Here is a 115,343-nt window from a genome sequence, read left to right as displayed (position 1 = left end):
GAGATGCAGCGCAACCTGCAATAATTGCCGGATGAATATTTCAAGGGCATTGTTCAGTATTCTGTTTACGAGTGGAATGATATTTACATTTTTTTCAAAAGGAATTTCTTTGATCATGCATTCAAAAAACTCCAGATAATCGATGATCAGACTGAAATTGCCATATGGCAGCTTGTTTTCGCCTGCGCAATATGTACGCAGATTCGAAAATATTTTTATCGCCTCATGCTGTGTGAGCTTTACATCCATAGATAAATGGTTTGTAGCAATACAACAGGGTTCAGATAAAGTAACAGGAGGAATAACTTAAGCAGATAACAGAGGCAGATTACACGCATAACGCCGAACGCATAATGCAAAACGCAAAACACAAAACGCAAAATGCCAAATGCGAAATGCCAAACGCGGAACGCGAAACGCATAATGCAAAACGCTAAACACGAAACACGAAACGCAAAACGCATAACGCATAATGCATAACGCAAATCCAAATGCGGAACGCTAACCGCTATAAAACGCTGCTGTTTTTCTGCGTTAAGCATTAAGCGTTGGGCGTTGAGCGTTAAGCCTGGCACTATAAAGTTAGTTAAGGGGATGCAGAAGCCACTTACCGGGCGTCACAAATATTTTGCGGTTAAAAAAAATCACCGGTTTGAATAATAAATACTCCCGATTTCGTAGCCTTTTTATGTTCAGAAGTTTTATATTACTGCCTCACACTACCTCACCCCTCTCCTTAAGGGGTGAGGTAAACCTGATTGTATGCGTAACGAATTATATTCCTCTATATGGGGGCCCTTACCGGTTTCCGGTACATTACCACCCACCGTCGGGCACCGCGCGCATGCGGTGTTGTCCGATGCCGCCTTACAGGTAGCCATCAGTGATGCCGGCGATTATTTTATATTTCAGGAAGTTACCAATACCCGGTGCCGTGTACGGTTGTATGATTTTGCGGCTACTGCCAACGATACCTACACCTGGAAAAGTGATCCGGTGATCGTGTTAAGAATAGGTCATACGCAATCATATGCCTTTCATCTGCCCGGCATGCAAGAACAGCTGTTTCATCAGCGGCATTGCAACCTGTTGTATATTCCGGATTATACAACGAGGTTTAACATTACCGCCGGTGCGGCTCTTAGCTTTATGGATATTATTCTTGCCAAATCGTACCTGCGTGATCTGTCGGACACCTATCCCCTGTTGAACGATTTTTTACAAAAGATATACCGGCACAAACCGGTAAAGCTTTTGCCGCATAACGCCATTGCCCCGTTGCATATGCTTCGCTGGCAGGATGAACTGTTGGCCTATAGCAGCGAAACCTCAAAAGATCCCTGCCGTATACATTATATTATCGATCAGCTGCTGCATACCGGTATGGAAACCCTCGCCAATTGGCAATTGACAATAAACAATAAGCAACCCCCCATTGAAAAATTGCGCTTAAGCACCGGAGAAGCCAATACGATATACGAGGTGGCCGACTGGCTCGAAAGCACGCATCAATACCTGGCTACAGAACAGTTAGCCGATAAATTTCATATCCCTGTGCATACATTGCAGAAAGGCTTTACAAGCATTTTCGGTTACCCCCTCACCCATCACCGGTTCGAAGAACAAATGCGCCGGGCGCTGCAGCTGGTGAATGATAAAAGCTATACCAGTAAGAAGCTGGCACTTCTATTAGGCTATAAAGAGCCTCAAAGCTTTACACGAGCATTTAAGCACCGGTTTGGGATTTTGCCGTGGAAAAATGCGGCGAAATAAGTTTCGCGCAAAGGCGCAAAGCCGCAATAAGATCGCTTAGTTTTTTAAAACATCACAAAACACAGCTTTAAAATATTTAAGCAAGGTAAGAACGCAAAGAGTCGCTTAGCGCCTTGGCGCCTTTGCGAGAACAATAAAAAAGCCTCCCGACAAGTCGGGAGACTGTAACTCATCAGAGCATTAAGAGTAAGCCCCGCCGTGCAGGTTTACAGCGAAAACCATTGCACTGCAAAACCATACCGGCAAAGGCTTACTACTATAAAAACACCGGAACCAACGTTCACGATTACCTGTTTGGCATATTTATTTTGCAGCCCGGGCCATGGAGCGCGGGGCTGCATATAGCCTGTTCTTTAATAAATACTTACATACCATTTAAAAAAATATTCTTTTATACTCATTACAGTTTGGTAATTTTATAGTCTAACCATTGTACACTGCAAAACCCACGCAGGAATTCGTTTCCGTTTCCCGTTTTATTAATCACTGTATTAATTACTGCAAATATCATTTGCGGGATAAACCTTTCCTATATGGGTACAAGAAAATTTAAAAAACACGTAGTGTTGGCGGTTATGAGTGTCAAAAAACTCATCGACACCAATCCCTGTCAAAGTCTCAGCAACGGCTATCTTGCTTCTTCAGCCGGTATCAGTCGCAACATTTTACAGGAGGTATTTAAAGACCAGTATGGCACCGATATCGGAGAATATAAATTAAAGGTGCGCATGCAGGAAGCCAAGCACCTGCTCCGGTGCGGCCAATCGATAAAGCAAATTGCCATCGAGCTGCAATATGCCTCGTCAAGCGCCTTCAGCAATGCATTTAAGAATCATTTCAACGTTACGCCATCTGAGTGGATGAACCGGCGCGAAGCGGCATAACGTTAACAAATACGGGCAAAACATAAACAAAAAGGGCAAATCATAAACTCTTTTTGCTTTGCCGGCCTCCCCTGCTACCGTAAATTGCATACAGATGGTTAAGTGCTCCGGTTTGGCTGTTTCCGGAAGATTTATAGCGGATAAACTTCTATTACACTTTCACGATAATACAACGGCAAACACCTACCGGTATCACAACCTTTTTAAGGATGATAACATGAAAGGTATCAACAAAACGATTCTGGCATATATGGAACAATGCTCTGGCGTGTACGTGAACACACAGCAGGTGGAGTTTTCGTTACGGCCCAATCGTTCTGTTTGTGCAGTGGCCGGCTGGCCCGATGCCGTGCTGGATCCAGATTATTCGCTGGCCGTAGTACTGGAGTGCAACAGCATAGAAGAGCTTACCCTGGTTGCAGGCATTACCCTTATCGATCAGTTTCACCAACTTACTCCCCACCATTTGAAAGCGTTATATAAGCAGGGCAAAGCCACTGTAAGCTGCGTGTTCGACGACCCCGACTTTTATTATGAGCTTACCTTTTATAAAAAGGAAGCCACCGTATGGGCCAAAGACGATAACAATAAAGAACATATTGTTCCAACACCCCATGAAACGCCATTTGATTTTTTCCGGCACCTGCGACAACATGCCCGTTCGAAGATGATACTACTTTAACCATTAAACACCTTATTCAATATGGAATCGCCCACAGGATTAACCCGCCTTATGCAAAAGGCGGTAGAAACGGTACGGCAGTACATCGACCAGCATCCGCTGGATCAAAAAAGTATTGACTACTTCACCTGTATGGTATCCCTCAACCGCAAAACGCTGCAACGGGCATTCAAATTTCAATATGGCTTTACGGTTGGCGGGTACCAGCAAAGAAAGCGCATGGATGCAGCTGCCCGTTTGATCCTTGAAGGCCGTTTAACGCAAAAACAAATTGCCCGCAAATGCGGTTACCATAAAGACAACAATTTTTCGCGGGCCTTTAAAAAAGTATATAAGAAAACACCGACGGAATGGCAATACGGTTGTACGGAACAGTTTGACTCACCTGATAGCAAAACGGACTAATCGGATAGTAAACCGCCCTTCGCTGATAGTTTTTGCATAGTAACTTGCATACAGATAACAGAAGCAACCGTACCACAACAACGCAGCTCATTGAATTTATATATAGCCCGGTTATACAGACTGGTGAGGCAATTTTACCAGAAAACCTGGTGTAAAGCATCAGCTGTTCCCGATAATAATTGCCCTGAGCGCAGTCGAAGGGCCGCCAAAGAATCCTGAGCGAAGTCGAAGGACAGAGCATAGTCGAAGGATCCAGCGCAGGCCAAAGAGACACCAGTTCTGTTCCCGGGTGCTATGAAACGGTTTCGATCCTATAATCAAGTAGGATAAGGTTTAATTGATCGGTTCGCCCCGGTAATCGTACCGGGGCTCATCCGATCACAATGCTGAACGCTGAACGCTTAATGCAGAACGCCTAACGCAGAATGCAAAACGCAAAACGCTTAAAACAGGTGCAACGCTGAATGCTGAACGCTTAACGCTAAGTCCGTTGAAGACATTTGCCGTTTTACGTATTACGTTTCACGATCGTAAAACTCAACAATAAATTATACATCCTTATTAGGACCCGAAAGTTCCTGAACATGGCTCAATAAACGATCTTAAGGTTTACTACAAATCGGTACGCCCCGGTAGTCTTGCCGGGGCCTAACCAAGGGTATTCAAAAGAGCAATGGAAAAACTTTTGATCATTCACGATAAAACCAACAATAGCTTATACTCTGATTTTTATCTATACAATCAAGAACATGGCCTATAGAGATTCATTATTTTAACAGTGACCGGTACGCCCGGGTAGTCGTGCCAGGGGCTTATACGGAAAACGCAAAACGCTGAACGCTGAACGCGAAACGCAAAACGCAATACACATAATGTCGTGATTGGCATTCACCATTGACCATTCACCATTCACGAAAGATATTTCCGGTTAACAGGCTGGTGAGGCAATGGTATGCAAACGATTTTATGAAGGTTAGAAATATTATTAGACAAGTTGCCTGAACAGGTGACTCGCTCCCACCTGACACCAGCTTTGTTGCCGGACTATTACATCAATAACGATAAAACCTTATTATATGTCAGAAGTGCTCAATTATGCTAACACCATCCAGCAAGCCGCTCCCCCGGCCGACGCCATGGAAGTACGCAAATCGAAAATATACATCAAAAGGTTATCGATCATCATACCTGTTTATAATGAGGAAAAAACCATTTCGATTGTGCTCGACAAGATCAATGAGGTGAAACTCATCAGCAATATCGAAAAGGAAGTGATCATTGTGAACGACTGTTCACTAGACAGTACCGAGGAAGTGATACAGGAGTATATGAGCACCAATAGTCAGCCTGCTATCAATTACTTTAAATACATCAAACATGAGAAGAACCAGGGAAAAGGTGCGGCTATACATACGGGCATTGCCCATGCCACCGGCGAATATTTACTGGTGCAGGATGCTGACCTGGAGTATGATCCGGGTGAATATAACAGTTTACTAAAACCGGCAGTAAACGGCTTTGCAGATGTGGTTTATGGCTCTCGCTTTATGGGAGGCAACGCTCACCGCATCCTTTTCTTCTGGCATTCGATCGGGAACAGGTTTCTCACCTTTTTATCGAACATGTTTACCAACCTGAACCTTACCGACATGGAAACCGGTTATAAGATGTTCAGAACGGATATTATTCAAAGAATTTATTTACAGGAGAAGCGCTTTGGGTTTGAGCCGGAGGTGACAGCGAAGATTGCGATGGTACCGCGTATCAGAATATATGAAGTAGGCATTAGTTATTATGGGAGAACTTTTGCTGAGGGGAAGAAAATTGGGTGGAGAGATGGGGTGAGGGCGATTATGTGTATTGTGAAGTATTCGTTACTTACTACCAGGTCACTTGTAAAAAAAGAAGTAAAAGTGCTGAGTTAATTTGTTCCATTTGACAATTCACCATTCACCATTGACCATTCACGACATGAAACTCAACTCCATACAATTTCTGCGGGCTGTGGCTGCTATTCTGGTTGTATATAAGCACTCTATGATTGTACAAACCAATTATGCGTCATCATGGCAACAAAATTTTTATTATTTAAACCATTTTGGTTGTATTGGAGTTGACTTGTTTTTTGTTATCTCGGGATTCATCATAACTTATGTAGCCAATAAATACATAGGGCCGGCAGAAGGTGTGTATTTCCTGGCAAAAAGATTCTGTCGCATTAACCCGGTATATTATATTGTCAGTTTGCTCTCTTTAGGTATATATTGGCTGTTGCTACGGGCGAACAATATCCCTTTTAGCAACTCCTTAAACAAAACTATTAGTTCAGCGATAGACTCTATATTGGTGCTGCCAACGTCGGGTGATATTAACTTTTTCTCACCATTGCTCAATGTGGGCTGGACCTTAAGTTTCGAATGGTTGTTCTACTTACTGTTCTCACTCCTTATCCTATGTAATGTTCAGCGTAAAACATTGTTTTTACCCGCCGTGATATTAATATTATGCGGGCAATTATTAAAACCAGATGATCTTCGGTTGATATTTTTAACCAACCCCATTATGCTGGAGTTTATTTTGGGTATTATTATTTGCCAGCTTTATTTAAAGAATATAAAAATATCAGTGCCCATTGGAATAACATTTTTATCAATCGGAGTCATCAGCTATATGCTGTTAATAAGATTTGGCTTTGGTAATGCTTGGCATCATCTGGGAGTTATAGGTGGCACACTCAGTTTAAAAAGGTTCCTGTTGTGGGGCATTCCGAGCAGTTGTATTGTGGCAGGTTGCGTATTCCTTGAAAAAAACAACAAACTAAACCGGCTATTTGATAACAAATTGGCACTGCTTTTAGGTGACGCTTCCTATTCTATTTATTTAATTCACATTATCGTATTCGATTTAGTTATGCAGTTTTATCAAAAGACAGTTTTTTTCCTTCCTGCGAGGAGTGAGGAGTTTGTCAAACGTAAAATATTAATTCATACATGAGGGTTTAGAAGATAATGAAAGAGCAATTTATGGCGAAAAATATCGACATCCTATCCCTAAATATTTACCTGTCCAGACAAACCGGAAAGTCTGAGTTTTAGAATCTTGAATTATAGACTATAATTTTTTTTTAGAAAAATCCGAACATGTTCACCAACCTGAATTTGACGGATATGGGAACCGGTTACCAGATGTTCAAAACTGATATTATACAGCGGATCTATTTAGAGGAAATGCGATTTGGGTTTGAACCAGAGGTAACTGCGAAGATTGCGATGGTGCCTCGTATCAGGATATATGAAGTAGGCATTAGCTATTATGGGAGAACGTTTGCTGAGGGGAAGACGATTGGGTGGAGAGATGGGGTGAGGGCGATTGTGTGTATAGTGAAGTATTCATTGTTCAGCACAAAATCATTGATAAAGCAGGATTTTAAAGTGTTAAGATATATTCCATTTGAGACGATTCAATATTGATCATCCACTATTGAATATAGACTATTGACTATTCACCATTGACTATACACAATATGAAATTAAATTCCATACAATTTCTGCGGGCAGTGGCTGCTTTACTGGTAGTATATGCACATTCTATGGAGATACAAATGAGGTATGCCGTTTCATGGCAACAAAATTTCTATCATTTGCAAACTTTTGGATATATCGGAGTTGATTTGTTTTTTGCTATATCTGGTTTCATTATAACATTTGTAGCCAACAAATATATGGGATCAGCACAAGGTATTCAATTCCTAGCAAAGCGTTTTTGGCGAATTAATCCGGTTTATTATATTGCCACTTTACTTTGTTTAAGTGTTATTGTCCTGAAATTGTGGTTGAGTAATCAACTCCATTTTGACTCATTAACTAGGATTATCGGCTCATTCTGTGATTCTATTTTGATTATTCCACTCTCAGGGGATGTTAATTTATTTGCACCCTTACTCATCGTTGGGTGGACCTTGAGTTTTGAATGGTTTTTTTACATTCTTTTCTACTTCCTGATATTATTCAAAATAAAGCGCAAAGTTTTATTTTTACTTGGCCTAATAATCGTATTAGTGACATTCGGACAATTAATACAAATCTCTGATTTAAGAATTGCATTTATCACCAACGCCATTTTGCTGGAGTTTTTGCTGGGTGCTATTATCTGCTGGATATATTCAAATGTTAAACAAATTCATGCTTATATAGGAGTAACCTGTTTACTGATTGGCTTGATAAGCTATATTTTATTGATTGTTTTTGGGTTTAATATTGTATGGCATTATAATGACGTATTAATCGGCCAGCAAAGCATGCACAGGTTTTTGCTTTGGGGAATTCCAAGCTGTAGTATTTTAGCCGGATGCGTTTTTCTGGAAAAAAACACCAGACATAAGCGACTCTGGGATAATAAATGGACGATGCTTATGGGGGATGCTTCATACTCAATTTACCTGGTGCACTTTACCTTATTAACTTTTTTTTCTTTACTCTATCAAAAAAAGCATTTTTTCCTGCCTCCTGATGCAATTATTTTTATTCAGGTAATTATTGTTGTTGTAGCCGCAATTGGGTTTTATAAAGTAGTTGAAAAACCTTTGGTGCGATCAATAGACTATCGAACTTTTTGGAATAAAATTATATCAACGAAAAGAGTACCTGATTTGCACAAAGAGCATCCACTGACTGATTGATAAGTTTCAATAATGGACAATAAGTATTAAATGCCAACTAAAAACAGATGAAAACGATAATTCAAAAACTACCACTACTACAAAACACATCCTTCCTGGCCTGTGCTCTTAGTACACCACATTTCGAAGTGGCCTGGCACCAGCATGAAGAATTTGAACTGATCCTTTTTACCGAAGGTTCTGGTGTAGTGCATATGGGCAATTATACAGGGCAGTCAGTGTGCTTCGAATCCGGTGACATACTCTTCTTGGGAAGCAACCTGCGACATGCATTTCAAAAAAGCGGTGAGCAGCCGCTTAGTGCTTTTGTGGTGCAGTTCCGTGATAATTGCTTCGGCCCTCATTTCTTTAATATACCCGAATGCATCGCCATCAAACAATTGCTGAACATAGCAGGTCGAGGTTTACTAATAAAGGGAAATAACCAATATCGGTTACAGCACATGATCACAGCGCTGGAAACAGCCACTGACTTCATCCGCATCAATCTATTATTGCATTGTCTGCATATGATGAGCCTGGAAAAAGAATACACTATCCTAACCACGATCAAAATACAGGAAAGAAATTATAAGGACAGTGAATTTATTGATAAAGCAATTGAGTTTACTTTAGATTCTTTCCAGGACCACATTTCATTATCGCAGGCAGCAGTTGTTGCATGTATGAGTATCCCCTCCTTCTGTTTGTATTTTAAACAGCGTACCGGCAAAACTTATATAGATTACCTGAACGAAGTACGTATCAATCATGCCTGCCGGCAGTTACTGCAAACAAACAAGTGTGTAACAGAAATATGCTACGAGAGTGGCTACAATACCATTGTACATTTTCACCGGCAATTTTTTAAGTTGAAAAAAATTACGCCATTACAATATCGAAAGCAGTACACATCTGGTGGTTTCGGTGTGCCACATCTGCCTGCCGCGTAAAAAAGTGTGACACACATGAACATCGTCAAGAAAAATAACTACGAAAAGCAAAAGCACTCATCATGACTGATCATAACACCATGCCATCCACACAATTTACGTTCAAAGAATTCCTATTTCATAACCGTCGGAATCGGCTGATCCTATACCTGGTAGCAGCAGCTATTGTGGTGCAGTTTGTTATATTCAAATATTTATACCCTTTTGCAAGCTATATACATGGCGACTCATTTTCATACCTGACTGCAGCCGAAAATAATTTAACGATCAGTACCTACCTAATTGGCTATTCCAAATTCCTTCGATTATTCAGCGTATTTGCAAAGCCCGATATTGTGCTGGTTGGCTTTCAATACCTTTTCATTCAATGTGGTATCCTGTTTTTATTATTTACCATTTTCTATTTCTATAAAATCGGAAAGGTAACGCTTATCGTTTTGTTGTGTTTTATGGTGCTTAATCCTTTGTGTTTCCACTTGGGCAATATGGTGAGCAGCGATGGCCTTTTTCTCGCACTAAGCATGATTTGGTTTGCCCTGCTATTATGGATCATTCACAAGCCTTCCAATAAAATTATTATATGGCATGCTGTAGTGTTATTCATAGCTTTTACCGTGCGTTACAATGCCATGATATATCCATTGATTGCTGGGATAGCCTTCTGGTTATCTAAATTACCCTTACGCAAAAAAATGGCTGGCATTGGTTTGGGATTATTACTATGTGGATGGTTTATGGGCCTTACAATGTACCAATACAAAAAGCTCACAGGCTATTGGCAATATTCGCCTTTTAGCGGATGGCAAATGGCTAACAATGCTATGTATGCGTACCGTAAAGTAGACAGTGTTGACCGAAAGCCTGTACCACAACAATTTCACGAATTAGACAGTATGGTCAGAAAATTCTTTGATATGGCTCGACATAATAAGGCTGTATATCCTGCTGAAATGGCCGAAGCCAGTACCTTTTATATGTGGTCGCCGGGCATGCCATTAATGGATTATCGAGACAGTCTGTTTAAAGCAAAGGATACTTCTGCAAAGGAATTTAAAAAATGGGCCAGTATGGGACCGCTGTATAAAAAATATGGATTATATCTTATCAGACAATACCCTTTACATTTCGCTGCTCATTTTTTATGGCCTAATACTCGCAAATATTATGCGCCGCCTGTAGAATTTCTGCAATATTACAATTCAGGAAATGGTTATGTAACAGATCAGGCTAAAATATGGTTTGGCTACAAAAGCGTCGAAGTTAAAACAAGGATGGGAAGTCCCTATATATGGGTGCTCAATTTTTATCCCATTCTTTCCGGCATCATAAACGTAGTAATGCTATTCGGGTTATTATATTATATTTTATTGAAAGGCTGGCAGTATAACTCTGTTTTTAACAAAACCGTATTAATGGGGAGTACGCTATGGCTGCTGAACGCAGGGTTTACCATCTTCGCTTCTTCAGCAGCCCTTCGGTTCCAATCATTTCCTGTATTGCTGACTACCACGTATGCACTATTGCTTGTGGATTGGATGTCCCAGCTAATGAGAAGTATGAAAGTGGCGGAAAAAGAAAAAAATTTAAGTAAGCAGTTTTCAAAGGAAGCGATTGCGTAATGGCAATTTTGAAAAATTGAAAATGAGATAATTTGAAAATTCTAATCTGTAAGCAAACATTCAGCATTAAGCGTTTCGCGTTAAGATTAAATATATGAAACGAACAACCATCATAGAATCCATAATATTTCTATACGCTATCCTTTTCATATACACCGGCATCAGCAAACTGATGGAATACAGCGTATTCAGCGAACAGTTAGCAGAATCACCTGTACTAACACCGGTAGCGCCTCTAATAGCTGCCACGTTGCCATGGTTGGAATTTATGGTAGTACTGATGTTGATCATCCCACGTTGGCGGCTGAAAGGACTTTATGTAGCATTAGCCTTGATTACAGCATTTACTATATACGTTATTGCCCTGCTATCATTCAGCGATAAATTACCCTGCAGTTGCGGAGGTGTGCTGGCAAAATTATCATGGCCACAACATATTGTTTTTAACGGCATATTTATAGCTATGGCTATTGCAGGCATTGTATTGCAAAAACGACAAAAAAAAGATAATCAAAAAATTTGGAACCCCGTTATGAAAAACAAACAGGATATTGCTCGCAACATGGGATAGCCCCAAAAACTACGTAAAACTTAAAATTTAGCTTTTTGATTTTTAAAAAGCAATATTATTATGAATAAAATAAAAATCATGTTGTTGACTCTTGCCGTGTTTGCAGTTGTAGGTGGAGCACTGGCATTTAAAGCAAAGTATAACGACGATTATTGTACTACAAACACTATATTAATAAATGGTATACCAGGGTGCACAGCTAATCCAGCGGCTTGCATACTATTACAAGCGGTAATGACTACTAACGTTGGCGGAGTCCGTATGTGTACAACCGTAACAAATGGAAACCCTTTTAATCCATGTCAGGCCGTCAACTGTACAATTTTGAATAGGATTATAAACAATAATTAACGATACTATAACATATTCATTTGTCCGTTAAGTAAAGTACCTAAAAATACAAATAAAAAAATAGAAACCTTACTATAGAAAACAATCAGAACATCATAGTAAAAGAAAACAATAAATCATCCATATGCTTTTCCGGCAAATCATATCACCATTGCCTTTTAAACAATGGCTGCGAGAGGATAGAGAAAACAAGCAACTGTTTTGGTTTGCTGTAACAGCGATGGTGATGTCATTTAGCTGGCTAAAGATTATATATCCCTACCCAAATTTTATTCCTCCAGATTCTTATAGTTACCTGGAGGCAGCCAGCACAAACGAGTTTATAAACATATGGCCAATCGGATATTCCAAATTTTTGAGTCTAATTGGCATATTTAGCCGATCGCATTTGATATTGGTGATAGTGCAATATCTGTTATTACAATGCGCTGTATTATATTTCCTGTTTACTATCCGGTATCTATTTTCACCTGGTAAATGGATATTTAGGATTTTGATGGCCGCAAGTATACTGAACCCTTTGTTGCCCCATATTGCCAATTTCGTGTCATCTGATTGTTTGTTTGCTGCCTTAAGCCTGGTCTGGTTCACGCAGTTACTTTGGATCATTTATCAACCAACCCAAAAAATCTTGGTTATACATGCTATTGTATTGCTGCTGACATTTATGGTTCGATTTAATGCTCTCTATTATCCATTTATCAGCATTGCATTTATTATCATGGAACATATGCCTCGAAAAACTAAATGGCTGGGTATTGGCTCGATTGCGTTTCTATTGCTGCTTTTTATTGGTCGTACGCAGTACGAATACAAACTAAGAACAGATTCCGTTCAATACTCAGCCTTTGGGGGCTGGCAACTGGCAGCCAATGCCCTGTATGGGTACGCATACGCACCACCAATTGATACGATAAACGTGAACCAATTCTTTAGGCCATTGCACAAAATTGTTAACCGGCATATGGATTCACTACGCCACCTGATAAAGAGACCCGACCAGGAAGTGGGAGTCTATTACTTATGGGATTTTAAGTCGCCATTACGCATGTACATGGAAGAAAAGTGGCCCGCTAACAATGATACACCTTTTTTTAAAAAATGGGCATCTATGGGCCCTTTATATCAGGAATATGGGAGTTACCTGATTGGGCAATACCCCTTGCCTTTCATTAAACACTATATATGGCCCAACCTGTTACGGTATTACGCACCGCCTGCAGGTTTTATGGAGCAATATAATATGAGCTACAAAACGGTAGAGCCCGTTGCAGTTACCTGGTTTAACTTGACCAATAATAAATTGCCAAGCAGGATAAAGCATTCACAAATCAAAATAATCAGCTTTTTCCCTAACCTGGTAGCGATCATCAATCCATTATTCTTTTTAAGCAGTACAATATTTCTATTTTTTGGGGGTATTCGTAGGTGTAGCAGGGTCAATAACAATATCATTGGCTGTATGCTGATTGTTTGGTATGCCAATGCAATTTTTAGCATACTTTCAGCCCCTGTGGAACTTCGGTATCAAATATTCCCCATTGTTATTACCGTACCATTCACATTATTTTTTACATCGTGCATCATACAGTCATTAAAATCTGAACCGATGACTAAGCCAAAACAAGCAATCTCTATGACTGAACCAGCGATGCAAAGTGATTTCTAATACTTATGTATTAATTAAACTAACTAATAGAAAGATTAATTTCTAATTTACCATTAAAGATTACATCATTCACGATAAAAACACATCATATGAAACATTTTATGCTGTTATTCATAATAGCAATACTCGCCGGTTGCTACGGCTCTGAACCACAAAAAACCGGACTGGAAGGAAAACCACTGCCTGAATTTAAAATTTTACTATCTGATAGTACAACCTGGGTCAATAGCCGTGATATACCGGTCGGTAAACCCATAGTACTGTTTTACTTAAGCCCTTATTGCCCCTTTTGCAAGGCGCAGACAAAAGAAATTATTGAAGACATGGACAAACTAAAAAACATACAGTTTTATTTTATTACCAGTTTCCCCCTACATGATTTGAAAAGTTTTTATAAAGAGTACCAGTTACAAAAATATGCAAACATTACTACCGGTGTAGACACAGCTCATACGGTAAGTGATTATTTTGAAATACAAATGGTGCCGTATATAGCCATATATGGAAAGAATAAAACACTAAATAAAACCTTTGTAGGAAAGATCTATAGCAGCCAGATAAAAAAAGCAGCGGAAGAATAATATGCATTAAATAATATCCGATTTGCCCTGATCAGGCAGACGGTGCTATCTACTGAGTGACCAGAGGTAATGGGCCCTTCCAACGGAAAAGCTACAGTAGTACCCATTCATCTTAGCTCTTTATAACCAGTACTTCGAAGATGGCTATAGAGCTGTAGAGAATGAAGACCGCTTATGATATTTATCTAAAGAGCGGATTCCGCCCCTCCAACGCCTAAGGCTTCGGCGGGCGAAGTGGGATAGCCGAAAACCACTACAACAGAGTAGGCATTTATATAAACCAAAATTTAGCTTTTTAATTTTAAAAAGCACGATTATTATGAAAAAAGTAAAAATCATGTTACTGTCTCTTGCTTTGTTCGCAGTAGTAGGTGGTGCACTTGCTTTTAAAGCAAAGTATTCATTCCAATATTGCAGCACAAACACTATAGTAGTAAATGGAGTACCTGGCTGCGCAGCTAATCCAGCAGCTTGCATACTAACTGTTAATGTAAAGACAGACCCAGCAGGATTGCGGTTATGTACTACCCCCACAAACGGGAATCCGTTAGCCCCATGTGCTGGAATATTATGCACAACTCTGAACAAGATCGTAGACAACAATTAAAACATCATCATAAATTGATGTATAAATTGTCTATTACGAATAGCTCCCACAGTTCTGTGGGAGCTATATTAATTGGGATAAAAAGATTTTCTATCCTGATATTTTTAACAATCACTAAGCTTCAACAGAGGCTATCGCGCAAAAGTGAATAATCATTATAATTGATTACGTATATAGTAAAATCAAACTTTAGTTCTTTCAATTAAAGCACAATTTTATGAAAAAAGTAAAAATCATGTTACTATCTCTTGCATTGCTTGCAGTAGTAGGTGGTACACTTGCTTTTAAAGCAAAGTATTCATTTCAATATTGCACCACAAACACAATATTAGTGAATGGAGTATCTGGCTGCGCACCAAATCCAGCAGCTTGCATACTAACTGTTAACATAAATAAAGCACAATTTGGACTTCGGTTATGTGCTACCCCCACAAACGGAAATCCTTTAGCCCCATGTACTGGAATAATATGCACTACTCTGGATAGGTTCGAGGATAACAATTAAAATATCATCACAAATTGTAAATACCCGAGGGACTAGGGTCCGAATAAAAGCTATTAAGGTATAGCTTTATGCGCTTTGAAATATTGGAACTATGGAACAGAACCAACAAGAGGCCGGTGGTAAAATAAAAAAGCGCTGATCGGAAGAAGAAATAAGGCAGTGTTTAGTTGAGCAGGAACAAAGTGGCCTTACGGTAAAGGAGTATTGCGAAGCGAATAGCTTAACAGAAAAAACTTTTTATCGTTGGGTAAAGAAGTACGGTAATAAAGTGAAAAAACGCATGAAAAGAAAACCTGCCGTTAAAAGTGGTTTTGCGAGTATAGAAGTGATTGGTAGTGTTGACAGGCAACAAATTTTTGCCGAGATAGGTAATCTCAAGCTCTACAAAGAAGTTCCCGCTGAATATTTAAAAACACTTTTATTATGAGTAAGTTGTTTTCTGTTCACGAATCTGTGATGAACGAAGAAAAATACGCCAGGAAAAATCAGTTCCGGTCTTTGAGGAATTAGCTGCCTGGGTAAAAGAACAAATCCCCAAGATACCAACATTGCGGAGTCCTATCGGCAAGGCGCTGGTTTATTTTTCTGAACGGGAAAAGCTAGTCGGCCTATTCCTGCATGATGGTATGCTGTTAATGGATACTAATCTTATCGAGAATGCTATCCGTCCAATCGTTTTGGGGGCGGAACAATTACCTCTTCGCTGGATCACATGATGCAGCACAGAATGCTGCTATCATTTACTCCCTGTTTGCTACGTGTAAGCTGCATAACGTAAATGCATATGACTGGTTGAAATATGTACTTACAGTTATGCCAACTTTTCCTTCAAGCCGGATAGCTGAACTGCTTCCTCAAAACTGGAAGGGCACCATCACTGAACCATAGTTGCCAATATTAAAAAGGCCATTGGAACCAATGCTTAAATGGTAATGGCTAATAGACGATATTATACTTGTATTTGCTCGGGCCTTTACTCACAAAGTAACCATTCGGTCCTTGACGTTACCAGGTGAATAAAGAAGTCCGATAATTTTGTTGCCTAAAGTTTTATTATGGAAAAGGCAACAACTTCAGGAAAGCAACAAAATACCCGTCGTTCCAGTGAAACGATCTCAGCAATAATTGCAGAATATAAAAAGGGGCAACGCACTGTTAAAGAATTTTGCTCAGATAAAGGAATAAATACCGGCACATTCTATTGTTGGTTGAGCAAACAAAGGAAAAACAACAATATTACCCACCCAATTAATAATATTATTGCCAATATTTTTTTCATATCCGCTTCCCACATCTATTATTATATTATAACCACAAATTCCAGTTGTGTAAGCAATAAAGAACTAAATCCCTGATCTCTATGGCTGAATATTTAACTAATAAAACAGGAAATAAAATTGAACAATAATAAAAACACAATAATGTGCAGCAGTTTAGTATTTTCTAAAAAAATATCTTATTTTATAGATTTTCGCAACTGGCTTCGTGAAATATAAATACAATAGCCCAACCTCACGGTTGGGCTATTGTATTTTTTTATTTACTGTATTCTTCCATATGTGTGCGACTGGCAAATCTTACAATCTTTACCACAACTTCCCGATAGATCAAGTTCATACCTCGCTTCCACACCTTTTAATTGGGATGGTATACCTTCCGTCATCCACCGGGGCGCCGGAGCCCCTTTTAAGTAATGATCCATAAACTGTGTATAACGAATGGTATAATCTTTTAAATCCCTTGGCATATCTAACCTATGCAAACCTTCATCATACTGCAGCCACCACGCTTTCTTTCCCAATCTGCGCAAGGCGACAAACATTTCTATAGCCGATTGCACAGGTGCGCCATCTTTTTTGTTATGAAACATCAAAATAGGGCATTTCACTTTGTCTGCGTGCAGCACAGAACTTTGATCCAACCAGATTGCCCTGTTTTCCCAAAGACTACCCATTCCACCGCCGTAAGCATTAACTTCACCCCATTGCAACCAACTTTTTCCGTTCTGCCTTAAGGATAGAGACATTTCCAATGCGTCCGTTGTTCCAGATCCAATCGACATAGCAGCAAATGAACGGGAATGCGTCAATACATAATACCCAAAACGACCAGAATTACTATGACCACTGGCACCTATGTGTGCACCATCTACAAAAGGCAATGTTCGTAAATATCTTGCTGCCCCATCTAATGTGTTCAGTGAGCTAAGTCCCCATTTACCTTTTGAGAAAAAATATACATCTGGAAGGAATACCAGGTAACCGTGGCTAACAAACCAACTCGGATAGCTAAAAATCTCTGGCGCATCCAAATATGCCGGTGTTGGATATTTGTACAATTGATCCGATAGGATTCCATAAAAGCTGATGATAACCGGGTATTTTTTAGCCGGGTCAAAATTCTCAGGCTTGTACAGAATCCCCTGGCTTTTACTACCATCCATTTGTTTAAAGCTGTGCAACTCTGCCGTAAGCCAGTTGTACCTTTTTTGCGGCTGCAGGTTAGTAATAGGCTCGTATGTTCTAAAATCAGTTGTTACAAAATAATTCGGTGCCTCAGTAACGCTCTGTCGCTTTATAATATATACATTGTTATCGATTGCCTGATATCGCTTCCCATCTCCTGAACAAGCCAGTAAATCTACCACATAGGGGCCCGTACATAATTTTTCCGGTTCCCCTTGCTTTCCCAATCGTATCCGGTAAAATCCACTATTTTTGTTTTTACTGTTAAAGGCTGTTAATATTAAAGACTCTTTTGCGCCTAAAATTGGAAGATCAAGATCATTATTCCGATCCTCACCCAATAAAGTTAATATTACATCATGCTTCAAGCCATATCCATTCGTTATATTTACCGGTGGTCTTTTCCCATCGAGATCCAGTTGCCAGATATCATAATTGTCATATACCAGCAATCCCGCATCCTCCTTTAGCCATCCTGCTATACCGGCTTTACCATTAGGCTTACCACGAACATTCATATCAAATCTTTCGGATCCTAACTGCCCCATGGGAATTCCATCAGATATTTTTGTTATCTTGCCTGTAGCAAAGTTGTAACTAAAGTAGTGGCAACCATGCTCGAGGTCGAAATAAACCAGGTAATGATCAGTCGGAGAACGGAATATATGAAAATCATTGGTATTGCCTTTTACCAGATATTTTTTTACACCATGTTTCAGTGATATCAACCAATTACTATCCATTTTATCCTGTTCCCAAAAACGGTCTCCATTCATTTTTTCTCCTTTCCTTACTAATACAGCAAAGTCACAATCAGCTTTTATAGGATTTATAAGTATCTGATCGTCATTAACACGAATAACCTTATATCCCCCTGTATCAATGATTGCATCAATCAGGAGCTGAAACGAGGACTGAGCAGACTGAAGAATCGTGTCTTTATAACTCCACACATTTACCTTTACCGCATCAGCATGCGGCTGTCGAAGCTCAGGCCGGGGATGTAAATTAAACCTGATATAGCGACCATTATTAGTAAAGTATAAAGGATCCTGAATCAATAAGCCGACATCCATTCCGTGAGTCTCCTTGTTTACCTTCATAATAGCATTGTCCATACCTGAACGCCAATACCAGATAGAATTTTCAGGTAGTATCTCTTTCTGTTCTGCACCAACAGCCGTTATAGATTGTGCCATAAATACCACCTGGCTGCCCGATTGATCAAATGCATAACTACCAATGCTTGTATTGGTATCTGAAGTTGACCAGATAATTTTTGGTGTTCCATCCGGTAGGTTAATGTATTCAAGCGTTGCAACATTTCCAGTGTCACTTTTGATCATTCTTGAGATAAGCAATATCTTTCCACTATCATCGAACAAATGCCTGACAACTGACAAAAAGCGCCTTTCCTTTCCTGTAGGCAGATGGTAAAGCACGAACTCTTTTATTGTATCACCAATCTCTAAAACCAGCCATTCGTCATTACCGTCAAAACTATAGTTTCCCGATACACCTGCAAAACGCGTTTCCTCTCCCGTTATCAGGTTTTGCAGAATTACCGTTTTGTCTCCACCCTTTAACTGGTAAGCTATCCATTCATTTTTACCATTGGGTGGCAATTTATAAGATACAACATCCTTTACATGATGACTTATGCCCTTGCCGGTTTGCAAAAAACACAATCCATCCTTGTCAGCAAAAATATATTGCTTGCTGTCAGGTGAAAAAAAACCGGGACTGACGCCTGCAAATGCTTGTCGCCAGGTATTGGAAGTTGCCTGCACAATCACCGAATCACGCTCCCAGTACCTATACATGCAATTTCGAACTGAATAAGCAACAAATTTCCCGTCACGACTGACCGATAAATCTTCATCACGTCCTACACTTATCCAGTTTTCAAGGGCATGAAAATCCAATATGGGCTTATTATTTTTGCCGGTCACGGAATGAGTATGGCTCCATACATATTTGTCTAAGTCCCATCTCTCACTTTCCGGCGGCGTGGTTGTATTATCCAGAGCCGAAATACTGCTTTGCGACAAGGCCTGACCCGTATACATGATCAAAACAACATATAAAAAAAACTTTTTCATCAATTGATAAATTTACTTGTCAAGGTTATAAAAAATAATATCACTGAAGATTTCTAAATTCTATAAAAACTAACCAATTTTATATTGTTGGGCACCAATTCATTTACTTACCTGTCATTATATATATTTACCTGCTACTTCATGATAATCAAATATTCATTCCCACACCACCCCCTGATTCACATACGTATGCTCACCTCTCTTCATTTGTCCTAACACTTCCTTAAGTTCATCTGCATTCATCAACTTGTAACTTATTGCAACATGCATGGCTTTTTCTGCCCAAATAATAGCTTGTTCTTTTTTTCCAGACTTGTATAATAAATTGGCATAAGTATCCAACATATACGGATCTTCCATTGATGATTGCTGCAGCGCTTTAGCCATCCAATTGCTAACACCATTCAACAAATTTTTATCCGTAACATTCCGGAATACTTTCCAACATTGGCCATTCAATTGTACTCTTTGGGCAGCATCGTTGAAATCGGGTGAATTTCTCTCTAAACTTATAAGATAATATTTGGCATAAGTAGTAAAGTTTTTATGCGCATCGTACCATTTTAACCGAGCCTCCAGTACATTTCTTTTGGCACAAGACGCATTGAATTTTTCCCTGATTATTTTGTAAAGTTTACCCCAATCAGCCTCAACATAATCAGGTACGTCTTTTTTACCGGGCTCATATAGCATCATTCCCGAAGACATCTCCCCTTGGCTTTTAAAAAATGAATCTACGGTCTCATACTGAATCGTACGATCTACAACAGCCTGTGAATATCCCTTTCTATTCATCACTCTGTCAATAATATGACCATCATTGTAAAAGAACCAGAATCTTGGCCTGTTACTCCGCGCCATAAAAGAAGCCCAGTATTCAATACTTTCTTTTGTATAACGGTCTCTTGGTTTTAAATGAAGCACATATTCCGTATGCTCATTCAAGAGCTTTTTTGCAAATGTCTCATCATTCAATCGGAGCGCTGTTTTACTCATATAGATCATCCGATCATAATGTTTTATCCCTTTGTTATAGTCTGCTACCAGGTGATCATATTCCGCATATGGGTCATCATACACCTTTCCCGGCATTGTAGCTCTTTTGGCAATAGCCAACAACTCGTTCACCGCTTGATAACCCATTTCTTTATGTACAATTACACCCTCTGGGGAAAAAAAAATAAAGCTGGGATATCCTTCGACCCTGTATTGTTTATTAATAGCTTCCGCATCATTGTACCAGCTTTGAATAAAACCATTATCATTGCTTGTTTTGTCCATCTGTACTTTTACCGATATGAATTTGTCATTAAAATAATTCCCTATCGTATCATTTGAATACACTTCTTTGTCCATTTTTTTACAGGGCCCGCACCAGGATGCATAAGCATCAATAAAAATGTATTTATTTTCCAGCTTTGCTTTATCTTTTACTTGTTGCCAGGTGAATCCTTCGGTCCATTTAATACCAGAACTGCTCGCCGTTTGCAGCTTACCTGTTAGTTCCGTTTGCGACATTAACAGCAACGGCGAAATGATCATGAGCACCAGTAATTGTTTCATTAATAATTGCATTTCCTGTTTTTTATCAAATAATAGGTTATCTCAACTGCTTCGAGGGAATATTTAATTGTTTAACATTTTTCAATAGCCAGGATTCTGCACGAGATTGGGCGCTTTTTGAATATCATCTAAGGGTAAAGGGTATAACTGTTGATAAGAGTGCCAAGGTGCGCCATTAGCTTTTTGTGGTGTGACTACACTCATTACAGCATTCAACAAGCCTGTACGTTTCAGATCGAGCCAACGATACCCCCACTCACCAAATAGCTCCACTTGTCGTTCGTGCCAGATTGCTGTTAATAAAGATGCTTTATCAGCAGCAGTTGTTGGGTTTGGCATTCCAAAAGCCCGCTGACGAATTTCATTCAGATCAGTCTGGGCACCCTGGATATTCTCCTGTTGCGCCCGGGCTTCTGCCCTAATTAAATATTGTTCACCTAACCGCAATACCATGAAATATTCTTTCATGTACTGTGTGCCGGTGCTGTTATTTATACTTGGATCAAAGGTCGCCTTGTACTTGTACACATAAGAAATCGTATCCCAAGTCGTTGGAGTGAGCTTTAGAATTGTGGAACCTACCCAGTTGCCGAAAACCGCTCTCTGATCACCTGGCTCAAAGCTTTTTAACAGGTACTTACTCAGATACACTGGATTAAACGGATTCGGTCCAACAGAGGGGCCATAAGAAGGAATAATGAAGATAAAGGCATCAACCGTATTAAGACTTGAATAAGTAGGCTGTATTTGCCAGATAGCTTCCCGGCTATTTTTTAAAAACACATCATTTAATGGGAGTAAACTGTATAGTGTTGTATTATTGATAACTGTAGTCGCTTCTGTTTCTGCTTTTGCCCAATCCCCTGTATATAAATACACCCTGGCCAGCAATGCAGCAGCAGCCCATTTAGTAGGCCGCACTCTTTCGGTTGTATTAGTGAGTAATGATTCATTTAAATAGTCTGCACTTAATAGGTCCCGGGCTTCTTTCAAATCTGTTATGATCTGTTGGTAAACCTTTGCCTGAGGTGAACGTGCTAATAAGGTAATCTCTTCAGGGTCGGTAGTTAAAGCCAAAGGCACATCACCAAATAGGTTTACCAGGTAGAAATAAAAAAAAGCTCGCATAAACTTTGCTTCTCCCAATAACTGCTGCCTGATTACTGGTGTTAAAGTCTTTGACCGAGTTAATCCTATGATGGCAGCATTACATTTATACACATATTTGTACAGCGGGAACCAATGTTCGTGACCAGCAATACCAGACGGGTTAACAACCGTCAGGGCATTGTTATAATAATCAATATGTTGCGTACTTGTTACGCCACCAAACAAGGTTAATTCATCGGAAGAAAGGCCTGCTAACAAATTTATGCTTCTGGGTCCCTGAAAAGGTTGGCTGATATCGTTCATAGAAGCATATATTCCAGTAAGGACTGATATAGCGGTCGCATCGATCGTATATACCGCATTTTCAGCAATGGTAGCAGAAGGAGGGTCAATTTCAACCAGCTTCTTGCAGGAAATGTGCGCCACAATAAATGGGCTCAATAAAAAGAATATGATCTTTACAACATTCTTTTCCTGTATCTTGATTTTTATATTAGTTAGTTTTGGGTTCATATTAATGACTTTTTATAGTTGCACTTATATATTCTCTATAATGTAACGTCAAATAAATATGACAATCCTTTTATCACAATTACAGCTCAAGCTGTGCTCCCACTGTCCATATTTGTAAAGGTGGCAAGGTTGATATACTTGCCGTCTCAGGATCCAAACCTGTATATTTTGTAATAGTGGCTAAGTTTTGTCCCCTGAAATAAATCCGGGCACTCTGCATACTGGCTTTCTTTACTATAGCTGACGGAAATTGCCAGGAAAGCGAAAGATTTTTCAACCGTAGATACGATGCATCATAATTATAATAATCATCGGTGGATATAGGAATAATAGAAGCGTTATCTACGCTATAAGCCGAAATTTCGGCATTGTCTCCTGGTTTTTGCCAATGGTTCAATACGTTAACCGGTTGATTACTGTTTCCTGATATAAATCTTCCGGGGGTAGTGCTTCCGTTATAATAATATAGATCCCGGATTCCCTTTTTACGCACAAACTGGAACAAAAAATCTAATTGAAAACCTTTATAACGGATGCTATTTAAAAATCCGCCGTAGTATTTTGACAGACCTGAAACGAATTGGGTCCTGTCAGTCATAAAATCAGGATTGGTAGTAGGGTTCCCATTTTTGTCAAAAACCAGGTATTTGCCAGTAGCTGGATCTACCCCTGCATAATGATATAATTTATTTACGCCAAGTGGCCGGCCAATAATAACACCATTAAATCCATTAGCATAAGGGGTTAATTCAATATTGGGAAAACTGACCAATTTATTATTGGGGATGGTAAAGTTGAAGCTGCTGGTCCAGGAAAGGTCCTTTGTTTTAATATTTATAGTATTCACTGTAAATTCCCAACTTGTATTCCGGATGATTGCCGGGAAGTTTTGAGTTATGTAATTGAACCCTGTAATACCAGGTAGCGCATAGCTGATCAGTTGGTTAGAAGAACGATTGCGGGCATATGTAGTATTAATGAGTATACGGTCATTTATAAAACCCAATTCGATCCCCCCCTGCCATTTGCGGGTTTCTTCCCATTGCAGATGAGGATTAGAAGGGTTGTATCCAATTCCAAGACTGGATGTATTCTGGTAAGAAACTGGCGCCGAAACAACTTCGTACAAACTCAAGTAACTGTAATCAGCAATTTGGTCATTGCCCGTGGAGCCATAACTACCCCTCAATTTGCCAAAACTTAGAAAAGGAAGATGCTGCTGTATCCATTTTTCATCACTAAATATCCATGCTAAGCCTATGCTACTGAAATTGTGCAACTTGTTTTTATCCCCAAAGCGGCTGCTGCCATCCCGCCGTCCAGTTAGGTTAATTATATATTTATCTTTCCAGGAATAATTCAATCTGCCAAAAAGTGCGCTGTATTTATATTCGTTGTCATTTGCTAGATCTACATATGTTGAGCGCGCCGTCGATAATGACTTCATCAGCAAATCGCTTGTGTATCCTGATCCAATTAAAGTTAAAACGTTGTTACTACTTTGCTGAATAGTGGCGCCTGCCAATGCTTCTATTTTGCCTTTTTCAATGCGGCCGATATAATGCAATTGCGGCTCAATAATCCAGGAATTCATATTTCTGTTAGTAAAAGATGCAGTGCGCTTGCTATATGGCCTTCTTTCCGGGCGGAACATTTCTAATCGCAAAGGAAAATATATATTAGACTGCAAATTAGTATAACCTATGTTGGTACTAAAATCCAGTCCGTGCAGGATGCGATAACTTAGATTTAAACTGCTGACCAGATTTTTGCTAGTATTAAAAAAGTCGGTATTTTCAGTATAGGTAAGCGGATTATCCCAAGTGGATGAACCTGCCGCATCAGGGGCCCAATTAAGGGTACCATCTTTATTGTATAATGCAGGTGCATTTGGTTCCATCAATATGGCCTGCTGTGTTAAGTCCGTGCCAGGTATATGATTTTTGTCAAAAAAGTAACTACCAGATAATGATATGCGCAATTTTTGATTAGTAGATGTTCCATTTACATTAAAATGCAGTCCGGCACGTTTATCATCGAAATCACCGGGAAATACGGTTGTTTGCCTGTTAAAACTAGTTCCTATCAAATATTGAACAGCTGGCGTACCGCCAGATATGCTGGCTGCTAAATCGGTATATTTTGCTGTATTTCCAATCAATACTTTTTGCCAATCTGTGTAGCGGGTTGTATCCCAGATTGTCAGGTCAGGAGCATATAAAAAAGGAGATTGCGCTGTAGGATCGGAAGAAGGAATCCTGCCGTCATTTTTGAAAGCTTCGTAACGCATATCTAAGTACTGCCGGGTGTTCATCATATCCGCCTTACGGGTAACTTTTCCCCAACCCTGTTGCAGATTGACATTCAGTCTCGTACGGCCTGCTTTTCCTTTTTTAGTAGTAATGAGGATTGCTCCGTTGGCAGCCCGACTACCATAAATAGCTGTAGCATCAGCATCTTTCAATACGTCAATAGACTCAATATCATCCGGGTTAATATAATTTAGTGGACTTCCTCCCTTTACGATATATTCCAATTCCAAAGTACTAATCAGTTGTGTAGGATAAGGAACACCATCGATAACTACCAAGGGCTCTAGCCCACTGTTGATACTGTTTTGGCCCTGTATGCGTACCGTTATTCCACCACCATTCATCCCTGTTTGTTGGGTAATTTCTATACCAGGTACCCTACCCTGCAAGGCGAGCAACGGATTCCCCACCGGCTGCTTCTCAATATCACTTGCCTTTACACTTGAAATATTCCCCGTCGCAAATCTTCTGGTCGTCGTTCCATATGCAATCACTACTGTTTCATCTAACAGTGATAACTTCTGATCAAGCGCTATATTCATAAAGCCTGTACCACGAACGGTGAAGGTTTTCATTTCATGCCCTACAAACGAAATTTCAAGCACAGCATTTTCAGCTACATTTTTTAAAATAAAACCGCCATCATTACCTGTAGTCACACCGTTGTTGGTACCACGCACTCTTACATTAGCCCCGGCGAGCGGACTCCCTTTGTCATCTGTCACCTTCCCACTTACCGTAATAGGGTCTCCACTGGTAACAGCTTGCAAACTGCTTTTTATTTCTTCCGGCTTTTTGATAATGAATATCGTGCGGCCTTTAATGGTATAAGTATAGGGTTGGTCTTTAAGACAGATGTTCATCACCTGCTCCACCGAAGCATTTTTTACATCGATGGTTACTTTTTGAGCTTGTTGAATCACATCTGTATTGAAGAAGAACCGGTAATTGGTTTGTTTTTTTATCGCAGTAAACACGCTTTCAAGCGTCACTTCTTTGCCGCTGAAAGTAATGGTTTGCTGCGCCACGCCTTTTGCACTGGTGTGCAAACAGGCAGCTAATATCAGGATAGCAGTTAACTTCATAACGCGCAGTAATTTTCTCCTCCTTTGTCTCCCCTGTAGGAAAGAATTAGCAATGGAGGCTCGGTTAGGAGCATGAAATTTCATACCTTTAGTTAGTTGTTGGTTAATAAAATGTTTCCCCGCATTAAAATGTTAACCTTCAAATGAACCGGGTTCTGCGCGAACAGAATCCGGTTTTATTTTGTCCGCACTAGGCAGACTTTTCTTATAAGCTTTTACACAGACTTCAAACCATTCTTTCTAATTCCCAGACTACTAATCAGTGTTTACAGATAAGGTTGAGTCGGTTAACCAGGAATAAGTTTTTTACATAATAGCTGTAATCGCAGATAACACAAGAGGATAAGTGGATAGGTAATTCCATTGGGAAATGAATTGCGCCCGCGCAACACACTTTACCAGGCACTTTAATTGCAGAGGTTTAATGATTGAATGGTTGATTTGCGCAACCAGCAGATTTATTGATTATTTCACAGGTAAGTATTTCATATCGGTCGCATAGTTTTTGCTTTTTTCATTATAAGGTGTACTCTTTTTATAAAAAAGTTTCTTTTGGCATTACATCACCTTTATTGTTCTGCCTTCTACCTTAAATTTTATTTTGCCCATTTGCTGCAACAGCGTAAGCAATTCACTGAGCGGAATGTTACGATCAATATTACCTTCAAATGACTGCACTGGAATATTGCTTGTATACACCACATCTACATTATACCATCGGCCTACCTGCTTCATCACATTTTTAATATCTGCCCCATGAAAATCGAAGAACCCTTTCAACCAGGCAATGGCCGCTTCTGCATCAGCAGCATCTGATATTTTAATCTGGCGTTTGTTGTTTATGTCTGCCTGCTGACCTGGAGCCAACAGCTTATAATTACCGGGTTGATAATTATTTGGATGCACATTTGCCGGCTGCTTTTCTTCTTCCTTTGGCGATGAAATTTTAATCTTTCCTTCGAGCAAGGTGGCTACAACAGGCTGTTCATCGCCGTAAGCATTAATATTAAAATGTGTTCCAAGAACTTCTATTTCTCCTAAAGAAGCAGGGGCTTCGCCGGAGTTGGGCGACAAACCATTCCCTGCCTGTGATGCCAATATAGAAACCCTGAATGGTTTACGTGGATCTTTCGTCACCTCAAGATAACACTCTCCTGTTATCGCTATCTTTCGTTCTTTTTCTGTAAATGTTGTTGGATATTTTATAGAGGAAGCCGCATCCAACCAAACTTTACTGCCATCGGGCAACAGCAACTGATACTGCCCGCCTCGTGGGGTACTTAATATATTGTATGTTACGGCTAATTGCTTACCTTTTGCCAATTGCCCATTGCCAATCGATTGTTGATATTCCAGCTCACCATCCTTCGACTTCACCACCTTTGCACTCCCCTGCTGTACCAACGTGCCATTGTTAGCTTTATCCAGATCGATCACGGTGCCATCTCCCAACACGAGGGTAGCTTTTGCCCCTGCCGGTTGTATCTCTTCGTTATGTGATTGCGCTGTTGTTGTCGCAACTTTTGGTCTGGGTTTCGTCTGATATAAGAAATAAAAAGCACCTGCAATAATGAGTAATGCCACTGATGCTGCAACGAGATAAATAAACGGAGTCCGTTTTCTCGCTTGCATCTTCACCACATTACGCTGCTTCTTATGTTCATACTCTTCAAAAAAACTATAGTATTCTTTTACCAGGGTCTTCAATGAATTTTCATCGGATATTTTTTCAAGTAGTCTGCGATTTCTATCCGACTCGCCAAGCCATTCATTCAACGCATTTTGTTCGTCAGGCGACAATTCATTGTTGACATACTTCGAAAAAAGTACACTTATCCTATTTGCTTTTTCAAGCATACACGATTGTTTAGTTATGAGAAGAATGTGGTGTGGTTGGGAACGTGGAGGATAGGGTTCAGTAAGGTGATTTATATATTGACGAAATATTTAATAATTTGTTAGCACAGATTTAAAAAATATTTAACCCAACCTTTGGTCACTTTATTTCTGAAGAACGTTTTCTACATTAAATCCCATAAAACGATTATTGTAAGTAGCTTTTTCTCGATCAGCATATTGCGTAGTTGTGCGATAGCTTTGCTTTTATTGAAGCGAACGGCAGAGGGTTGCATGTTGAGTTTGACAGAAATTTCTTCGAAGGACAATTCTTCCAGATAAAATAATTTAAACACTTGTTTTCGAACAGGCGGTAAGTTTTCAATTTCCTTATATATCGATTGTAGAAATTCGGCCATCACCATGGCTTCCATGATGCTTTCTTCTGAGGGTTCAGAAATGTGTTGCATCTCCTGTTGCAACTGATGTTCCTTTTTTTCATATCGAAAATAGTCGATGCATTTATTTCTTACCGTTCGATATAAATATGCTTTTACATTGTCTAAAGTTCCAAAATCATTAAAACGTGTCAATACCACTTCCATCGCTGAGCTGGCAATATCTTCTGCAACCTGCTTATTTCTTGTGAGCTGATTGGCAAAATAGCATAGATGCGGATAGAACTCATCATATAACCTGGCATATGACGCTGCATCTCCCCGTTTTAATTCTTTCCATAATTGTGCATCCGATTGACGTGGCGTTTTCATTTGCTACCCGGGTATAGTTAATAAAATGTCACGCCAAATACGTTAGATACTTATTGATTTGGCGTAAAATGAATGCATTAATAAATCTGGTTCAGACAAGGTCTTTCTGATGCATGAGGGGCAGAACAAGGTCTACTGTGGAGGGGAAGTAAGCAACTTACATGTGTGGGAATCTCATTTATATCGGACTGATTAGGAATTTTATAAAATATACGAATTGTTCCAGTGCAATATCTGTTTTGTTGAACATTTGTTGAACAATGGAAGATCAAAATATATTCAGATTTACAATAATTGATCTTAAACAAGTTTTTTTATGGTGCCGCCTTCGGCGTCACAATGATGGTTGCCACAGATTGCACAGATGAACATGGAACCTATTCACATCCTTCCCTTCTTACAATTTATTTCCCCGGAACCGGTACACAAACGACAGGTTAAAGATCCGGCTCACTACTTCATTTCTAGTGGTCTCGATATAATTATCTCCTATTGTTTGGTTGAACGTCTTTCTATTGTTGAGTATATCAAATATGGATATCTTTAGTTCTCCCTTGTTGTCTTTAAACATTCTTTGTAGTAGGGAGGCATTCCATACTGCTGTATTTTGTCGCTTCAGCTGATGTTGCGTATTGTTGAACGACATGTTGAAATCGGTATACACCATCATGTGCCAGGGAAACTCATAAGATATGTTCCCGCTGTACCGGTGAGTAATAAACGTATTCGTTCCCACTGTTTGTAAAGAATACTTTGCCCCGCTCATGTTGAAGTTGCCGGAGGCAGACGCAAACAATTTTTCACCCAGGTGACAATTAAAAGCGAGTCCGTGGCTCATAGATGCTGAATGTCGTATATTCAGTTCCCGGTTTACCAGGTTTGCATCCCGGGCAAAACTAATGGAAGTATTATACATTACACTGAGCGGCTTTTGAGGTTTAACCAGCGGCATAGAATACCCTATCGATCCGCCAAAACCATAGTCCCCATTCATATTCATGTATTGCTGTTCCTGTATGCCCTGCGCATTGGTGATAACAGAGTTAACGATCCTGTTCAATGCATTCCGGTAGTTTACATTCAGGGTGAAACTTCTCATCTTTTGTGCATTGAAATCACGGTACTCGAGGTTCAACTGGTTACTAAATTCCGGTTTGAGCGAAGGGTTACCCAGGCGAATGATAAGCGGGTTACTATAGTCAGGCAGGGGCTGTAATTCACTGATCAGCGGCTGCCGGCTGTTTCCGCTATAAGCCAACCTTATACTTTGGTGTTTGCTGATCGAATACATAAGCGAAGCACGGGGAAAGATATTGGTGGTGGTTTGCGCAAGATCGGCCAGGTTAGCCGTTTTATTAATGTTTTGTTGCCGGCCCTTCGACATGCCTATACCACCCTGATACCGGAACTTACTGCTCCTGAAATTATTATAGCCGATTCCAATACTTTGCAACAGGTTGCTGTTTTCAAAGCCATTGCTGGCCAGGGTGTCCCGCTGGTCGTATTTGCCGGTGATGGGGTTATAATTATAGGAGATTCTGTTACTGTTACTATTGGAACTGGTCAGGTTGTAATAGGCATCCAGCACCTGGTTCTTACTTACCGGCTCGGTATAGGAAATATTTAATCCGTATGTAAACCCATCGGCGTTTTGATAAGAGCGCTGGTTTCTTTCCAGGCTGTCAGTCAGGGTACCGAAAGGGTCATAAAAGGTTGTCAGGGATTCCAGCCCGCCATCGCCGTTTTGCTGGTTCCTGCTGCTGTTAAAAGTTAATCCAACGTACCTTCCCTGTTTTCTGAAGCGGTGGTTATAATTTACATTGATATTGCCATTCCAGCTGTTATCGTTTGTATTGTTATTGGTAGACGCATTGTTAACCGGTTGCACATTGCCGGCTTTTCCAACACTGGTGTTCGCCAAATCGTTGGTATTATTGGTTGCATGTTGCAATCCGGCAGCAGCCGTTACACCCACATTACTGAAAGAATCTATTTTATAATTTAGATTAATGTTAACACTATGGCCGTTGCCATCGGCAGCAGATGCACCTTCCCGTTCCTGCAATAGTGAAGAATCTGCTATGAAAGTCTGCCGCTGGCTAAATGACCAGTTACGGCTTTTATTGGTATTACCTCCATACGACATACTGTACCGCAAGTTCTGATTGAGCGTATTGCTGTAATTCAGAGAAATATTTTTTGCCTGGCTGCTGATCCTTCCCGAGCCGGTATTGCTACTGCCAGCGCCTATCATAGCCATGGCCTCGTCTTTAAGGTAATTGGCCGAAGCATTTATATTGTACTTGTTCTGACTGGCATAACCGGCCTCCACATTGCCAAAATAGCCTTTCTTTTTATCGGGTTTCAGTCGCAGGTTGAGCGCTTTGGCAGGTTTATCGTCAGGTATACCGGTTAGCTTCGCCCGTTCGCTTTTGTCGTCAAATGCTTCCACCTTTTGCACCATATCTGCCAGCAGATTTTGTGAAGCCAGTTTGGGATCGTTAAAGAAAAACTCTTTCCCGTCTATATAAATTTTCTGGATCTTTTCGCCCTGGAAGGTGATGTTTCCATCTTTATCTACTTCTATACCCGGCAGCTTTTTTAATAATTCCTCCACAGTAGAATTGGGTCTTGTTTTGAAGGCACTGGTATTGTAAACGATCGTATCACTTTTTGTGATCACGGGGGGTATGGTAGATTTAATGATCACTTCCATCAGGTTGGTGGCGGATTTCGTCATTATCAATGCGCCCACATTATAAATGCTGTCTTTTGCATCAATCGTGATCATGTAAGTGGAATCTCTGTACCCGATATAGGAAACCTTTAAATGATACCTGCCTGCCGGCACGCGGTTAATGATAAAGCCGTTTTTGTTACTGATGGTTTGCCGTATCGTTACCGAATCCTTCGCTCGCACCAATTTCACGGTAGCGTTGACCAGGTTTTCTCCCGAAACAGAATCTTTCAATTGCCCTTGTATAACGGTAGTAACGACCTGCCCCTGCAGCATGCTAACGCACAAGACCGATAATAATATGGCAATTACTTTTTTCATATCAACTTTCACATAACGCGTGTCTCACATACATATTTTAGCTGCCGGCCAATTGTGCCTGTTGCCTTATTCTTACATTGTTTCCGGTATAGAAAACAAATTTCTTTTCTCATTAATAATCTACATTTTACAACAATAAAAAGAAACGGATATACAGCCGTTTAGTATATTCTAAAAAAACTAACTTATTTTATAAACGCCTGCTACGAACTGTAAACAAGCCTTAATTTATATTTTCTTTGGGAAGTTCGGTTTTTGTGTTGTTCATACAGGTTACACCGTTACACTTTTGGCGAATTACACATTAAAAATAAATAGCAAGACAAGGTCAGCTGAGGTGCAGTAATTCAGCTATTCAATCGGCGGGAATCTCAATACATAGAGTCAGGTTGGAATTTTATAAAATGTACTAATTGTTCTACTGCAATATCTGTTTTGTTGAACAATGGTACATCAAAATATACGCAGCGATTTTAAAAATCTTGATTGAAATTAATTCTTTCCAATTTTGGGACCATTAAACCTTAAAACTTGATTGATGAAAGTCAAGAGACCTCCCCCGGCCTCCCGAAGCGTCGGGAGGTGTTTGGCAACACCCTAATTCTATTTTATTATTCCTCCTTGTTACCTGCAGATATTACAATTTGTAAACTCCCATTACTAACAATAATACAAGCGACCAATGCAAGCGATCATTATACATAATTGACAAAAGTCAAGAGTTCTAAAAACCCCAAGACCTCTTTTTTCTCTTTAGTCGAAGGACTCTTATAGCTCTTAGCCCAAAAATAATTACATTTACACCCACTGATCCCTGTTATACTCCTGCGCTCTCACTCGTTACCGGAAACATGGTCCCCCTAAAGGGGAAACCGGCACTCTGATTAGTTAGCCAAACGCCACTATTGGCTTAACTAAAAATGTTTGTTATTATGACCATGACATTGAAAAAGGAGCATATTGCTCCCAACAACTACGGTGAGCCTCAAAAAATCGATGAAGAAGTGTATGACATTGTTAAATTTTTCTACCCCGAAAAATTGCCACAGGTAGCATTGAATTTTAAGCACATTCAGGATATTATGGACTGTAGTTTTGAAAAGGCCAGTAAGCTGAGTGATGAGATAATGAATTACTATGGCAGACAAATAGGTTTCTTCGGCATTTATATGGCTGATTTTTGTGAGTATATGCAGGTAGATGAAACGTTGATCCAGCTCTTTCTGGCATCGCTAAGAATTCCCAACGAATATAATCACCTGGGAATACGGTTATTTCCGGAAAATTATTATACAGGCCCCGACCAACCAATGAAACTGGCCGAATTTATTGACTATTTGAAGCATAATGATCCATACAGCCTTGCAATTGTAAAAAGCCGAAAAAAGAAATGGAAAGAATTTTTCTGGAAAGGTGAACTTTGTTTCAAACCGGTTGATACCAGACTCAGGTTGATCATTCACACCAACGAGGCGGCACAAATACTCGGCATTCATTTGCGTACAGCTCAAACAATGTTTCAGACTATCCGTGATACTTATGGATTGGAAAAACGCAACCATATTCCAATTACAAAGTTTTGTATTTCGAACGATTTACAGGAACAGGATGTACGTAAGGCCCTGGCTGCCATGTACGGGGAAGATGATGATCAATAGTATACATGTCTTCGGGCAAATCATTTTAAAGTTGTTTTTACTTTTTTAGTCCCGCTTTGCGGGACTTTTTCTTTATGGGGAGACATTCTGTTAACTAATCCTGCACGCTCCATTAACAGGGTTGGTTTACCTTTCTTTACCACCTTCTTTAGTTTTCCTAAGTATTTGGTAAATACCATGCTTACCTTTTTATTACCCCTTAGGTAAAGAAGGGGTAAAGAAAATATATGCGAGGTATAAAGAAAATACCTCTTCAGGGTATCGAAAAGGGTAAACAACGGGTAACCGCGGGGTAAACAAAAGGTAAGCAACAGGTAAGCAAAAGGTAAACAACAGGTATACTTTAGGTATACATTGGGTAAACTTTGGGTAAACATCTTTCACTGAAAATGGCTTTGTCTTGTACTGAAAAAACTTTACAGGTGGGAGTGATTAATACTGATATAGCTTTACAGTGTTCACAATAATACGGATATAACTTTACAGTTTGTGGTTTTGCCCTAAATAGCTTTACAGCTCCAGTTCGGTTTTAAGTATACCATTTACTCTTTCTGCAATAGCGTTGTCATAAGGGCTGCCGGGTTGTGTCAAAACATCTTTCACTGAAAATGGCTTGTCCATCTAAATTTAAAATAGTCTCTCCTCTTTCATAGCAGTTACTCACTGGTAAGCCAATCCGGAATTCACACGCAGATACAAATAACAACAACATGTTTAAAAAAATGGCGACAAAAGCGCCAAAAGCGGACAAATGTGAGTCAAAGTGAGTAAGAATGAGTAAAAGTGAGCGAATGTGAGTAAACGCGAATGGCTCCTTTTTTTGCCGCTTTATGTTTGTGATGTCAATCGGGCCAATGGAATATACCGGTTACAGCCGGCGGTTCGGTTGTTAGTAAACCCAATTTGTTCACTTAAAAACAGCTTTTATGGCTAGAATCGAAGAAGGCATACTTGGCGGCGTTCGCGGCAAAGTAGGCACCGTGGTAGGCGGCAAATGGAAGAACACAAATTATGTTCGCAGCCGTGGATCACGTAGTAACAAACCAGCAACTCCCGGTCAACAGGAACACCGTGAGAAAATGGCTGCAGTAGTAAAGTTTCTTAGGTCTATTAAAAAGGTCGTACGGATTGGCTTCCGCGATGTATCATCCAGCATTTCGGGATTTAACGCAGCCGTAAGAGACCTTATGAAAAATGCCATCATCGGTCAGTCGCCCGATTTTGGTATTGATTACACCCAGGTAATGGTAAGCCGTGGTGAAGTAAGAGGGGCAATAGCCGCCACTGCATCATCAACGGTAAAGGAAACCATTACGTTTACCTGGAGTAACAGAAGTAAAAGTGGCGTAAAGCCCGATGACAAGGCTATTCTGGTAGCGTATTGTGAAGCGCTTAACGTAAGCGAATATACGCTGGAAGGCCCTGCACGCAGCACAGGTACTGCAAGCCTTGAAATGCCCGAATTCAGCGGGCAGCAGGTACATACCTGGCTGGCTTTTATTTCGGCCGATGGTAAAACCGTTTTCGACAGTTCCTACACGGGTGTGGTAACCGTTACCTAATGGTTAATTAAGACCTTATCCTTTTATGTTGCAAGTTTCAGGTTACAGGTTTCATGAGCACAAAAATAAATGGGCAAAAAACTTTTAGTTAAGCTCACTGCAACCGGACAATTCCGGGAAACTGTTCTGAAATCTGTAGCCTGCGAACTGCAACAACTAACTATTTGTTCATCTATAAAATAGTAACGTATGCAAACTACTTTGCTTTTAATAGCTATCATATTATGCCTGATATATCGCATATGGGATTTTATCAGAGAATACAGGGAAAGGATTGAATTTGAGAATTCCCTGTTTGCGAAAGGTCCAGTGAATATTCATCATTTTCCAAAGATCCCCTCCCTTCCGGCAGGCTGGTCTTATCATTCACCTAAACTTAAAACTATGGCAAAATATAAATCAATCCTTGATGGCCGGCTTTCCGGCAAATTAGGCGACAAGGTTTATTATGTACGTAATGGTAAACAATGTGTACGTAGCCGGCCTTCACGCAAAGTAAAGTCCGTCAGTGAAGCGCAATCGGCACAGCAATTAAAAATGGCAACAGCAATAAAATTTTTAAGCAGCATAAAAGAGTTGATAAAAATCAGCTTTCGGGACTGGAATAAACAGGCAACACCATACAATCTTGCTATTAAAAACGTACTTACCAATGCCATTACAGGCAACGCTCCTGACTTTACCATTGACTATTCTAAAGTATTGGTAAGCATGGGCAGGTTGCTCAAAGCATTCCAGGGCAAGGTAACATCTTTAAACGGGGAAATCAGGTTTACCTGGGTAGACAATAGTAAGATAAGGGGCGCTAAGGAAAATGATAAGGCAATTCTGGTAGCTTATTGTGAAGCCTTAGATCAGTGCGTGTTTACCGCCACAGGGCCGAACCGCAGTACTGGTGCAGGCACGCTGGCAGTCCGTGAATTTCGCGGACACCTGGTTCATACCTGGCTGGCATTTATTTCGGAAGATGGGAAAGAAGTGACGAATAGCGAGTATATGGGGAAGATAATGATCACATAGCAAATTCGTACAATGAACTGTCCGCTTTCGTACAGTTATAAAGGACCGGCATTTCTAAAACCCTTATCCGTAATGCCTTTCACCGATTGGCACAACCATTGAGCTTACCCGTACCTGGGTTTACATAGCCCCGCCTGCTGCGGGTGTAAAATCATAAACTTTTATATTTTTAAACTTGTTTGAAAGGAATCAATTACCAACGATTAACTATTAATAAAAATGAGCACATTAGCAGCAGCTATAAAAAATAAGACTAACATGAAACCGGATCTAAAAACTGCAGGCAAAAAGTTTACTAAAAAGGATTTATGTCGATTTTTTTTAATACTGTTAATAACAACGGGGACCTTCATCAATATAGCAACGGCGCAGGACACCGTACTCACGGTTCCCTATAATGGCAGGCTTGATTCAATCAATTCAACCATATTGCAGCAAAAGCGGTTTATACAGGTATTTACCCCAACCGGCTATACACCCGGAAGTACCGATAAATATGATGTATTGTATGTGCTGGATGGAGGTAACTGGAATACAGGATTGGTAAACCAGATACAGCATTTTGTAGAAGGTCAGGGCAATATGCCGCCAACAATAATTGTGAGTGTGATGGGAATCGATCGAAACGTAGAACTTACACCAACGCATCTGGAAAGTTGGAAAGGCTCCGGCGGAGCGGATCAATTTCTTGCGTTCATAAAAAATGAGTTGATCCCATACATTAATAAAACCTACCCATCCGATGGCGATAATACCTTATGGGGGCACTCGCTGAGTGGTATGTTTGCAGTGTATGCGCTGTTAAATGAACCAACCCTCTTTAAATCGATTATCGCAGTTGATCCCAGCCTTTGGTGGGATGACTGCCTGATTCCCAAAATGGCGGCCGGTAAATTAGCCGGTTTTGCCGGTTTGAATACCACGCTTTTTATAACCGGACGCGAAGGCTCCGCCTTTCACGGAATGAGAATTGACACCATGGAAGCTGTTCTGAAATCAACGGCTCCTTCGACTTTAAACTGGAAAGTGGTTTCCTATGCTGATGAATCCCATAGTTCAATAAGGTTAAAAAGCATATACGATGGATTAAAGTTTACCTATGCCGGGCTTGTCAGCGATATACAGTTCGTTCCGATGAATGGAATTGTTTTGAAAGATAAGCCCATTAAAATATGGTACTTTGACGATACCACAAGAATGCATTATACCCTTGATGGAACAGAACCCGTTAAATCATCACCGGAAGTGGAAACGGAGATCACTTTAAACGGTGCTGCCAGGGTTACTTATAAACGCTTCACTAACAGAAGCAGGTACGATAAAACGGTAACCGGCAATTTTACAACCGGAGAAGCATGGCGGCCTGCTTCAAAACCGAAGAATTCAAAACCGGGTGGGTTCAATTACAGTTATTATGAAGGCAATTGGAACAAATGGCCGGATCTTAAAAACATGCAGCCTGTGAAAACCGGAATAACCGACAAGGATTTTGATGTTAATAATCTTCCGAAAAAAAACAATTTTGCCCTGGTTATCGACGGATTTCTTGAGATAAAGGAAGAAGGCTATTATATGTTTATTTTCGATGCCGATAAAAATTCAAACTTATATCTTGATAATAAGTTACTCATGCAATGGGACGGCAATTACAGTCGCCCCACCTACACATACATACTGCCGTTATCAAAAGGATTTTATCCTTTTCGAATAGAATACCTTCATAACAAGGAAGACTTTAAACTGGCATTAAGCTACCTTACTCCTGGTAACATGAATACCCAAAAACCGATTCCAATTCCTTTGGAAGCGCAATACAGCATGCCTGTAAAAACGAAACATTTATAAACGGGAAATTTGACTTGAGGTTTGTGTCCACCGAATTAGGGTGTGTCCCCTGGAATCGTGGGAACAAGGCAGGCTCTTTGCAAAGTTCGCTTCTGTGCATCGGCGTTGTATGCTTTGCAAATAGCCTGACTTGCGTGCGACGGGTCATTTCTTAACTTCTACTTTATTTTTCTTTACGACAAGTTCTAAAAATTTATTCAGTTGGGGATTGGTCTTTATACTATATTCTGCAACAAAGAAATTGCCGTTCATGTTTTTTGTATGTTGCTTAAAATACTCTAACATTTTCGGGTCGCTATCAACAAGAATTGAGTTTCTATTTTCTTCAATGCAAACTCGTCCTGTTGTTCCTGAACCAGCAAAAAAGTCAAGAACTAATGAACCTGGATATGAAAGTCCTTTTACAAATCGCCTAATGAGTTCAAGCGGCTTTTGTGTCGGGTGTCCGACCCTTTCAACTGAATTTCCGTTTAGCCGTCCAATTTCCCAAACATTAGTTGGGTTTTTCCCCTTGTCAATATTTTCTGCAATCAACCTCTTGTCTCGCTTATACATCTCTTTTGTTTTTTCGTCAAAGGGAACTCTTACAGAATCCAGGTCAAAGAAATATTTGTTCGTCTTTGAAAGCCAAATGGCTTCTTCATGTCTGTTGGCAAAAAAACGATGAGCACTCATTCCATTTTTGTAATACCAAATCACAAGGTTTGTAAAACGCAAGTCAGTGTGATGCCTTGTATAGTGCATTATTTCTAATAAGTCGCCTTTCTTCAGGTCCTGATATTGAAAACCGCCAAAAATTACACAGTTGCCTGTGTCGGAAAGCACACGATAGATTTCATCTAACCATTGTTTTGCCCAGTCAAGATAATTGCAAAATGTGTCCCAGGTCGCTAAGTCAAGATTGTATGGCGGATCAATCAAAATCAATTGAACAGAATTGTCTGGCAGTTTCTTTAGAAACTGAACAGCATCTTCCGTAAAAAGTCCATGAAAGGTTTTTGTCGGCAAGGCTGTTTCTATATGGCTACTATGAGCAACTCCATTTTTTTTGAGTTTGTTCATTGCAATGTGTCCTGAATTGAAATGAGATTTGTTTGCCACTTTATTTTATGATTTTGAAATTATTTATGAAATAATTTTTCGTCAAAAAGTCTTTTCCGAAAGATTCTTTGAGTAATGAAACTTCTTCTGCTGAAAGTTGCGCAGGAGCATTGAGTATTTTTTCAATTCTGAGATAAACTTCCTGCTCTGATTCTTTTGGTTTAAGCTGAATAGTTTGTTTACATAAAACAAACTGCAATAATCCAATGTCCCCTTTGCCTTGCCTGATAATTCCCATTGCTTCAAGAATATTCAAAAGAAACGGGCAACGATGTTCTGCTCCTGTTTCGGTAGCTGCCTCAATTCCATTTTGGTCACAATAGCTTGCGATAAAAGGGGCATTGAAAAATCCCTGATAGATACTGCTCTTTGAAATTATTAATTTACGTTCAACACGATACAGATAATTGAGCATTAAGCCAACGGCATGCATTTCAAGAAATGTTTTTGTAATGAATGCTCCTTCTTTGTTATTTTTCTGAATGAAATTGCTTATCGCTTCGTTGAACGCTGAAGGGTGTGCATTCATTTCCCACGACGGGATTCTGCTGTCCTTGTTTTTAAAACTCAGGTCAACGCTTTTGAAAATTGGCGTTAAAGTTTCTGCAAACTGTTTGCCCTTCGGCGTTAATTGAAGTTGATATTCTGTGTCTGCACCAATTTTTCTATCATCTACTAACAAGCCAAGTTCCATAAGCCCTTGCAGCTTGTATTTTGTTTGCCTTTGAAACGCTCCTAATCTGTCTTCACCAAGATTACCCCTTAACCGTATGTATTGATTGTCAAGGTGAGTATTCGTTAAGCGATTACCGGGTAAAGTTTTTAAGATGTAAAGAATATGTCCAAGATGCAGCCCTTGTGGAAAATGATAACTGGCTTCTGTAAACTCTCCTATTTCTCTCAGGAATTTAATCCACGAGCCAAAAGCTGTTTGATACTTACCAACTTTAAATTCTCCCTGCTCATTTATTTCCTGCTGTGTTGGTTTGTGTCCAAGATTTTCAGCTAAAACATAGTAGGCATCAGTCAAATCTTCTTTCGTAGTTTCTCTTGCTGCTTTGTCTTGCGAATCAAGTATCTGTTCTACTTCGGCATCAAAATGAACTTCGCAATTTGGAGAATATTCGTAAACAATTTTTTCAACTCTTCCGGTTTTTTCGTTCTTCTGCTCGCTTTTTCCTTTTGCCAAATATTCTCTGACTTTATTTGCCTTCTGATAATTGCTAATGAAGTCAAGTATTACAACATTTTCTTTACCACTGCAAAGGCGAAGTCCTCTGCCTAACTGTTGAACGAATACTGTTTTTGATTCCGTTGGTCGTAAAAAAAGTAAAACCCGCAGATCAGGAAAGTCAACTCCTTCGTTAAACAAGTCGACTGTAAAGGCTACGGTGAATTTATTTTCTCTGAACTGCTTTACAAGTTCATCCCGGTTTGGCGTTTGTGATGTGATTGCATAAGATGGTATTCCATTGGCTGTAAAATATGCTGCCATTGCTTCAGCATGTTTTACAGAGCAACAAAAGCCAACGGCTTTGTTACTATTTCCTTTTGCCAAATACTCGTTGAGTATTTGTTCGTTTCTTTTTTCAATTATCAAATACTTGTCAAGGTCAGCAACATTATACTTATTTCCCTTGTACCGGATTATTGTGTAGTCGATATTGTCTTTAAGTCCGTAATAATTGTAAGGCACAAGAAAGCCATTTTCAATGGCTTCATTCAATGTGTATTCAAAAACTTTTTGATAGTCAAATAATTCAAAGATGTCTTTCCTGTCCATACGGTCAGGTGTGGCTGTTAAGCCCAACATGAAAAAGTTAGGTTGAAAATATTCCAATACGATTTGATAGGAAGGTGATTGCCCATGATGCACCTCGTCAACAATTATGTAATCAAACTCGTCAGGTGAAAACTCATAGAGAACATCCGGGTTTCTTAAAGTGTCCTTAGAAGCAAATAAAATTCTTGCGTTAGTACATTCTCTTACATCGCCTGTAAGCAAGCCCAACGTTTCTTTGGGATATGCTTTCTCAAAAGCTTCTCTTGACTGGCTTAAAATATCTAAACGATGAACGATAAACAAAATTCTACCCTTGACTTTCCTGGTGTCAAATGCTGACAAAAAAGTTTTACCTGTTCCTGTCGGCAAAACGATTATTCCTTTCTTCCAACCAGTATTTCGATAAAAGTCAAGTGCATGAAGCGCTTCTTTTTGTAAAAAGTTTGGTTCAATCAAACTTTCTGAAAGTAGTTCGGGGAGTGTTTTGTAAACTTTCCTTCTTAAACTTTCACTTACTCTTGTTCTCCATTCAGGGTGTTGCAATTGGCTGAATGAGTAGCGCAATAAATGCCAGCCTGCATTTAAAATTTCGTTTTGACGATACAGGTTATCGTCAAACATTTCATTCGGAATGATTCCTTCTGCATGATAAGTTTCTCCATCTACCTCAAGTGCAAGTTTCTTTCCGTCTTTAACAAGAGCAAAGTCAATCCTCCGTGTTCTTCCTTCTGAATCAATGAAAGGGTATTGAGGAATAACATGCTTAATGTTCTCTTTACCCAAAAGCGGAAATAAAAAATCCTGAACAAAAAGTTTTTCGCTGTCTTGAAGTATTCTGTTTTTATAAACTTCAAAATACTCTGCAAGTTGCACCGATGCTTTATCCTCTAATAGATTCTTCCAATTCGTAATCGCTGGGGTTACGCTGTCTTGGTTCATTTATGATTCTTTAAATACTCAACTTTTTTTTCGGCAACTTTCAAAGTGTCAAGGTCTGCTTCTTCTTCAAGGATTTTAGAAGCGAAAAGGTCGCTGAGAAATTCCTTTATAAGTTCATTTCTGTCTATTTTAAAAAAAGTCGCAAGTTGTTTTATTTGCACTTTTGTGGGTGGTCGTTCATTTCTTTCAATTTTGCCAAGTAATGATGTGTCAATGCCAATGTTGTTTGCTACTTCTCGTAGAGAAAGATTTGCATTCTCCCTTATTGTCCGCAGTTGCTCCCCAAACGTGGTTATGCTTTTTTTAGTTGATGCCATTGGGACACATTTTGTCCAAATGTAGCAAGCCAAAAATTAATGGACAAATTATGTCCTCAGAAAGTTATTAACAAACTGTTGATTGTAGTTACTATACCTGGCCCCTACCCCATTATCATCTTCAAAAACTCATCCTTCTTTCTTCTCGACACATCTATTACATCGCCGTTTTGCAATATTACCTGGCCGCCGTCGCCACGGATATACTTTTTTACATATTTCAGGTTGATCAGGTGTGAATGATGAACACGATAAAAATGATACGGCTGTAGTATGCTTTCGAAATCTTTTAATAACCGGGTAACAACAATCGCATTTCCTTCGGTTAACACAATCCTTGAATAATTTGAACTTGACTCAATTCGCAAAATATGACTGATGGTTAAAAACTCCAATCCATCGCCGGTGGGAATGGCCATTTTATCATCCTGACTTTTTGGTCCGCCAAACGATTGCTTCAGCAATTCAAATTTTTGCCGGGTTTGCAACTGGTGCGTTTCTACCAGTCGCTCTACAGCGCTTTGCAGGTCTTTGATCGCAATGGGTTTGGTAAGGTAGTCGAAGGCGCTGATGCGTATGGCATCTATGGCATAATGATTATAAGCAGTGGTAAAAATGATATCAAAATCGTAGTCATCCAGCTCATCCAGCATGCGAAAGCCGTTCATACGCGGCATTTCAATATCGAGGAATATTACATCGGGATTGTGTTGCCTGATCGATACCAACCCTTCTTCGGCCGACTGACAAGTGGCCAGTACCTGTATGTCGGGACAAAACTCTGCCAGCTTTTGTTGCAGGTTTTGTAAACTGTTGAAATTATCGTCGATAATAATCGTTTTCAGCGGCTCCATGTCAAATGGCTTTAATGGTGATTTCAACTCTTGTTCCTTTCGCATTTTGCTGTTCATCAAATAAGTCGGTAATGATCACCGACCCGTTGCCCCTGAGGGCTCCATTAAATAAATTAATTCTTTCTTCGGTTATTTGTAATCCTACACTCTTATGAAAAGGTTTGTTTTTGATGCGGTATTGCGCCGCTTTACTGCGACCAATACCATTATCTTCTATTACATATTTTATATGGTCCTGTTCTACAACAGCCTTTACCGTTAAAGTTAAATCAGTTTCTTTGCTATGCGTAAGTCCGTGTACAATGGCATTCTCAACATACGGCTGAATGAGCAACGAAGGCACCCGGTAATCTTCATTTAATAAAATAGGATCGATCATTGTTTTATAGGTAAACTTGTTGTTGCAGCTTATCTGCTCCAGGTCGATATACAACTGCAGGGCTTCCATGTCTTTTGAAAAAAGCACCAGTTCATTGCGGCTGCTGTCGAGTATCATGCGTATCAGCCGGGCAAATTTATTCAGGTAATCACTGGCCATCCGCTTTTCGTTTTGCATAATAAAATTCTCGATGCTGCTGAGACTGTTGAATATAAAATGGGGATCCATTTGCGCGCGTAACGCCTGCATTTGCGTTTCTACGATCTTTTGCTTTAACAGTGATTCTTTTTGAATGGCAGCAATGCGGCGGCGTACCAGCATCAACAGTATCCCTGCTACTGCAGCGATCAGCAATACTTTAAACCAAAGGGTCTGGTACCATTCGGGCTGAATGTGTATTTGCAAAATAGCCGACTGTGCATATATGTTACCGGCTTTATCGGCCCCTCTTACATGCAAGGTATAATGCCCCGGCATCAGTCCGTTAAAATTGATATGGCCATTGCTGTTCGTGCGAAAATCGGTCATCAATGGTTCTAACTGGTATAGGTATTGGATCGAAGATGCGTTGTAATAATTCAGTACGGCAAAGTCGACCGAAAAGGAATTTTGTCCCGGTGGCAGCACCAGTTGTTTATTATCAACAAACGGCCATATTGAATCGTTTACCGATGCCTCGGTAATGATAACGGGAATTTCGTTGCTGATGGCGCTTAACTTATCGGGGTGAAATATAGCAACAGCACCCTGCAACCCGGCCAGTATGTCGCCATTATTTTTGCGGGCAATAATGCCTTCATAATCGTTGCCGGGCAAACCATCCTGTTCGTTGAAATTAATCCATTTGTTTTTTGAAACCACAAAGCACCAGATGCCCGAATTGCCACTGGTCCAAACGTTTTGGTAGCGATCAAAACACAACCTGAATGTAGTGCCCATTTTTCCGTTGGCGGTATAATGCGCTTCAATGGCATTTGTTTGGGGGTTGTATATAAAAATGCCATTGCCGCTGGTGATCCACAACCTGCCCAAGCTGTCTTCATCCATACCATAGAACCTGTTGGCCTGTATGTTATATTGTTGTTCGTTCAATGGCAGCACAGGAACAAACGTTCTGTTACCGGGTATATATTTCAACAGGCTTCTGCCCTCATCGGCTGCCAGAAAGATCTGTTGCCTGGATGTTTTAAAAAGATAATTCAGGTGTTCAGGCAAACCGGTCGCAGCAGGGTCGTTATTGAAGAAATGTGCTGTAAATTTTTTCAAGCTGGTATTGAATATATATACGCCGTTACTGAACGCCCTGATCATTATTTCGTTTTCGTTCAACGGAACAATGGTTCGAAGATCGGCATCCACGCCGTTTCCAACTTCAGGTATATACAATTGTGTGGTGGCATTTGCCTCGTTGTATACCACCAGCCCGCTGTCGGTGCTAATGAATAGCTCCTGCTGCCGTTTAAAAAAATAATAGGCCTGCATGCGCCACCGGTTTACCGTAGAAGAAAGGGGATACAAACTGCTGTAAAACTTTTTTATGTGCATATCCTGATCATACACAAAGGTTGATTTGTATCTTTTAGTGAGCCAGGTTTCATTACTGTCTTCAAAAAAACTATACGGTATTTCTGATCTTTCCCGGTCATAATTACCGGTGCCGGGGTCGGTAACAGGGTATACATCAAAAATTGTCTTGCTCGTTTCTATATAATTAACGCCTGCATCGGTACCGATCCATAAATTATTTTGCGCATCGGTGAATACGTAATTAAACGACTTGCCTTTAATGGAAAAGGGGTCGCCTGAATTTTCATCGATTTTTTTTACAGCACCGGTGCGGGCATTTACCAGTTGCAGCCCCGCATACAATCCTATTGCTACCACCCAATCATTGTTATTATAATGCCATATAGCTACATCAGTGGTTGGTATAGCGCTTGCCTGCACCAGGGTGCGGTTGCACGGATTGAAGCGCCACAACCCGCTGGCCCAGGTACTCAGCCAGTAGTTGCCGGCTCCATCGTCGGCCATGCCTCCCAATATAGCATTGCCCAGCTCTTTATCGAACGTAAATGTTTGCTGCGGTTGTTTGGTTTGATGATTTAATAAATAAATGCTGTGAACAGTCATGGCCCACTCATTGCCTTTACTGTCTTTCTTCATGCCATCATATCCTTCTTTGATTATGTTGGCAAATGCAATCGGAGGCACGGCTATTTTTATGGGTTCCAGGCTCATATCATCCCGCACCCTGAATATCACATTCTTCTGGCGGCACAGGAAAATGCGGCCATCTCCATCTTCCATTACAAATGAACCATCATTGGTTTTTAATTGCCTGCCCGTTGTTGCTTTTACCGAATAATTGATAAAGCGGTTTGCAGCCCCATAAAAGCAGCTTACGCCTCCTCCTGTGGTGATCCATAGGCGTCCCCGGCTATCGAAAAATAACCGCTGCACGGCATTATCGCCTAACGAATTACTGTCGGCATCGCTGTGAAAATAGGGTTTCATCCGGTAGCCGTCGTACCGGTTCAATCCGTTTGCGGTGCCTATCCAAATAAAACCCTGTTTGTCTTTGGCAATGCAGGTTACGATGTTATTGCTTAACCCGTTTTGAACAGTAATGTGGCGAAAAGGCAATTCGGGAAAGGGCTGTGCTATTACAATCTTGCCCAAAAGGCAAAACAACAGGTTACAAAGCAGGTATGTACAAAATTTTCTCAGTGTGAATGATTCAGTTTCGGAACTGGCAAAATACTAAAATAACAGGGAAAACAGGCTGCAACCATGCACCGGAACGGTGTGCATTGCATAATTCACCGGTGTTATTGCGTAATTGGCGACTTATTGCTGATAAATGGTGAAAACAACACTTTTTTGGGGTAATAGTAGCTGCATAACCGGCTGCACCACCAGATACATAATAACAACCACCCCTTGCGAAAGGCGCCTTGACAGACATGCGGTGGACGAGTAGTTTAGCGGTACAAAATGGCTGAACCGGTGTTTTGAACGATTAACGGATGTGCACGATCTAATTACAAGAGTTATCAATATCCTGGCGGGACGAAAAATCCGGTACATCGATTACAAACCTGGTTCAGACATCACCAAATCAACAACCTTCAAAATGTAGCGCCCCATGACCTTTTTTGTTTACAAGCCGGCAATTGCTTTTTATACACTATTTTTTCTGTTCATCATAACACACGCGCATGCACAGCAGGGCGTAAGCATCAATACAACAGGCGCTACACCGCATGCATCGGCCATGCTCGATGTAAGCTCTACCAGCAAAGGGTTGCTGGCGCCGCGCTTAACCACGCTTCAGCGCACCGCCATTGCGTCTCCGGCAGATGGTTTATGGGTGTATGATACCGACACCAAAAGTTTCTGGTATTACAAAACCGGCACCGGGTGGATGCAGATGCTGGATACCACCGGCGCATTTACGCTGCCTTATGCCAATACGGTGAACGCTGCTGCTACCTTGTTTGCCCTGCAAAATAGTGGAACCGGTGTGGCTTTATCGGGCTATGGAGCCGGTAATACAGGCGTTTATGGATCAACCGGTGCAACAAGTGGCGCGGGATTATTGGCTGATAATGTTAATGGCGGAGAAGCCGTAACGGGAAGAACCATCAGTGATATTGCCGGCGCTGTTGTAGGCCGAAACGATGGCGGGGGATATGGTGTGAGAGGATTTATTTCGACCAATACAGCCGGTAGTGCTATTGGGGTTTACGGGCAGGTAGGATTCACCAGCAGCACCGGAAGAGCCGGCCGCTTCGAAAATCTGAATACAAACAACACGTCAGCAAATGCGTTTGAAGTAGAAAGCAACGGCAATGGCAACCCTGCTGATAATACAAAAGGTAATGCCGCCAGTTTTTTGGTAAACAGCACCAATAGTGTGGCCGCCGCAGTACGGGGTGAAGTAAAAACGATATTTGGCAACTTTGGAGCAGCAGGTGTTTTTGGTGTATCATCAGGCACCGGTGGATTTGCAGGTTTGTTCCATGCATCCAATACATCAGGCAACGGCACTGCCCTGGTAGCCCTTACCGATGGCAATGGCAATGCCATTACCGCTAATGCGGGCAAGAACGGAAATGCAGTAGAGGCCAATATAGATGGTTCGGGAAACGCCCTGTATGCATGGGTCCCAGGCTTTGGCACAGGCCGCGCTGCACGATTAAACAATTTTAATACCGCCAATACCACCGATGTATTGACCGCTACAACAATAGGCAATGGTATTGCCGGTAATTTTTATGTAAACAATACAAATGGTACATCGCCTGCTGTAAAAGGAGAAGTAAACTCACAGTTTGCCAACTTTGGTACGGCAGCTGTGTATGGACTATCATCGGGAACCGGTGGTTATGGCGGTTTGTTTTATGCATCCAACGCTTCGGGTAATGGTTCGGCGCTTGTTGCCATTGCTAACGGAAATGGAAATGGCATTACCGCTAATGCATCCAATACAGGTAATGGGGTTGAATCTTCGATAGATGGCTCGGGCTATGCATTGTATGGATGGGTACCCTCTTTTGGTACCGGGCGGGCTGCCAGGCTGGTAAATTACAATAATAGCAATACCAATACGGTTTTTGTGGTTGAAACACACAGCACGGGTAACCTCGCCGTTTTCAAGCAAGGCGATCCCGCCACGGCTAATAAAGCCCGTATTGATGCTACCGGTAAAGTATTTGCCGACGGCGGCTTTCAGTCAAGCGGCGCCGACATGGCCGAAGCATTTGAAGTAACCGGTATAATAAAAAATTACGAACCTGGTGATGTACTCATCATTGCTACCTCGCAAGACAGAACCGTTGAAAAATCAAATCAACCTTACTCTTCCCTGGTGGCCGGCGTGTATGCTACAAAGCCGGGCCTGTTACTAACAGAAGAGCATATTGATGCAAATATCAATAACAAATTACCGATGGGGGTTGTTGGTGTAATTCCCACCAAAGTGTGCCTCGAAGGAGGATGTATAAAAAGAGGCGATATGCTGGTTACGTCTTCCCTTGCCGGTGTGGCCATGAAGGCCGATATAAACAAAGCAAAAACAGGCCAAGTACTTGGCAAAGCCCTGCAGGATTTTAATGAACCCAATATTGGAAAAATAAATGTGCTGGTGAGCATTAAATAAATTTTAAAGCAACTTGTATGATCCCTGTTAAAATGATGGTAAGTTTTTCTGTTTGCCTTTCAGCCTGGTTACCGGTAAAGGCGCAGCATTTCAAAACGAGCGAAAGCATCGCCGCCCAGTTAACAAATAACCGGCAACCCGGCGTATTGTATGCACCGGTAACGAAGCCATTGGTAGCTGTCAATAACAACAATGCAGGCGCTGCAAAAAAATTCATGGCAGTTATAGCACAAGGTATGCCGCTTGCGCAAACAACAAATGCTGCCGCCCCGGCAAATCAAATGAATACGAAAACAGCCACCTCAATAAAAAAAGCAACCCTGGCCAGTGATCAGGGTGTGCAACAGCAACCAATACCTGCACTGCAGGAAAATATAAAAAAACAATAGTAACAAATTAACTCAGTTTGTTGCGAATGGTGTGTATCACCTCGTAGCAGAATGGAACGGTAGCAATAAAAAAGTGATTACCATTATAAAACAGGAATAACAGGTACATACATATAGGTCGGATGCTAAACAGCCACAACAAGCCCCTGGTTTCGTCCGGGGGCTATGGCCATCACGTAAATCTATATTTAGCCAAAGTTTTTGCCCCCCATAACCACGTCACTATCGTAACATATGATATGGCGATAACAGCGCAGAGGCGCGGGTCATAAAAAGGGACAGATCTCTGTAAATTGTCCTGTGGCCACAGGCTCGAAATATTTTACGTATTACTTACAACTTATTACTTACTACTTTTCGGCCTGTCTTCAGGCTTCACACCAAATTGGGTTGAAGGCTCTGCCCCCATGTAAAGCACCAGCTCCCCTCCTTTCATAATATCTTCATAGCGAATATACGAACGCGTATACGGCTGTCCGTTCAACTCTGCTTTTTGAATGTATTTGTTTTGTTTCGATTGATTGTTCGCAGTTATGGTGAATTGTTTATCGCCGGGTAATTTGATGGTGGCCTTTTTTATCAACGGTGAACCGAATACAAAGGCGCCATTGGCGGGATTAACGGGATAAAAGCCCATGGCCGAAAACACATACCAGGCACTCATCTCCCCCGCATCTTCATTACCACATAATCCGTTGGGCTTATTGGTGAAAAAGGTATCGGCAATCTGGCGTATCAACCCGGCGGTTTTCCATTGCTCGCCGGCATAGGCATATAAATAAGGAATATGATGATTGGGTTCGTTGCCCTGCGCGTATTGTCCGATCATACCGGAAATGTCGGGAGATGTTTTGGCATCGAGCGCAGATGGAACCGTGAACAACGAATCGAGCTTTTGCAGAAAGGGTTTGTCGCCGCCCATCAACGCAATCAATCCTTCCACATCCTGCGGCACCAGCCAGGTGTATTGCCAGCTATTGCCTTCGCAGTAATCGTTTTCGCGGTGCACGGCATTGAAAGGGTTGAAGGGCGTGCGCCAGCCACCATTGGCCATTCTTCCTCGCATATGCTTTGTAGATGCATCAAAATAATTTGCATAGGCTTTGGCGCGTTTGGAAAAATAATCGTAGTCGTCTTTTTTGTTCATGTCTTTTGCCATTTGCGCTATGCACCAGTCGCTGATGGCATATTCCATGGCTTTGGCTACCGATTCGGGAACGCTGTCGGCCGGTATGTATTTCATGTTTTGTATGAACTGTACGCCATCGGTATCGCGCATGGCCGAATGCTTTACCGCTTCATAAGCGAGGTTTACATCATAATTGCGATAGCCTTTCAGGTATGCATCGGCAATAATGGGCACAGCCGGATACCCGATCATACAATCGGTTTCATTGCCCTGCAACGGCCATACGGGCAGCTTACCCTGTTGCTTATAAATGGCCAGGAACGATTTAATAAAATCATTCACCCTGTTGGGCTCGATGATGGTCATTAAGGGTTGTATGCCGCGATAGGTATCCCACAAGGAGAAAATAGTATAGTTGTTAAATCCTGGCGCCGTATATACTTTTTTATCGGTGCCCAGGTAATCGCCGTTGTGATCGTTGAACAGCGAGGGAAACATCATGGTGTGATACAGCGATGTGTAAAACACGGTACGGGTGTCGGCATCGGCATCAACGGCAATTTTACCCAGGGCTGCATTCCATTTGCCGGTGGCTTCGGTAACGGTTTTGTTAAAATCCCAGTGTGGTATTTCGGCATTGATGTTGGCCAACGCATTTTCGGCACTTACGGGCGACAACCCCACTTTTACTTTCAGGGTCGAATCTTTGGTTACATCTATATACAATGCAGCCTTTACTTTTTTGCCTTTGGCTTCACTGCCTGTTTGCTGTGCTGTTGAATCAAACAATTTATACGAGGTAACAGGCTTCGATAACACCATGGCAAAATAAACACGCTGGTCTACCGCCCATCCGGTACTAAAGCGATAACCGGTGAACAGGGTGTCGTTTACTTTTTTTATATATGTGGCAACCGGCGCATCCCAACCCATGCCGAAACTCAGGTCGACCAGCAAATGCGCGCTGTCGCTTTTTTCGTATTTGTACTGATGAAAGCCTACTCTTTCCGAGGCCGTAAGCTCGGCCTGTACTTTGTATTTATCGAGGTATACTTTATAATAGCCGGGCTTTGCTATTTCATTATCGTGCGTATAATAAGAACCATAGCCGCTGTCGGGTTTATTGAAGGGCATAGGGTTTGTTTGCAAAACACCATTAGCCGGACAAACCAATATATCGTTCAGATCGCCGATACCGGTACCGCTGAGGTGCGTATGGGTAAATCCGAGTATTTCTTTGCTGATATAGTTGTAGCCGCTGCACCAGTCCCACCCGTTGAATTTATCCCAGGTTTGCATGATATTCGATGGACCGAGCTGCACAGCGCCAAACGGAATGTTGGCTCCGAGAAACACGTGTCCATGTCCTTCGGTGCCGATATAGGGATTTACATACTGAACAAAATCGGGCTGGTCGTTAAGTGATGCCTGCTGAACCGACCGGCAGGAAACAATGAACAATACTATCAGGGCCGCTACCAATAAGGGACTGTTGCCTTTGCGGGAATTGATCATAGTGTGTGCTGTTTAGGTCTTGTATACTATATACTGTAAAAAGGAGAAGGTTTGAAGCCCCCCCTCCCGACCTCCCCCGGTGGGGGGAGGAGTGCCGAAGGGGTGGGTCGCCGCAAAGTTGCTGTTTTTTTACATTTGGCATCAGCTAATTTTGTTTTGCTACCTGCGTGTCAATGTCGTTTAGTAAAGAATGTCTCGCAAAGGCGCGAAGCGACTTCTTCGCGTCCTTAATTTTTTTTGCCTGAATAGGTAGTTAGCAGAAGATAGGCGTGCTTAAAGGCAGAAAAGTGAATTTATTGCGCCTTTGTGCCTTTGCGAGAAATAAAAAAATCCCTAACTAAATGACATTCTCGTTTTACTACCTTTATCAAATGCCCCATAGCCGCCAGGGCAAAAAAGCAACAATCAGAAACAGTATTTTGAAATAGTATGTCGCAACAGCTAACAGAAATACAAAAAACGCTCACTCAAAAAGGAGATAAAAACAACATCGCTTTTTTTGAAAAGATGGTGCCCGGCCGTCAAAAGATATACGGTGTAAAAACGCCTGAACTAAATGCACTGGCAAAGCAGTATAAAAGTTATTCATTTGATCTGGCCGCAGCACTATGGGACTCCGGTGCGCTGGAAGAAAAAATAATAGCTATAAAGATCGTTGAGAAAACAGGCAAAACCGACCCTGCATTAACCATAAAACTGTTTAAACAATTTGCCCAAAGCATCGACAACTGGGCCGTATGCGACGGACTTGGCATGCAGTTTTTTCGGGGCATTGTAAAAACACACCGGGATGAAATATTTGCTATTGCCCATGAATTTAGCCGGTCAAAAGATCCCTGGCAACGAAGACTATCGCTGGTAATGGTAGAATGGTACACGCGTCACAGCGACCAGCATACGGAGATCAAACAACTGGTAAAAACGCTGCAAAACGATAAGGAGTATTATGTGAAAAAAGCGGTAGCCTGGATACAAAGAAATTTTGAGAAGGGGAAATGAGGCCAATAATGAATATTAAATGATAAATGTCGAATATCGAAGTAAAACAAAGTGAATGTTTTTTTACTTCAACATTCTACATTCAATATTCGCTATTCAATATTAGTGACGGATAATACCCCAAATACAAATGATCCTTTTACGCGCCCTGGCGCCCTTACGAGATATCACTTCCCCACCCTATCAACCGGCCTGAACCGCAAAGCGCTCCACGTATCGTCGATTGAAATCGCCGTTACTGTGGTGATATTAAATTCTTCACCGGTTACACGAATGGTGTCACGGTTGATATCGGTTTTTATTTTTGACGTGCCCTTCGGATAAGCAAACCACAGCACACTGTCGGGTTCAACATTCTTCAATTGTTTTTGCAGGAAGTCGAGGTACTCCTTGTTGTTATTGATAAACACCAGCGTATTGGCGCTTTTGGCCTTTTTATCGAATGCGGTTTTGAAACCCATCTTCACAAATTCTTTTTCCAAAGCAGCCGGCGCGTTAATAACCACGCCGCTGTCTTTAAATTTGAACTTTTTGATGATGTCCTGCATATGGCTTGTTTTTGTCGTTTTGTTAAGAAGCAGTTTGCTCAACAGTGCCGTCAGGCACAGAATATCGGTAAAATATATGGGATGTTTTTATATCGTCTCGTAGGGACACGACATCGTAGCCATGACATTGATGACAAATATACCTCAAACACAATCAAAAACTCCCATATAGCACTCCTTATTTCGTCCCTACGGGACGGCCTCAACACGCACACCCATTCTACCAACATTTGGTGCCGAATGGCACCTCCCCTATTTCCGAACTACGTTGCTTAAGTAATAAGTTATGATATACGTTCCTTTGGTAACATAGAACTGCGCTGTTAATATGGAATTTACATTCAGGTTAATATCGGTATATTTTGCCGGCACCTGGTAATAGGTGATCCCATCGGTCCAGGATGTGCCGTTGGCGATAACTGTATTCGAATAAGCAGGTATTCTGGGAATACCGGCGAGGTACTTAAACTCAAGCGAGGTGTCGGTTGCAACCGGCGGATAAAACGGATTCCAGTCTTTAAAGGAAGGCCGTCCAACACGAGGTACCACTTCGCCGTTAGCCGGACTAAACGGCGTTCCGTTCTTATCTAAAAATTTAAATACTATTTTCGCCGGTCCGGCCTCATTATGAGTGATAGTTATATTCAGCGGATCGGGCACGCCGTAAAAATTACCGGCGGCATCAGAGGTTGACCATGATTTAAACAGAATGGTATCGATAGATGATATAGGCGTAACAACAATATCGCAGATATCGTTCAGCAATTTGGTGCCCCGTACATTGGTGGCGCTTACATCTATGGTATAAACACCCGGATCAACATACTTTGAGCTTTGCGTAAACTGCAAACGGCCACCCAGACTATTTATGCTGAAAGGAGCCACCACACTGTCTTTTATCTTGGAGCGCAACAGGGCTTCGGTTGTATCCATATAAGTAACCGTTCCTGTATACACGGTAATGGTTTGCGGTTTCAGGAACATACTGTCGACCCGCTTGCCTGTTGTTTTATTTCTGATGGCCAGTAAGGTTGTTTGCAGTGGTAATGATGAACCATCTGCCACCATGCTCGACGACGTGATAGTAATACCCTGCTGCACCGTAAAAGGATTTTCGAGGTAATACAAATTATCGCTGAGAAAACCTACCTCCTGCTTTTTGCATCCGTAAAAAATACTGCATACGGCTATTGATGCCAGTAGCAATACAGAATATTTATTTATACGCATGTTGTTTAATTTTTTAAATAGCCTTCTCTTTATTCTCTTTTGGGCGCAAGCGCCCCTGAATGCAGCCCTTCGGCTCCGCTCAGGACGCTAAGAGTATAAAAGAGAAAAAAGAGCTATTAATATTTCACAAAATTTTGATAATCTATAAACCTTCTCTTTTTTCCTCTTTTTACTCCTATTGCTCTTAGCTTAAAAAAGAGGAACGCCCGAAGGGCGTTTAAAAGAGAGTACAAATCCCTCAAAGCTTATTCAGCGGCGCAGTATTCGCCAGCACATGCAACGTAGTTCCCGAACTCGTTTTAATACCCGTAGTTTGACAGGGAATGGCCAGATCGGCCGTATCGCCGGGCGGCGCATTTTGCGAGCCGTCGATCACGCCGTTTACTTTTACATATTGCAGCGTATAATAACTGTAGTTCGGCGCAAGATTCGCCAGGTACACGCCATAGCTGCCTTCTGTTTTTTTAATGGCCGATAAAGCCGCTCCGCTGTTGGCCCAGTTGGCATGCGCAATTGAAGCAGTAGTTGCGTTGGCTAGGGTCAGACTGCTATCGGCAAACATGTACTGTGTAAATAATTTCGAAGTAACCTTTGTATAGAGACTATCAAGCGAGGATACCTGCAGGGTGCTCATCAACGTATTCACCGAAAAATCGGTAAACGCGAAAAAAGTGCCTGCTTTATTTACGGTATCCTTTAAATTATAATGATCGATCATTAGGATCACCGTATCGAAATACGCGTACTTATGGCTCTTTAAATAATCGTAAGTAGAATACGGCGTTTTCTCCTGCGCCAGCCCGCCATCAGTCAGATAGTTGTCTTTTTTGCACGCTGCAAAACCCATCAACAGCAGCAGACTTATTATTATATAGTTGTTTTTATTTTTCATTGTACTGTTTTTAATCTTATTAAGATTTTACACCCAGTTACCTTGTAACCTGAAACCTGTAACCTGTAACTTGTAACTTGTTCTTTACTTAACTTTCCCAACCCAGAATGTAGTTTGCTTCAAATTAGCATTCGTCAAAAAAAGCGTTGGATCTACCGGCCAGTAGTACTTGCCGCCCACAAACTCAGCATGTGTTATATTAGGCAACTGTTGCTTACCGGTAAGTCTTTCTGTTCTTATCAGATCAAAGGTTCGATGGCCTTCAAGGAACAATTCCCTGCCGCGTTCATCGCTGATGGTATACAACAGGTCATTACCCGAAACACCGGTAATGGGGACTGTAATGCCTCTGTCGCCCCGCAAATCATTTACTATGGCCAGCGCGCCTGCTTCGTCGGGCGCCGGTTTTGCCGCCAGCGCTTCGGCTTTCAGCAACTTAATATCGCTCAAACGAAAAACAATGATGTTGTTCAGTGCTATCTGGTAGTTCGTGTTGTTGTTTACGTTTTGAATGTTGGCATATTTGATGCATTCGTACACCGTAGTACTGCCGCTGTTCACCGATACGAAAGCTTTTAACCTTACATCGTTCGTATCCTTATAAAGGGAATCGATAAGGCTCGTGTTTAACAGCCAGGCAGGTTGTGTGGCATTATTGCTGATATACGGAGGCATCAGCGTTACACCTGTAATGGTATACACATCTTTGGCATTGTTGCTTTCGGTCGACGCATTTTGTGCAATTTCAAAGATGCCTTCCGACGACTGGCCTTTGAATATATTCATGTATCCGGTCTTATCATAGTGGCCCTTATTAATAACTTCGTCGCAGGCCTTATTGCAATTATCATAATCGCCCATCCAGGCATATATATGCGCCAGCAAGGCATACGTTGCGCCTTTGTCGCCCCGCACCACTCTGTCGGCCGATGCATTGTCTTTCCAGTCGAGATACGCGATCGCCTGGTTTGCATCTGCTATGGCCTGTTTCAGTACGTCGGCCTGCGGTGATCGCGCCAACTGTGCAGCCGTTGAGGCATCTGAGTTATACGTGGTCACCAGCGGCACATCGCCCCATACGCGTGCTATATAGAAGTAAGTGAAAGCGCGGGTAAAATAAGCTTCGCCAAGGTATTTGTTGCGGGTAGCCTGTTTCGCGGCATCGGTACTACCGGCGAATACGCTTACCGGCATATTGTTTATAAAATACAGGCAGCGGTTGCTTTGCGCAATGGCCGCATAAAAGTTTGTATACAACCTGAGCTTTAACCGTGGATCATAGGTGTTGGCAGCCGGTATGCCTATGCCCCAGTTAATATTCAATACATCAGTATAGGCGCCATCACCACCCGGAATGGCGGTAAACTCATCTGCAACGAGATCGCCATACGTATAATAAGTAATGGCCGCATTGAAGGCCGAACGGATCAGCGAATAGCAGGCGGCTACCGATGCATTGGCATCCGCTTCGGTTTTCCAGGTGGTTTGATCGGTTGCCTGACTATACGGGTTTTGATCCAGAAATTTTTTGCACGATGAAAAAGTTATTATGACTGCGGTTGCAAGCAGTGTAATATGTTTGGTTTTCATTGTAGTTGTTTTGATGCAGGAAGAAATGGTTTCATCAGAATTCAAAATTTACACCCAGTGTAAATTTCAACGCAGTTGGATACACGACGTTGGCCGAACCGGTGGTAGGATCTACCAGCTCGGGATCGGGTATTATCTTACTCTTCTTCCAGGTGTGCACATTGTCGGCCATGCCATATATGTTCAATCGCTTAAGACCTATAGGCCGTAGCCACTGGGCGGGAAAATTATAGCTCAGTGTAATGTTCCTTACTTTCAAAAAACTTCCGTTCTCAACAAAGTAAGAACTGGCAATATTCCACGGGTCCTGCTGCGTACCGTTGGGATATACAAGACGTGGAAATTTTGTTCGGTCGCCAGGGCTCACCCAAAACTGATCGAGCAGGTTGGTAATGGCGGCAGGGCCCGAAACACTTCCCCACCCCTGGTACGCTCTGCTGCCGTTTAAATAATCCGACAAATAACCATTGAAGATCTTTCTGCCTGTAACGAATGAACAAAAAACGTTCAAACTAAACCCTTTGTAAGAAAACGTATTGCCAAAACCGCCGGTTACTTTGGGCATCGGGTTGCCGGCAATGACCTTGTCGTCGAAATTGATATTGTAATCGCCATTGTTATCGATGTATTTCGGATCGCCTGCCCCTAAAGTCACTCCCTGAAAGGTTTGCTTTTTACCCGTAATGGGATCAACCGGCACTTCAGCATCGGTGGCATATACACCGTCTATCTGGTACACCTTGAAATTGAATAAGGGCTGGCCATAAGTAAGCGTTTGCTGAAACCACGACGGACCAAATATGAAATCCCTGTTGCCATTGGGCAGTTTGGTTACAAAGTTATCGTTGAATGAAATATTGAAGTTGGTATTCCATTGAAACTTCGACTTAGGCGACAGGTTCCTTGAATTGATCGCTATTTCGAGTCCGCGGTTCCTTACATTTACATAGTTACCCGAATAATAGGCATAGCCTGTAGAAACCTGCGCCGGTATATTGTAGAAATATTTATCATTGGCATCTTTCTGGTACGCATCAACCACCATACCTATACGCCCGTTGAACAGTTCAATATCTGCACCGATATCAAGCTGGGGGTATCTTTCCCATCGTACGCTGTTGCTTGAGCTTACGCCATAATTGTAAATGCCGCTGCCATACGGAAAAGGCGAAATAACAGAAGTGCCGTTATAGGTTGATGGCGTACCGGTCAGGTATACGTTAGCCCCATAGCTGTCTAAAGTTCCGGTAGTGCTTAACAAATAACTGGCATCGTTGTATAAGGTTTGGTATTTGGCATACCAGCTGCCGGGATCGTTACCGGTAACACCCCAGCTTGCCCTTACTTTAAAAAGATTGACCACACCTTTTAGCGGTTCAAAGAAGTTTTCGTCAGAAGCTATCCAACCCGCTGAAAACGACGGGAAGGTACCCCACCGGTATGAAGAACTGTAAATGCTGCTGGCATCCCGTCGTAACGAAGCTGTCAATAAATATTTTCCATCGTAATCGTACAGCAGCCGGCCATAATACGACACCGTTGTTTTGCGTTCAAAACTGGTTGACACATATAGGTTGGCGCCCGGAGGAACCGTTTGCAATGTGGTGATGCCGGTAACATTGATGCCCTTGGCATACGCATTCGTAAATGATTGTTTGTTGCTGTATGAAGAAGTACCCGCTGCTACCGCAATATGGTGCTTTTTGAACCTGTTTTCGTAGGTTAGATAATTTTCGAACGACCAGGAGGGATTGGTTGCATTCACATCGTTGGCTGTATTTTGCAAACCGTTTAATTCAACCGGTGAAAACCAGGCATATTTATCATTGTAGTTGTAAGCCGAAAAGTTGCTGTTCACCACCAGATTACGCAAAAGGGTATCAGTAAGGTATACCGATCCAACAATAGTAAAAATGTGATTATCGTCGTAATAACTTTTGCTTCCTTCAAAAACAGCTTTTTGTTCAGGCGTTAATTGCACAAACGACGAAGGGAAGTTCCATGAATTGAACAAAGCGCCTGTTGACCCTCCTACTCCATGTTTTCGTTTTTCTGAACTGATCATAATATCTGTTGATATACCCAACCCTTTCACCGGACGGATCTTCACATTCAGGTGCGGCGCCAGCCTGTCGAGCGAAAAACCGTTGATAACGCCCTGCTCACTGTAATGATTGAATGATAAACGATAAGTATTGTTGCTGGAAAAATAACCGGCAATAGCAACATCCTGGCTGTGAACAACGGCATTATTGCGAACGATCAGTCCCTGCCAATCGACGCTGTTATTAAAGGCAGGATTCAAACTATCGGTTAACTGTACCGGCACTTGTCCCTGCTGAATATTGGTATAAGGCAATTGTGCATTTAACAGATCGAGCTTTAACGCCCTTTCGGCATTGCCGATGTATACATCCCTGAAAGCAGGCCGGGTGGTTATACCGGCATATGCAGAACCGGTGATCTGCGGCCGGCCCGTTTTGGCGCTTTTTGTTTTAACGATGATCACCCCGTTGCCCGCACGTGCGCCATAGATGGCCGAAGCAGAAGCATCTTTCAGTACATCGATCGATTCAATATCATTGGGATTGATCAAACTCAGCGGATTCGAATTGCTGTACGAGCTGCCAATGGCATTCACATCGTATATAACGCCGTCGATCACATATAGCGGACCGGTATTGCCGCCATTGGCATTGCTGTAATCGATATTCGTGGCGCCACGTATTACAATACTGGGTTTTGCTCCCAGCTCGCCGGTGCTTGATAATACGCTTACACCCGCCAGGCGTCCCTGCAGGGTTTGATCGAAGCTACTCTGGGGAATATTGGCAATATCTTTTCCTTCGACCGTAGAAATGGCGGCTGTTACATTTCGTCGTTTCTGGCTCTGGTAGCCGATCACCACCACATCCGACATCGATTTATCGTCGGGCGTTAGTTTGATCGTCAGCATGCCTTCGCCTGCTTTTATTTCCTGCCTGGCATAACCGATAAAGGTAATGATGAGTTTTTGTGAAGTGCCCTTCAATGTTAAAGTAAAACTGCCATCGTTCGCGGAAGAAGTGCCGTTATCGGGCTGACCTTTTTCGGTTATAGATGCGCCGATAACCGGGTTTCCTTTTTCGTCTTTAATAATGCCCTTTACGATTTGGGCATTTTGTGCATACAGGTGCGGCAACAGCCACAGAAATGCCCAGACAAACAGCAGAAGCCGCCTTGCGGATTGTGTCATAGCAGAATAGTTTGGTTTTGGTTAAATGGCCAATCGTTTACTATCACACGAAACTTACAATAGCAATAAATTTATATGTGTGATATTTACAATTAAATTTACCTATGTTTATTTGAAAGCAACAAACGGGTATTGCTTACCTGTTTACGAATTTTAGCATGTTGTGCTTTTCAACGAGCGCGCTTCGCGCGTCTCTTTTTTTAGCTAAGAGGATATAGGAGTAAAAAGAGAAAAAAGAGTGGCTTTTTTGTAAAAACCCTGTGTTTATACAGGAAGCCGAAAATTATTGAAATAAAAACGAACTTCTCTTTTATCTCTTTTTCTCTTTTAAGCTCTTAGCGCTACTGCATTTCAGGGCGCTGGCGCCCCTACCGCGAATGCATGCGAATTACGTTTATTGAATAGGGTTGAAAACTAAAATTGGAAGACGAAGTAATCCCGGCTATCTTTTTTACAACGGGTATGTATTGCTGTGGATGTTCGAGAGAATTTTCGGCATTGCCATCCGACGCCTGTAAGGTAATGAGGGTGGCTTCGGGTTGTACGGTTTGCATATTATCCAACGAAATATGGGTAGTACATGCATCTGCCGATGCATTGACCACTTTTAGAATGATATCGCCGGTGGTTGCCTCTTTACCTGCAATGGCGAAGAATTTTGGCGGTTCGGTGTAGGTCATCAATAATTTACCATCGAGATAGCAGTCAACTTTATCAACACCCACTTCTATGGTGATATCGTACCAGCGGCCGGTTTCGATGGGTTTATCCAGTTTAAACTGGTTGGTAATGCCGGTTACATCAAAGGCATCGTTTACGCTTTCAAACACACAATGGCTGTTCAGCCAGCTGCCGATATGGGCGCGCAGTTGCACACTGTCGTTCTTTACTGCAAACGGAATAATAAACGCATTGTAACCGCTTACCCTTCTCGCTTTTAATTTCAGGGTATAGATATCGAATGAGTGGTCTTTTAACCAGGCCAGGCGTTGTTCGCCCATGGCGGTTTGTACCAGACTGCTGTCGGTAGCCTTCCACTCACCTCTTGGCAGCTGCCACTCTGATGCCTTGTTTTTAAAATCGCTTGTATAAACCGTTTTATTGTTTTGAATGATTTGTATATCGGCATATTCCGTTTGTGTATCCCAGGTAGCCAGGCCGATGCTGCCGGTAAATAAAGGCTTTTTAATAGCAGGCGGCGTTACCGTAGTGGACAGGTGCAGATTTACAGAAGCCCTGTTCTCAGCAAACATTTTGATGGCATAGTAGGATATCCGGGCAAAGCTTTTTGATGCATCGAAGTTGATCAGGTTCACAGGCCAGTCAATATCATTTACATTTACAAAAAGCGGCGCATAGCTGCTCATGGTTACGAGGTCGCTGTTGCGTTCCATGCTCATGATATACACCGCATCAGATAAAGCGGCGGTCATATTGCCGGCGCCTACACCACTGTTCGTGGCATATTCGCCCACATACATATCCCAGTTGCCGCGTTTGTATTTATCAAAATGATCGGTATTGCGCATGGCCCAGAAGGCAGGTTTGTAGGCATGTTCATCGGCAATATCAACTTTTTTCATGCTGTCGAGCGTATGGCGGTTCACATCGCCAATGCCCATGCTGGCAATTAGCTTCAGTTGCGGATATTTTGATTTAATGGCATTGTAAAAGATATTGTACCGGGCTGCATAGCGCGGACCATGCTGCTCATTGCCTACTTCAACATACTTTAATGGAAATGGTTTGGGATGTCCGTTGGCGGCCCGCACCTTGCCCCACTTTGAAGTTACCGGCCCAACCGCATATTCAATGCCATCGAGCACATGACCAATCACCGAATCAACCTGATCGTCGGGCACATAATTGCCGCTGCGGTATTCGCACGATACGCCGATGTTAAAAACATACAACGCATCGGCTTTGATATCTTCACAAAACTGCAGGTATTCGTGATAACCAAAGCCATTGCTGCTCCAATAGCCCCAGGGACTGTAGGTAGCCGCCCGTTGCTCCACCGGACCGATACTGGTTTGCCAGTCGGGCGTATTGGCCACACTGATACCTTCAACAAAACAACCGCCCGGCCAGCGTACAAAAGCAGGATGCAGATCAGCGATATATTGCGCCAGATCATTACGCAATCCGTTCTTGCGGTTCATAAATGTTTTGACAGGAAATAAAGAAACAAAATCAAGCCACACGGTTCCCTTGCCGCCGAACGACAACACCAATTTTGCCTTGCCATCGGTTTGTGTTGGCTGCAGCGCACAGGAATATTTTTTCCATTCGCTGTTGACAATGGTGGTGAAGGTATGCGATGCCAGTACAGTGCCTTTGCTGGCCTGCAGCGATGCTACAACAGGTCCCTGAAATTGTTTATCGGCCCTTATGTAAAAGCTTAGATTATAGACTTCTCCTTTAATAGTATTGATACCCCAGAACCCTTCGTTCACCAATGCATTGGATGATGGCTTGTTAATAGTTACCTGCAGCGAATGGGGCGTTGCCTTGTTTAACGGATGTTCATCAGTTAATGCCAGCGACATGCTTTCATCCTCTTTCAATAAATGCCACGCGGGCCATTTGCTTTTCAGCGGCCATTCCAGCTTCCAGTCGCTGACCTGGTTATTGGGTAAATTGTAATGGGGCGATTTATCGGGTACAATAAAACCATCTACCAGCGTGGTGCCATGCGGCAATACGCTTTCTTCAAATCCACGGTTCTGTATCAGTTCGGCATACAAACCGCCTTCGCCACCATGACTGATCTCTTCAAAAAAAACGCCATGCAAAGCCGGTGAAACGGTTGCCCCTGTTTTTGAAGCATCAATTGAAATGCTGGCTTTGTACTGGCTATTAGCAGTAGCTACCCCGAATAAACATATCAGCAGAAGGTTAAATTGTAATCTCATGTTAGTTTTACTTATGTTACCGGTTACCGGTTACCGGATACCGGGTCCCGGAAACTGGTAACCGGTAACCGGCAACTATTCTACTATCCACTCATGTATCCCCGTTGCATTATCAACCGGCAACTGCACTTCGAGCTTCAACGCAGTGGTAGTTACCTTCTCAAAAGTTACGCTGTTGTATTTGTCTTTCGCAATTTCGTAGGCCGATGTAGTAGTTACAGGCACCCAGGCGCCGTCTTTTTTATAATATATTTTCCAGGCAGCGGGTATTCTGCAACCGCCCCAGGGGCCATCATCGAACCAATACACTTTGCACGATGAAACGGTGTGCGCGGTATCAAAATCATACTCTACCCATTCGGTGGTATTTTTCTTCGGCCACCAGTGAAAATAGGGAACCGTATTATCTTTTGAATCGGCCGGTTCAAACTGGTCGTTCACCGCTTTTACGCTTCTGGTTTTGATAGATGCTGTTACTTTGCTGGTATAAGCAATAGTAGGCGCAGGTTGCGGCCTTGATGCGGCCTTTGTATATGGAACCCATACTTCCATTTCGCCGGCGCCGCGGTTGTCCCAGGCATAATATGGAATGGCTGTTACTTTTTGTTTTGAGGTGATCAATGCATCGGTGTTCAGCTGGCGTTTGGTGCCCTCTCCTTCCATGGTAATTACATTGATGCCATTCAGCGTGTTGGCTGCATAACTTACCTGCAAGGGAGCTGCTTTATCAACCACTATATTCTGCACCACGCTGTCTTTGTTATCCCAACCTTCCAAACAATACACAACCGGTCCGTATTGAATGGCGAAGCGGCCCTCGTTAGCTTTTATTTTTTCGTTGGCATAAATGTGCTGCGGCTGCATGGGAAATTCGAAAGATATCTTATCGCCTTTCTTCCAGATGCGGGGTAACACAGCATATCCTTTTTCTGTTTTATAGTCAACCGGTTTGCCATTTACATTAATAATTATAGATGTTTTTTGCTGATCGCTTGTATACAGATCACCGGCCACGGGTTGCGCCTGCACCCAACCGGGAATGCGTATATGCAGGGCAAATGCTGTTGGTTTGACAGCATCGATCTGCATATCAATTTTTCCGTTCCAGGGATAGTTTGTTGTTTGTGTAATGTTTACTTTGCCTGCCGTTAATTGTATGCTGCTGCTATTGCTTATAAACAGGTTTACATACAAATCGTTTTTATTCTGCGCATACACATATCCCGGAACGGAAGGTAAAAACCGGGTCATGTTCGAAATGCAACAGGCGCAGGAAAACCAGGGGCTGCGGTCGTGTTGTCCTACCGAGGCCAATGGATTGGGATAAAAGAAATGGGTGCCATCGAGCGACATACCCGACAACAATCCATTGTATAAGGTGCGTTCCAGCACATCGATGTATTTTGAATCGCCATGCAACAGGAACATGCGGTTGTTCCAGTATACATTGGCAATGCCGGCACAGGTTTCGGCATAGGCGCTCATGTTAGGCAGATAATAGGCATCGCCAAACGCTTCGCCGTTATTGGTGGCGCCGATACCGCCGGTAATGTATAATTTTTTGGTGGCCACATCTTCCCAAATGGCATCTATTGCTTTTATATAGGCTGCATCGCCCGTAAGCGCCGCCACATCGGCCATACCGCTGTACATATAGGCGGCCCTAACGGCATGGCCTACTGCTTCGGTTTGATCAACTACTTTTTTATTGGCCTGATTGTAGGCATCACCATTGGGGCCACGCACATCTAAAAAGAATTTGGCAAGATCTAAATATTTTTTATTGCCGGTGATGCGGTACAGTTTTGCCAGTCCGGTTTCAACGATCTGGTGACCGGGATAGATCTGCAGTTTGCCCCAGCCAAAATCTTTACACAACAAATCGGCATTCTTTAAGGCAATGTTGAGCAGATTCTTTTTTCCGGTTGCATTGTAATGCGCATAGGCGGCTTCGTACAAATGACCTGAATTGTACAGCTCGTGACTTAATATAGAATCATTCACCCAACGTTTGGTGCCCACCCATTCCTGCGGCACCTGTGGTTTCATGGTTCTGAAGGTATACAGGTAGCCATCTGGCTCCTGCGCTGCGCCGATGATTGCAATTAAGGAATCGAGGTATTTTTCCAACTGCGGGTTAGGTGTTACCTGCAGGGCATAGGAAGCGCCTTCGATCCATTTGTATACATCGGTATCATCGAACGGAAATTGTGAACATATTTTATTTTCGCGTTTGCCTGCTGCTGCCAGAAAGTTATCGATTCGCCCGTGCTCTTTGCACATTTTTAAAATGTAGGGAATAGTAATGCCGGCATTGACTTCCATCTTGGGTTTCCAGAAATGATCGTTCACATGTACATGTGTAAAAGGCACCGGTTGTATAGGGTAATCTTTTATTTGCGCACCGGCTGTTATGGATGCCAAAAGTGAAAGAGATAACAGCAGCTTCTTCATAAATTTTAAATTGATAAGTGAATTAAAATTCGCACAAAGGCGCTATAAATATCGAATATTGAATATTAAATGTTGAATGTTGAAATAGGAATACTTCAACATTTGTCATTGGACATTCGTTATTCGATATTTCTTTAGAACTCGTTCTGGTTCCGGTCCGGCGGATCAACACCCAACAGGTGCTTAACAAAAAAATCGCGCTTCTTTAATCTTCCGTACGGACCGCCGTCGCTATGTCCCATGCCGGGCACAACCAGCAGATCGAACATTTTACCGGCTTTGATCAATGCGCCGGCCAGCCGCAGGGTGCTTTCGGGCGGTACATTGGTATCGGCCTCGCCTACAATAAGCAGCAATTTACCCTGTAACTTCGAAGCATTGGTAATATTACTTTGGTCAGCGTAATGCGGCCCAACCGGATAACCCATCCACTGTTCATTCCACCATTGTTTATCGATGCGATTATCGTGACAACCTGCCGCCGATACGGCCGCTTTGTAAAACTCAGGATGGAACAATAAGGCGCCTGTTGAATTTTGTCCGCCTGCAGACGTGCCATACAACCCTACTCTACTGGTATCAATATAAGGATATTTTTTCGCCAGCGCTTTTATCCAGGCGATCCTGTCGGGCAAGCCTGCATCAGCGAGATTTTTCCAGCATACATCATGAAATGCTTTGGAACGGTTGGCCGTGCCCATGCCATCGCATTGCACCACAATGAAACCAAGCGCCGCCATGCTTTGCATTTCGCCATAGAACATAAATCGTTTGGGAACAAACGCATCCTGCGGGCCAGCATAGATATTTTCAATCACCGGATATTTTTTGGTGCTGTCGAACTGTGGCGGCCGGCATACAATGCCCCAGATATCCGTTACGCCATCTCGTCCCTTAGCCACAAATACTTCGGGCATGCGTATGCCCAGTTGTTGATAAGCGGTTATATCGGCCCGTTCTATTGCTGCGATCAGCTTTCCATCTGATGTGCGATGCAACTCGGTAACAGCCGGCATATCGGGCCGGGAATAATTATCTATATAATATGCCCGGCCAGGCGAAAAAGTACATTGGTGGCTTGCATTGGCAGCCGTTAACGACACCAGGTTCTTACCATCGAAACCAATGCGGTAATAATGTATGTTGTAAGGATCTTCGCCGGCATTCATGCCGCTTGCCTGAAACCAGATCTCTCGTTTCTTTTCATCTATACTGTCAACGTTTCGCACCACCCAGTTGCCGTTGGTGATTTGATTTTTTACACCGCCTTTCACCGCATCTACGAGGTATAAATGATTCCATCCGTCTTTTTCACTGCTCCAGATTATTTCATTGGTAGTAGCAGTGTACCAGGTAAATATCCTGCTTTCGTAAATGAATGTTTTTGTTTGTTCGTCGATCAGGTTGCGGGTAGCGCCTGTGCCGGTATTCACCTCAATCATGCGAAAACGCTGGTGGCCGCGATCGGCTTTTTCAAAAACGAAATAATTGTTTTCGTTACTGCGCCAGTGGATCCAGGGGTAATCCAGAAAGTCGTACAGCTCTGTATTCACTTTTACGAGTTTCTTTTCAGGCAGATTGATCACAAACATTTCATAAGCGGTGAAGGCATCGCCGGGCTGTGCATATGGTTGTGATTGTAATACGCCGCGGAAACTGGTATCTGTTGAGGAAAGCACATAATAAACCGGTTTCTCCGTTACGGGAAAAATGTGAAACACCACGAGGTGTTTGCTGTCGGGCGACCATTGTAGTTGTCCGTAGGAGTTGGTGGTATCGCCGTTGGTGGTGTATTGAATGGCCGCGCCACCGGAAGCGGGCTGCACAAACACATTGCCGTTCTTTATATAAGCGATCCATTGTTTATCGGACGATAAACTATCGGCCGGATGTTGCCTTTCCCAGCGACTCTGTATTTTACCGGTAACAATGCCATCGTCGTTTATAACAGATGGTGAGTCGGTCGGCGCATAGTCATATGTTTTTAAATTGCATGTATACCATTTTCGGCCAACCTGCAACCAAACATTGCTATGCTTTTTATCGAACTGCAAATTGGCGATGGGCAACTTTGATGCGGTAATGGTATCTGACAGCTTCTTCAACGCAGCGGCCATCTTTTCATGGTCAAATGCTTTTTCCTTTTTGGCGGTAACCGCATTTACATAAATGTATTCTGAAGTATTGCCGGGGAGCGTGTTCTTATACCAGAAACCGCTTTCATCGGGTTGCCAGCGGGCCCTGATATTGTATTTAAAAATGCTGTTCCTTGCCTGTGAATCGAGCAGCGCGGCTTTTTTGTAAGCCCTCAGCATAGTTTCGCGGGTTGGCTGATAAGGTGGTAACGATTGCGCCCGGGAATTACTCATTAAACTAACCGTATATACGACCATAATCATGGTCCTGTATACCCCGCGCGTTCGGGGCGACGCAAAAATTCCTGTACGTTCATGCATGCAGCAGCAGTTTGATTCTTTTTTTACTCTTTATAGTCCCGCTTTGCGGGACGATTCTCTTTTTTAGCTAAGAGGTTATAGGAGGAAAAGGAGGAAAAAAGAGATTTGTTTTTAAAAAGCTTGGTGTTTATACAAGTCGCGACAAGATTAAATTAATAACTATCTCCTTTTTTCTCTTTTGCTCTTTTATGCTCTTAGCTCCGCATGGCGGAAAACCTTAGGGCGCAAGCGCCCGTTTATTAAGGAGTAAAAAAGAGAAAACAGATTCTAAAATTAGTATAATGTACTGCGCTATTATAAAAGCAGGCTAACCGATCGTTTACCAAAATTAACCAACATGAGCTCCCTTTATAAAAGAGTTATATTTTTATTGACAAGCTCACTGCAAATGAAAATCCTACGATCTTATATATACTGTACACTATTACTATTCTGCTTTTCTGTTACGCAGGCGCAACCGGTGAACATGCAGTATACCGTTTCGATGGAAGATGCTGCGAGGCAATATTATCATGTAGTACTAAAGTGCACGCCAGCCACTGCAACAACCGATTTTAAACTATGCGCCTGGACGCCCGGTTATTACCAGCTTATGGATTATGCCAGGTCAGTAGAAAACTTTACAGTCGCTGATGCAGCGGGCAACGCTGTTAAATGGGAAAAACCTTCTAAAAATATATGGCGTGTATTTAACAGTTCGTCAACTTCCTTAACCATCACATACGATGTGAAAGCAATCTCAACATTCGTCGCCAATGCTTACCTCGATACCACTCTCGGTTATATAACACCGGGGGCGCTGTTCCTGTATACCGACCGCGCATTGCAGCAACCGGTAATCATTCAAATGAAACCTTACCACAAATGGCCGGGCCTCGTTGCTACCGGGCTCGACTCTATACCGGGCGGCAATAATACCTTCATCGCTGCCGGTTTTGATGTGTTGTACGATAGTCCTTTTTTGATGGGTGAGCTGGAATCATTACCCTCTTTTACCATAAACAATATTCCGCATTATTTTACCGGTTATAAGCCCGGTAACTTCGACCGCGCCGCCTTTATGAACGATCTTAAAAAAATTGTTGAAACGGCCAGCGCCATTATCGGCGATATACCTTACACACATTACACGTTCCTGGGCATTGGTCCGGGTCAGGGTGGCATTGAACATCTTAATTCATCTTCTTTAAGTTTCAGCGGTGGCGAAGGCCTAAATACGCCCCAGGGTCGCAGGCGGCTGTACAACTTTATTGCCCACGAATACTTCCATCACTATAATGTGAAACGTATACGCCCCATTGAACTGGGGCCTTTCGATTACAGCAAAGAAAATAAAACAAACATGCTTTGGGTGAGTGAAGGGTTTACGGTGTATTACGAATATATGATCGTACGGCATGCCGGATTTTGCACCGATGAAGATGTATTGAAATCGTTTCAATCGAATATACAGGCTTATGAAAATCATTCGGGGCATTTGTACCAGTCTGCCACACAGGCAAGCTATGATACCTGGAACGACGGTCCATTTGGAAACGACCCCAACAAAACGATTTCCTATTACGACAAAGGCCCTGTACTTGGACTGTTATTAGACTTCAACATCCGGCATGCGACCAAAAATGCAAAATCGCTGGATGATGTAATGCGGCAGCTGTACAAAAAATATTATCAAACACTAAAAAGAGGTTTTACCGAAAAAGAGTTCAGAAAGGAATGCGAAAAGATAGCAGGCACTTCGATGCAGGAAGTATTTGACTATGCATCTACCGTTAAAGCGGTAAATTACTCAAAGTATTTTGCCATGGCAGGACTAACTATCGACTCAACCAGTTTTGCCATTACGCGATTACCCAATCCCACTGCGCTGCAGACAGCTATTTACAAAAGCTGGATGGGTGAATGAGGGCGATTTATTGTACATTTACCCATATTCATTCCGGCGAATTATGAAGAACATATCTATCGACAATTTACAGGACATTTGGCAAAAGGTTTCGAGGTTACATAACGGGCAAACCTATGGCGGGCATCACCCCAACGAAAAAATCGAATACATCAATCATATTGGCAGCGTAGTGTTCGAAACCAGCAACGCAGCGAATCATACAAACGATTTTAACGCCGATCTTGCTATAAAATGCGCTTTGTTACACGACACACTGGAAGACACCTCTTTTACTATTGATGAATGTAAAAAAGAATTTGGCGAGCAGGTAACTGCAGGTGTTATGGCATTGACCAAAAACACAAAACTTGCCAAAGAACAGCAAATGACCGATAGCCTGGAACGCATTAAACAACAACCAAAAGAAGTATGGGCCGTTAAAATGGCCGACAGGATCTGTAATTTATATGCACCGCCTTATTATTGGAACAATGATAAGAAAATAAGCTATGTACAGGAAGCTAAAATCATTCATGCCCATTTAAAAGAGGGAAATGAATACCTCGCCAACAGGTTGCAGGAAAAAATTGAAAATTATAAGAGATATTTTGACCCGGCCATTTAATAAATATCGAATGTAGAATATTAAATGTAGAATGTTGAAGTAGAAACAACTTCAGCATTTGTCATTGGACATTCAGTATTCGATATTTAAATTTCCCCTTTCAGCGATTTGATGATCACTTCGCTTTTACTGTTCACCTGCAGTTTGCGGTAAATATTTTTGATATGCTGACGAACCGTTTCGAGGGTAATGCCCAGGCGGCCGGCGATCATTTTATAACTCAATCCATCTACCATGGCGGCGATCACCTGTTGCTCTTTCGCGGTTAAAGGTTCGTTGTAGGTTCTTTTAGGCGCAAAATAATTCACAACTTTACGGGCAATGATGGGCGACATCACCGATCCGCCTCTGCTGATGATGCGTATGCACTCCAGTATTTCTTCAAGCGCCGTATCTTTCTGAAGATATCCAACGGCGCCTGCACACAGTGCTTTGAATATCCGGTCGCTGTCGATATATACAGAAAGAATGATGACAGATACATCAGGAAATATTTTTTTGATCTCCGGTATGGCTTCAATGCCGGTTTTACCAGGCAGCCCGATATCGGTAAGAATAATATCCGGTTTTTCGGCGTTTTCTGCGTTTTCTACCTTTTCAAAAAAATCCTCTACCGAGTTGGCGGTAATGGTGCAGGCCAATCCTTCGCAACGCGAAAAAAACGCGGCCAGATGCGTTCTTACCAAATCATCATCTTCTATTAATGCAATTCGAATCATAACTCATTAAAGTTAAAAAGCCCTGTTCAGCTGTCCTATCCCATGTAAGGGTTATATTTTACACAGGTACTTTCATCAGCACCGTAACACCTTTTACCGATACGATATCGATGCTGGCGCCCAGCCGCTGCGCACGCAGCCGCATATTGTGCAGCCCCTGTCCGCTGGTGGCTTTGCCGGCAGCGATGCCTTTTCCATCATCCTTTATCTGCATCACAAACAGGTTGCTTTCTTTTTTCAGATCAACCTGTACCAGCGTAGCGCCTGCATGTTTCACTATATTGTTGATCGCTTCCTTAAAGGTGAGGTATACATTCTGGCGAAAGTCCATCGCCAGTTTGTTGTGCTCATTAAAACCGCTGTGCGTTAATTCAAAATCAATATTCGCAGGCATCAGCATATTGTGCAGGTGTTCCTGCATGTATTGTATCATGCCGCCCATGGTATCGTTGCGCGCATCGATGCTCCATACCACATCTTTCATGGTAGATACCGCTCCCCTGCTGATGCCCGAAATGGTGCTCAGTTGTTCCTGCGTATTATTGGTTACGCCATCGCGTTTCAATGCATCGGCCAATACTGTTATGCGTACCAGCGAGCTGCCCACATCATCGTGCAGGTCGCTGGCGATGCGCGTGCGCAGATACTGAATTTTCTTTACCTGCCTGATGCGGTAACGAACGATCAGCCACACAATGGCCACCGCTGCTGCAAGAATTAATGCAATGAACCAGGCGGTTTTGTAAAAGACCTGCTTTACCTGTATGTTCACCGAAAGTTCATTGATGCTGCGCGATCCGCTGCCGGTATTGCCTTTTATTTTCAGTGTATACTTTCCTGCCGGTAACCCATTGAATGAAACAAAATGCTGGTTACCGATCGAATGCCAGGCATTGTCGACACCCTGCAACTGGTAAAAAAAACGGTTACCAGCCGGATCATACAAATCGGATAACATAAAGTGAAACGAAAAGAATTTATCGCCGGGTTCAATAATTATATTTTTTAACGACTGGTTGTTATAAACCGTTTCGGTGGCCTTGCCATTGCTGTTTATTTTGTTGAAGCGGGTAAGCAGTATCGATACAGGCTGTTTGGTTGTAAACGCTTTGGAAGGATCCATGATCATATATCCGTTCAAGCCGCCGAATATCATGCGGCCATCGCGCAAACGGTGCAATGCCTTGCGATTGAATTCATCGGTATTCAAACCGTCTTTGGCGTAAAAATTCGTGAACTGATTGTTTTGCCTGTTGAAATAACTTAAACCGGCATAGGTGCTGATCCACAGGTCGCGATTGGCATCCTGCAAAATGCCACACACGGTGTTATTGCTCAACCCTTCCTTATTGGTGTATTGCTTCACCTGCCCGGTATATTGATTGTACCACAGAATACCGGCGCCGGCGGTACTGATGTAAAAACTGCTGTCGCCATCTGTAACAATATCATTGATACCGTAATCGGGGATGCGATTAACAGACAGCTTAACGACCTGCTTTGTTTGTATGTTTATTTTATATAACCCGTTGGCGGCGCCTGCCCATATCCATCCGTTTTTTACCACGAGACTCCAGCAGGGCACCATATAAAACGGCATATTGCCTGTAGAATCCCTGAAGGGTTGCATCGTGCGCGTTTGCGGATCAAAGGTGTACATATTAAACTGACCCGAAGTCCAGAATAGCCTTCCGTCGAAACAAATGCTGAATTGGTTGATGCTCTCCTGTTTTTCTTTTTCAGATCCCGGCGCCAGAAATATTTCGAGTGAATCTGTTCTGATATCATACCGGCCGATGCCAAAGCCTGCCATCCAGATGATATCTTTTTCATCATACCACATGTCATATATATACCCGATGTCGTACCGGCCATTAAGCTTCAGGCGAACCGATTTATTAATGACAGGGAGAACGGTTATGGGTGTAGCGCCAAAGGTCGACAAAGCAATCGTAGTATCTGTTCCGCGCTTTGTGTGCGTTTTTTTCAGCAGTCCGTAATTTTCGGTGCCGGCATACAGGTTGTTATAGCGGTCGGCAAAAATGCGGCGACAGCGTATGTTCTTTAATTCCTTTCCCTGCAGCACAAAGGGAATGCCTGTAAAAACAGCATCGCGGTTCGATATTTTAATGATGCCGTTATCGGTGCCCACCCAAATAGTATTGTTGTTGTCTTTATACACGCAATACACCAGGGTTGCATTCACTGCCGTCAGCAACCAGCTGTAATCGGTTACCTGTTGCTGTTGCAGGGTGTACTTCACCAGCGAGGCGCGGTCACTACCCTGCCAAACATCACCGTCGATATCGATGCAATAACAGGTGCGCAGGTGCAGGTTGGGCCCGCTGATGCTGTTGCCATTTTTTATCCAGCTGTCGAAATGATTTGTGTGCTGATTGTACCGGCTGATCCCATATCCCGAAACGCCCCAGGTTGTACCGTTTTTATCGGTATATATTTTTGAATAATCTGCCGTAAACAATACCGGCGCCCCGATCTGCTCTTTCGCGCCTGCGTTGCTTCTTTTCGCCAGCGTTGTTACCTGGTCGAGGTATGATATCCATACTTCATGATCGTTGTGCTCAGTTATAGCTGTGAGCACCATATCGGTTTTTAATAGAGAAGAATCGATATCGGCCAGCAAAAAACGGCCGGCGCCGGTGAATTCGGCCAGCCACCGTTCCGACATTACCAGCATATTTCCATTGCTGCTTTTCTGTATGGCGCGTATGGGTCCCTGTGGCAGAGATGCCCGGTTGCCATCCTGGTGAACAAATTGCTGAATACGGTTGGCAACGGGATCCAGGATATTCAGACCGTTTTCAGTTCCTATCCATATGTTCCCTTTTTCATCCTGCATCAGGGCAGTAATCACGCTGTTACAAAGAGCGGGTTCACTCAATATGCTGTATTGAATAAAAGAAGTGCCGTCGTAGCGGTTCAGTCCGCCATTGGTGCCGATCCAGAGAATACCATTATGGTCCTGCAATATGCATTGAACAGAGTTGTTGCTGAGGCCATCTTCAACAGTAAGGCGGGTATAAGGCAACCCATGCTGTGCCGCTACCCACAGGGGAAGAAGCCACCATAAGACAGCGTATATAAGGGTTTTACTTTTCAGTGAACAGGTTTTGGGAGTATTGCAAAATACTGATTGTTTCGGGCAAAGGGTAAAGTATTTCGCGCGAAGGCAAAGTATTTCACGCAAAGGCGCCAAGGCGCGAAGTAAAAGACATCAAGGCAAAAATGCATCGAGGCATCCAGACATTGAGTCTTACCATCTTTTGCGGCATCGGGGTATTTTTAAAAATTTCTTTTTGCGGCTTCGCGCCTTTGCGAGAATTATTTGTATCCTCACTTTGCTCCATTGCCTCCCATCGCGCCCCGTTTCGTACGCAGCGCTATCCGGTGAAAATTCACATCTCTTTGCCAGGCCTTCCGCGGTTTGCGGAATGCTTTGTTATGCAGATCATGTAACCCTTTTAGGCGCCCGGTAGTGAGCGGTTTTCGGAACGCTTTGCCATGCAGCCTTCGCATCACCTTCAATTGCTGGTTTCGGTTTATGGGCTCTGTCGCTTTTTTCGCCTGGTTCTTTATACTTTTTGTTTCATCGTCCTTACCTTTTCCGTTTTGTGCATTTTCGGCAGCATTCAACAACTTACCGGTTGTTACGCCGGCATTCAGGTACACGTTGTTATCATTATCATCGTTGGGCAGTTGCGGTACAAATCCATAGCCCGACCCATCATCATCGGGATATTGATCTCCCTGCGCATCCCATATGCTTAACCACTGGCTCAATACGGGATCATAGTAGCGGGGACCATACAAATAATAACCGGTTTGATCATCTCTTTCCTTTGCATTGAACAAATACGGCGTTGCATACGAGCCCACCTGTTCTTCAACAAAAGTTTCGCCGAATGGAGAATATTCAACGTGCTGTGTTATGTTGCCTTCGCCGTTGCTTACATAAGTAGTGCTGCCTATATGATCGGCGTGGAAGAAGAATTGTGAGCTTTCGTATAAATGTCCTGCATCTTCAAAACCATAACCGGCTTTTACCGAATCGTTCGAAGGCTGTGTGCCAACAAATACCGGCGGACCGTTGGGCGGCGTGGTGGTATTGCCGGGCCATCCTGCGGGTACCGTATTCGCCGAACTATCTACAAAAACCGGTGCCGCAATGCCACTGTTCTCGGGCTTTGCATAAAAATTTTTATCGGTGGGCGGCCCCGGACTTACTCCCAGCGAAGCATAATAATTGATCCTGTTCTGTTCCATTTCTGCGGCCCGCTTTACATAATCTACATTACCTGCTGTGAGTCCTGATTGCGGAAATGAAATATTGGTAAAAGTGCCGTGCCCTGACTTCGAGGCGATGCGCTGGTTGTCGATATAATAATGTTTGGTAAAGGTGGCGGTCTTACATACGAGGTACGGACTCACATAGGCCGTATAATTATCGTTGTGTTTTACGGTGCCGGCCGGCGCGCCATTTACCCAAATGCTTTGCAGGCCTCCACTGCTCCGGATCATAAGGTTGTCATCGGCATCGTAGGTAAACTGACTTAACACACCTTTGTTTATTACGGCCATCAACCTGTTTTCTTCATCGTAAAAATTTTCCACGTCGCCATAACCCAACTGATTGCCATTGGCATCGTAGGAGTACTTGTTACCTCCTATCTGTGTTGCCTGATGTGGCGCTGTTCCATAAGTATACAACTGATCATAGCTTTTGTTACCGGTGGCGCCATGCATTGATTTGTGTACGATATTGTACAGATTATCATACGAAACATTTACCCCATACGCATACTTTTCTTTTGCGCCCTGGTATTCACCGCTGGCAGAATCGATGCGGTATAAATTATCGTAGTGATAATTTAGTTTGGTAGCTCCGCCCGGCTGTCCGTTTACCGGTTGCGCAGTGTTAACAACCCCCAGTAAATTGTCTTCAGCATCATAGCTGTAGGCATTGTTCACAACAGGTTGTGCAGATGATGTAAGTATCTGATATTGCGTAAGGCGCCGGCGCTGGTTATCGTATGTATACTTGTTCTCTATGCCGTTGCCATAGCGCATATAGGTGCGTTGCTCATATTCATCGTAGCCGATCTGATCAACATATTTGTATACATTATCCAGCTTGCGTCCTTCAACACTGTATAATGAGCCGCCTTTATTGTAATGATACAGTACTTCCTCTCCGTCGGGATAGGTTAATTTCTTTATGCGGCCCCAGGTATCATACTCCTGTTCGCTTACATAGGTGGTGGCAAAAACAGGATTTATCAATATCGTACGGATCACTTTTTTTACAGCGCCCTGTAAACCATAAAAGAATTCCTGTCCGCCGCTGCCATCAACCTGCAATGTAACACGACCGGCTTTGCTGCCGGTTCCCGGTGCGCCATAGGTGTATTTCACCTTATTCTGGTAATTGCGCGGATAATCGATATCGGTTACACGGTTGTAGTCGTACTGGTATTGAATGGCGCCATCCTGCGGTATCTCTTTGCGAATTTCAGCAGTGGTCTTTTTCAGCAGGTTGCCGCTCATGTCATACTCAAAAGAGGTGAGACCGCCATCGGGATGCTGTGCGCTTATTTTTCTGCCGAAGTTATCATAAGAAGATAAAAAACTGTTGCCCTTATTATCGGTTACTTTCACCAGCTCGTTCAGTGCATTGTAATCGTAGCGGGTGGTAATGATGCCATCGGGACCGTACTCTTTCACAAACCGTTTTCTGCCACGCACGTCAGTCAATACTTCACCTTTGTTATTGAGTGCATCAACAGCTGTGGCAGTGATCATGCCACCGGCAATGGAATACGTATTGGTGCGGGTGGCGCCATCGGCCAACACCTGTTTTACAATGCGATCCTGCACATCCCAGGTAGTGGTGGATTCGATATCACCCTGTGTGGTGTTGAGTGTAAATGTTGCCGTGCCTATAGCTTCGGTGGTGGGATCATATGTTTTTTCTTCACGTCCAAATGCATCGTATAACACTTTGCCCGAAACAACCATCTTCACATCATCTGCCACATCTTTGCCTTTGAACAGGGCAATTTGTTTTTTCACCTGTATCGATCTTCCTAATCCGTCGGCAAAATTCACCATGCTGATGTCGGCATTGTATTCCGGATCGTAATGTTTTGTTTCGGCATACGAAACCGTTGTATCGGTATGGTACCTTACTGAAATGGTGTATGGTTTTCCGGAAGCGATTTCATAAGGTGCGATAAAAGAGGTAACGCGGCCGCGGTTATCGATCGTGTATTTTGTTTGGTCGTTGTTCCTGTTCACCGAACCGGTTAACAATCCAAACCGGTAATCCCAGGTATTGGTGGTGGTGTACCCGAAAGCGTCTGTTATTTTGGTGGTATAGGTATATACCGTATTATCATACTCATAACTATACGACATGCGCTGGCCTTTGTAATTGGCCGGACGGGTAACTTTGGTTACGTTGCCATAGCTGTTGTATTCAATATCGGTTTGTGCAGTTGTACCATCGGCGAGGAACTGTTTGATGCGTACAATATCACCCTGGTCATTCACTTCGGTGGTGCGTTTGCGTTTCAGTCCTTCGGCCGTAGTTACTTCAATACTGGCGGGAACATTTTTAACGTAATAACCAGGGACATTCTGATAGGTGATGGCCGTTAAACTAATATCATTCTGACTGCCATCGCCGGCATCATTGATACGGATTACATTGCCCAGCGAATCATAATCATATTGAATAATGGTACCCGCACCGGCAGCACCACTTTCAAACAACAGCTTTTCAGTTTGTTTTAATGCCGGGTATTGCACACTATCCTGCACAGTACGCAATTCGTACAGGTTATTGGTTTGCGTATATTTTTTTCCGGTGGCATCTTCGGTCCATTCACCGGCCAGCAATCCTTTATTATAGTAAGAGGAATTCAGATACTGCTGTACGCGGCTGCGATATAATTTGTTTTGTGAGGCTGTATTTAAATCGCGGGTGGTCACTTTACTGAATCCGTAAAATTCTCTTTCCTGCCGGTTCTGATAACCGCCTTCATAGCTAAATTCACGGCGCATGGTATCAACGCCATCTCCTTTCACACCATCAAATACGGCAACGCTTTTCATCACCCATTTGCTTTGCGGCATGCTGTAGGTATTGCCTGCCCGCTCATAATCCATCGTGAACAAAGCGCCCAGCGGGCCTTTCATCGTATGCAGCAAATTGGTGCGACCAATGGTTGAAACAGATGCCGTGAGGTTATCATCATTGGTAGAATGCAGCATATCGGCATACCCGTCGCCATCGATATCCATAACCACATCCTGTGCGCGGCAAACACCATGTCCTGTATTGGCCGAAGGGTTGATACAAATTTTGATGAAGATGATGGGTATCGGTATCACTACCGTAAAGGCGCCGTTGATCGCTTCGCCTGTTGAAGTATTAACGGTAATTTCATCGAAGGCTTTCCAGGTAATGGCCGGTCCAAAACCATTGCCGGTGTTTAATCGAACCGTCATTGGTCCTCCTGCATACGCTCCTTTATACAACTGATCGGGCAAGCCATCGCCGTTCACATCGTTCAAGGCAAAGGTATTTTTGGCGGTTGTGCGCGACATACCAAAACCGGCTTCAATAGAACCGCCATCGAGGTCAACACCCAGTCCGGCGCCATATGAAAGACTATTGCCTTTTTCAATGGCATCGAGCCCCCATGCTTCGGCCGGCGCAAAGGTATAGCCGAGGTTCAACGATACGGTGCCATTGTTATAAATACGATCGGTAAGACCGTCGCCATTCATATCGATCCACGAGCTTACGGTTTCGTCGTCGTTATTTTCAACACCGCCTGATAATCCAATAGAATGTTTGGCTGTGTTCTCTGCGGCCGTAGCGCCTATTTTGGTAGAATTTTGTGTAGTGGCTTTCAGAAAATCTCCGCCGAGACCACCACCCTCTGCCTGTCCTTTATCTTTCGTTTCACCAATGGGTTGCTGAACGACCGACTTGCCCAACCCGCCATGCGGTAAAGTATATTGAATGCTTTCATCATTGATCACATCGGGGTACAGGTCGCCATTCATATCTATCATATCCAGCTGGGTAACGGTAGTAGCGAGTGACGTACCGCCGCTGCCTCCGGCCGGCCCAAGGAATACACCGGCAGAAAAATTATCTGAAATGGTACGGCTTTTCTTTACAACAGCCCCGGCCGATCCGCCGGCCAATGTGCTGTCTACCGAAACATCGTGCATACCCAACCGCGAACTGCTCATATTGCTGTCTGATACATATACACTGGTATCGTACCCGATGTACTGTTGCTTCAGCGCATCGGGAAACAGCATTACAAAATTGGTTTTGGAAGGATCCTGCAGTCCGCTTAAGGAAGCGCTGTCCTGGTAATTGGCAGGGTCGCTAGGATAATTGTTCAGCTCATTCAGGTTGAGTGAAGTCTGATCAATCGGGCCATTGCCTTTATCACCTTTCAATGCAAACTGTCCCCAACCGCGGAACAAAGAACCTAAAAACTCCTGCGCCGGATTGGCATATAGGCTTGCCGCCAGCGTAGTGTCCATCACAAGTGTATCTTTCAGCACACCGGCGCGCATCATGGTAGAATCTTTGTAAACCAGTACGGTTGGCGGTTGCAGGCTCAATGCAAAGTCCATCGAATCGGTGGCGTATTCTATATAGATGGGTTCATTTACCCGGCGTATCATACGAATGCTGTCGACGGGGTTCATTGTTCCTCCGGTTACCGGAATGAATCGTCGTGCATAAATGGTATCGCTGCCTTTTATGGTTAACCACAATGTTCCGGTGAGCCCACTGCCTGATATCTGTGGCTTTAACACAACGGTATCCTGCTGCAATGGCGTAAAAGGCGCAACGGCAATCAGGCGTTCATTATAATTTGAATTATCCGGCACCGGGTAGCCCTGCAAGGTTGGCGCACCGGTACCGGTGGTAACCGGTGTGTTATCGGTGAAAGCAACGTATGCATAATGGGGTGTCCACTGCAGGGCAGATCGATCGATATAAGAACGGGATTTGATGAAGAAGTGTAATTCATCTCCTGCAAACACCGGTAACGAACCGGGCACTGTGAGATTGCCTGTGGCCCCTTCAGCCGGCGCATAATCTCTTTGGAAAAGAATGGTGGTTGATAAAGAATCTGAACGGATAACCGATAACGTTACCGTATCGGTGGTGAGTTCCTTGTTAAAAGTACCATCGATTTTGATAGAACCATTTTTACCCATGCCCACCGCACTTTTACTGTGCAATATGAAATCGGCCGAAGCCTGGTAATAGCTGCTTACTTTATGATCTGATGTGGGTATCTGCGGTGTAGTATATTCTATAATGGGGTCCCAGTTCACCTGGTCTTCCTGTCCGTTGTAAACCGATTGAAGGCGAAAGTAGATGCGTTGTCCTTTGGTTACTGTGAGGTTGCTGACGTTTACGGGCGTTTTAACCGAATAGTCGGCAGGGCCAATGGAGGTGCTCCACAATACCACATCGCCCTGTTGTATGCTGGCGCGCACGCCGTCTTTTTTGGCATTTACCACACCCCCATTTTGGATCAAACGCACCGGAGCGGTGATGTTAACCGTACCTGTATAGGGCGCCTGCCATAGGCGTACAATATCCTGCAGCGGAAAATTTTGTTCCTGCCTCGATTGCAGCGCCGTATCGATCTGCAAAAAAGAGCTGTCGATATTGCCGCCCAAAACAGGATTGGGTGTAGGCACACTGCTGAGGGTAAACTCCGGATCGCCCTGTGCATTCAGGTGATTGAAATAGACTTTTCCGCCACTGGCAATATCCATCAGTCCATCACCATTAAAGTCGGTAAAATATACATTGGTGGTGGTATTGGTTTCGGTATGGTCGTATCCGAGGAAACCTACATAAGGAACCACCTGTACCCCACCGCCGATATTCTTTGAATTGCTTGCGCTGAAATCGCTTACGCCGGCAATGGGTTTGCTTTCGCCGAAACTATGCGTTGCAGGGCCCTGGTTAGCACGGTAAAACAAGCTGCCGTCTTTTTTAAAAACCTTATCGGGCAAACCATCGCCATTGATATCTGTCATGCTTACCAATCCTTCCTGGTCGTCTTCGCCATAATTGAAGAAGCCGCCTACAGATGCCTTTTTGCTCCAGGTGCCGCCTGATATGGAACCTACCGTAACGCCTACTCCACCGCTGGAACTTTGCGCTTTGGAAGCGCCTAACGCCGATGCTTCACCGGTAAAGGTGGGAATAGGATTTACAATACCGCCATTGAGGTTATCGCCGGGTACATTCCAGGTGGTTGTGCCTGCCGATGGACTGTAACTTTGCCGGTTCACATCATCATAGTAGTCGAACTGATGGGTATAAAATACGGCGCCGGCATCGTCGAGCTCACTAATGCTTTTCAGCAATGTTTTATAAAAAGCGCCTTCGGTATACTGAAATTCATAACTGCGTATGAGGGTGCTGTTAAAACTGATGGTTACTTTACGAAGCAGATCGGCGCTTACCGTTTTGAAACCCAGCCGGGCGTCGATCGTTACGTCTTTGCGTTTGGGTTCGCTCAACTGACGGTCGCGGGTAAAAACTACTTTGTAGGGACCATCTGTTGTACCGTTGCCGGTGTACGAAACCTGGCTCAGGTACAGTTGTTTGGCAGGTATGGGGCTCCCGGAAACACCGGGATCATTTACGGTTTCATACAGATAGTGTACAAAATTATTGTCGAGATCGCGCGTTTCTACCAGCGCCCAGTAAGCGATGTTATTTTTATCGTCTTTTAAAACGGCATTGTCAACCACCCCGGTACCGGGTTTGCCGCCGTAATAACTGCTGGTGCCGTTTTTTTCAGTTACCTCCCACCAGTAATCAGCCGGACTATTCCCATGACGAATGATCTTACTAAAATCACTTTCCACCCGTGGATAAAAGCGCTTATCGGGCGTTCGTGCAACGAAGTTGTTACGATTGTTAACAGGCGCCAGTTGTTCGCCATTCAACAAATACATTTCGGTTTCGAGCGCCGCATCGTACCTCGGTACGCCCCATCGTGTTTCGATGCTGACTGCAGGAGTGAACAAATTCCAGCCATAGCCCAGCCAGCTGCTGCCTGCATCGCTATTGTACTGAACGCGCAAATCGGGCTGCATGCCTAAACGGCCATCAGGCAGTTTCATAGCGAAGGTCAGCGATGCATTGCCCAGATTGTTGGCAACAGGTTCACCTATCATTGAAACGCCTTCGGCAGGATCGGCCGTTTTCCACCTCACCCCCAGCCCCTCTCCTTGAGGAGAGGGGTTCGGGGTGAGGTTTTGCGGCAGATCGGGCAGTTCGATAATATCATTGGCGCCGGAATTAACAGGCGACTGGTTGATATACGGGTTGTGTTTTTGTGCATTACTTTCAATGATATGCACCGGAGCGCTTTTGCTCACCGGCTGATATTGTTCAACCGGATAAACAGTAGCAACAAAGAGACAGGGAATATATAACAGGAAAGTAAAGTTTCGTTTCATAACAGGAAGGTTATCATTTTACTATTACCAGTCGCTTTGTTGTTTTTGATAAACCCGAAGTAAATACCAGTTCATATACACCTGCCGACTTCAGGTCCTGCGTAAACAGGTAATTCGACCGGTTGTCGCCCTTTTGCGTAAATAACAGTCTGCCATCCGGCGCATATACGCTCATGGATACCGGCGCCGGTTTATCTAATGTAATGCGGGCATTGAAAGCAGCCGGGGATGGATTGGGAAATACGGATACATCATACAGTATATTATCGTGTGATGCAGCAACCATTACATCCTGCACATTAATGCATCCGTTTTTGGTACAACGCAAGGTGTATAAGCCGGGTGTTGTAATGGTAACCGTTGCACCAAATGATTCAAAACCGGCGGGGCCGGTCCACTGCCACAATAAGCCACCTGCCGTACCCGAAGCAGCATTCAGCTGCAACGAACTGCCTGCAGGCAGTATATAGTTCGAAGCGATCGCCGCAGGCAAAGGACCATCTTCGTTATTCAGGTAAAACGAATCGGCGTATACACGTGCCTGTGCATCGGTTAGTTTCAGAAAATATTTACCGGGAGCAAGACCGGCAAAATTTACCGGAGATGTATTATCATCAATATGTTTGTTGATGGCAAAACCATTGTTGCTTTGTACCATCAGCTGGTAAGGCGGCTGTCCGCCCAGTATTTTTGTTTGTAAACTTCCCGTTTGTTGCAAAGCGCAGGTTGGCTGGCCGATGGCCGACACCAGCAGCATATCCTGTGCAGCTATAATACTCAACACATCTTTTCCTGATTGGTCGTTATCCCAGACTACCCTATTAAAGAATGCTTTTCCCTGCCGGTCGAGCTTATCCATCTTTATAAATTCCGCATCAGCCGTAAATTTTCCTTCGCCGGTACGATCGATCACCAGCCAGTAAACAGGCCTGGCAGGCAATGGCGCATCCACCGCTTTTGTATCAAATACCAGCCTGGTTGAAAACAGTTGCCCGTTGCCGGTATATTTCATCAGCCAGGTCTTTTGCAGCAACAAAGGCAGTCCGGCTACTTTGGGAGCGGGCGTTAACGGTTTATTGTTATCACCCCATAATAAAAATGAATTATTGTATAATGAATCACAAGCGGCAAGGGTAAGCAGACCGGGCATATTGCTGCTGGTGGCAATTGTTTGGTTCAAACCGGCCGTATCGTCGCGGCAGATGCCAGCAATATTGTTGTGCCAGGCTTTGTAATCATAACCATCCCAAACTTTATCGCCGGCACTGTTGATATAGGTGGCGCCTGGTTCTGTTAACGTAATACCATATTTTAAGGCGAGATACGAAGCCACCTGCAATCGCTCGCGGTTGTTCAGCGCTTTGTCGTACGCGATAATTTCAGGGATCAATCCTTTAAAGTTAACCACCGGCAGCTGAGGGGTAACAGGTTTGCTGCCGATTGCCAACCACTGTGCTGTTACCGGCATCGTATCTTTTTCCTTATGTTGCACATATATATTCACTTTAGGTTGCCGGCGCACCACATCTTTATAATTCATGTACTGGTAAGCCCGCAGGTCGGCCATGCGGTCCGTAGTAAGTACCAGCGTAGTTTGCCGGTCGCTGGTGATATGCCAGATGGTATTTTCGCTGGAAGTATCGATCGACTGGTATACCGTAAAATAACTGGCGCTGTGCAGGTCGCGTTCGCCGAGGGCTATGCGCAACGGTGAATTGCCATCGACAATTAGTGACGGATGATAATTAAGCTGCCCGGCAGCAGCATGGTCAGCAATAAGCAGGTTATTATCGCCCGCGAGCTGACTACGCAGTCCCGGTGATGGTATAGCTATATCAGTACAATACCATAGTATGGCTCCTTTTACACCGCCCGGGTAAAAAGACTGGCTCATCCCCTTGCCCGCCATAACCAATAGTACGACCAGCAGTGAACAGGATTTCATGGTTATATAAGTATTAATCAAACAGGGTTGAAAAGCTTACGGCAACAGACAACTCATATACTGTGTTGTTGTTTTTAACCGTAATAAAATTGTACGAGTTGGCCTGGGTTTCAACGGTATTGGTTGCACTGTAGTAATACCGGCCTCCGACCTTCACCAGGTTGGTAACATCCCATCCGAAATCTAATGCAAGGCCAAAATTATTTTTGCCCCTCAATACATTTCTGAGTTGTTGTTCCTGTTGAAGGTCGGTTCCGAAGGCCGGTTGTTTCCCTGCGCCCCATGATGTGTATTTTATATTTCTCGTGGCTACATTTATACCTAAAAACGGACCTGCACCCAAACTCACCTTACCCTCAAAAGGGAACCACTTTGCCAGTCCCACTATATTCATATACTGGTAAGCGAATTCCATTTTGTAGTTGAAGTCCTTTTCGTAATTATTAAATTCTACATTACCGCCCTGCTTCGAATACATGATCTCTGACTGAAAACCCAAACGTGGATTATTCTCGAGTTTATATTCATAAAAAATACCCAAATGCCAGCCATAGCGGCCGGTTTCCTTAATGGAGTAATTGATAAAGTAGGGTTCGCTCAGTATTATGGTCGATAAATTACTAACCTTCGAATAATTGGGACCGGCTTTAAATCCAAAGGAATATATCTGCGCATGGGCGGTGCTGACACATAGAAGTGACACCAACAGGCATAACAAGGCTGGTCGAAGGGACATTAATTAAATAGTGTTTGGGCCGTAAAATTTGCTTAAATATCAAGACGGGTCAATCCCATGAATATGGGAGAATTGAAATTTCTTCAAAATTTCTGTAACATTTTGTTCGGCTGCGTATCAAAAGGCAAAATCAAACAAATTAACAGTTAAATCTACCGAAAATGAAAAAGTATACATGGCTTATTATTGTTATATTATTTACCGCTTTATGCGCGAATGTATTCGCACAAACAACTACCAGGCCCTTTGAGGTTAAAAAAACAGGGCATGGCAAACAAGCTATCATTTTTATCCCCGGTTTAGGCTGTTCAGGTGATGTATGGAATGAGACTGTAGAAAAATTTGAAAAAAATTACACCTGCTACACCTTCACCATGGCAGGCTTTGCAGGCGCACAACCGCAACCCGAAGCTACTTTCACAAATTGGGAAGCGCAGATCGCCAGGTATATCAGCGAAAATAATATTCAAAAACCCATTGTAATAGGCCATAGTGTAGGCGGTGGTTTAACATTAGCTATTGCTGCCGATTATCCCCAACTCATTGATAAAATAATTGTGGTTGATGCCCTGCCCTGTTTATCGGCCTTATCGAACCCCGCATTCAAATCAAATGCAAACAATGATTGTTCGCCCATAATCAATCAACTGACAGCCCTCACCAATGACCAGTTTGAACAAATGCAAAAAAGGATGATTGCCGGAATGGTAACAGATACTTCATGGCAAAAGAAAGTAGTTAACTGGTCAATACAGAGTGACAGAAAAACTTTTGCCGGGATATTTTGCGACTTTTTAAACACCGATCTGCGGGAAAAGCTCAAAGGCATACAATGCCCCGCCCTGATATTACTGGAAAATCCTTTTAACAGTTTTAAATCTGCCATTGAAGACCAATACAAAAATTTAAAAACCGCCCAATTACAATATTCCTCAAAAGGATTTCATTTCATCATGTTCGATGATAAGGAATGGTATCAAAATCAATTAACCGGTTTTATAAAATAAACGATATGAAATTTAAATATTGTTCTCCTGCCCCATTGTTCATATTATTGCCGATAGGCATCGCAACAAACAACAGTGCCACTGCAATAGCCGTTTTTGTGGCGCTTACTGTAGCCTTTTCCTTTAAAAACAAGCACAGCAAAAATGACATTTGACGAAATCTACAAAATATACTGGCAAAAGATCTTCCGGTTATGCCTGGGATATGTGAATGATTTCGATTGGGCCAAAGACATTGCACAGGAAACCTTTATCATTGTTTGGCAGCAGCTTCCCAAATTCAGGCATGAATCGGATATCGGTACCTGGATATTCAGAATTGCCACCAACAATTGTTTGAGGCAAATTGAGAAAGATAAACGCGCCCCGAAAACAGCATTACCCGAAGACCTGAAAGAAGAAAAACAGCATTCCATTGAGCCACAGATAAGGTTCCTGTATCAATGCATTGCCGAATTACCCGAAACAGACCGTATCATTATTTCATTGGAACTGGAAGATGTGAAACAGGCCGAAATAGCCAGCATTGTGGGACTTTCAGAAGCCAACATCCGGGTAAAGATTCACCGGATCAAAGAAAAATTATCGCAAAAATTTAAAGCCCATGCTCATGAGCAGTAATATAGATTTTAAGGCTTTGTGGCAACAGCAACCGGTGAGCCAGCCCGATATGAAAGACCTGATGGCGCGGTTGCACCACTTTAAACAATCGAATATCAGAAGACTTATAAAGACCAATATTTTACTGATTGCAACAAGTTTGTTTATTGGTTTTATATGGTATAATTATCAGCCGCAGTTCATTACCACAAAAACAGGCATAGTAATAATTATTTTAGCGATGGCTATTTACCTGCTCGTATACAACAAAATGTTTTCACTGTTCAACAAAATCGACGATACCAGCGACAATACCCGTTACCTGCAAAACCTGATCGTTATAAAAGGTAAACAACGGTTTTTACAGCATACGATGATGAATTTATATTTCATCATGCTATCGGCCGGTATTGGTTTGTATATGTACGAATACACATCCCGCATGACAATGACAGCAGGAATAATTACCTATGCAGTTACTTTGATATGGATAGCATTCAACTGGTTTTACCTGCGACCCAAAACAATCAAAAAACAACAGGCAAAGCTCGATGATCTGATTTCGAAATTTGAAGGGATTAATAAGCAGTTAAATGCCGGATAAAACAAAAAGGCACAAGAAATACAGAAGGCACAAGGCACAAGTCTCTAATGTGGAGCGTTGTGCCTTGTTTTTTTATCTTGAGCCTTGTGCCTTGTACCTTATTTCTTGAGCCTTGTGCCTTGTACCTTGTACCTTGTACCTTATATTACATACCATCAGTCACCATAGCGCTTACCATCTTCACATGCCGGAACGCATTTGCTTCAGACCATTCACTATCGTAATTTAATCCATAGGGCCAGAAGTGGCCGCCGCCGGTGTTGATAACGGCATCGGGTCCATCAAATGACTTTATCATATCCACTGCATTGGTTCCTGTAAAATATCCGCCAGTAATATTGGCTGTCCATCCCGAAGATATACCAACACCATAGGTATGTCCTATTTCGTGCATGGCTGTACGCGTATTCTGATAGCTGGCGCTGGGTCCAAAACGAATGTTTCCGGTCGTGCTTCCATCGGCGGTAGCAACCCCTGTATTGTATTCAACGGTGAGGGTACGGGCAGGCCAGTTTCGGCCGGCATTATAACGGGCAACCGCATCATTCATGGCATTGGTAATGCGGGTTTGAACATCCGAGGGTACATCGGTGGTGGTAAGTGTCCACGACAGCTGTCCGCCGGCAACCGGTTTCAACAAGGCCCATTCCTGGTTGTCACCGCCCCAATACGTCCATTGCGCTACATTGGCGCCCGGCGTTACTGATTGTCCGGCTACATCGAGGTCCTTGCCGCTGTTGCTGTTTACAATGCGATAATAGCCATTTCCAACACTGATAAATTGCCATTGCTGGTTGGCAGCGCCAGAATAATCGTAAATACTTACATTGTCGCCATCAGCGGTGCCAGACTGATATACTTCGAGCGCCCGGCCGCTTTGTACACCAATAATAGAGTAATTACCGCCCGCGAGTTCGGTGAGCGTCCACTTTTGATTGGCGCCGCCGGTACCGCCCCATTGCAGTACGTTTGAACCGTTGGCAGTTTGGGCCGATGCCACGTCGAGCATCATACCGCTTTTTCGGTTCACAATAAAAAACGTACCATTCGATACTGTCTGCAATGTTTCTGAAGCGGATATCCGTGCTGTTGACCCCGCATTGCTTTTGTTTCCGGTACCAGCTGCCGTTGCATCGGTTGCTGATTTTGATTCCGAAATGCTGTCTTTCTTACAACTAACAGCAAATAACGTTGGGGCAAGCAACCCCGCAACCAGCCAACGTAGGATAAATGGTTTGCTTCTCATAAAAGGTTTAATTTAAATAATAAAAAATAATAGTATTTGACACCATGAATTTAGTCAGCAGCCAATTATAACACAGAGGGGTAAATGATAAAATCAGGGGGACATTTTAGTATAATTCGCAAACGAATGCATGAATCGAATCTGTTCTTAAAAATCCGGTAGTTGATTATTGTTTATCATACAATAATTTGTAACTTTCTGTATCAAATTTTTGCATGAAAACCCAAACCATCAAACCCGTTCCTGCAACCAGGCATCACGATCATACATTACAAAAAAAGTCAGCTTCACCCACGAAATCATTACCTGCTGTTCCCGCTTTTCAACGAAAGCCATTAATAGAAGATGAACCCATACAGAAAAAAGAAAATAAAACAGGTTTGCCTGATAACCTCAAAACAGGTGTCGAAAACCTTTCCGGATTTTCGATGGATGATGTAAAAGTGCATTATAACAGCGGCCAGCCGGCACAACTGAATGCACTGGCCTATGCGCAGGGAACCGACATACACATAGCACCCGGACAGGAAAAACATCTGCCGCACGAAGCCTGGCATGTAGCACAACAGAAACAGGGACGGGTGAAAGCGACGATGCAGTTGAAAGGCGGCATTCCGGTTAATGACGATAAGGAATTAGAAACAGAGGCGGATATCATGGGAACAAAAGCCGGAACCGTGCAAAGACAAAAAAAGACTCTGCAACCAGGTGTAAATGCATATGTTGTTCAAAGAGTTTATAACGCCGTTACCGGGTTATATGATGGAAGACCAGATGCGCCTCCGGGTTTTTATCCCGGGCCACCGGGTACACAAAAAGCACATAAAATTCCATGGGATTCGATTAAGGAAACACTTAATGAGGCATTAACATTAAGCACAACAGATACTGTAAAGGCAAAAGCGCTGCTTAATAATTTAGTAGCGTTTTCGGGAAAAGCATTTGTATTTCCTGCTGATTTCGATACAGAACTCGCAAAACCACCGGCCAGCCGCAATGCGGGTTTTGCTACTGCAGTTAATAGCCTGGCCAAACAGGCATGCTGGACAGAATGGAATATAGGAAGAACACCCCTGCCTGAAGAAAGATTAGCTGCTGCCGGAGGTGATGATCCCGGAAACGATGGCTCAGATCTAAACTATACTTCAAGCGGACATACAACGCCGCGTAGCTTTGAAGCGGAAGATGTAGAAATAAAAGGTGGCATATCTGCTATAGACCCGGTAGTGCTAACCAATGCACTTAACAATCTTAAAGACAAAAGTGGTGCAACGGTAAATAAAAACACAGTTATTCCTCATAACCCCGCGAAATGGAACAATGTAGGAAACAGGACTGCAGCCAGTGGCAGAGTGTTTCCAACTTACGTAAATCAAAACAATCCTAAAAACTGGAATGGCCCATTTGCCGAAATTAAATACCCAAAGGAAAAAGAAACCATTACTTCAAACAGTTACTCCATTAGAATAAAAGTCAACGACAAAACCAATAATGTGCATGTAAAAATTCAGAAAGCCGGTACTGAAGGAAGCTGGGCGCAGGCACGTAATGACGGAGATAACTGGTGGTTCGACTGGCATAATATTGAGGCTGGTACTTACGAAATAATGGCAAAGGCATTTCATGCAGATGGGCGCGATTGGGTTTCACGAAAAATTACTATAACGAAAAATTAGATAGCCCGTTTAAGACGAATGTTACATGCTGCGTCTAACAAAATCCATATGCATACCCAAACAAAAGCTCCGGCTGATATAGCAAAAGCAACAAAAGATTTTACACAAAAAAAGAATACCTCATCTGCAGAGACATTACCTGCCGTTCCTGTTTTTCAATTGGCAGAAGAGCAGGAACCTGAAAAGGAAAAACAACCTACTGATGAGAAAAAAAATTCAATAAACGCAAAGGCCCCGGCAGGCAGCCTTATTGAAGAACAAAAAAACAGGAATGCTATTGCTGCTACTGTCGAAAATATGTTGTACCAGAGAAAGGCAATTACTGAAGAAGAGCACCCATTTCAATTAAAAGAAAAAGAACCAGAGGAACTGCAATTAAAGAAAAATGAAATAACCGAACCTTTTAAACCTTTACAGAAAAAAGGAAACAACACAGGCCTGCCCGACAACCTCAAAACAGGTATAGAAAATCTTTCCGGCTTTTCGATGGATGATGTAAAAGTGCATTACAATTCTGATAAGCCTACTCAGTTAAACGCCCATGCCTATGCACAGGGCACCAACATACACATAGCACCGGGACAGGAAAAGCATTTGCCCCATGAAGCATGGCATGTGGTGCAGCAGAAACAGGGACGGGTGAAGCCAACGATCCAGATGAAAGGCATTAAGGTTAATGATGATCAGGAGCTCGAAAAAGAAGCTGACATCATGGGAAATAAAGGATTAACAATTTCCTCAGGCATACAGGCAATTTCTGATAAAGGTCTGAATAATAAAAGCATCGATTCAGATCCAACATCTCAGCGGGTAATTACCCTGGAAGATGAGGAATACACAGACGAAAATGGCATAGCAGATCAAAAACGACTTATCTTTTTAATTCAAAGCCAATTTCCCCAATATGGATATAATGTTACAAAAAAATTATTAGTAGAAGTGGCAAAAGGAATTAAAGGACAGGGCTCCCTTGCTAATTCTACATTCGAGACCTTTGAGGATTTTGTTATACATATAGCCGAAACGGGGTTGACGTCACCCAAAATTACGGGAAGGAGTGTAACATACAGACCAAAAAATTTAGGTAAAAGGCCTCTCTTTATTTCGAAAATCAATCAATTGAGAAACCAATTAAAAACAGAAGCAAAGGAAAAAGGGGAAAATAAAAAGTTTGCTGCCCGACATGTGATCCCATCTCACCTGCTTGGATATGCAGCAGAAAATGTACAGGAAGAAGATTCAAAGCTTACTGAATGGGTTGATAAGTATGTTACAGAAGATGTAAAAGATTCAAAAGATTTTAGATATGCACTTGATGTAAGAAGAAAAATCTGGGTCATTCTACATAATAATCAAAAAAATTTATGGTATGGGGATTATACCGACAATACCGCTATTGGCTTTTTGTCGGGCACAATCGAACATTTATTTGATAAGCTCGCTGATGCTGAAAACGAAACAGAACGCGAGGAAATTATAAGTAATTTTAAATTAACAGACGGTACATCTGTCTTAGGAAAAAGAATGCAGGAAATAGAAGAAGCTATACAGGGCGCATTAAATGAAATCCTTGGTAACCAAAAGACGCTGGAAACTGAAATTAAAGACAACACAGATGAAATAGATGAAACTGCACTGGAAGGATTTAAGATCGATGATTCCCTTGACAATAGTTTCGAGGAGGATTTAAAACTTAACGTTGAATATGGAAAGGATGACCTGGAAGAAGATGTCAAAGCCAACGCTACATTGGCGATGAACGATATATACGCTCAGGTTGAAACTGATCCTGTTTTACCAGATACTGAATCATTTCAAGTAGCTCAGGAATTTATGTTAAAACTCCAAAATCCTACTTTAGATACGCTAAGTGAATTTATGGAACATGATTTTGGTGAAAATATAAAAACCGGGGAGAAAAAATAATAATAGGTGAGCTACACCGTCTTCCCCTCCTTCCCAAACTCCCGCCGTATCCCCTGCAACACATCTTTTAGTAAAATAATATTGTTGTTGCGTTTCAATGCGGCGAGCGATGCATAGCGCACCACGTTCATGATGGCGCCGCCGGTCATCTCGTATTTTTCGGCAATGGTTTGCCAGTTTAATTGTTCCCCGGGTTGAGCTGCTTCGGGAAATGCCTGTTGCCATAAATGCAATCTTTCGCGGGGGCCGGGCATGCGAAAATGGATCATGCTTTGAAAGCGTCTGCTGAAAGCATCATCAACGTTTGACCTGAAATTGGTGGCCAATATAACAACACCGGGAAAATCTTCAATGCGCTGCAACAGGTACGATACTTCCTGGTTGGCATAACGATCGTTCGAACTGCTGGTTTGCGTGCGCTTGCCAAACAGGGCATCGGCTTCATCGAAAAATAATATCCAGTTTTTATTTTCTGCCTGATCAAACACATTGGCCAGATTTTTTTCTGTTTCACCAATGTATTTCGACACCACCATCGAAAGGTCTATGCGGTATACATCCAACCCGGCCGATTTACCGAGCAACGACGCCGTTAATGTTTTACCGGTGCCGGGTGGTCCGTAAAAAAGCGTTCTGTATCCCGGTTTTATATTTTTACGCATACCCCAGTCATTCATGAGGGTATTGCCGTATTGCAGCCAGTCGCGTATATCTTCTATTTCTTCCAGCGTTTCATCGGCCAGTATCAGGTTGTTCCAGCTTAACCCGGTAGTGATGCGCTTTGCTGGAAAATTCATACTAAAATCCGGCTTGTGCGATTCGCCCCTTGTGAAATAGCTGAGGTATTCGTCTGTGATCACAATGTTGCCGCAGAGGTAAGGTTCTTCAGATACTGTGCGCGTTAGTTTCAATATATTGAACCGGGCAAATAAATGATCTTCACTGAAAATTTCAAGCAATTGAAACCGGGCGGCGAGATCGTTGGCAGCCAGAATAAAAGCAGCCGTTTCACCGGTAGGTATAAAACCGCCATGGTTGTGGCCTTTATGGCCGCCAAATTCAGTAAACCCTCTGTCGTAGTCGGCATTTTTTATAAAAAAAATATCCAGCAGGTGGGGCATAATATGCGGCGTTAGCGCAAGCAGCAATATGATGCGCTCGTGAACAGCAAGGTTGTAATATTGCAGCACTTTGGCGTACATCGATTCATCATTACTTAAATCAGGAGGCGCAATTTCATAAATGCTGTTATACGTGGTTTCACGCTGCCAGTACAGGCTCATGCGCGTGTCGATCACCTGCTTTAACCATTGCAGTTCGGCAGTTAATGTTGCCGCATTTGCTTTTGCTGCTTTTACATCCATTCTACAGTAATTGTTGCATCCATCCAGGACGATTTAATAAAACGAAAACCCCAGGGTATGGTATCGAGCAATATATCGTAACCGCGCTGTTCAACACGCAGGTTCCACCCTTCATCGCTGCGGGTAAGCATTCCCTGCCGTTTCAGAAAAGAATCCCTGAAGCCTTCTATTGTTGAGTTCTTTAATTTATCCCATCGCTGAAAAATCACCTGCAGCATTTGAATGCTCAAATCACGCTCATTATTGGTAATACTGAAGGCATGATCAACCGGTTCGTTCAGCGGTAAACCGCACAGTATTTTGTTGAGCGGCAGGGTATGTTCTGCGTGTTCCTCTTTGCCATCGGTAATAAAGGCCAGTAAATGAATGCCCCGCTGCTGTGCAGGAGCATCATTGAATTTGCCTTTTTCGAGTAAGTTTAGCCTGCTGAAATACGTTGACAGAAAGGGATGCAATAAAACCAGACCGGCATTATCAACATATACTTTTTCTACTTCTTTTTCTTTCAGAATCGGGTAATTTGTTTTTTGTATGTCTTGTTCAGTTAGTCGTTTTTGGTTCAACTCATTTTTTATCTGCATTAAAAGTACGGCATCACTACTGCTGCGTGTACCGCGCCCACGCGGTATGGCCTGTTTTTTTTCTTTGCCGAATGATCCGGTAGCAGTCAATTGCCTGCCAACGGCTTCAATACGCTGCTCCAGTTGCTGTTTCAGTTGCGGTATAATGAACCCTAATACGGAATTATTGATATTAACCTGCCTGACCAAATTGGCAAAAGACAAATAGAACTTCAGCATCAATACCCGGTTTTGTTGCTCACCATAATCAAAAAACGCTTTTATGAACGCCATCAGATTGGAGGCACTGGTATTCCCGGCAATGAAACCAGGCAGAAATTGCCGGTAGATAGTCAGAATTGCTTCTCTATCTTTAGAAAACAACTGAGTATGCCTGAGCAGCAACCTGAATTCTTTAATAAAGAAAGCAATTGATTTACCGGATGCCGGCTGTAATGTCCCAATGAGGTTATCAATAACTTCATCGCTTACAAATGGCGATGACAGCTGTAATAACCAGGTGCTGTATTCTTTTGTATTTAATATACGGATGAATACCTCATTGTTTTGTTCCATCAGAATAGTCATTGCTTCACTCAACCGGGATGTTCCTAAATGCTTTAATGATGCTTCCTGCTTCAGCAGAACAATCAGTTTTGCTTCAGCAACTGTTTTTATTAAATAGAATATGCTTCTTTCCTCCGGAGTTGCCGCCTCATTGAAAAGCAGGTACAACAGGTTGAATTGTTGGGAAGTTATTGCCAATGGCTGCAATAACTGTTTTATCTCTACAGCACCTTTTCGATATACGATCAGCATCAGTTCTTTCAGCATTGCAGGAAATTCATTATTGCTGATACCCATCTGCGCATCACTGATATTTTGGGCAGAGAACATTTTTTTCAAAAGGGCTGCGGCAGCCGATTCCACATTTCCTGCTGTCGAAGATGAAGCTGCATACCGTTGAACCACTTCAATGACATTTACCGATACGTTCATTTCAGAAGCAATCGCAGACAACACCCAATCGGGCAGGCTGTTTACAGATGCATCGCTAACAGACATTTTATTAAAATGCTCCCAGGTAGTATTTGCCAATTCCCGGCCATGCGACCCGATCAGTGACTTTAGTTTATCACGAAGCAGATCAGCAAGCGTTTTGGCTTCTTTATTTTGTTGCAGGGTAAGCAGTTGATACAGGTGCAATATATTTTCCGGTGCATCCGTAGCAGCCCTTTCTGCAAAAATCTTTATCTGCTCCGGTTTTTGCTGATACAACCAAAGCGCCAGTTGTATCAGCAGTTTATCTGAAAGCAAATGGAGCATACTGCTTTTTGCTACAACAACCTCATGCAATAATTTTTCCGCAGCCTGAATGATTGCTTCCGCGTCAATGGGTTTCCCTTTTAAAATAGTATGGCTGATATAAGCTATTATATCAATGGGCGCCTCTTGCCCCGCCCTGCCTGCAAAGCCCAACAGCTCATTTATCAGTGTCTGTGTTTCCTGCTTACTCCGTACAGCATCGTTTTTCGTGGCAAATATTTGCTGCAATTGTTCTGTGATATATTTCGCCAACTCATCATCGCTGTTGTGCAGGTTACGGACGACATCCAAAGTCGAAGTTTCTATGGCGGCATTATATAAAGCATTTTTTACGGTATGCAATGCTTCTTTTAATTCAGTTGCATAGCCTGCATTTTCTGTTAGTACGGTTCTGTTTAAACTGTTTATAATAAAGAACGGTTCGATATGTAATACGCCGGCGATCTGTTGCACAACATGCAGCATTAGCATTTGTATGGGAAATGCCTTGCCCACCGCACTGTACCCTTCGAGCAAGGCTAACAGCAATAACGTACGCACATCTTCTTCAGCCATCAACTTACAAACAGCGTTACGATGCAACAGTTGTAGCAATGCTTCATACACAGGAATGGCGCGGGTGGCGCCGGGCAGCTTTTTGAACAGATCGATCAACTGCGAAGCAGAAAACTCTGAAACCAAACGACGACGCATAGTTGCATCACTCAGCATAAAATGCATCAGTGAATGCGCTTTACCGGCATCCGCCGCCAACAATTCATCTACATATTGCAGGGCGCTCTTTTCATTACCCGCCCCCGCCCACCAGGGCAGAAACCCGTAATAAAAAAAGAACTTAAGCGCTTCAATACCGGTAGCAACATCCGGTCTACTTTCTTCCTGCAGCAGGCCATCCAAATGGGGTGCAATCAACAACGCTTCTTTTTCATCGTGTTTAAGCAATTCGGTCAAGCCTGCCACCAAAGGATCGTGCCGGCTGCTTTTGCTTTGCTGCTGAATGATTGCCTGTAACAATACCCTCGCCATCTTTTTATGATCAACCCTATAATAGCCCGATAGCGCCAGCAGGTGTTCTTTTATAAATGTTGTGAATTGAAAATTTCCTTTTCGCACCTGCCACAGGCTCAAAACAGCCGACTGGTACATAAACAGGTTGTTGTGCATAGCAGGTAGTATAGCTGCATTTTCGGTATGCAGCAACTGCAGCATTTCCCAATACCGGGTAACAGTGCCCGCATTGCCGGCAGCCAGCAGCCCGGTTAATTTTTTCAACAATGGTTCATCCAGTAATTCAAATAACCTTTTCTGCTGCTCTGCATGCTGCATTGCCTCATTTAATATTTTGTTGAATACAGAAAGTGATCTGTCAAATAGTTCATGTAGCCAGGCAACTGCGGTTCCTTTCGTGATAACAGCCGATTCAAACAAAAAGCTGCCATGTACCAGATAATGCTGAATTGATTTCAGTTTATGCATCAATATGGTTTCTTCATTGTCATCGTCTCCTGTCTGCGCCGGCTCTTCTATTCTGTTATCGTGATGCTGCCCGAAATGATCATTGTATACATATTCAATGATCAATCCAAGCTGGCCCGGTCTTTTCAGGGCCGGACTTACCCTTTGCACGGCCTCATAAAAAGCGATCAGTATTTGTTCATAGTCCACATTGAAAAACATGGCCATTTTGTAAACAGATGATCTTACAAATGACCGCTCTTCAAATATACTGCCCCGGTCGACCAGCAAATAATCGAGTACAAATAACCACAGGGCTTTTTCAAATTCCTTTGATTCGGCCTGCACAAACTGTTCTTCAACCTGCAGTTCCACCACTTCTTCGTGGTATTGAAAAATAAACGCTGCTTTATCGGGCTCAAGCAGCGTGATAACAGCTTGTATATATGATTTGGGAAACTGGTACGACAATCTTTTTCTTACTGTTTCATTTGTGCCGATGCTATATAACAGCTCTTTAAAATCATTCTTTTTATTTGTTAATAGCTCATCCGTTATTTTTAATAAATCGGCATATTTATCAGGCGAAGCCCACCAAGGCAGGGCGCCTGTTACTAAAAAAAACGATATTACTTCGAGGTGTCTGTCGGGCGAATCGGGTGTGGTTTCTTTTGCTGAAGCCTGCGCAACAGCAACCGGTATGTTTCCGGTGATTTCAAACAACGCTTTTTTAAATAAGTCTATAAATATATTTATGATCTCCTGTTCCAGGTTGTCAAAACTTACTGTACCCAGATCAACCGTCATGGTATCGATGCGGGCATTGAAATGGGCCGGAATTTCCTGGTCGATATACGATTCAAGCATGGGAAAAAGGTCATTATGAAATAACCGGCTGAAGCGGCTTTGGAGCATGGCATACTTTTCCCTTCGCTTACTGTGTATATCGAATACCTGTTGCTGAATTATATGATATGTGGCTCTCTCCATCATTCATCTTCGGCATTTGTTCTTACAATATATCTTTCATTGGCTATCAATTGCACCAATGCTGTATTCAACTGCTTTTTTAAAAAGACATCATTCCCTTTCAAACTTTCGACCCAGGAAAAATAAACGGCTTCCACATCGTTCATGCGCCGGATATTCAGCCATTGAAAATGAGGTCGTATATATACAGGACAACTGCCTGTAATGAAATTTTGTGCATAGGTTCTGAAGGTTGCATCCTGAAAACGGGCAGGCCACAATGGAAAAACAAAACTTATTTTGTTTGAAAAAAAATCCTGGTCTACATAAAAACCTGCCGATTGCTTTACCATACAACGAAATGATTTTTTTCCGGAAGCCTTTAGCCTGTCGAACACTTCCTGCAATAAAGCATCGTCTGCCGAAACGGTTGCATAGTATTTTAAATTACCGTTCTTATATTCAACCACCGCATCCCAATCAGCAAATAATTGCCTCAGCTCGTACAGCGAAGGATGTGGATCGCTTTGTGCAATCCTTCGCAGCAGGTCATTCATCTGCTGCCGGCTTTCATCAAAACCAGTCAATTCTGTTTGCCACAAAATCTTTTTACCGGTATCATCAACCAGCACCTGTTTATAAACAGGGTCGTTAAAAGCAGGCCGCAGCAGAATATGTTCTATCATATGAAAACCTTCCGAAGCAATGCTTACTCTTTTGAAATGCTGAACCAGCTCCGACAACAGGCTTTCGGCCCCTGCATAGTGCGCATGTCGGCTGATGATCCTCCACACATCCTGATTTCCATTCGTGCGCATGGCAACAACTACCCTTGTAGAGTCTACCGGATCAGGCAACAGTTTATAGTTCTTTTTATCTGTACCGATAGCAAAAATCGAAATGGTTTGATTATAAAATAAAGAGCTGCTCATTATTGCATCTTCATTCAACAATTCGCCTTCGCCGGTTAACCCATGGTGCAAATGATCGTCGGTCAATTCATATGTATTCGTATCCCGGGGATTAAATGTCACCCGGTACATAACCGGTTCATTGGTCCCTTCTTCCCTTGCCGGCATTCTTGCCTGTGGAACAATGCGAAAATTCTCGTTGTCAAAACCTGCTGTAAACGATTTGTCATAAGGCCCGGCTATATACAAAAAGCTATACATGTTCTTTTTAAACCCTGCGTTGGCGGGTATTGTATTATCACTTTCTGTATAATCAAAAGCCCTGAACTTATAATAACTTATTTCCTGAATGTTGATGAGCAACGACGATTTCCATCGAAGTTTTACATCTGTTCTGCCGGTCAGCTCCTTTCCATAACATGTTTCATATTTCGAAACAGGCAAATCCCCGGGGCACAGGTTGAATCTTGCCAGCAAATGATCAAATACCTGGTTCTTTTTTTTTACATATACCTCATCGGTTTCAACAAAATTTCGCAGCATTTCCATGTAGGTATTATTGGCGCCATCAGCTGCATTTGCAGTAACCGATTGTATAATATCATCTGCATCCGGCAAATCGAATGGCGGCTGAACGTACATAGTGGACCGTGCTTCTTCCGACTGCAAATCGGCTGAAAAAAAATTACTGATATTTCCCAACTGGGCCAGGTAATTCAATAAGGTTTGCTCAAACAGCATCAGGTAACCCTTTAATTGTTTTACGGCTGCTTTTCTTTCTGCACCGGCATTATCGGGCAATCCGTTTTTTCGTAAGCCGTATGCCACCGGAAAGTACTCCTGTATAGATTGGTATTTTGTGAGGTTGCGCCATCGTCCCTGCAGAGGCGAAGTAGCTTCGTTGCGGTAAACCGAAGTAATAAAATCTTTTTGGGCTACCTGTTTTGTGCGGTAGTAACGATTTTTAAACAGGTTTTCACGAAGCTCCACCTGGTTGTTGTTTTTATACAGACTTATATTTCCCGGTTTATACAACAGGTATGCATAATTGCCTTCCTGAATATGATAATGATTAGTACCTGGCGGATTATTACCAACTCTGACCTGAAAATTTTTGATATTCACTACGCCCGGAACCGATAAAATAGTTTTTATGAACGCAACGGGATCTATGATTACTGTCAGGTGCCTTAATTCATCATCGGTTATTATGCCTTTTTCAAGCCGGGGCCCGCGATATATATCTTCGGCAGATAATCCTTTATTTTTTAAATCCTTTTCGGTTGTATATTTGATTGTATGCGTGAGCATTTCTTCGACGCTTATATAAATCTGCGCCAGCACTTCTTCTGCAACCGCATTGCTTTCAATAATAACACCTGCCAGCATTTCAACCGGTTCGGGTTTAAGCGCTGTTATTTCTCCAAAATCTTCGCACAGGTTTCTTGTTGCAATGAGCTTTTTAATGACAGTATCTTTTATTTCATCTATAGTGGCCAAGCCATCTCTGGCCCCCCCCCATTCATCTAACAGGCTGATTTCGGGATTATAATCTTTATGTATGCGAACGGTCGTTTTGTATGCACCTGCAAAACTGCTGTTTATCGGCTCAATAAAGATATTGGCAATTTCAGGTACTGCATCTATTATATACTTGCGTTTATCATTCAACGAAACGGCATTGCTGCTTAACATTTCCCGCGCTGAATAAAACGAGTTTTTGAAGGCTTCCACTTCGCCATTCTCTGCCGCCAGTATATCCTGAATAGAAAAGTCGGTGCGATATGCCAGATCGGTAAAGGCAAAACACAAATGCTCCAGGATGGTTACACCGGGATCGTGCAAATTATAATCCGTCCAGATGTTTCCCGAAAGCCGTTGTAATAATTCAATACCATGCTGCCTGAGAAATTCAAAATTGAAAATCAGCTCATCATCTTCCGTATTTTCACCGTTAGTCAACCTTGTTTTGTTTTAGTACTATAAGAAACTGTTCTTTTAGTCCCGCTTCGCGGGACGTTTTTTAAAGCTAAGAGGGTGTAGGAGTAAAAAGAGAAAAAAGAGATATTTTTAAAATTCTATGTTTATACAAGTAGTCGACAATTCTAAACTATATAATAATCTCCTTTTTCTCCTTTTCTCTTTTGTGCTCTTAGCGCTACTGCATTCAGGGCGCTGGCGCCTGTTACTAATAATAATATTCATCAGGTAAAAAAGTGGCATCGTCCCAAAGTTTTGTTATATGATAATAAATGTATACGCCATCGCCATAATTACTATTCGACCGTAACAACAGCGAATAGTCGTGTAATCTCCCACCCCATTTTACGCTCAGTTTGTTCCAGAAAAAACCGTAATGGGCACAAACTTTTTTTACTTTATTTTTTGCCTTGCCGCCAAATGCACTTACTGCAATGGCATGCATCATGGCAAATTTGCCGCTGTGTTTAATACCTGTTCGGGCAACTATTTCAAAGGCCTGGCAGTTATCGAGCGATTTTACTACAGGGTGCCATTTTCCATTAGCAGGCACCTTGTCGGTAGCATAGGTACCGGCCCGGGCATACATGCCTGTAAAGCCATTGTTTATTTGCAGTTTGTATTTTTCACCGGCCGTTGTTCCAATACCCATACTGCCGTTTGTATGAAAGAAAAAACTTTTATCATTTGTTGCGGCTTCGTGGTTTTCGACAAACGGGGTTATCCGCAACGCTTCTTCGTTTTCAACCGATCTTTCAAAAATCATAAAAGGTTCCGCCTCCTCTGTTCCGCGAAAAAAACTGATGAACTTTTTTGAGCCGCCCGTTGATGAAACAACAAGGCCATTGGCATCGTCTTTTACAAAACCATCATCTAGCTTGTTAATACCTGAATCGATCAGCTGCGCAAAATCTTTTTCTGAAGGAAGTCTTCCGTTGCGAAAGAATCTTTTCAGTTCTTCACGGCTCAGGTTTTTTAATAGGGGGTTCATTTTTTTCTAATTAATGTGATCTACTACTATATTAAACCGGTATTCATTGTCATCGATAATTTGCCAGCTATCATCTTCCTGCGTCATAGCCTCATCTTTATAAAAAACCGAAAATTCATTTCCAAACTCAAGCCCCGAAAGGCCCGTAGGCGCCGGCGCCTGCATTTCGGTATCTTCAATTACTTCAATATTGTGGTTATTGGCCGGCACCAATATGGCGTAAGGAAGCGAGGCGCTTATACTAATGTCATCAGCCGTTTGATTACCGCTGTTATTCTGAAGCCATATGGCCGTATCGTTTATTATTGCCAGATTTTCGCCCGAAGTATTTCTTTCCTGGTAAAAATGCAACAACGAAAACGAGGTAACATACGAAACATAGGGCCTACTTTCGATGAAATGCAATAAATGTCCCTGTAATATTTTTTGCCCGATAATTATATCACGGGTTTGATCAGACAACCATGGACACAAATACTCTTTAATATCAAGGTTAAGCCGGGCAAGCAACTGCGTACGATTGTTTTCAGCGCTTTCATGCAACTTTATTTTACAGCATACTTTTACTTTTTCATAAACCGGGTTCAATGCAAGGGGTTTTATAAAATCAGGCAATTTGCTTTGTACAAATGCCTGTACTTCGCTGAGCTTCGACAAACCTATTTTCGGTTCATCGGGATTGACTGTGTCCTCGTTTTTATAAGGGAATACCAATACCAGTAATCCGGCTTCGCCATACCCGTTGTGCGTGTTAACCGGTAGCATACATTTCACAAACAAAATTTCAGGAAAAGCATTTAATACAGCTTTTGCCATTTCATTGGCGGTTAACGCGTTGTTCTTATGCCACAGCATTTCGCTTACGCGGATATAATATTGTTGCTGCGATTCGGGTGGTATGCCTCCGAAGGAAGGAAACAACTGCCATATTTTTTTTATACCCGGTAACTGTTCGGCAAACCTGTTTATTGATAAAGGGAACACGATCATGTCTCCGGTTGTACTATTTGCAGCTTCAGGTACACGCTCAGCCATAAAAGCCTGGGTAAACATTCCCTTTACACGGCATTGCAATGCTGCGTTGGCAGAAGCCCTGAGCCATCGCATATCGGGATCTATACCAGTTTCTTTAGCTGTTAAAAAAGGCAGTTTGAATTGTATGATGCCGGAATTCATTAAACCGTTGGTACTGTCGTAAATGATATGATTATGATTTAACAATACCCATCCTGATCCCTGTAAAACGTACCAGTGTACCGGAATGGGTTCCGATGCGATGTTTGAAAAATCAACCTGAAACAATTCGATAAAAATGCTCAGTTCCTGTCCGTTCTTGCAATTTTCAACGCCAATATACAGGTTAGCATTATGATCAAAATCGGGTAACAGGGTAACCGGTTGCTCCGCCTGGGCCGGAAAGATCAAAGCAGTGTCGAATGGATAGATGTGAAAAAAATGGGGCGATGCGGTGGTAAACCAGATTGTTTGTTCCTGTATAAAATCAGCAGTAAGGCGATTTACCAGCGGTGTATAAGGCGTATTGGGTAATGGTTGTTTAACGGCAGATTTTTTGGCATTGTTGATTAAAACTTCAGGTAAAATTTTTAAATATTCCTTATGTCCGAATGCCGCTGCCGGTTCGGCCAGTTCAATTCTTATACCTGTTTGTTCATAGCCGGGTTCTTCTGCTGTCAGTTCCGTGGCCATAAAATCATTGGAGAATGCCAATCTGCCTGTATCGATCCTGCCAATGCTAAATTTTGAAACCGGGCTCACGGCTGCATTTCCCTGTGCATTGCGATAATCATAAAATAACTGCTGCGCCAGCTTTACTGTTTTTTTGGGATCGTTGCTGTTGTATATATCTGCGATGAAAGATTGCGTTTTAAAATTGGTGTTGTAGGCTTCATAATAGCGTTCAAACCCTCCAGGTTGTTCGGGCAGGTCGAGCCAGTGCACATCAACATTAATGGCCTTTAAATATTTATTGAACACATTGTTGTTCCTGATATCAAACCAGGAGCCGGTTACCGGCTGTGCACCAAAAGCCTGAAAAGGAGCGGCCGTGCTTAGCAAACCTATATTATTGCGCAGGTTAAATAATCCAAACTCACTAACAGCTACCTGTATAGTAATTTTTTCGGGAACTAATTTTCTGAGATATGAATATGGATTGTGAAAACTGTTGTTGTTGATGATACAACGCAGCACCGGCCACGCCGTTTCAATAGCATACCCATGTATTTTTTGCTGATAATTGTCAACAGGCTTTTGCCCTTCATCAATACAAAAATTAATCGACAGGTATCCCCTGCCGCCGGCATCGCTATTCAACTTTATTATAAGATCATTTACCGTTTCCCAGCCTTTTGCTGCCGTATAGTTGATGATAAATGCATCTTTCAGCAAATCGTGTGTTTCTACCTGAATGGTCCTGTTTGAAACTTCGGCAAAATTTTCAATATACTGCTGCAGCTGGTAGTAGGATGGGTTGTCGAAATACAGGCTTATTGAAAATTCGCGGCGCCCTTGTCGCTGGTACAATACCGGCGCAGCGATCATAAAACCGATATCGGTATCATGCATGGTGCGTTCATTATCCGATAACGGGTGCTGGTCCTCACCCAACACAGGCCAGGAAGCCGCGGGCAATACTTCTTCAACAAAAGCAGCAGGCTGTTTGTAATTATAAGCAGCCTTATATACCTGTGCTTCATAAATATTTTGATGAGCGGGGTCGTTGCTTTCAATTTGCAAAAAATCACTTACGTATAAGGTTCTGATTTCTTTTATCGATGCATCGGTCAATTCCTGATCGTGACTAACCTGGTATGCATATTTCTTTTGCGTTTGCGGGTCTGTCGCTTCCAGCAACATGCCCTGCTTTACGGGTACAGGCGGGGAACCGAGAATTACTTCAGCAACTATATGCACTTTGTCGGGAACAGCAGGCCGGTATTTTATATCAAGGATGGTGTTGTAAAAATAATCGAGGTGTTTTACCGGAATCGTATTCAGTTTTACCAGCAGGTGACTAAACAAATGACTGAACACTCTAAAAAGGGCTATATGCGGTTCAACATCGCCATCTGAACTGAAATCATTGGTAAGATAGTAACCGGCCATCCCCTGCAGATTGTTGTACAACTTATAGGCGCTGTGAAATACCCTGGTGATAGCAGGCAGCACGTCTTCAATTTGCCATCTTATATTTTCATCGTGTGCCGTTTCGCCCCCCTCGTTGTTGTACCGTAGCCTGATTTCGTTTGCCTGTTGTTTTAATTCATTTAACCGGTTACGCAGGTTTTGAAAATCTACAGCCGAACCATTTATCTGCGACAGGAATACTTCATCTGAGTGTGGAATATTTTTCAGTTGCTGCCGCAGATTGAAAAATGCATCAAGGAACGCTTCGGAGAAAGACAGCAGATCATGTAACTGGTTGAAAAGCTGTTCAGCGTTTTCCTTTGCTGTAAAACCAGTCAATATTTTGTGATACACCGCCTCATATACCTTAAAATCGATGCACATGACATAATTCACCAGCATGGAGAAATCCCTTAACAAAAAGCCCAGCCAGTCGCCATCTTTTTTATTTTGAAAATCATAAAAATTATAAAGTGCCGAAATATCTGTAATAAATTTCAGCATATCGTGTTCTGCCCTGTCGTCAATTTTAAGGGATTGCGGCAGCAGTTCTTTGATCAATCGCTGATGCTGGCTTATCGACCTGTTCATGACTGGTTCCCGGTTTAGTTGTTTGGGGGTCTTTACATACCTACTCTACACTAACATTAGTGCCTTCATCAAAATAAAAAGGATACACAATATTATGCCTCGTGTTGGTTGTTATGATCGTATAGCTAACCTTTACATGCACTATGCCATCCAGCTCTTTTCGGTGCAACACTTCGGTATCAATATCTTTTATACGGGGTTCGAAATTCAGCAACGCCTGGTAAATCATCCGGTGCATTTCATTTACAAACGACAGATCGGATTTTTCAAAAACAAGCCTGTGCAACGAACAACCAAAATCCGGGTGCATAATTCGTTCGCCGGGAATAGTGGCCAGTATAATGGCAATGCTTTCTTCAATATCCTTTTCGGCACCAACCATTTCAATTTTATTGGTAATCCGGTTGAACCGTGGCGGAAAGCTCCAGCCAACGCCCAAAAATTTTTCAGACTGTTTCATTATTTATCCTCCTATTAACACGGTGGCACAGCCTGCCACTATTGTTCCGCCATGTGCCGTTGTATCGCCAAAACGGGCGGCCGGCCTACCATTGATGAATACGGTTGCCGATCCTTTCACCACACTGTCGGGCACGCCTACGCAGGTAATGGTATCACCCACTACCGATGCAGGCATTTTTGCGATCAATACAGTGGCCACCCCCGGACCAATAATTGGCCCGCCTACATGTGGTACAGGCGGTACGCCCGGCGTACTCAACGGGCATGTATGCATATCTGTTATTCTTGCCGCGGGCATTCCCATAAATAATATTTTAATTGATCATAACCATGGCGCCTTTTACAGTAGTTTGTACCGATGCCGACAACTCGGCGTTTACATTACCCTTTGCTTCAAAATTCATTTGCGCCTGGTTGCTGATATTCAAACCTGCCGTTTTTACATCCTGCTGCGACTTAATACTAATAGCACCTGTGGCCTCGATGTTACAGGCGCCGGTTGCTTTTATATTGATATCAGAAGCGCTTTTCAGCGTAATGCCATTCGAATCGAGGGTAACCGTATTGCTGTTCTGATCTTTCAGCGTAATTGATTTTCCATCATCGCTTAATTCAATACTGTTTTTACCCGGTGTAGTTACGGTAATCACCTTTTTTTCTTCGTCGAAATTTATTTTCAGCTTTTCTCTCGTTACAATGGATTTGGTATTGTTCTTTTCATCCGAAACAGTAACAGCCGCTTTTTTTACACTGCTGTACAAGGCGCCCAGCATTACGGGGTACCGGGGATCGTTTTCCAAAAAACCGATCACTACTTCATCGCCTACTTCGGGCATAAAAAACGCGCCTGCACCTGACGTAGCGTAAAAATTCGACACACGCACCCATATGCCGTCTGCATCGGTAGCGCCTGATGGAATTTTCACCTGTATGCGTGATTGGTTTTGCGGATCGCCGGATAATTTTTTTACCGTACCCACCTGTAAACCCTGTATCGCCGGCAACTGGCCAATGGCAGGCAAATACGAAAAATCGGCTTTGGCCGAAATGGGTTTATTTTCCAACCCAAATTTCACGGTGGTGCGCCACCGTCCTTTTTCAAGCGTATGGGTAACACCGGCCACAAACGCATTGCCGTTAAACTTTTGTCCAACGCCCTGCAGTGTTATGATGTCGCCGGTTTTTACCGAGGCATTGCCAATAAAAACAACATGGCCTTTAAAAGCGCTTAGCCGCATGCGTAACAAAGCCGCATCGGCCCATTGTTGTAAACTGCCATCATCGAGCGGAATGTTTGCTGTAATGCTCATTTTCTCCTGTTGCAATTTGCCCGACAAGGTTTTGGCGCTTACATTGCCCTGCGCATTCACAGCAGGCTCCTTGGCCGTTTTTACACTGAGCGCCTGCTGCTGAATGTTCCAGCCGCTTATATCGAGCCCCGGTGGTTGTTTTTCGGCATTTAATTCGGCACTGAACGAAATGATCGATTCACCAATGGCAATACGCAAAACAGGTTCACCGGTAAAAACCGGTTTACCGATCTTCATTTTATCGCCATCCATTGTTATGATAAAGCCATTCACTTCGGCACGGGCCAATACAAAATCCCAGTCTGTTCCCAACTTCTGAAACATGGCTTCCAGCTGTGCGCTTGTACTATCGACCGTGCAACTCAATCCATATTTGCTGCAAATGCTTTGTATCAGGTCGCTGTCGGTTTTCGATGTAAACAAGGCTTCTTTTTGATTGAAGGTCATGCTTACCGCAGCATGTTTGCAAAGCAGTTTTAAATTGATCGTAGAAGATGCATTGACCTCAATACCATGCTTAACGATTACGCCGGTAAATATGGGAACCTTTGTATTATCGCCATAGGCAACTGATATTACAATATTGTTGCCGGGCAAAAAATCGTTCCCATCTGTTATAGGAAGTTTGTCAGAGGTAACACTATCGCCCACCAGCACTATTTCGGCATAGGAAATCCGGTTTACTTCGTGAAACACGTTTATAGCAGTAACCGCATTGGTATCTTTAATGGGTGCGCCGTTCACTGTAATGCTAAAACTGATGCTTAGCTGCTTTACCCCAGCAACAGGAGAAGGAGCCGGCATAATTGTTCTCAGGTTTTAATAGGTGGAAAAAATATTTTATCGCCTGGTTTTATATCCATGAAGCTATTCAGGTTATTGGCCTCAGCTACCATTACATACATTGAACTGTCGCCATAGATCTGGTAAGCCATCAACGGAAGCGTATCGCCTGCTTTTACAATTCTTTCATGTGTAACATCAGGACTGCTTTTACCCGCTTCTTTTGCAATGGTGGCCAGATCGGTACTTTCGATCACTGTAAGATCGATAAATGCCCTCAACGCCGTTCCATCGGGTTTGAATAGCTTATAATCTACTTTCACGGAAGTGCACACACCAATAACCGTTAAACTGCCCCAGGTTATTTTTAAGTAAGCCGGGCGGTGCATAGTGCCCTGGTAATTATAAACAACATCACTGAACTTTTTTATATAATCATCCACACTATTGGCACCAGGAATTGGAATTACTCCTGTGCCATCTACCACCAGTCGCTTTAACGCAAACGTGGTTACCCCCATGCCCGCAAAAAAACTGGCATTGCCTGCATCGCCGATTATTTCGGGATTATCGTAGTTAACTTTATAATCTCTTGAATAACTATCAGGATTAACTACGGCTGTAATTTGTTTAAGCAGGGAACCCGCATCACATTCAGGCTTTGAAAAAGATTCGATCTTTAATTTAACCAGGTTGGGCATATCAGCGCTGTAAATGGTTCTCGAGTAGTTGCAACAATTTGTCCATACATTCTTTGATGATGATCTTCTTCAGTTCGGCCATATCCTGCCCTTCGGCATTATCGCCTGCTGCATTTTCCTCTATATTTACCCGTATTACCAGTTCTTTTATTTCAAGCGGCATACCTGTTGTTTTGCATGAGCCGTTTATTTGGTCCTTGTGAAATAATCGTAACTCAGTTCCATTGTTTCAATCAGCACGGCATCCTGCCTGGCATTGAAATCACCCACCTTCAGCGCAACCGGAAATACTTTTTTAAAATTCCATGAAGCCAGTATCTCGGCATTTTCATCGAGCAGCATAATATCGGCTTCCTTTGGCGTAAACGTAAAATTGGTGAGGGTATCCTGCACCCATTTTAAAAGGCCCTGACTGCTGTCGTACAAAAACATGCCTCGTTTTAGCACGAGGTTTTCATATGCCGGGTGCGATGGCAATTTATGCACCAGCTGGTTCTCCCCGCCTTCTTTTATCTGCTCAAGGCCCAGCTTTACGCTGATGCCGCTGACTTCCTGAAAATTACATTCATAAGCATTGCCAGAAAAACCACTGATAGCCACTTTGAAATAAAAGCCCAGCAAGGGATAATCATAAAAGTATTCCTTGGGTCGCATTATTTACCTGCAAGCGTTAAGCCTTCATGTACAATTTCAATGGATTCTACCGCAGCTTCGTTGGCATCTGCCTTCATATCGGTAATCGTGATCTTACTGGGAAATGCATTGGTTAAATTCCAGCTCATGGCTACGCCATTGGCCTCATCGAGCAAGCTAATAACGATGGTAGATCTTTTATAGGTGTTCATCTTTACAGTGGTAAACTGTTTCCACAAAGCATTGTCGCCTTTGAACATACCTTTCTTCAGCGTTATGTTACCAAACTTTTGAAGGCCGGGCATTTTTACAGGAGCAAATGCTTTGCTGTTGCCACCGCGGTATTCAATTACCTGTGTTTCGATATTTAAACCGGTTACTTCCTGAAATACGAGCTCTGTGCTGTCCCATTTTACCTGAAACTGAAAACGTACGAGCGGCCACGTGGCCTGCGATTGTACTGAACCGTCATCTGCCATAAAAATTATTTTTTAGGGTTAATGTATTTGTTTGGGGTTTAAAAATGTATTGGTGATGTTATCAGGATTGCTGTTGTTGTTGCTGGAAGGTGATAACGATAAACTCAGCCGGCCTTACAATAGCTAATTTTACAGTGATCCTCATTATACCGTCGAGAATATCAACAGGCGTCATTGTTGATCCGAGGCCAATTTGTACTTCAAAGGCCTGTTCAGCGGCTGCGCCTGCCAGAGCCCCCTGCTTCCATAAATTAGTCAAAAAATTGGTGATCATACTGCTTATGGTGATCCAGGTTGAGTTATCGTTTGGCTCAAATACATAGGAGCGAACAGCCAGTTTAATCGATTGCTCAATCATAATAATTGTTCGCCTTACGTTTACGTAACGCCAGTCCTGACTATTGCCGTCGAGCGTTCTTGCGCCCCAGATCAGGGAACCGATACCGGGGAAGGGTCGTATTACATTAATTGATTTACCAGCCATTACATCGACGTTCAGTTTTTCCTGTTCCTGGTTTGAAATATTCACCGATGGCGCGGTAACCATGTTCACCGAAACATTGGCCGGAGATTTCCATACACCTCTTGAACTGTCGACAAAAGAGTAGATACCGGCAATAGCGCCTGCAGGCGGCAGCTCATTTAATTTTTCGGCCAGTTCCTGCAATATGTAAGCATAAGTTGGACTGGCTGCTTTGAGCGACTGATGTAAATGCAGCGCATCGTTATTATCTAATTTTTTTTCATCGTCGGTAAGCGTTGCACCGGCAATAGCCGTATCCAGTGCCTGTCCCTGCAATGGAGGGTTCTGTGTTGCGTTCACCTTCTTCTCTTTCAGCTTTCTGATCATTTTATTGATGATATCTGCAACGGCAGATTCGGGCAGCAGGGCGGCCATAGCAGTGGCATCCAATACATCGATATCGATATTCTGAAAAGTGACCTCCGAAGGCTGCACAATGGTAGTTTTTAACCAGGGATAATAAGCAGCTCCGTAATTAAGATTGTTGATGCCGATCTGGTCCCTGAACTCTTCAACAATCTCACTGGTAGTGTCGGTTGGTGTTTGCTGCACGAGGTCAAAAATGCCGAAGCGGCTTTGCATTTCACCACAATGTTTAAGCACCTGTGTATACACGCTCACATAACAAGCTGCACCCAACGCAATCATATCGGGTATTACCACCAGCGTAGGCTCGTATTCTTTTTTAAGCACTTCAAAAACAGATGGCTTTGAATCGTTGCCAATAATATCTTCGGCCTTGATCTGAAGTCCATCTTTACTTTCGCCATACGTACCAACAGAAAGAATATAACAATTACCACCGCCATTGGCAAAGAACAACCTGATGCTGTTATAGAAATAGGCAATGTTATCGGCTTTCAGGTCCAGTATTTTATCCTGACCATTGATCTTTAGTTTTACAGCTGCTTTGGAAGGAGCTGCGCCCTGTGCGGGTTGAGCAGGATCTGCAGGTTGCTGTCCTGATGCCGGCGCTGCAGCAATTGAAAAAACCGGTTTGAATGCGCCTCCGAAATACAGCGCATATTCGGCAAATGAAGTGATGCGGGTTGGTATGCCTGTTAAGGATTTTCCATTTCGTTCAGCTTTTTGTGTGTAGCCAATAAAAACGGGCACCGCTGTTTCAACAGCAACCACGGAGCCCGGAAACGCATTTTTTTCCTCTATGTACACTCCCGGCGTCATTAATGTAGTAGCCATAAGTTCTACAGGTTTAGGTTATTAGTATGATTAAAGAAAAATATCCGAATAAAATTTACCGGCGCTGTTATCTTCTTCAAGCGCCTTTGAAACAGCCCGTATATCGGGCAGGGGCAATCCCGATCTTACGAGTTTATATTTACCAGTTTCTTTTTCGTAGTTTTCTACAAGGTTAAAATTTGATTTTTCTTTATTATTGAATTGAATGGCATTGTTGCACAAAAAATATATTGCATTGGCTCCATTCGTTAAAGTAACCTTAGCCGCATCGGAAAATGAATACCGGCTGCTGCCATCCACAATAGCCGGCTGATTTAATGAATAATAAACAGGGCTCACCAGAAAATATCTTATATACAGGGGCTTTTGTGTAAACCTGATATAATAGTCAGGTTGCAGGCCGCTATCTATCGTAATAATTATATTACCAAACAATCTGCCATCTGCATCGTTCCTTACGGTAAGCTCCTTTGATGATACATATTTATCCCGGTGCAGGTTGTTGCCTTTTTCAGCAGGACAATTTATGCCCGGCCAGTTGGTAAATAAAAAATTAAACACCCCGATGTCGGCGCCAAAATCGGTTGTATAATTAAAGAAATGCTGATCGGTAAGCGATACCTGAAATCTTACTGTCAACCGGCTGTTTTGCACTGCTGAAGCTGTTCTTTCTTTACCTGCATGAAACGTATCATACAGAATAAAAAAGCCGTTGCTGTTCGGCTTGAACAACAATCCGTTCTTCAATAATAATTCCGCTGTTTCACGATCAGGCCTTGCCTGCAAACCTGTAAATACACCACCTGCGAAATATTCATGCTCAAAAGAAACACCGAATAAATTTTTGAAACACGCTTTCATAATCGTCAAAGCGAACAACGCTACCTGTTTACGTCTGAAATAACCGGCCTCAGCTCATTGATAGCTGTACCGGCAAACGTGATCATCCGCATTTTATAAACAACCGACGGCATATATTTGGCGCCTATTGTAGCCCACATATTATTAAGCCGGTCGGCACTTATATTTTCAATTTCAAATACCAGTTTTTCAATAGCCCCATCGAGGCCGGGTGCATTTTGCCTCGTAAACACATTCTTTTGCTGAAAAAAAGAAATAACAAACGATATAAACCTCAATGCTTCGGCATAGTTATTACTGCCGAAATAGGCAGCAAATAAAATGAACAGGTTAATGTTCACTGCACTGGTTGCTGCAGATGACACTTTATTTACCGGCGCCGGCTGACTGATGCTTTTGGCAAACGATTCTTTTTCAATATTCAGCAATGTACACACCACTTTATTTTCGCCGGGAATGGCCACAGTGCCATCCTGGTTTACAATGCCTGAAATGATCACTTTATCTTCACTAACCTTTAACCAGGCACGCAGGTACTCGTTCATTTCTTTGGTTACGCACGATAATGATTCATAGATCATAACATAACTACATTATATACCCACCCGGCTGTTAACAAAAACAACCGGTAAACAATAAAATGCGGGTCATTGCTGGTATTCATAAGAATACACAGACAAAAACGCTGAGATAAAGAGGATAAAAAAAATTAACAGGAAACTGAGGAGAGTCTATCCGTTAAAAACAACCGACGATTAAAAGTAAACAGGATAATGATTATTATCAAATTTTTTTTAAAAAAAATAAATCACTACTTTTTATTCATGAAACGAAAGAGCATTTTAATATGCAGCTTTATCTTCCTGTATTTTTTTTGTAATACATCATTCGCGAATTACAACTCCCCTGTTCACACTAATGCTCCATTAACAGCGGATACACTTCCCATTAAAGTGCCACCGGGCTTGTTCAGCCGAATAGCCGAAGTGTTTAAATTCAAAAAATACGCACAGCTAAAACAGAAGAATGCCATTATGCAGGTTATACAAAACCTGGGCATTAAAGATTCGATCAGCGCTACCAAAGCAAATGTTGTTTTGTTAACAACCGCACTGAGCTCGATAAAAGACAGCGGTGACATGAATTATAACCTGCTGTTACAAAAAATAGACACCCTTAAACTAATTGCCCGAAAAAACAACGATTCCATTTATAAACAACTGAATGCCTTTGCGCAGCCGCCTACCGATGAAGAAATTTTTGCGCTCGCAGAAAAAATATTACCCATCATTCAGAATAAACTTATAAAAGGTAATGCAAAGTCCAATTCGTCGGCGCCGGATTCAGTGAACCTGCTGCGTTCGGTTTTTTATTATACCAGGCAAAAAACCGATAGCGCAAAAATGAAAATAACCCGCAAAGCAGATATCTATTGCTTCAGCAGCGCTTATATGAATCAAAACTATCTTGACTTCAATTTCAACATATTAAATAATATCATTTTTAACGGGTACGATATAGGAGATAAAAATGCACTGGACATATGCACCGGAAATATAAAAAACAACCGGGTGCTTACAACAGCCAGAGCCAACAAATGCCGCATCTTATTGTCACTGACTACGGCTAACAAGGCGACCACAAGTTCCTTTTTAACCAATGACGCCTGGCAACAAAAAGTTGCAGAAGACCTGATACTGCTGATGTCTAACGGCAGCATCGATGGAGTAAATGTAATGCTCACTGATGTAGACTACAATCACAGCAATAACCTCGTTTCATTTATCGAACTGCTGGCACAAAAAACAGCGCTGCTTACAGTAACCCTTCCGACATTTGACAAAAATAATGGATATGATATCGATGCCCTGAACAAACTCCCCGTAAAACATTTTATTTTAGATTTTACCAGCCAGAAAAACACCAGCACTACCGGGCCGGTAATTTCGCTGAACGGACCCGCCAACAGCATGCAGGCAGCCGCCAGCCGCTTTTTAAATTCAACAGTTCCTTTTCAGAAGCTTATTGTATCAATACCTTATTATGGTGTAAACTTTTCTTTTCATAAAAATAATTACACCTCACATTATCACACGCTTGATGAAATTAGTGAATCCTACGCCGACTCATTGTATTACGACAGCCTTTCAGCCAGCATATACGCCGACGTGAGCGATTTAAACGGAGCAGTTACCAATGAAATCTGGTACGATGATGCATCCACACTAAACGATAAATACAATTTTATTTTGCAAAACCATTTCGGCGGAATCGCTATTGAGCCCCTGAAAAAAAGCGCCGCTATCGGATATGCAAGCATCTGGAATGGAATTGCCAATGCATTTTTTACCGTAACACCCAATACAGACAGGCCGGTCATCCGTTACGATAGTTGTTTATTGGGGAACAATGTACAGCAGGATGCCATTATAAGAAAGGCCATGATAGCGCTTGGAACAAGTAATTGTTATGGCATTCTCAGTGCAGAAGCCACTGTGTGGCAAAAATTAAAGCGCCTGTTTACCAACTCATG

Annotated in this window: 79 protein-coding genes (2 of these 79 only partly in view); 33 read left to right on the top strand and 46 right to left on the bottom strand. The window is 42.6% G+C overall.

The window, feature by feature from the left end; translation table 11 throughout:
• A protein-coding gene (locus tag AC59IL_RS25725; protein WP_496555084.1) for a hypothetical protein crosses the window boundary here: on the bottom strand, window positions 1–249 show its start. The gene continues 459 nt to the left of window position 1, outside the view; the window shows 249 of its 708 coding nt (coding positions 1–249); its start codon is at window positions 247–249; the stop codon falls past the left edge of the window.
• Window positions 250–762: 513 nt separating this feature from the next.
• Here AC59IL_RS25725 and AC59IL_RS25720 point away from each other — a divergent pair.
• Window positions 763–1,773: a helix-turn-helix transcriptional regulator gene (locus AC59IL_RS25720; protein WP_496555083.1), complete on the top strand. Its 1,011-nt coding sequence runs from the start codon at window positions 763–765 to the stop codon at window positions 1,771–1,773.
• A gap of 206 nt (window positions 1,774–1,979) precedes the next feature.
• On the opposite strand, the gene AC59IL_RS25715 is transcribed toward AC59IL_RS25720, so the two are convergent.
• Window positions 1,980–2,114: a hypothetical protein gene (locus AC59IL_RS25715; RefSeq protein ID WP_496555082.1), complete on the bottom strand. Its 135-nt coding sequence runs from the start codon at window positions 2,112–2,114 to the stop codon at window positions 1,980–1,982.
• 192 nt (window positions 2,115–2,306) lie between these two features.
• Here AC59IL_RS25715 and AC59IL_RS25710 point away from each other — a divergent pair, with 192 nt between their 5' ends.
• From AC59IL_RS25710 to AC59IL_RS25635, 16 genes are all read left to right on the top strand, one after another.
• Window positions 2,307–2,657: a helix-turn-helix domain-containing protein gene (locus tag AC59IL_RS25710; protein ID WP_496555081.1), complete on the top strand. Its 351-nt coding sequence runs from the start codon at window positions 2,307–2,309 to the stop codon at window positions 2,655–2,657.
• Window positions 2,658–2,751: 94 nt separating this feature from the next.
• Window positions 2,752–3,339 carry a hypothetical protein gene (locus AC59IL_RS25705; RefSeq protein WP_496555080.1) on the top strand — a complete coding sequence of 196 codons (588 nt, stop codon included), beginning with the start codon at window positions 2,752–2,754 and terminating at the stop codon, window positions 3,337–3,339.
• Window positions 3,340–3,360: 21 nt separating this feature from the next.
• Window positions 3,361–3,744, top strand: a complete 384-nt coding sequence (locus tag AC59IL_RS25700; RefSeq protein WP_496555079.1) for a helix-turn-helix domain-containing protein — start codon at window positions 3,361–3,363, stop codon at window positions 3,742–3,744.
• 1,076 nt (window positions 3,745–4,820) lie between these two features.
• Window positions 4,821–5,669 (top strand): glycosyltransferase family 2 protein, encoded by an 849-nt coding sequence (locus tag AC59IL_RS25695; protein WP_496555078.1) that lies wholly within the window; start codon window positions 4,821–4,823, stop codon window positions 5,667–5,669.
• Window positions 5,670–5,715: 46 nt separating this feature from the next.
• Window positions 5,716–6,738, top strand: a complete 1,023-nt coding sequence (locus AC59IL_RS25690) for an acyltransferase family protein (RefSeq protein WP_496555077.1) — start codon at window positions 5,716–5,718, stop codon at window positions 6,736–6,738.
• 146 nt (window positions 6,739–6,884) lie between these two features.
• A complete protein-coding gene (locus tag AC59IL_RS25685) occupies window positions 6,885–7,214 on the top strand; it encodes a hypothetical protein (RefSeq protein WP_496555076.1) in 330 nt (109 codons plus the stop codon).
• 53 nt (window positions 7,215–7,267) lie between these two features.
• Window positions 7,268–8,422, top strand: a complete 1,155-nt coding sequence (locus tag AC59IL_RS25680; RefSeq protein ID WP_496555075.1) for an acyltransferase family protein — start codon at window positions 7,268–7,270, stop codon at window positions 8,420–8,422.
• 47 nt (window positions 8,423–8,469) lie between these two features.
• The gene (locus AC59IL_RS25675) at window positions 8,470–9,354 is read left to right on the top strand and encodes an AraC family transcriptional regulator (RefSeq protein ID WP_496555074.1); all 885 of its coding nucleotides are present in this window, start codon (window positions 8,470–8,472) and stop codon (window positions 9,352–9,354) included.
• A 62-nt stretch (window positions 9,355–9,416) separates the two neighbouring features.
• Window positions 9,417–10,973, top strand: a complete 1,557-nt coding sequence (locus tag AC59IL_RS25670; protein ID WP_496555073.1) for a hypothetical protein — start codon at window positions 9,417–9,419, stop codon at window positions 10,971–10,973.
• Between the two features lie 94 nt (window positions 10,974–11,067).
• Window positions 11,068–11,544 carry a MauE/DoxX family redox-associated membrane protein gene (locus tag AC59IL_RS25665; RefSeq protein ID WP_496555072.1) on the top strand — a complete coding sequence of 159 codons (477 nt, stop codon included), beginning with the start codon at window positions 11,068–11,070 and terminating at the stop codon, window positions 11,542–11,544.
• A gap of 1,081 nt (window positions 11,545–12,625) precedes the next feature.
• Window positions 12,626–13,564, top strand: coding sequence for a hypothetical protein (locus AC59IL_RS25660; RefSeq protein WP_496555071.1), 939 nt, complete (start codon window positions 12,626–12,628; stop codon window positions 13,562–13,564).
• An 89-nt stretch (window positions 13,565–13,653) separates the two neighbouring features.
• A complete protein-coding gene (locus tag AC59IL_RS25655; RefSeq protein ID WP_496555070.1) occupies window positions 13,654–14,145 on the top strand; it encodes a TlpA family protein disulfide reductase in 492 nt (163 codons plus the stop codon).
• 1,263 nt (window positions 14,146–15,408) lie between these two features.
• A complete protein-coding gene (gene tnpA, locus AC59IL_RS25650; RefSeq protein ID WP_496555100.1) occupies window positions 15,409–15,684 on the top strand; it encodes an IS66 family insertion sequence element accessory protein TnpA in 276 nt (91 codons plus the stop codon).
• A 22-nt stretch (window positions 15,685–15,706) separates the two neighbouring features.
• Window positions 15,707–15,973 carry an IS66 family transposase gene (locus AC59IL_RS25645; protein WP_496555099.1) on the top strand — a complete coding sequence of 89 codons (267 nt, stop codon included), beginning with the start codon at window positions 15,707–15,709 and terminating at the stop codon, window positions 15,971–15,973.
• Complete coding sequence (locus AC59IL_RS25640; protein ID WP_496555069.1) at window positions 15,915–16,145, top strand: transposase domain-containing protein; 231 nt, start codon at window positions 15,915–15,917, stop codon at window positions 16,143–16,145. Before AC59IL_RS25645 ends, AC59IL_RS25640 begins: the two co-directional genes overlap by 59 nt.
• Window positions 16,146–16,312: 167 nt before the next feature.
• Window positions 16,313–16,612, top strand: a complete 300-nt coding sequence (locus AC59IL_RS25635) for a transposase (protein ID WP_496555068.1) — start codon at window positions 16,313–16,315, stop codon at window positions 16,610–16,612.
• Window positions 16,613–16,797: 185 nt separating this feature from the next.
• Here AC59IL_RS25635 and AC59IL_RS25630 read toward each other — a convergent pair whose 3' ends face one another.
• From AC59IL_RS25630 to AC59IL_RS25600, 7 genes are all read right to left on the bottom strand, one after another.
• Entirely contained in the window at window positions 16,798–19,824 is a 3,027-nt protein-coding gene (locus tag AC59IL_RS25630) for a prolyl oligopeptidase family serine peptidase (RefSeq protein ID WP_496555067.1), read from the bottom strand.
• A gap of 156 nt (window positions 19,825–19,980) precedes the next feature.
• Window positions 19,981–21,399, bottom strand: a complete 1,419-nt coding sequence (locus AC59IL_RS25625; RefSeq protein ID WP_496555066.1) for a thioredoxin family protein — start codon at window positions 21,397–21,399, stop codon at window positions 19,981–19,983.
• A 69-nt stretch (window positions 21,400–21,468) separates the two neighbouring features.
• Complete coding sequence (locus tag AC59IL_RS25620; protein WP_496555065.1) at window positions 21,469–23,010, bottom strand: RagB/SusD family nutrient uptake outer membrane protein; 1,542 nt, start codon at window positions 23,008–23,010, stop codon at window positions 21,469–21,471.
• A gap of 79 nt (window positions 23,011–23,089) precedes the next feature.
• Complete coding sequence (locus AC59IL_RS25615) at window positions 23,090–26,491, bottom strand: SusC/RagA family TonB-linked outer membrane protein (protein ID WP_496555064.1); 3,402 nt, start codon at window positions 26,489–26,491, stop codon at window positions 23,090–23,092.
• A 474-nt stretch (window positions 26,492–26,965) separates the two neighbouring features.
• Window positions 26,966–28,264, bottom strand: a complete 1,299-nt coding sequence (locus AC59IL_RS25610; protein ID WP_496555063.1) for a FecR family protein — start codon at window positions 28,262–28,264, stop codon at window positions 26,966–26,968.
• A 164-nt stretch (window positions 28,265–28,428) separates the two neighbouring features.
• Window positions 28,429–29,013: an RNA polymerase sigma factor gene (locus AC59IL_RS25605; RefSeq protein ID WP_496555062.1), complete on the bottom strand. Its 585-nt coding sequence runs from the start codon at window positions 29,011–29,013 to the stop codon at window positions 28,429–28,431.
• 397 nt (window positions 29,014–29,410) lie between these two features.
• On the bottom strand, window positions 29,411–32,071 hold the full coding sequence (locus tag AC59IL_RS25600; protein WP_496555061.1) for a TonB-dependent receptor domain-containing protein: 2,661 nt from the start codon (window positions 32,069–32,071) through the stop codon (window positions 29,411–29,413).
• 932 nt (window positions 32,072–33,003) lie between these two features.
• On the opposite strand from AC59IL_RS25600, the gene AC59IL_RS25595 reads away from it, so the two are divergent.
• Window positions 33,004–33,729, top strand: a complete 726-nt coding sequence (locus tag AC59IL_RS25595) for a hypothetical protein (RefSeq protein WP_496555060.1) — start codon at window positions 33,004–33,006, stop codon at window positions 33,727–33,729.
• A 20-nt stretch (window positions 33,730–33,749) separates the two neighbouring features.
• On the opposite strand, the gene AC59IL_RS25590 is transcribed toward AC59IL_RS25595, so the two are convergent.
• Together AC59IL_RS25590 and AC59IL_RS25585 are read right to left on the bottom strand one after the other, a co-directional pair.
• Complete coding sequence (locus AC59IL_RS25590) at window positions 33,750–33,908, bottom strand: hypothetical protein (RefSeq protein ID WP_496555059.1); 159 nt, start codon at window positions 33,906–33,908, stop codon at window positions 33,750–33,752.
• A 331-nt stretch (window positions 33,909–34,239) separates the two neighbouring features.
• Complete coding sequence (locus AC59IL_RS25585; RefSeq protein WP_496550247.1) at window positions 34,240–34,350, bottom strand: integrase core domain-containing protein; 111 nt, start codon at window positions 34,348–34,350, stop codon at window positions 34,240–34,242.
• 305 nt (window positions 34,351–34,655) lie between these two features.
• On the opposite strand from AC59IL_RS25585, the gene AC59IL_RS25580 reads away from it, so the two are divergent.
• The 3 genes from AC59IL_RS25580 to AC59IL_RS25570 all read left to right on the top strand — a co-directional run bounded on the left by AC59IL_RS25580 (window position 34,656) and on the right by AC59IL_RS25570 (window position 38,156).
• Window positions 34,656–35,291, top strand: a complete 636-nt coding sequence (locus AC59IL_RS25580) for a DUF6266 family protein (RefSeq protein WP_496555058.1) — start codon at window positions 34,656–34,658, stop codon at window positions 35,289–35,291.
• 384 nt (window positions 35,292–35,675) lie between these two features.
• On the top strand, window positions 35,676–36,311 hold the full coding sequence (locus AC59IL_RS25575; RefSeq protein WP_496555057.1) for a DUF6266 family protein: 636 nt from the start codon (window positions 35,676–35,678) through the stop codon (window positions 36,309–36,311).
• 258 nt (window positions 36,312–36,569) lie between these two features.
• Window positions 36,570–38,156, top strand: coding sequence for an alpha/beta hydrolase-fold protein (locus AC59IL_RS25570; RefSeq protein WP_496555056.1), 1,587 nt, complete (start codon window positions 36,570–36,572; stop codon window positions 38,154–38,156).
• A gap of 144 nt (window positions 38,157–38,300) precedes the next feature.
• On the opposite strand, the gene AC59IL_RS25565 is transcribed toward AC59IL_RS25570, so the two are convergent.
• The 5 genes from AC59IL_RS25565 to AC59IL_RS25545 all read right to left on the bottom strand — a co-directional run bounded on the left by AC59IL_RS25565 (window position 38,301) and on the right by AC59IL_RS25545 (window position 46,208).
• The gene (locus AC59IL_RS25565; protein ID WP_496555055.1) at window positions 38,301–39,257 is read right to left on the bottom strand and encodes a DNA-methyltransferase; all 957 of its coding nucleotides are present in this window, start codon (window positions 39,255–39,257) and stop codon (window positions 38,301–38,303) included.
• A 1-nt stretch (window position 39,258) separates the two neighbouring features.
• Window positions 39,259–41,979, bottom strand: a complete 2,721-nt coding sequence (locus AC59IL_RS25560) for a DEAD/DEAH box helicase family protein (RefSeq protein WP_496555054.1) — start codon at window positions 41,977–41,979, stop codon at window positions 39,259–39,261.
• The gene (locus tag AC59IL_RS25555; protein ID WP_496555053.1) at window positions 41,976–42,296 is read right to left on the bottom strand and encodes a helix-turn-helix domain-containing protein; all 321 of its coding nucleotides are present in this window, start codon (window positions 42,294–42,296) and stop codon (window positions 41,976–41,978) included. The genes AC59IL_RS25560 and AC59IL_RS25555 overlap by 4 nt, the downstream gene beginning before the upstream one ends.
• A 104-nt stretch (window positions 42,297–42,400) precedes the next feature.
• Entirely contained in the window at window positions 42,401–43,150 is a 750-nt protein-coding gene (locus AC59IL_RS25550) for a LytR/AlgR family response regulator transcription factor (protein ID WP_496555052.1), read from the bottom strand.
• A 1-nt stretch (window position 43,151) separates the two neighbouring features.
• On the bottom strand, window positions 43,152–46,208 hold the full coding sequence (locus tag AC59IL_RS25545; RefSeq protein WP_496555051.1) for a ligand-binding sensor domain-containing protein: 3,057 nt from the start codon (window positions 46,206–46,208) through the stop codon (window positions 43,152–43,154).
• A 466-nt stretch (window positions 46,209–46,674) separates the two neighbouring features.
• On the opposite strand from AC59IL_RS25545, the gene AC59IL_RS25540 reads away from it, so the two are divergent.
• Both AC59IL_RS25540 and AC59IL_RS25535 read left to right on the top strand, forming a co-directional pair.
• Window positions 46,675–48,690 (top strand): beta strand repeat-containing protein, encoded by a 2,016-nt coding sequence (locus AC59IL_RS25540; RefSeq protein WP_496555050.1) that lies wholly within the window; start codon window positions 46,675–46,677, stop codon window positions 48,688–48,690.
• Between the two features lie 17 nt (window positions 48,691–48,707).
• Window positions 48,708–49,079 (top strand): hypothetical protein, encoded by a 372-nt coding sequence (locus tag AC59IL_RS25535; protein WP_496555049.1) that lies wholly within the window; start codon window positions 48,708–48,710, stop codon window positions 49,077–49,079.
• A gap of 343 nt (window positions 49,080–49,422) precedes the next feature.
• Here the strand turns inward: AC59IL_RS25535 and AC59IL_RS25530 are convergent, their stop codons facing one another.
• The gene (locus AC59IL_RS25530; protein WP_496555048.1) at window positions 49,423–51,723 is read right to left on the bottom strand and encodes a GH92 family glycosyl hydrolase; all 2,301 of its coding nucleotides are present in this window, start codon (window positions 51,721–51,723) and stop codon (window positions 49,423–49,425) included.
• Between the two features lie 429 nt (window positions 51,724–52,152).
• On the opposite strand from AC59IL_RS25530, the gene AC59IL_RS25525 reads away from it, so the two are divergent.
• Window positions 52,153–52,722 (top strand): DNA alkylation repair protein, encoded by a 570-nt coding sequence (locus tag AC59IL_RS25525; RefSeq protein WP_496555047.1) that lies wholly within the window; start codon window positions 52,153–52,155, stop codon window positions 52,720–52,722.
• A gap of 167 nt (window positions 52,723–52,889) precedes the next feature.
• Here AC59IL_RS25525 and AC59IL_RS25520 read toward each other — a convergent pair whose 3' ends face one another.
• From AC59IL_RS25520 to AC59IL_RS25485, 8 genes are all read right to left on the bottom strand, one after another.
• A complete protein-coding gene (locus tag AC59IL_RS25520; protein WP_496555046.1) occupies window positions 52,890–53,270 on the bottom strand; it encodes a hypothetical protein in 381 nt (126 codons plus the stop codon).
• A gap of 252 nt (window positions 53,271–53,522) precedes the next feature.
• Window positions 53,523–54,500, bottom strand: coding sequence for a hypothetical protein (locus tag AC59IL_RS25515; RefSeq protein WP_496555045.1), 978 nt, complete (start codon window positions 54,498–54,500; stop codon window positions 53,523–53,525).
• Window positions 54,501–54,738: 238 nt separating this feature from the next.
• A complete protein-coding gene (locus AC59IL_RS25510; RefSeq protein ID WP_496555044.1) occupies window positions 54,739–55,392 on the bottom strand; it encodes a hypothetical protein in 654 nt (217 codons plus the stop codon).
• Window positions 55,393–55,476: 84 nt separating this feature from the next.
• Complete coding sequence (locus tag AC59IL_RS25505) at window positions 55,477–56,982, bottom strand: RagB/SusD family nutrient uptake outer membrane protein (RefSeq protein WP_496555043.1); 1,506 nt, start codon at window positions 56,980–56,982, stop codon at window positions 55,477–55,479.
• Window positions 56,983–57,016: 34 nt separating this feature from the next.
• Window positions 57,017–60,217: a SusC/RagA family TonB-linked outer membrane protein gene (locus tag AC59IL_RS25500; RefSeq protein WP_496555042.1), complete on the bottom strand. Its 3,201-nt coding sequence runs from the start codon at window positions 60,215–60,217 to the stop codon at window positions 57,017–57,019.
• Window positions 60,218–60,585: 368 nt separating this feature from the next.
• Complete coding sequence (locus AC59IL_RS25495) at window positions 60,586–63,132, bottom strand: alpha-L-arabinofuranosidase family protein (RefSeq protein WP_496555041.1); 2,547 nt, start codon at window positions 63,130–63,132, stop codon at window positions 60,586–60,588.
• A 75-nt stretch (window positions 63,133–63,207) separates the two neighbouring features.
• On the bottom strand, window positions 63,208–65,586 hold the full coding sequence (locus tag AC59IL_RS25490; protein ID WP_496555040.1) for a glycoside hydrolase family 127 protein: 2,379 nt from the start codon (window positions 65,584–65,586) through the stop codon (window positions 63,208–63,210).
• 134 nt (window positions 65,587–65,720) lie between these two features.
• Window positions 65,721–68,042, bottom strand: a complete 2,322-nt coding sequence (locus tag AC59IL_RS25485; RefSeq protein ID WP_496555039.1) for a S9 family peptidase — start codon at window positions 68,040–68,042, stop codon at window positions 65,721–65,723.
• A 388-nt stretch (window positions 68,043–68,430) separates the two neighbouring features.
• Here AC59IL_RS25485 and AC59IL_RS25480 point away from each other — a divergent pair, with 388 nt between their 5' ends.
• Both AC59IL_RS25480 and AC59IL_RS25475 read left to right on the top strand, forming a co-directional pair.
• Entirely contained in the window at window positions 68,431–69,948 is a 1,518-nt protein-coding gene (locus AC59IL_RS25480; RefSeq protein WP_496555038.1) for a M61 family metallopeptidase, read from the top strand.
• 43 nt (window positions 69,949–69,991) lie between these two features.
• Window positions 69,992–70,555: an HD domain-containing protein gene (locus tag AC59IL_RS25475; protein ID WP_496555037.1), complete on the top strand. Its 564-nt coding sequence runs from the start codon at window positions 69,992–69,994 to the stop codon at window positions 70,553–70,555.
• An 86-nt stretch (window positions 70,556–70,641) separates the two neighbouring features.
• Here the strand turns inward: AC59IL_RS25475 and AC59IL_RS25470 are convergent, their stop codons facing one another.
• From AC59IL_RS25470 to AC59IL_RS25450, 5 genes are all read right to left on the bottom strand, one after another.
• Window positions 70,642–71,274, bottom strand: coding sequence for a response regulator (locus AC59IL_RS25470; protein WP_496555036.1), 633 nt, complete (start codon window positions 71,272–71,274; stop codon window positions 70,642–70,644).
• A gap of 58 nt (window positions 71,275–71,332) precedes the next feature.
• On the bottom strand, window positions 71,333–74,491 hold the full coding sequence (locus AC59IL_RS25465) for a sensor histidine kinase (RefSeq protein ID WP_496555035.1): 3,159 nt from the start codon (window positions 74,489–74,491) through the stop codon (window positions 71,333–71,335).
• Between the two features lie 137 nt (window positions 74,492–74,628).
• Window positions 74,629–82,824, bottom strand: a complete 8,196-nt coding sequence (locus tag AC59IL_RS25460; protein WP_496555034.1) for a SpvB/TcaC N-terminal domain-containing protein — start codon at window positions 82,822–82,824, stop codon at window positions 74,629–74,631.
• Between the two features lie 13 nt (window positions 82,825–82,837).
• A complete protein-coding gene (locus tag AC59IL_RS25455) occupies window positions 82,838–84,769 on the bottom strand; it encodes a T9SS type A sorting domain-containing protein (protein ID WP_496555033.1) in 1,932 nt (643 codons plus the stop codon).
• 13 nt (window positions 84,770–84,782) lie between these two features.
• On the bottom strand, window positions 84,783–85,505 hold the full coding sequence (locus AC59IL_RS25450) for an outer membrane beta-barrel protein (RefSeq protein ID WP_496555032.1): 723 nt from the start codon (window positions 85,503–85,505) through the stop codon (window positions 84,783–84,785).
• 161 nt (window positions 85,506–85,666) lie between these two features.
• On the opposite strand from AC59IL_RS25450, the gene AC59IL_RS25445 reads away from it, so the two are divergent.
• The 4 genes from AC59IL_RS25445 to AC59IL_RS25430 are packed head-to-tail and all read left to right on the top strand — an operon-like array spanning window position 85,667 to window position 87,716.
• Window positions 85,667–86,512 (top strand): alpha/beta fold hydrolase, encoded by an 846-nt coding sequence (locus tag AC59IL_RS25445; RefSeq protein ID WP_496555031.1) that lies wholly within the window; start codon window positions 85,667–85,669, stop codon window positions 86,510–86,512.
• Window positions 86,513–86,517: 5 nt separating this feature from the next.
• The gene (locus AC59IL_RS25440) at window positions 86,518–86,667 is read left to right on the top strand and encodes a hypothetical protein (protein WP_496555030.1); all 150 of its coding nucleotides are present in this window, start codon (window positions 86,518–86,520) and stop codon (window positions 86,665–86,667) included.
• A complete protein-coding gene (locus AC59IL_RS25435) occupies window positions 86,657–87,133 on the top strand; it encodes an RNA polymerase sigma factor (protein ID WP_496555029.1) in 477 nt (158 codons plus the stop codon). Before AC59IL_RS25440 ends, AC59IL_RS25435 begins: the two co-directional genes overlap by 11 nt.
• The gene (locus AC59IL_RS25430; RefSeq protein WP_496555028.1) at window positions 87,123–87,716 is read left to right on the top strand and encodes a hypothetical protein; all 594 of its coding nucleotides are present in this window, start codon (window positions 87,123–87,125) and stop codon (window positions 87,714–87,716) included. The genes AC59IL_RS25435 and AC59IL_RS25430 overlap by 11 nt, the downstream gene beginning before the upstream one ends.
• Before the next feature lie 145 nt (window positions 87,717–87,861).
• On the opposite strand, the gene AC59IL_RS25425 is transcribed toward AC59IL_RS25430, so the two are convergent.
• Window positions 87,862–88,962, bottom strand: coding sequence for an RICIN domain-containing protein (locus AC59IL_RS25425; protein ID WP_496555027.1), 1,101 nt, complete (start codon window positions 88,960–88,962; stop codon window positions 87,862–87,864).
• Window positions 88,963–89,177: 215 nt separating this feature from the next.
• On the opposite strand from AC59IL_RS25425, the gene AC59IL_RS25420 reads away from it, so the two are divergent.
• Both AC59IL_RS25420 and AC59IL_RS25415 read left to right on the top strand, forming a co-directional pair.
• Window positions 89,178–90,638, top strand: a complete 1,461-nt coding sequence (locus AC59IL_RS25420) for an eCIS core domain-containing protein (protein WP_496555026.1) — start codon at window positions 89,178–89,180, stop codon at window positions 90,636–90,638.
• A 48-nt stretch (window positions 90,639–90,686) separates the two neighbouring features.
• Window positions 90,687–92,564, top strand: coding sequence for an eCIS core domain-containing protein (locus AC59IL_RS25415; protein WP_496555025.1), 1,878 nt, complete (start codon window positions 90,687–90,689; stop codon window positions 92,562–92,564).
• An 11-nt stretch (window positions 92,565–92,575) separates the two neighbouring features.
• Here the strand turns inward: AC59IL_RS25415 and AC59IL_RS25410 are convergent, their stop codons facing one another.
• The 15 genes from AC59IL_RS25410 to AC59IL_RS25340 form a co-directional block, all read right to left on the bottom strand.
• Entirely contained in the window at window positions 92,576–93,928 is a 1,353-nt protein-coding gene (locus AC59IL_RS25410) for an ATP-binding protein (protein WP_496555024.1), read from the bottom strand.
• Complete coding sequence (locus tag AC59IL_RS25405) at window positions 93,919–98,262, bottom strand: contractile injection system tape measure protein (RefSeq protein WP_496555023.1); 4,344 nt, start codon at window positions 98,260–98,262, stop codon at window positions 93,919–93,921. Before AC59IL_RS25405 ends, AC59IL_RS25410 begins: the two co-directional genes overlap by 10 nt.
• Complete coding sequence (locus AC59IL_RS25400) at window positions 98,259–101,111, bottom strand: baseplate wedge protein (RefSeq protein WP_496555022.1); 2,853 nt, start codon at window positions 101,109–101,111, stop codon at window positions 98,259–98,261. Before AC59IL_RS25400 ends, AC59IL_RS25405 begins: the two co-directional genes overlap by 4 nt.
• Before the next feature lie 226 nt (window positions 101,112–101,337).
• Window positions 101,338–102,120, bottom strand: coding sequence for a hypothetical protein (locus tag AC59IL_RS25395; protein ID WP_496555021.1), 783 nt, complete (start codon window positions 102,118–102,120; stop codon window positions 101,338–101,340).
• A 6-nt stretch (window positions 102,121–102,126) separates the two neighbouring features.
• A complete protein-coding gene (locus tag AC59IL_RS25390; RefSeq protein ID WP_496555020.1) occupies window positions 102,127–105,858 on the bottom strand; it encodes a baseplate J/gp47 family protein in 3,732 nt (1,243 codons plus the stop codon).
• Between the two features lie 40 nt (window positions 105,859–105,898).
• Window positions 105,899–106,318 (bottom strand): GPW/gp25 family protein, encoded by a 420-nt coding sequence (locus AC59IL_RS25385; protein WP_496555019.1) that lies wholly within the window; start codon window positions 106,316–106,318, stop codon window positions 105,899–105,901.
• Between the two features lie 3 nt (window positions 106,319–106,321).
• Window positions 106,322–106,624 (bottom strand): PAAR domain-containing protein, encoded by a 303-nt coding sequence (locus tag AC59IL_RS25380; RefSeq protein ID WP_496555018.1) that lies wholly within the window; start codon window positions 106,622–106,624, stop codon window positions 106,322–106,324.
• 10 nt (window positions 106,625–106,634) lie between these two features.
• Window positions 106,635–108,434 carry a type VI secretion system tip protein VgrG gene (gene vgrG, locus AC59IL_RS25375; RefSeq protein WP_496555017.1) on the bottom strand — a complete coding sequence of 600 codons (1,800 nt, stop codon included), beginning with the start codon at window positions 108,432–108,434 and terminating at the stop codon, window positions 106,635–106,637.
• A gap of 8 nt (window positions 108,435–108,442) precedes the next feature.
• Window positions 108,443–109,114 (bottom strand): CIS tube protein, encoded by a 672-nt coding sequence (locus AC59IL_RS25370; protein ID WP_496555016.1) that lies wholly within the window; start codon window positions 109,112–109,114, stop codon window positions 108,443–108,445.
• 1 nt (window position 109,115) lies between these two features.
• The gene (locus AC59IL_RS25365; RefSeq protein ID WP_496555015.1) at window positions 109,116–109,277 is read right to left on the bottom strand and encodes a DUF5908 family protein; all 162 of its coding nucleotides are present in this window, start codon (window positions 109,275–109,277) and stop codon (window positions 109,116–109,118) included.
• A gap of 23 nt (window positions 109,278–109,300) precedes the next feature.
• A complete protein-coding gene (locus AC59IL_RS25360; protein ID WP_496555014.1) occupies window positions 109,301–109,768 on the bottom strand; it encodes a phage tail protein in 468 nt (155 codons plus the stop codon).
• On the bottom strand, window positions 109,768–110,226 hold the full coding sequence (locus AC59IL_RS25355) for a phage tail protein (protein ID WP_496555013.1): 459 nt from the start codon (window positions 110,224–110,226) through the stop codon (window positions 109,768–109,770). Before AC59IL_RS25355 ends, AC59IL_RS25360 begins: the two co-directional genes overlap by 1 nt.
• Window positions 110,227–110,287: 61 nt before the next feature.
• Window positions 110,288–111,949, bottom strand: coding sequence for a phage tail sheath family protein (locus tag AC59IL_RS25350; RefSeq protein ID WP_496555012.1), 1,662 nt, complete (start codon window positions 111,947–111,949; stop codon window positions 110,288–110,290).
• Between the two features lie 30 nt (window positions 111,950–111,979).
• Entirely contained in the window at window positions 111,980–112,810 is an 831-nt protein-coding gene (locus AC59IL_RS25345) for a hypothetical protein (RefSeq protein ID WP_496555011.1), read from the bottom strand.
• Window positions 112,811–112,830: 20 nt separating this feature from the next.
• Window positions 112,831–113,391, bottom strand: coding sequence for a Pvc16 family protein (locus AC59IL_RS25340; protein ID WP_496555010.1), 561 nt, complete (start codon window positions 113,389–113,391; stop codon window positions 112,831–112,833).
• A gap of 243 nt (window positions 113,392–113,634) precedes the next feature.
• On the opposite strand from AC59IL_RS25340, the gene AC59IL_RS25335 reads away from it, so the two are divergent.
• Window positions 113,635–115,343 carry the 5' portion of a glycoside hydrolase family 18 protein gene (locus AC59IL_RS25335; protein WP_496555009.1) on the top strand. It continues 511 nt past the right edge of the window, so only the first 1,709 of its 2,220 coding nucleotides appear in the window; its start codon is at window positions 113,635–113,637; the stop codon falls past the right edge of the window.

The organism is Niastella sp. sgz303648, assembly GCF_059587045.1.
This window is presented reverse-complemented; position numbering and strand designations above follow the sequence as displayed.

Coding starts and splice junctions, on each gene's coding strand:
- AC59IL_RS25720 (WP_496555083.1), top strand. CDS start 763: ATGCGTAACGAATTATATTCCTCTATATGGGGGCCCTTACCGGTTTCC.
- AC59IL_RS25715 (WP_496555082.1), bottom strand. CDS start 2,114: ATGCAGCCCCGCGCTCCATGGCCCGGGCTGCAAAATAAATATGCCAAA.
- AC59IL_RS25710 (WP_496555081.1), top strand. CDS start 2,307: ATGGGTACAAGAAAATTTAAAAAACACGTAGTGTTGGCGGTTATGAGT.
- AC59IL_RS25705 (WP_496555080.1), top strand. CDS start 2,752: ATGGTTAAGTGCTCCGGTTTGGCTGTTTCCGGAAGATTTATAGCGGAT.
- AC59IL_RS25700 (WP_496555079.1), top strand. CDS start 3,361: ATGGAATCGCCCACAGGATTAACCCGCCTTATGCAAAAGGCGGTAGAA.
- AC59IL_RS25695 (WP_496555078.1), top strand. CDS start 4,821: ATGTCAGAAGTGCTCAATTATGCTAACACCATCCAGCAAGCCGCTCCC.
- AC59IL_RS25690 (WP_496555077.1), top strand. CDS start 5,716: ATGAAACTCAACTCCATACAATTTCTGCGGGCTGTGGCTGCTATTCTG.
- AC59IL_RS25685 (WP_496555076.1), top strand. CDS start 6,885: ATGTTCACCAACCTGAATTTGACGGATATGGGAACCGGTTACCAGATG.
- AC59IL_RS25680 (WP_496555075.1), top strand. CDS start 7,268: ATGAAATTAAATTCCATACAATTTCTGCGGGCAGTGGCTGCTTTACTG.
- AC59IL_RS25675 (WP_496555074.1), top strand. CDS start 8,470: ATGAAAACGATAATTCAAAAACTACCACTACTACAAAACACATCCTTC.
- AC59IL_RS25670 (WP_496555073.1), top strand. CDS start 9,417: ATGACTGATCATAACACCATGCCATCCACACAATTTACGTTCAAAGAA.
- AC59IL_RS25665 (WP_496555072.1), top strand. CDS start 11,068: ATGAAACGAACAACCATCATAGAATCCATAATATTTCTATACGCTATC.
- AC59IL_RS25660 (WP_496555071.1), top strand. CDS start 12,626: ATGCCTCGAAAAACTAAATGGCTGGGTATTGGCTCGATTGCGTTTCTA.
- AC59IL_RS25655 (WP_496555070.1), top strand. CDS start 13,654: ATGAAACATTTTATGCTGTTATTCATAATAGCAATACTCGCCGGTTGC.
- AC59IL_RS25640 (WP_496555069.1), top strand. CDS start 15,915: ATGCTATCCGTCCAATCGTTTTGGGGGCGGAACAATTACCTCTTCGCT.
- AC59IL_RS25635 (WP_496555068.1), top strand. CDS start 16,313: ATGGAAAAGGCAACAACTTCAGGAAAGCAACAAAATACCCGTCGTTCC.
- AC59IL_RS25630 (WP_496555067.1), bottom strand. CDS start 19,824: ATGAAAAAGTTTTTTTTATATGTTGTTTTGATCATGTATACGGGTCAG.
- AC59IL_RS25625 (WP_496555066.1), bottom strand. CDS start 21,399: ATGCAATTATTAATGAAACAATTACTGGTGCTCATGATCATTTCGCCG.
- AC59IL_RS25620 (WP_496555065.1), bottom strand. CDS start 23,010: ATGAACCCAAAACTAACTAATATAAAAATCAAGATACAGGAAAAGAAT.
- AC59IL_RS25615 (WP_496555064.1), bottom strand. CDS start 26,491: ATGAAATTTCATGCTCCTAACCGAGCCTCCATTGCTAATTCTTTCCTA.
- AC59IL_RS25610 (WP_496555063.1), bottom strand. CDS start 28,264: ATGCTTGAAAAAGCAAATAGGATAAGTGTACTTTTTTCGAAGTATGTC.
- AC59IL_RS25605 (WP_496555062.1), bottom strand. CDS start 29,013: ATGAAAACGCCACGTCAATCGGATGCACAATTATGGAAAGAATTAAAA.
- AC59IL_RS25600 (WP_496555061.1), bottom strand. CDS start 32,071: ATGAAAAAAGTAATTGCCATATTATTATCGGTCTTGTGCGTTAGCATG.
- AC59IL_RS25595 (WP_496555060.1), top strand. CDS start 33,004: ATGACCATGACATTGAAAAAGGAGCATATTGCTCCCAACAACTACGGT.
- AC59IL_RS25590 (WP_496555059.1), bottom strand. CDS start 33,908: ATGGTATTTACCAAATACTTAGGAAAACTAAAGAAGGTGGTAAAGAAA.
- AC59IL_RS25585 (WP_496550247.1), bottom strand. CDS start 34,350: ATGGACAAGCCATTTTCAGTGAAAGATGTTTTGACACAACCCGGCAGC.
- AC59IL_RS25580 (WP_496555058.1), top strand. CDS start 34,656: ATGGCTAGAATCGAAGAAGGCATACTTGGCGGCGTTCGCGGCAAAGTA.
- AC59IL_RS25575 (WP_496555057.1), top strand. CDS start 35,676: ATGGCAAAATATAAATCAATCCTTGATGGCCGGCTTTCCGGCAAATTA.
- AC59IL_RS25570 (WP_496555056.1), top strand. CDS start 36,570: ATGAAACCGGATCTAAAAACTGCAGGCAAAAAGTTTACTAAAAAGGAT.
- AC59IL_RS25560 (WP_496555054.1), bottom strand. CDS start 41,979: ATGAACCAAGACAGCGTAACCCCAGCGATTACGAATTGGAAGAATCTA.
- AC59IL_RS25555 (WP_496555053.1), bottom strand. CDS start 42,296: ATGGCATCAACTAAAAAAAGCATAACCACGTTTGGGGAGCAACTGCGG.
- AC59IL_RS25550 (WP_496555052.1), bottom strand. CDS start 43,150: ATGGAGCCGCTGAAAACGATTATTATCGACGATAATTTCAACAGTTTA.
- AC59IL_RS25540 (WP_496555050.1), top strand. CDS start 46,675: ATGACCTTTTTTGTTTACAAGCCGGCAATTGCTTTTTATACACTATTT.
- AC59IL_RS25535 (WP_496555049.1), top strand. CDS start 48,708: ATGATCCCTGTTAAAATGATGGTAAGTTTTTCTGTTTGCCTTTCAGCC.
- AC59IL_RS25530 (WP_496555048.1), bottom strand. CDS start 51,723: ATGATCAATTCCCGCAAAGGCAACAGTCCCTTATTGGTAGCGGCCCTG.
- AC59IL_RS25525 (WP_496555047.1), top strand. CDS start 52,153: ATGTCGCAACAGCTAACAGAAATACAAAAAACGCTCACTCAAAAAGGA.
- AC59IL_RS25520 (WP_496555046.1), bottom strand. CDS start 53,270: ATGCAGGACATCATCAAAAAGTTCAAATTTAAAGACAGCGGCGTGGTT.
- AC59IL_RS25515 (WP_496555045.1), bottom strand. CDS start 54,500: ATGCGTATAAATAAATATTCTGTATTGCTACTGGCATCAATAGCCGTA.
- AC59IL_RS25510 (WP_496555044.1), bottom strand. CDS start 55,392: ATGAAAAATAAAAACAACTATATAATAATAAGTCTGCTGCTGTTGATG.
- AC59IL_RS25505 (WP_496555043.1), bottom strand. CDS start 56,982: ATGAAAACCAAACATATTACACTGCTTGCAACCGCAGTCATAATAACT.
- AC59IL_RS25500 (WP_496555042.1), bottom strand. CDS start 60,217: ATGACACAATCCGCAAGGCGGCTTCTGCTGTTTGTCTGGGCATTTCTG.
- AC59IL_RS25495 (WP_496555041.1), bottom strand. CDS start 63,132: ATGAGATTACAATTTAACCTTCTGCTGATATGTTTATTCGGGGTAGCT.
- AC59IL_RS25490 (WP_496555040.1), bottom strand. CDS start 65,586: ATGAAGAAGCTGCTGTTATCTCTTTCACTTTTGGCATCCATAACAGCC.
- AC59IL_RS25485 (WP_496555039.1), bottom strand. CDS start 68,042: ATGCATGAACGTACAGGAATTTTTGCGTCGCCCCGAACGCGCGGGGTA.
- AC59IL_RS25480 (WP_496555038.1), top strand. CDS start 68,431: ATGAAAATCCTACGATCTTATATATACTGTACACTATTACTATTCTGC.
- AC59IL_RS25475 (WP_496555037.1), top strand. CDS start 69,992: ATGAAGAACATATCTATCGACAATTTACAGGACATTTGGCAAAAGGTT.
- AC59IL_RS25470 (WP_496555036.1), bottom strand. CDS start 71,274: ATGATTCGAATTGCATTAATAGAAGATGATGATTTGGTAAGAACGCAT.
- AC59IL_RS25460 (WP_496555034.1), bottom strand. CDS start 82,824: ATGAAACGAAACTTTACTTTCCTGTTATATATTCCCTGTCTCTTTGTT.
- AC59IL_RS25455 (WP_496555033.1), bottom strand. CDS start 84,769: ATGAAATCCTGTTCACTGCTGGTCGTACTATTGGTTATGGCGGGCAAG.
- AC59IL_RS25450 (WP_496555032.1), bottom strand. CDS start 85,505: ATGTCCCTTCGACCAGCCTTGTTATGCCTGTTGGTGTCACTTCTATGT.
- AC59IL_RS25445 (WP_496555031.1), top strand. CDS start 85,667: ATGAAAAAGTATACATGGCTTATTATTGTTATATTATTTACCGCTTTA.
- AC59IL_RS25440 (WP_496555030.1), top strand. CDS start 86,518: ATGAAATTTAAATATTGTTCTCCTGCCCCATTGTTCATATTATTGCCG.
- AC59IL_RS25435 (WP_496555029.1), top strand. CDS start 86,657: ATGACATTTGACGAAATCTACAAAATATACTGGCAAAAGATCTTCCGG.
- AC59IL_RS25430 (WP_496555028.1), top strand. CDS start 87,123: ATGAGCAGTAATATAGATTTTAAGGCTTTGTGGCAACAGCAACCGGTG.
- AC59IL_RS25425 (WP_496555027.1), bottom strand. CDS start 88,962: ATGAGAAGCAAACCATTTATCCTACGTTGGCTGGTTGCGGGGTTGCTT.
- AC59IL_RS25420 (WP_496555026.1), top strand. CDS start 89,178: ATGAAAACCCAAACCATCAAACCCGTTCCTGCAACCAGGCATCACGAT.
- AC59IL_RS25415 (WP_496555025.1), top strand. CDS start 90,687: ATGCATACCCAAACAAAAGCTCCGGCTGATATAGCAAAAGCAACAAAA.
- AC59IL_RS25410 (WP_496555024.1), bottom strand. CDS start 93,928: ATGGATGTAAAAGCAGCAAAAGCAAATGCGGCAACATTAACTGCCGAA.
- AC59IL_RS25405 (WP_496555023.1), bottom strand. CDS start 98,262: ATGATGGAGAGAGCCACATATCATATAATTCAGCAACAGGTATTCGAT.
- AC59IL_RS25395 (WP_496555021.1), bottom strand. CDS start 102,120: ATGAACCCCCTATTAAAAAACCTGAGCCGTGAAGAACTGAAAAGATTC.
- AC59IL_RS25390 (WP_496555020.1), bottom strand. CDS start 105,858: ATGAACAGGTCGATAAGCCAGCATCAGCGATTGATCAAAGAACTGCTG.
- AC59IL_RS25385 (WP_496555019.1), bottom strand. CDS start 106,318: ATGAAACAGTCTGAAAAATTTTTGGGCGTTGGCTGGAGCTTTCCGCCA.
- AC59IL_RS25380 (WP_496555018.1), bottom strand. CDS start 106,624: ATGGGAATGCCCGCGGCAAGAATAACAGATATGCATACATGCCCGTTG.
- vgrG (WP_496555017.1), bottom strand. CDS start 108,434: ATGCCGGCTCCTTCTCCTGTTGCTGGGGTAAAGCAGCTAAGCATCAGT.
- AC59IL_RS25370 (WP_496555016.1), bottom strand. CDS start 109,114: ATGCCCAACCTGGTTAAATTAAAGATCGAATCTTTTTCAAAGCCTGAA.
- AC59IL_RS25365 (WP_496555015.1), bottom strand. CDS start 109,277: ATGCCGCTTGAAATAAAAGAACTGGTAATACGGGTAAATATAGAGGAA.
- AC59IL_RS25360 (WP_496555014.1), bottom strand. CDS start 109,768: ATGCGACCCAAGGAATACTTTTATGATTATCCCTTGCTGGGCTTTTAT.
- AC59IL_RS25355 (WP_496555013.1), bottom strand. CDS start 110,226: ATGGCAGATGACGGTTCAGTACAATCGCAGGCCACGTGGCCGCTCGTA.
- AC59IL_RS25350 (WP_496555012.1), bottom strand. CDS start 111,949: ATGGCTACTACATTAATGACGCCGGGAGTGTACATAGAGGAAAAAAAT.
- AC59IL_RS25345 (WP_496555011.1), bottom strand. CDS start 112,810: ATGAAAGCGTGTTTCAAAAATTTATTCGGTGTTTCTTTTGAGCATGAA.
- AC59IL_RS25340 (WP_496555010.1), bottom strand. CDS start 113,391: ATGATCTATGAATCATTATCGTGCGTAACCAAAGAAATGAACGAGTAC.